The sequence below is a fragment of the Kitasatospora kazusensis genome (genome assembly GCF_039529945.1).
GTDB lineage: Bacteria > Actinomycetota > Actinomycetes > Streptomycetales > Streptomycetaceae > Kitasatospora > Kitasatospora kazusensis.
Genome location: NZ_BAAANT010000001.1, coordinates 111,739 through 225,875, shown reverse-complemented (window position 1 = coordinate 225,875; position 114,137 = coordinate 111,739). Strand labels below are relative to the sequence as shown.

At 71.6% G+C, this 114,137-nt stretch carries 104 protein-coding genes and 5 tRNA genes (2 of these 109 only partly in view); 40 read left to right on the top strand and 69 right to left on the bottom strand.

Translation table 11 applies throughout. The features are described from left to right. The 4 genes from tuf to rpsL all read right to left on the bottom strand — a co-directional run. A protein-coding gene (gene tuf / locus ABD330_RS01080; RefSeq protein ID WP_344459684.1) for an elongation factor Tu crosses the window boundary here: on the bottom strand, nt 1-1,071 show its 5' portion. 123 nt of this gene lie to the left of the window's left edge; only the first 1,071 of its 1,194 coding nucleotides appear in the window; it begins with the start codon at nt 1,069-1,071; the stop codon falls past the left edge of the window. Nucleotides 1,072-1,303: 232 nt separating this feature from the next. Continuing rightward, nucleotides 1,304-3,409: an elongation factor G gene (gene fusA / locus ABD330_RS01075; RefSeq protein WP_344459682.1), complete on the bottom strand. Its 2,106-nt coding sequence runs from the start codon at nt 3,407-3,409 to the stop codon at nt 1,304-1,306. A 39-nt stretch (nt 3,410-3,448) separates the two neighbouring features. Next, complete coding sequence (rpsG, locus tag ABD330_RS01070) at nt 3,449-3,919, bottom strand: 30S ribosomal protein S7 (RefSeq protein ID WP_030457432.1); 471 nt, start codon at nt 3,917-3,919, stop codon at nt 3,449-3,451. 2 nt (nt 3,920-3,921) lie between these two features. After that, on the bottom strand, nt 3,922-4,293 hold the full coding sequence (gene rpsL / locus ABD330_RS01065; protein ID WP_014144289.1) for a 30S ribosomal protein S12: 372 nt from the start codon (nt 4,291-4,293) through the stop codon (nt 3,922-3,924). 638 nt (nt 4,294-4,931) lie between these two features. Here rpsL and ABD330_RS01060 point away from each other — a divergent pair. The 6 genes from ABD330_RS01060 (at nt 4,932) to ABD330_RS01035 (ending at nt 11,410) form a co-directional block, all read left to right on the top strand. Beyond that, complete coding sequence (locus tag ABD330_RS01060; protein ID WP_344459680.1) at nt 4,932-5,783, top strand: ABC transporter ATP-binding protein; 852 nt, start codon at nt 4,932-4,934, stop codon at nt 5,781-5,783. Then, nucleotides 5,780-7,387: a transporter gene (locus tag ABD330_RS01055; RefSeq protein WP_344459678.1), complete on the top strand. Its 1,608-nt coding sequence runs from the start codon at nt 5,780-5,782 to the stop codon at nt 7,385-7,387. Before ABD330_RS01060 ends, ABD330_RS01055 begins: the two co-directional genes overlap by 4 nt. Nucleotides 7,388-7,442: 55 nt before the next feature. Next, complete coding sequence (locus ABD330_RS01050) at nt 7,443-8,750, top strand: DUF2786 domain-containing protein (protein WP_344459676.1); 1,308 nt, start codon at nt 7,443-7,445, stop codon at nt 8,748-8,750. A gap of 60 nt (nt 8,751-8,810) precedes the next feature. Beyond that, complete coding sequence (locus ABD330_RS01045) at nt 8,811-9,866, top strand: ADP-ribosylglycohydrolase family protein (RefSeq protein ID WP_344460021.1); 1,056 nt, start codon at nt 8,811-8,813, stop codon at nt 9,864-9,866. 51 nt (nt 9,867-9,917) lie between these two features. Beyond that, a complete protein-coding gene (locus tag ABD330_RS01040; protein WP_344459675.1) occupies nt 9,918-10,451 on the top strand; it encodes a hypothetical protein in 534 nt (177 codons plus the stop codon). Between the two features lie 185 nt (nt 10,452-10,636). Continuing rightward, a complete protein-coding gene (locus tag ABD330_RS01035) occupies nt 10,637-11,410 on the top strand; it encodes a DUF4190 domain-containing protein (RefSeq protein ID WP_344459673.1) in 774 nt (257 codons plus the stop codon). Nucleotides 11,411-11,440: 30 nt separating this feature from the next. On the opposite strand, the gene ABD330_RS01030 is transcribed toward ABD330_RS01035, so the two are convergent. The 3 genes from ABD330_RS01030 to ABD330_RS01020 are packed head-to-tail and all read right to left on the bottom strand — an operon-like array spanning nt 11,441 to nt 14,502. Further along, complete coding sequence (locus ABD330_RS01030) at nt 11,441-12,424, bottom strand: ADP-ribosylglycohydrolase family protein (protein ID WP_344460020.1); 984 nt, start codon at nt 12,422-12,424, stop codon at nt 11,441-11,443. A gap of 40 nt (nt 12,425-12,464) precedes the next feature. Continuing rightward, nucleotides 12,465-13,718, bottom strand: coding sequence for a cytochrome P450 (locus ABD330_RS01025; protein WP_344459671.1), 1,254 nt, complete (start codon nt 13,716-13,718; stop codon nt 12,465-12,467). 46 nt (nt 13,719-13,764) lie between these two features. Next, nucleotides 13,765-14,502, bottom strand: coding sequence for an SIR2 family NAD-dependent protein deacylase (locus ABD330_RS01020; protein ID WP_344459669.1), 738 nt, complete (start codon nt 14,500-14,502; stop codon nt 13,765-13,767). 90 nt (nt 14,503-14,592) lie between these two features. Between ABD330_RS01020 and ABD330_RS01015 the strand changes: the two genes are divergently transcribed. From ABD330_RS01015 to ABD330_RS01005, 3 genes are all read left to right on the top strand, one after another. After that, on the top strand, nt 14,593-16,986 hold the full coding sequence (locus ABD330_RS01015; protein WP_344459667.1) for a helicase-associated domain-containing protein: 2,394 nt from the start codon (nt 14,593-14,595) through the stop codon (nt 16,984-16,986). Between the two features lie 223 nt (nt 16,987-17,209). After that, nucleotides 17,210-18,274 carry an ATP-binding protein gene (locus tag ABD330_RS01010; RefSeq protein WP_344459665.1) on the top strand — a complete coding sequence of 355 codons (1,065 nt, stop codon included), beginning with the start codon at nt 17,210-17,212 and terminating at the stop codon, nt 18,272-18,274. Beyond that, the gene (locus ABD330_RS01005; protein ID WP_344459663.1) at nt 18,271-20,052 is read left to right on the top strand and encodes a vWA domain-containing protein; all 1,782 of its coding nucleotides are present in this window, start codon (nt 18,271-18,273) and stop codon (nt 20,050-20,052) included. Before ABD330_RS01010 ends, ABD330_RS01005 begins: the two co-directional genes overlap by 4 nt. Before the next feature lie 142 nt (nt 20,053-20,194). Here the strand turns inward: ABD330_RS01005 and ABD330_RS01000 are convergent, their stop codons facing one another. The 15 genes from ABD330_RS01000 to ABD330_RS00930 form a co-directional block, all read right to left on the bottom strand. Beyond that, complete coding sequence (locus ABD330_RS01000; RefSeq protein WP_344459661.1) at nt 20,195-21,634, bottom strand: WGR domain-containing protein; 1,440 nt, start codon at nt 21,632-21,634, stop codon at nt 20,195-20,197. Between the two features lie 121 nt (nt 21,635-21,755). After that, nucleotides 21,756-22,370, bottom strand: a complete 615-nt coding sequence (locus ABD330_RS00995) for a hypothetical protein (protein WP_344459659.1) — start codon at nt 22,368-22,370, stop codon at nt 21,756-21,758. Nucleotides 22,371-22,531: 161 nt separating this feature from the next. Beyond that, nucleotides 22,532-23,212, bottom strand: a complete 681-nt coding sequence (locus tag ABD330_RS00990; protein WP_344459657.1) for a response regulator — start codon at nt 23,210-23,212, stop codon at nt 22,532-22,534. 91 nt (nt 23,213-23,303) lie between these two features. Continuing rightward, complete coding sequence (locus tag ABD330_RS00985) at nt 23,304-24,509, bottom strand: sensor histidine kinase (RefSeq protein ID WP_344459655.1); 1,206 nt, start codon at nt 24,507-24,509, stop codon at nt 23,304-23,306. A 118-nt stretch (nt 24,510-24,627) separates the two neighbouring features. After that, on the bottom strand, nt 24,628-25,320 hold the full coding sequence (locus ABD330_RS00980; RefSeq protein WP_344459653.1) for a DUF4097 family beta strand repeat-containing protein: 693 nt from the start codon (nt 25,318-25,320) through the stop codon (nt 24,628-24,630). A 200-nt stretch (nt 25,321-25,520) separates the two neighbouring features. After that, nucleotides 25,521-29,411 carry a DNA-directed RNA polymerase subunit beta' gene (locus ABD330_RS00975; RefSeq protein WP_344459651.1) on the bottom strand — a complete coding sequence of 1,297 codons (3,891 nt, stop codon included), beginning with the start codon at nt 29,409-29,411 and terminating at the stop codon, nt 25,521-25,523. A gap of 101 nt (nt 29,412-29,512) precedes the next feature. Further along, nucleotides 29,513-32,986 (bottom strand): DNA-directed RNA polymerase subunit beta, encoded by a 3,474-nt coding sequence (gene rpoB, locus ABD330_RS00970; protein WP_344459649.1) that lies wholly within the window; start codon nt 32,984-32,986, stop codon nt 29,513-29,515. An 827-nt stretch (nt 32,987-33,813) separates the two neighbouring features. Then, complete coding sequence (gene rplL, locus ABD330_RS00965) at nt 33,814-34,194, bottom strand: 50S ribosomal protein L7/L12 (protein WP_344459647.1); 381 nt, start codon at nt 34,192-34,194, stop codon at nt 33,814-33,816. Between the two features lie 113 nt (nt 34,195-34,307). Continuing rightward, nucleotides 34,308-34,871: a 50S ribosomal protein L10 gene (rplJ, locus tag ABD330_RS00960; RefSeq protein ID WP_344459645.1), complete on the bottom strand. Its 564-nt coding sequence runs from the start codon at nt 34,869-34,871 to the stop codon at nt 34,308-34,310. 472 nt (nt 34,872-35,343) lie between these two features. Next, a complete protein-coding gene (locus ABD330_RS00955; RefSeq protein ID WP_344459643.1) occupies nt 35,344-36,186 on the bottom strand; it encodes an SCO4651 family lipoprotein in 843 nt (280 codons plus the stop codon). Between the two features lie 227 nt (nt 36,187-36,413). Next, nucleotides 36,414-37,136 carry a 50S ribosomal protein L1 gene (rplA, locus tag ABD330_RS00950; RefSeq protein WP_344459641.1) on the bottom strand — a complete coding sequence of 241 codons (723 nt, stop codon included), beginning with the start codon at nt 37,134-37,136 and terminating at the stop codon, nt 36,414-36,416. A gap of 79 nt (nt 37,137-37,215) precedes the next feature. After that, nucleotides 37,216-37,650, bottom strand: a complete 435-nt coding sequence (gene rplK, locus ABD330_RS00945; RefSeq protein WP_344459639.1) for a 50S ribosomal protein L11 — start codon at nt 37,648-37,650, stop codon at nt 37,216-37,218. A 165-nt stretch (nt 37,651-37,815) separates the two neighbouring features. Beyond that, on the bottom strand, nt 37,816-38,748 hold the full coding sequence (nusG, locus tag ABD330_RS00940) for a transcription termination/antitermination protein NusG (RefSeq protein WP_344459637.1): 933 nt from the start codon (nt 38,746-38,748) through the stop codon (nt 37,816-37,818). A gap of 211 nt (nt 38,749-38,959) precedes the next feature. Beyond that, nucleotides 38,960-39,334, bottom strand: coding sequence for a preprotein translocase subunit SecE (gene secE, locus ABD330_RS00935; RefSeq protein ID WP_344459635.1), 375 nt, complete (start codon nt 39,332-39,334; stop codon nt 38,960-38,962). A gap of 149 nt (nt 39,335-39,483) precedes the next feature. Then, nucleotides 39,484-39,556: transfer RNA gene (locus tag ABD330_RS00930), tRNA-Trp, on the bottom strand. A 269-nt stretch (nt 39,557-39,825) separates the two neighbouring features. On the opposite strand from ABD330_RS00930, the gene ABD330_RS00925 reads away from it, so the two are divergent. Next, on the top strand, nt 39,826-41,064 hold the full coding sequence (locus tag ABD330_RS00925; protein ID WP_344459633.1) for a pyridoxal phosphate-dependent aminotransferase: 1,239 nt from the start codon (nt 39,826-39,828) through the stop codon (nt 41,062-41,064). Nucleotides 41,065-41,175: 111 nt separating this feature from the next. Next, nucleotides 41,176-42,195: an adenosine deaminase gene (locus ABD330_RS00920; RefSeq protein WP_344459631.1), complete on the top strand. Its 1,020-nt coding sequence runs from the start codon at nt 41,176-41,178 to the stop codon at nt 42,193-42,195. A gap of 155 nt (nt 42,196-42,350) precedes the next feature. Here ABD330_RS00920 and ABD330_RS00915 read toward each other — a convergent pair whose 3' ends face one another. The 8 genes from ABD330_RS00915 to ABD330_RS00880 form a co-directional block, all read right to left on the bottom strand. Next, nucleotides 42,351-43,391: a UDP-N-acetylmuramate dehydrogenase gene (locus ABD330_RS00915; protein ID WP_344459629.1), complete on the bottom strand. Its 1,041-nt coding sequence runs from the start codon at nt 43,389-43,391 to the stop codon at nt 42,351-42,353. A gap of 71 nt (nt 43,392-43,462) precedes the next feature. Continuing rightward, nucleotides 43,463-44,911, bottom strand: coding sequence for an MFS transporter (locus tag ABD330_RS00910; protein ID WP_344459627.1), 1,449 nt, complete (start codon nt 44,909-44,911; stop codon nt 43,463-43,465). Between the two features lie 80 nt (nt 44,912-44,991). Continuing rightward, a complete protein-coding gene (locus ABD330_RS00905) occupies nt 44,992-45,558 on the bottom strand; it encodes a TetR/AcrR family transcriptional regulator (protein ID WP_344459625.1) in 567 nt (188 codons plus the stop codon). A gap of 97 nt (nt 45,559-45,655) precedes the next feature. Next, nucleotides 45,656-46,078 carry a MaoC family dehydratase gene (locus tag ABD330_RS00900; RefSeq protein WP_344459623.1) on the bottom strand — a complete coding sequence of 141 codons (423 nt, stop codon included), beginning with the start codon at nt 46,076-46,078 and terminating at the stop codon, nt 45,656-45,658. A 4-nt stretch (nt 46,079-46,082) separates the two neighbouring features. Beyond that, nucleotides 46,083-46,541, bottom strand: coding sequence for an FAS1-like dehydratase domain-containing protein (locus ABD330_RS00895; protein WP_344459621.1), 459 nt, complete (start codon nt 46,539-46,541; stop codon nt 46,083-46,085). A gap of 116 nt (nt 46,542-46,657) precedes the next feature. Then, nucleotides 46,658-46,822 carry a 50S ribosomal protein L33 gene (gene rpmG / locus ABD330_RS00890; RefSeq protein WP_006604855.1) on the bottom strand — a complete coding sequence of 55 codons (165 nt, stop codon included), beginning with the start codon at nt 46,820-46,822 and terminating at the stop codon, nt 46,658-46,660. Between the two features lie 83 nt (nt 46,823-46,905). Then, a tRNA-Met gene (locus tag ABD330_RS00885) sits at nt 46,906-46,978 on the bottom strand. Nucleotides 46,979-47,022: 44 nt separating this feature from the next. Next, nucleotides 47,023-47,095: transfer RNA gene (locus ABD330_RS00880), tRNA-Thr, on the bottom strand. 260 nt (nt 47,096-47,355) lie between these two features. Between ABD330_RS00880 and ABD330_RS00875 the strand changes: the two genes are divergently transcribed. Then, complete coding sequence (locus tag ABD330_RS00875; protein ID WP_344459619.1) at nt 47,356-48,624, top strand: amidohydrolase family protein; 1,269 nt, start codon at nt 47,356-47,358, stop codon at nt 48,622-48,624. Between the two features lie 146 nt (nt 48,625-48,770). Here the strand turns inward: ABD330_RS00875 and ABD330_RS00870 are convergent, their stop codons facing one another. From ABD330_RS00870 to ABD330_RS00860, 3 genes are all read right to left on the bottom strand, one after another. After that, nucleotides 48,771-50,312 carry a hypothetical protein gene (locus tag ABD330_RS00870; protein ID WP_344459617.1) on the bottom strand — a complete coding sequence of 514 codons (1,542 nt, stop codon included), beginning with the start codon at nt 50,310-50,312 and terminating at the stop codon, nt 48,771-48,773. Nucleotides 50,313-50,575: 263 nt separating this feature from the next. Then, nucleotides 50,576-52,570: an APC family permease gene (locus ABD330_RS00865; protein WP_344460018.1), complete on the bottom strand. Its 1,995-nt coding sequence runs from the start codon at nt 52,568-52,570 to the stop codon at nt 50,576-50,578. Between the two features lie 380 nt (nt 52,571-52,950). Continuing rightward, nucleotides 52,951-54,852, bottom strand: a complete 1,902-nt coding sequence (locus tag ABD330_RS00860; RefSeq protein WP_344459615.1) for an APC family permease — start codon at nt 54,850-54,852, stop codon at nt 52,951-52,953. A 294-nt stretch (nt 54,853-55,146) separates the two neighbouring features. Here ABD330_RS00860 and ABD330_RS00855 point away from each other — a divergent pair, with 294 nt between their 5' ends. Continuing rightward, a complete protein-coding gene (locus ABD330_RS00855; protein ID WP_344459613.1) occupies nt 55,147-55,620 on the top strand; it encodes a hypothetical protein in 474 nt (157 codons plus the stop codon). Between the two features lie 413 nt (nt 55,621-56,033). Here the strand turns inward: ABD330_RS00855 and ABD330_RS00850 are convergent. Continuing rightward, nucleotides 56,034-56,130 (bottom strand) — tRNA-Tyr (locus tag ABD330_RS00850). A 292-nt stretch (nt 56,131-56,422) separates the two neighbouring features. On the opposite strand from ABD330_RS00850, the gene ABD330_RS00845 reads away from it, so the two are divergent. Beyond that, complete coding sequence (locus ABD330_RS00845; protein WP_344459611.1) at nt 56,423-56,842, top strand: hypothetical protein; 420 nt, start codon at nt 56,423-56,425, stop codon at nt 56,840-56,842. 763 nt (nt 56,843-57,605) lie between these two features. Here ABD330_RS00845 and ABD330_RS00840 read toward each other — a convergent pair. Further along, the gene (locus ABD330_RS00840; protein ID WP_344459609.1) at nt 57,606-58,844 is read right to left on the bottom strand and encodes a helix-turn-helix domain-containing protein; all 1,239 of its coding nucleotides are present in this window, start codon (nt 58,842-58,844) and stop codon (nt 57,606-57,608) included. Further along, the gene (locus ABD330_RS00835; RefSeq protein WP_344459607.1) at nt 58,841-59,167 is read right to left on the bottom strand and encodes a putative quinol monooxygenase; all 327 of its coding nucleotides are present in this window, start codon (nt 59,165-59,167) and stop codon (nt 58,841-58,843) included. Before ABD330_RS00835 ends, ABD330_RS00840 begins: the two co-directional genes overlap by 4 nt. A 607-nt stretch (nt 59,168-59,774) precedes the next feature. Between ABD330_RS00835 and ABD330_RS00830 the strand changes: the two genes are divergently transcribed. From ABD330_RS00830 to ABD330_RS00770, 13 genes are all read left to right on the top strand, one after another. Next, nucleotides 59,775-60,053, top strand: a complete 279-nt coding sequence (locus tag ABD330_RS00830; protein WP_344459605.1) for a hypothetical protein — start codon at nt 59,775-59,777, stop codon at nt 60,051-60,053. 222 nt (nt 60,054-60,275) lie between these two features. Continuing rightward, nucleotides 60,276-61,271 carry a DUF2637 domain-containing protein gene (locus ABD330_RS00825; RefSeq protein WP_344459603.1) on the top strand — a complete coding sequence of 332 codons (996 nt, stop codon included), beginning with the start codon at nt 60,276-60,278 and terminating at the stop codon, nt 61,269-61,271. Beyond that, nucleotides 61,268-61,477, top strand: coding sequence for a hypothetical protein (locus tag ABD330_RS00820; RefSeq protein WP_344459601.1), 210 nt, complete (start codon nt 61,268-61,270; stop codon nt 61,475-61,477). The genes ABD330_RS00825 and ABD330_RS00820 overlap by 4 nt, the downstream gene beginning before the upstream one ends. Next, nucleotides 61,474-61,719 (top strand): hypothetical protein, encoded by a 246-nt coding sequence (locus tag ABD330_RS00815; RefSeq protein ID WP_344459599.1) that lies wholly within the window; start codon nt 61,474-61,476, stop codon nt 61,717-61,719. The genes ABD330_RS00820 and ABD330_RS00815 overlap by 4 nt, the downstream gene beginning before the upstream one ends. Next, on the top strand, nt 61,719-61,874 hold the full coding sequence (locus ABD330_RS00810) for a hypothetical protein (RefSeq protein WP_344459597.1): 156 nt from the start codon (nt 61,719-61,721) through the stop codon (nt 61,872-61,874). The genes ABD330_RS00815 and ABD330_RS00810 overlap by 1 nt, the downstream gene beginning before the upstream one ends. Before the next feature lie 145 nt (nt 61,875-62,019). Next, nucleotides 62,020-62,730 carry a hypothetical protein gene (locus tag ABD330_RS00805; RefSeq protein ID WP_344459595.1) on the top strand — a complete coding sequence of 237 codons (711 nt, stop codon included), beginning with the start codon at nt 62,020-62,022 and terminating at the stop codon, nt 62,728-62,730. Nucleotides 62,731-62,746: 16 nt separating this feature from the next. Beyond that, entirely contained in the window at nt 62,747-63,181 is a 435-nt protein-coding gene (locus ABD330_RS00800) for a hypothetical protein (protein WP_344459593.1), read from the top strand. Then, nucleotides 63,181-63,828, top strand: a complete 648-nt coding sequence (locus ABD330_RS00795; RefSeq protein ID WP_344459591.1) for a hypothetical protein — start codon at nt 63,181-63,183, stop codon at nt 63,826-63,828. Before ABD330_RS00800 ends, ABD330_RS00795 begins: the two co-directional genes overlap by 1 nt. 148 nt (nt 63,829-63,976) lie before the next feature. Then, the gene (locus tag ABD330_RS00790; RefSeq protein ID WP_344459589.1) at nt 63,977-64,156 is read left to right on the top strand and encodes a hypothetical protein; all 180 of its coding nucleotides are present in this window, start codon (nt 63,977-63,979) and stop codon (nt 64,154-64,156) included. A gap of 103 nt (nt 64,157-64,259) precedes the next feature. Further along, complete coding sequence (locus ABD330_RS00785; protein ID WP_344459587.1) at nt 64,260-64,547, top strand: hypothetical protein; 288 nt, start codon at nt 64,260-64,262, stop codon at nt 64,545-64,547. Continuing rightward, entirely contained in the window at nt 64,544-66,520 is a 1,977-nt protein-coding gene (locus tag ABD330_RS00780) for a DUF3987 domain-containing protein (RefSeq protein ID WP_344459585.1), read from the top strand. Before ABD330_RS00785 ends, ABD330_RS00780 begins: the two co-directional genes overlap by 4 nt. Nucleotides 66,521-66,776: 256 nt before the next feature. Further along, a complete protein-coding gene (locus ABD330_RS00775) occupies nt 66,777-66,962 on the top strand; it encodes a helix-turn-helix transcriptional regulator (RefSeq protein ID WP_344459583.1) in 186 nt (61 codons plus the stop codon). Continuing rightward, nucleotides 66,962-68,365, top strand: a complete 1,404-nt coding sequence (locus ABD330_RS00770; protein ID WP_344459581.1) for a tyrosine-type recombinase/integrase — start codon at nt 66,962-66,964, stop codon at nt 68,363-68,365. Before ABD330_RS00775 ends, ABD330_RS00770 begins: the two co-directional genes overlap by 1 nt. Nucleotides 68,366-68,529: 164 nt before the next feature. Here the strand turns inward: ABD330_RS00770 and ABD330_RS00765 are convergent. Continuing rightward, nucleotides 68,530-68,610, bottom strand: a tRNA-Tyr gene (locus tag ABD330_RS00765). A gap of 216 nt (nt 68,611-68,826) precedes the next feature. Between ABD330_RS00765 and ABD330_RS00760 the strand changes: the two genes are divergently transcribed. Next, entirely contained in the window at nt 68,827-69,315 is a 489-nt protein-coding gene (locus tag ABD330_RS00760; protein WP_344459579.1) for a YajQ family cyclic di-GMP-binding protein, read from the top strand. Between the two features lie 79 nt (nt 69,316-69,394). On the opposite strand, the gene ABD330_RS00755 is transcribed toward ABD330_RS00760, so the two are convergent. Both ABD330_RS00755 and ABD330_RS00750 read right to left on the bottom strand, forming a co-directional pair. Next, nucleotides 69,395-70,111: a hypothetical protein gene (locus ABD330_RS00755; protein WP_344459577.1), complete on the bottom strand. Its 717-nt coding sequence runs from the start codon at nt 70,109-70,111 to the stop codon at nt 69,395-69,397. Between the two features lie 116 nt (nt 70,112-70,227). Continuing rightward, nucleotides 70,228-70,701: a hypothetical protein gene (locus ABD330_RS00750; RefSeq protein ID WP_344459575.1), complete on the bottom strand. Its 474-nt coding sequence runs from the start codon at nt 70,699-70,701 to the stop codon at nt 70,228-70,230. Between the two features lie 142 nt (nt 70,702-70,843). Between ABD330_RS00750 and mug the strand changes: the two genes are divergently transcribed. Further along, on the top strand, nt 70,844-71,401 hold the full coding sequence (gene mug, locus ABD330_RS00745; RefSeq protein WP_344459573.1) for a G/U mismatch-specific DNA glycosylase: 558 nt from the start codon (nt 70,844-70,846) through the stop codon (nt 71,399-71,401). Between the two features lie 76 nt (nt 71,402-71,477). On the opposite strand, the gene ABD330_RS00740 is transcribed toward mug, so the two are convergent. Further along, on the bottom strand, nt 71,478-72,374 hold the full coding sequence (locus tag ABD330_RS00740; RefSeq protein WP_344459571.1) for a LysR family transcriptional regulator: 897 nt from the start codon (nt 72,372-72,374) through the stop codon (nt 71,478-71,480). Nucleotides 72,375-72,522: 148 nt separating this feature from the next. Here ABD330_RS00740 and ABD330_RS00735 point away from each other — a divergent pair, with 148 nt between their 5' ends. After that, nucleotides 72,523-73,527: an NADP-dependent oxidoreductase gene (locus ABD330_RS00735; protein ID WP_344459569.1), complete on the top strand. Its 1,005-nt coding sequence runs from the start codon at nt 72,523-72,525 to the stop codon at nt 73,525-73,527. Nucleotides 73,528-73,579: 52 nt separating this feature from the next. Here ABD330_RS00735 and ABD330_RS00730 read toward each other — a convergent pair whose 3' ends face one another. Next, nucleotides 73,580-73,981: a YccF domain-containing protein gene (locus ABD330_RS00730; RefSeq protein ID WP_344459567.1), complete on the bottom strand. Its 402-nt coding sequence runs from the start codon at nt 73,979-73,981 to the stop codon at nt 73,580-73,582. A gap of 197 nt (nt 73,982-74,178) precedes the next feature. On the opposite strand from ABD330_RS00730, the gene ABD330_RS00725 reads away from it, so the two are divergent. Continuing rightward, on the top strand, nt 74,179-75,291 hold the full coding sequence (locus ABD330_RS00725) for a hypothetical protein (protein WP_344459566.1): 1,113 nt from the start codon (nt 74,179-74,181) through the stop codon (nt 75,289-75,291). A 35-nt stretch (nt 75,292-75,326) separates the two neighbouring features. On the opposite strand, the gene htpX is transcribed toward ABD330_RS00725, so the two are convergent. From htpX to ABD330_RS00670, 11 genes are all read right to left on the bottom strand, one after another. Further along, a complete protein-coding gene (gene htpX / locus ABD330_RS00720) occupies nt 75,327-76,190 on the bottom strand; it encodes a zinc metalloprotease HtpX (protein ID WP_344459564.1) in 864 nt (287 codons plus the stop codon). Between the two features lie 150 nt (nt 76,191-76,340). Further along, nucleotides 76,341-77,873 carry an NADH-quinone oxidoreductase subunit N gene (locus ABD330_RS00715; RefSeq protein ID WP_344459562.1) on the bottom strand — a complete coding sequence of 511 codons (1,533 nt, stop codon included), beginning with the start codon at nt 77,871-77,873 and terminating at the stop codon, nt 76,341-76,343. 51 nt (nt 77,874-77,924) lie between these two features. Then, on the bottom strand, nt 77,925-79,478 hold the full coding sequence (locus ABD330_RS00710; RefSeq protein ID WP_344459560.1) for a complex I subunit 4 family protein: 1,554 nt from the start codon (nt 79,476-79,478) through the stop codon (nt 77,925-77,927). A 55-nt stretch (nt 79,479-79,533) separates the two neighbouring features. Further along, nucleotides 79,534-81,540, bottom strand: coding sequence for an NADH-quinone oxidoreductase subunit 5 family protein (locus tag ABD330_RS00705; protein ID WP_344459558.1), 2,007 nt, complete (start codon nt 81,538-81,540; stop codon nt 79,534-79,536). Continuing rightward, nucleotides 81,537-81,896 (bottom strand): NADH-quinone oxidoreductase subunit NuoK, encoded by a 360-nt coding sequence (gene nuoK / locus ABD330_RS00700; RefSeq protein WP_344459556.1) that lies wholly within the window; start codon nt 81,894-81,896, stop codon nt 81,537-81,539. Before nuoK ends, ABD330_RS00705 begins: the two co-directional genes overlap by 4 nt. Before the next feature lie 4 nt (nt 81,897-81,900). Beyond that, the gene (locus ABD330_RS00695) at nt 81,901-82,548 is read right to left on the bottom strand and encodes an NADH-quinone oxidoreductase subunit J family protein (RefSeq protein ID WP_344459554.1); all 648 of its coding nucleotides are present in this window, start codon (nt 82,546-82,548) and stop codon (nt 81,901-81,903) included. Next, nucleotides 82,545-83,099: a NuoI/complex I 23 kDa subunit family protein gene (locus ABD330_RS00690; protein WP_344459552.1), complete on the bottom strand. Its 555-nt coding sequence runs from the start codon at nt 83,097-83,099 to the stop codon at nt 82,545-82,547. Before ABD330_RS00690 ends, ABD330_RS00695 begins: the two co-directional genes overlap by 4 nt. Next, complete coding sequence (gene nuoH / locus ABD330_RS00685) at nt 83,096-84,049, bottom strand: NADH-quinone oxidoreductase subunit NuoH (RefSeq protein ID WP_425555402.1); 954 nt, start codon at nt 84,047-84,049, stop codon at nt 83,096-83,098. The genes ABD330_RS00690 and nuoH overlap by 4 nt, the downstream gene beginning before the upstream one ends. Nucleotides 84,050-84,051: 2 nt before the next feature. Then, the gene (locus ABD330_RS00680) at nt 84,052-85,122 is read right to left on the bottom strand and encodes an NADH-quinone oxidoreductase subunit C (protein WP_344459548.1); all 1,071 of its coding nucleotides are present in this window, start codon (nt 85,120-85,122) and stop codon (nt 84,052-84,054) included. Beyond that, the gene (locus ABD330_RS00675; protein WP_425555392.1) at nt 85,119-85,739 is read right to left on the bottom strand and encodes an NADH-quinone oxidoreductase subunit B; all 621 of its coding nucleotides are present in this window, start codon (nt 85,737-85,739) and stop codon (nt 85,119-85,121) included. Before ABD330_RS00675 ends, ABD330_RS00680 begins: the two co-directional genes overlap by 4 nt. Beyond that, nucleotides 85,730-86,137, bottom strand: a complete 408-nt coding sequence (locus ABD330_RS00670; RefSeq protein ID WP_344459546.1) for an NADH-quinone oxidoreductase subunit A — start codon at nt 86,135-86,137, stop codon at nt 85,730-85,732. The genes ABD330_RS00675 and ABD330_RS00670 overlap by 10 nt, the downstream gene beginning before the upstream one ends. Nucleotides 86,138-86,461: 324 nt before the next feature. Here ABD330_RS00670 and ABD330_RS00665 point away from each other — a divergent pair, with 324 nt between their 5' ends. Continuing rightward, nucleotides 86,462-87,646 (top strand): sensor histidine kinase, encoded by a 1,185-nt coding sequence (locus tag ABD330_RS00665; RefSeq protein ID WP_344459544.1) that lies wholly within the window; start codon nt 86,462-86,464, stop codon nt 87,644-87,646. A gap of 146 nt (nt 87,647-87,792) precedes the next feature. Here the strand turns inward: ABD330_RS00665 and ABD330_RS00660 are convergent, their stop codons facing one another. After that, nucleotides 87,793-88,917, bottom strand: a complete 1,125-nt coding sequence (locus tag ABD330_RS00660) for a S1C family serine protease (protein WP_425555401.1) — start codon at nt 88,915-88,917, stop codon at nt 87,793-87,795. Between the two features lie 292 nt (nt 88,918-89,209). Between ABD330_RS00660 and galE the strand changes: the two genes are divergently transcribed. Further along, complete coding sequence (galE, locus tag ABD330_RS00655; protein ID WP_344459542.1) at nt 89,210-90,187, top strand: UDP-glucose 4-epimerase GalE; 978 nt, start codon at nt 89,210-89,212, stop codon at nt 90,185-90,187. A gap of 52 nt (nt 90,188-90,239) precedes the next feature. Here galE and ABD330_RS00650 read toward each other — a convergent pair whose 3' ends face one another. Continuing rightward, on the bottom strand, nt 90,240-92,534 hold the full coding sequence (locus ABD330_RS00650; RefSeq protein ID WP_344459540.1) for an outer membrane protein assembly factor BamB family protein: 2,295 nt from the start codon (nt 92,532-92,534) through the stop codon (nt 90,240-90,242). A 382-nt stretch (nt 92,535-92,916) separates the two neighbouring features. On the opposite strand from ABD330_RS00650, the gene ABD330_RS00645 reads away from it, so the two are divergent. Beyond that, on the top strand, nt 92,917-93,558 hold the full coding sequence (locus tag ABD330_RS00645) for a TetR family transcriptional regulator (RefSeq protein WP_344459538.1): 642 nt from the start codon (nt 92,917-92,919) through the stop codon (nt 93,556-93,558). A 295-nt stretch (nt 93,559-93,853) separates the two neighbouring features. On the opposite strand, the gene ABD330_RS00640 is transcribed toward ABD330_RS00645, so the two are convergent. The 6 genes from ABD330_RS00640 to ABD330_RS00615 all read right to left on the bottom strand — a co-directional run bounded on the left by ABD330_RS00640 (nt 93,854) and on the right by ABD330_RS00615 (nt 99,824). Further along, complete coding sequence (locus tag ABD330_RS00640; protein WP_344459536.1) at nt 93,854-94,795, bottom strand: beta-ketoacyl-ACP synthase III; 942 nt, start codon at nt 94,793-94,795, stop codon at nt 93,854-93,856. Between the two features lie 160 nt (nt 94,796-94,955). After that, nucleotides 94,956-95,882: a L,D-transpeptidase family protein gene (locus ABD330_RS00635; RefSeq protein WP_344459534.1), complete on the bottom strand. Its 927-nt coding sequence runs from the start codon at nt 95,880-95,882 to the stop codon at nt 94,956-94,958. Between the two features lie 166 nt (nt 95,883-96,048). After that, the gene (gene mqnE / locus ABD330_RS00630; RefSeq protein WP_344459532.1) at nt 96,049-97,212 is read right to left on the bottom strand and encodes an aminofutalosine synthase MqnE; all 1,164 of its coding nucleotides are present in this window, start codon (nt 97,210-97,212) and stop codon (nt 96,049-96,051) included. A 419-nt stretch (nt 97,213-97,631) separates the two neighbouring features. Further along, a complete protein-coding gene (locus tag ABD330_RS00625) occupies nt 97,632-98,594 on the bottom strand; it encodes a threonine ammonia-lyase (protein WP_344459530.1) in 963 nt (320 codons plus the stop codon). Between the two features lie 5 nt (nt 98,595-98,599). Beyond that, the gene (locus ABD330_RS00620; RefSeq protein WP_344459528.1) at nt 98,600-99,061 is read right to left on the bottom strand and encodes an Lrp/AsnC family transcriptional regulator; all 462 of its coding nucleotides are present in this window, start codon (nt 99,059-99,061) and stop codon (nt 98,600-98,602) included. A gap of 118 nt (nt 99,062-99,179) precedes the next feature. Further along, a complete protein-coding gene (locus tag ABD330_RS00615; RefSeq protein WP_344459526.1) occupies nt 99,180-99,824 on the bottom strand; it encodes a UbiX family flavin prenyltransferase in 645 nt (214 codons plus the stop codon). 49 nt (nt 99,825-99,873) lie between these two features. Here ABD330_RS00615 and ABD330_RS00610 point away from each other — a divergent pair, with 49 nt between their 5' ends. Genes ABD330_RS00610 through ABD330_RS00600 form a run of 3 tightly spaced genes read left to right on the top strand, consistent with a single transcriptional unit; the run spans nt 99,874 to nt 102,653 of the window. After that, nucleotides 99,874-100,614, top strand: a complete 741-nt coding sequence (locus tag ABD330_RS00610) for a cyclase family protein (RefSeq protein ID WP_344459524.1) — start codon at nt 99,874-99,876, stop codon at nt 100,612-100,614. A 44-nt stretch (nt 100,615-100,658) separates the two neighbouring features. After that, nucleotides 100,659-101,903 (top strand): hypothetical protein, encoded by a 1,245-nt coding sequence (locus ABD330_RS00605; protein WP_344459522.1) that lies wholly within the window; start codon nt 100,659-100,661, stop codon nt 101,901-101,903. A 39-nt stretch (nt 101,904-101,942) separates the two neighbouring features. Beyond that, the gene (locus ABD330_RS00600; RefSeq protein WP_344459520.1) at nt 101,943-102,653 is read left to right on the top strand and encodes an MOSC domain-containing protein; all 711 of its coding nucleotides are present in this window, start codon (nt 101,943-101,945) and stop codon (nt 102,651-102,653) included. Nucleotides 102,654-102,772: 119 nt separating this feature from the next. Here the strand turns inward: ABD330_RS00600 and ABD330_RS00595 are convergent, their stop codons facing one another. The 3 genes from ABD330_RS00595 to ABD330_RS00585 all read right to left on the bottom strand — a co-directional run bounded on the left by ABD330_RS00595 (nt 102,773) and on the right by ABD330_RS00585 (nt 105,558). Continuing rightward, the gene (locus tag ABD330_RS00595) at nt 102,773-103,147 is read right to left on the bottom strand and encodes a VOC family protein (RefSeq protein WP_344459518.1); all 375 of its coding nucleotides are present in this window, start codon (nt 103,145-103,147) and stop codon (nt 102,773-102,775) included. Between the two features lie 63 nt (nt 103,148-103,210). Further along, entirely contained in the window at nt 103,211-104,104 is an 894-nt protein-coding gene (gene mqnP / locus ABD330_RS00590; RefSeq protein WP_344459516.1) for a menaquinone biosynthesis prenyltransferase MqnP, read from the bottom strand. After that, a complete protein-coding gene (locus tag ABD330_RS00585; RefSeq protein ID WP_344459514.1) occupies nt 104,101-105,558 on the bottom strand; it encodes a menaquinone biosynthesis decarboxylase in 1,458 nt (485 codons plus the stop codon). The genes mqnP and ABD330_RS00585 overlap by 4 nt, the downstream gene beginning before the upstream one ends. 87 nt (nt 105,559-105,645) lie before the next feature. Here ABD330_RS00585 and ABD330_RS00580 point away from each other — a divergent pair, with 87 nt between their 5' ends. From ABD330_RS00580 to ABD330_RS00570, 3 genes are all read left to right on the top strand, one after another. Further along, nucleotides 105,646-106,032, top strand: coding sequence for a PLD nuclease N-terminal domain-containing protein (locus tag ABD330_RS00580; protein ID WP_344459512.1), 387 nt, complete (start codon nt 105,646-105,648; stop codon nt 106,030-106,032). Nucleotides 106,033-106,427: 395 nt separating this feature from the next. Next, nucleotides 106,428-108,029: an acyl-CoA carboxylase subunit beta gene (locus ABD330_RS00575; protein WP_344459510.1), complete on the top strand. Its 1,602-nt coding sequence runs from the start codon at nt 106,428-106,430 to the stop codon at nt 108,027-108,029. A 77-nt stretch (nt 108,030-108,106) separates the two neighbouring features. Beyond that, on the top strand, nt 108,107-108,316 hold the full coding sequence (locus tag ABD330_RS00570) for an acyl-CoA carboxylase subunit epsilon (RefSeq protein WP_344459508.1): 210 nt from the start codon (nt 108,107-108,109) through the stop codon (nt 108,314-108,316). 135 nt (nt 108,317-108,451) lie between these two features. Here ABD330_RS00570 and ABD330_RS00565 read toward each other — a convergent pair whose 3' ends face one another. The 6 genes from ABD330_RS00565 to ABD330_RS00540 all read right to left on the bottom strand — a co-directional run. Next, nucleotides 108,452-108,889, bottom strand: a complete 438-nt coding sequence (locus ABD330_RS00565; protein WP_344459506.1) for a hypothetical protein — start codon at nt 108,887-108,889, stop codon at nt 108,452-108,454. 181 nt (nt 108,890-109,070) lie between these two features. Continuing rightward, on the bottom strand, nt 109,071-110,219 hold the full coding sequence (gene ccsB / locus ABD330_RS00560) for a c-type cytochrome biogenesis protein CcsB (protein WP_344459504.1): 1,149 nt from the start codon (nt 110,217-110,219) through the stop codon (nt 109,071-109,073). A 3-nt stretch (nt 110,220-110,222) separates the two neighbouring features. After that, nucleotides 110,223-111,935 carry a cytochrome c biogenesis protein ResB gene (resB, locus tag ABD330_RS00555; RefSeq protein ID WP_344459502.1) on the bottom strand — a complete coding sequence of 571 codons (1,713 nt, stop codon included), beginning with the start codon at nt 111,933-111,935 and terminating at the stop codon, nt 110,223-110,225. Between the two features lie 2 nt (nt 111,936-111,937). After that, complete coding sequence (locus ABD330_RS00550; protein ID WP_344459500.1) at nt 111,938-112,711, bottom strand: cytochrome c biogenesis CcdA family protein; 774 nt, start codon at nt 112,709-112,711, stop codon at nt 111,938-111,940. Continuing rightward, nucleotides 112,708-113,307, bottom strand: a complete 600-nt coding sequence (locus ABD330_RS00545) for a TlpA family protein disulfide reductase (RefSeq protein ID WP_344459498.1) — start codon at nt 113,305-113,307, stop codon at nt 112,708-112,710. The genes ABD330_RS00550 and ABD330_RS00545 overlap by 4 nt, the downstream gene beginning before the upstream one ends. 255 nt (nt 113,308-113,562) lie before the next feature. Then, nucleotides 113,563-114,137, bottom strand: partial view of a histidine phosphatase family protein gene (locus ABD330_RS00540; RefSeq protein WP_344460013.1) — the 3' portion only. 73 nt of this gene lie beyond the right edge of the window; 575 of the gene's 648 nt are visible here — the last part of the coding sequence; its start codon lies beyond the right edge, outside the window — the gene reads right to left on this strand; its stop codon occupies nt 113,563-113,565.

The following is a 114,137-nucleotide window of genomic DNA, read 5'->3' as shown; positions in this document are numbered from 1 at the left end:
GCCCGGCATGATCATCTCGGTGCCCTCGGGGAGGGTCACGACGCCGGTCACGTCCGTGGTACGGAAGTAGAACTGCGGACGGTAGTTGTTGAAGAAGGGGGTGTGACGACCACCCTCGTCCTTCGACAGGATGTAGGCCTGGGCCTCGAACTCGGTGTGCGGCGTGACCGAACCCGGCTTGATGATGACCTGGCCGCGCTCGACGTCCTCGCGCTTGATGCCACGGAGGAGCAGACCGACGTTCTCGCCCGCCTGGCCCTCGTCGAGCAGCTTGCGGAACATCTCGATGCCGGTGACCGTGGTGGTGGTCTTGGTCTGCTTGATGCCGATGATGTCGACAGTCTCGTTGACCTTGAGGACACCACGCTCGATACGACCGGTGACGACGGTGCCACGACCGGTGATCGTGAAGACGTCCTCGACCGGCATCAGGAACGGCTGGTCGGTGGCGCGCGGCGGGGTCGGGATGAACTCGTCGACCGCAGCCATCAGGCCGAGGAGCTTCTCGCCCCACTCCTTGTCGCCCTCGAGCGCCTTCAGCGCCGAGACGCGGACGACCGGCAGGTCGTCGCCCGGGAAGTCGTACTCGGAGAGCAGCTCACGGACCTCGAGCTCGACGAGCTCCAGGATCTCCTCGTCCTCGACCATGTCGGACTTGTTCAGCGCGACAACGATGTTCGGAACGCCGACCTGGCGGGCCAGGAGCACGTGCTCCTTGGTCTGCGGCATCGGGCCGTCGGTGGCGGCGACGACGAGGATCGCACCGTCCATCTGGGCCGCACCGGTGATCATGTTCTTGATGTAGTCCGCGTGACCCGGGCAGTCGACGTGGGCGTAGTGACGCGCCTCGGTCTGGTACTCGACGTGCGCGATCGAGATGGTGATACCGCGCTGACGCTCCTCCGGCGCCTTGTCGATCTGGTCGAACGGCGTGAAGGGGTTGATGTCGGGGTACGCGTCGTGCAGCACCTTGGTGATGGCCGCGGTAAGGGTCGTCTTACCGTGGTCAATGTGACCGATGGTGCCGATGTTGACGTGGGGCTTCGTCCGCTCGAACTTCGCCTTCGCCACTGCAGTCCTCCTGAGGACAGTTCTGTACGCCGTGCTGACGTCAGTTGGTCTTTGATCGGGTTGGGTACGGGGTGCGCGTTCGCACTCCATGCCGTCCCGCGGGTGGGGCGGAGGAGACCCGGGGGGATCTGGGTAGATCCCCCCGGCTCGCCTCCTAATAGCCTAAGGGTTCCGAAACGTCCCGATATGCGGGGGCTCGGACCTTGGCAAGGGCCTGACCGGAGTCAGGTCCTTACTCGCCCTTGGCCTTGGCGATGATGTCGTCCGCCACGTTCCGCGGAACCTCGGCGTACGAGTCGAACTGCATCGAGTAGCTCGCGCGACCAGAGGTCTTGCTGCGCAGGTCACCGACGTAGCCGAACATCTCGGAGAGCGGCACCAGCGCCTTGACGACGCGGGCACCGTGACGCTCGTCCATGGCCTGGATCTGGCCACGACGAGAGTTGATGTCGCCGATGACCTCGCCCATGTAGTCCTCGGGCGTGGTGACCTCGACGGCCATCATCGGCTCGAGCAGCGCGGGGGACGCCTTGCGGGCACCCTCCTTGAACGCCATCGAACCGGCGATCTTGAACGCGAGCTCGGAGGAGTCGACGTCGTGCGAGGCACCGTCGAGCAGCGTCACGCGGACACCCTGAAGCGCGTAGCCCGCGAGGACACCGAACTCCATGGCCTCCTGGCAACCGGCGTCGACCGACGGGATGTACTCGCGCGGAACGCGGCCACCGGTGACCTTGTTCACGAACTCGTAGCCCTCGCCGGACTCCAGCGGCTCGATCGCGATCTGGATCTTCGCGAACTGGCCGGAACCACCGGTCTGCTTCTTGTGCGTGTAGTCGATACGCTCGACGGCCTTGCGGATCGTCTCGCGGTACGCGACCTGCGGCTTGCCGACGTTGGCCTCGACCTTGAACTCACGCTTCATACGGTCGACCAGCACCTCGAGGTGCAGCTCGCCCATACCCGCGATGATGGTCTGGCCGGTCTCCTCGTCCGTGTTGACCTGGAAGGAGGGGTCCTCCTCCGCGAGGCGCTGGATCGCGACGCCCAGCTTCTCCTGGTCGGACTTGGTCTTCGGCTCGATCGCGACGCGAATGACCGGGGCCGGGAAGTCCATGGACTCCAGGATGACCGGGTTCTTCTCGTCGGACAGGGTCTCGCCGGTGGTGGTCTGCTTGAGACCCATGACGGCGACGATGTCGCCGGCGCCCACCGAGTCGATCTCCTCACGCTTGTTCGCGTGCATGCGGTAGATCTTGCCGATGCGCTCCTTCTTGCCCTTCACCGAGTTGAGGACGGCGGTGCCGGCCTCGAGACGCCCGGAGTAGACGCGAACGAAGGTGAGCTTGCCCAGGTGCGGGTCGGACATGATCTTGAACGCAAGCGCGGACAGCGGCTCGTCGTCCGAAGCCTGGCGGACGATCTTCTCTTCGTCGTTGCCCGGCTTGGTGCCCTCGATGCCGTCGATGTCCAGCGGCGACGGCAGGTACTTGACGACCGCGTCGAGCAGGGGCTGAACGCCCTTGTTCTTGAACGCGGAGCCACAGAAGATCGGCGTGAAGGCCGACTCCAGGGTGCCCTTGCGGATCGCGGCGACCAGCAGCTCCTCGGGGACGTCCTCGCCCTCCATGGCGAGTTCCATCACCTCGTCGCTGATGTTCGACACGGTGTCGAGGAGCGCCTCGCGGTACTCGTTCGCCTGGTCGACCAGGTCGGCCGGGATGTCGACGACGTCGTACATCTCGCCCTTGGTCGCCTCGGGCGACCAGACCAGAGCCTTCATCTTGACGATGTCGACAACGCCGACGAAGTCGCCCTCGGCACCGATCGGGAGCTGCATCACCAGCGGGGTCGCGCCGAGGCGGTCCACGATGGTCTGCACGCAGAAGAAGAAGTTCGCGCCCGTGCGGTCCAGCTTGTTGATGAAGCAGATGCGCGGGACGCCGTAGCGGTCAGCCTGCCGCCACACGGTCTCGGACTGGGGCTCGACACCGGCGACACCGTCGAACACCGTCACGCCACCGTCGAGTACGCGGAGCGAACGCTCCACCTCGACGGTGAAGTCGACGTGACCCGGGGTGTCGATGATGTTGATGGTGTGGTCGCTGTCATCGAGCGTCCAGTGACAGGTCGTCGCGGCCGACGTGATCGTGATGCCGCGCTCCTGCTCCTGCTCCATCCAGTCCATGGTGGCAGCGCCATCGTGGACCTCACCGATCTTGTACGAGACACCGGTGTAGAACAGGATCCGCTCGGTGGTGGTGGTCTTGCCCGCGTCGATGTGCGCCATGATCCCGATGTTGCGGACCTTGGCCAGGTCAAGGGAGGTTGCAGCCATGGTGGCTCGTTCTCTCTCTGTCTAGTGACGGGGTTAGGACTACCAGCGGTAGTGCGCGAAGGCCTTGTTGGACTCGGCCATCTTGTGGGTGTCCTCGCGACGCTTCACGGAAGCACCGAGGCCGTTGCTGGCGTCGAGGATCTCGTTGAGCAGACGCTCGGTCATGGTCTTCTCACGACGGGCGCGGGAGTAACCGACCAGCCAGCGCAGCGCGAGGGTGTTGGCGCGGCCCGGACGGACCTCGACCGGCACCTGGTAGGTGGCGCCACCGACACGGCGGGACTTCACCTCAAGGGTGGGCTTGACGTTCTCAAGCGCGCGCTTGAGGGCGACCACGGGGTCGGCGCCGGTCTTCTCACGGACGCCCTCGAGGGCGCCGTAGACGATCCGCTCGGCAGTGGAGCGCTTGCCGTGGAGCAGGATCTTGTTGACCAGCGAGGTCACGAGCGGCGAGCCGTAGACCGGGTCAATGATGACCGGGCGCTTCGGGGCGGGACCCTTACGAGGCATTCTTACTTCTCCTTCTTGGCGCCGTAGCGGCTACGAGCCTGCTTGCGGTTCTTGACACCCTGGGTGTCGAGCGAGCCGCGGATGATCTTGTAGCGGACACCAGGAAGGTCCTTCACACGGCCACCGCGCACCAGCACGATGGAGTGCTCCTGCAGGTTGTGGCCCTCACCCGGAATGTAGGCGGTGACCTCGATCCCGCTGGTGAGGCGCACACGGGCGACCTTACGGAGAGCCGAGTTCGGCTTCTTCGGGGTGGTCGTGTACACACGCGTGCAAACACCGCGGCGCTGGGGCGAACCCTTGAGCGCGGGCGTCTTGTTCTTCTCGACCTTGTCCTGCCGGCCCTTTCGGACCAGCTGCTGGATCGTAGGCACCGTTTCTCCGTTTTCTGTGTGCCAAGGCTGCGTAAAACTAACCTGCGGTGACCCCAACCCTCCGACCCACGCGGTCGGGTGTGTTGAGCCTCTTCCGTTCTGCGGCGCGGGCCCTGAGGCCTACTCGCACAGTGGGAGGAATCGCGGAATCCCATGAGCTGATGTGCAGCGACGGCACTCGCGCGCGCGGAGCGGTTTGAAACGCTCCGATATGGCGCGGCGGCCGGTGTGCATGCACGCACAAGGACCCGGGGACACCCCAGGCACAAGGTCAGAGCGTACCTAGCGCATCGGGCGCGGTCAAAACAAATGCAACGCCGCAGCTCAACACTGGCGGGGCCGGGACACCCGGACGGCGCAGCGGCCTGCTGCCGTCTTACCACAGATGGCGCCCGACGGCAGCCTCCGGCCACCCGGCGGGACGCCCTGCGGCCGTCCGCCCGGCGGCCCGACCCCGGCGGGGCACTCCGGGACGGACCCGGGCATCCGGGGGCATCCGGTCCGAATTCACCCGTTCGGCCCAGACGCGCCGAGGCCGCCGACCTTGATCACCGGAGCCCGGAGGTGATGAGAGGCTGACCGCGTACGCACGCCCACCGGCTTACCCGCGTTCGACCCGTGAGCAGGAGACCCCCGCCATGCAGGCCAGCACCCCACCACCCGCCGCCGTCAGCATCCGGAACCTCTGGAAGCGCTTCGGCGGGCACGTCGCCGTGGCGGGCCTGACCCTGGACCTCCCGGCCGGGTCCTTCGTCGGGCTGGTCGGGCCGAACGGTGCCGGCAAGACCACCACGCTCTCGATGGCCACCGGCCTGCTCCGGCCGGACCACGGCACCGTGCTGGTGCACGGCGCGGACGTCTGGTCCGACCCGGTCGCGGTCAAGGCGAGGATCGGCATCCTGCCGGAGGGCCTGCGGATGTTCGAGCGCCTCAGCGGGCGCGAACTGCTCCAGTACAACGGACGGTTGCGCGGCCTGCCGGGCGCCGAGGTGGACCGGCGGGCCGAGGAGCTGCTCGGCGTCCTCGACCTGCTGGGCGCCGCCGACAAGCTGGTGGCGGACTACTCCACCGGTATGCGCAAGAAGATCGGCCTGGCCGCCGCCCTGCTGCACAACCCCGACGTGCTCTTCCTGGACGAGCCCTTCGAGGGCGTCGACCCGGTCTCCGCCCAGACCATCCGGGGCGTGCTGGCGCGCTACGCGGCGGCCGGCTCCACCGTGGTCTTCTCCAGCCACGTGATGGAGCTGGTCGAGCAGCTCTGCGACTGGGTGGCGGTGATAAACGCCGGCCAGGTGATCGCCCAGGGCCCGCTGGACGCCGTCCGGGGCGAGCGCTCGCTGCACACGGTCTTCCTGGAGCTGGTCGGTGTCCGCGAGGACGACGGCCAGGCGCTCGGCTGGCTCGGCGCCCCCGAGCGGGGCGCGCGGGACGGCGCGCCGAACGGCCCGCAGAGCGGCGCGCAGGACACCACCCAGGGCGGCGCGCGATGACCGCCGCCGTACCCGAGGACCGGGTGGTCGTCCGGGCCCTCGTCGCGCTCAAGCTCCGGCTGCTGGCCAACGGGCTGCGGCACAGCGTCCAGCGCCGGGTGGTCTACCTGCTCGGCTGCCTGCTCGGCCTGCTGTTCGCCTCCGCGGCGGCGCTCGGCCTCTCCCTCCTGCACGGCCGCACGGGCGCCGCCGACGCCGCCGTGATGCTGGCCACCGGCGTCACGGTCGGCTGGGCCGCGCTGCCGCTCTTCCTCTTCAGCAGTGACGAGAGCGCCGACCCGACCAGGCTCACCATGCTGCCGCTGCGCCCGCGCGCGATGCTGCGCGGCACCCTGCTGGCCGCCCTGATCGGGCCCGGCCCGGTGCTCTCGCTGATCCTGCTGAGCGGCGCGGCGGTGGCGGCGTCCGGCGGCGCCGCCTCGGTGCCGTTCGCCGTGCTCGGCGTGCCACTGGCCGCGATCACCCTGGTCACGCTCTCCCGGGCGGTCGCGGCGGGGAACGCCCGGCTGCTCTCCAGCCGGCGCGGCAAGGACTTCGCGATCTTCGGCGGCCTGCTCTTCGCCGTCCTGATCCAGGTCGGCAACCTGGCCTCGCAGAGTGTCCTCGGCCGGTCCGGCGGGCAGCCGGACCTCTCCCCGCTGAAGCCGTTCGCCGCGGTGCTGCGCTGGCTCCCGCCGGTCAGCGCGGTCGACGCCGCCCGCAGCGCCGGGGACGGCTCGTACGGGGCGGCGGCGGCGCAGCTCGCGCTGACCGCCGGGCTGCTGGTGCTGCTGATGCGCTGGTGGAGCGGCAGCCTGCAGCAGCTGATGGTGACGGCGGACGCGTCCACCCAGATCGACACCAAGGGCGTCGGCCGTGCTCGGGCGGCCCGCTTCTTCCCCGAGGGCCGGGTCGGCGCGGTGATGCAGCGCCACCTGCGCTACGCCTGGCGCGAGCCGCGCGCGAAGGCGGCGGTGTTCACCAGCCTCGGGATGACGACGGTCTTCAGCGTGCTCTCGGTGGTCCAGGGCTGGGCCTCGGTCTACGTGGTGGCGCTGGCCGGGCTGATGCTCGGGCTGCAGATGGTGAACCTGTTCGGGATGGACGGCTCCGCGTTCTGGATGGTCGCCAGCACCATCGCCACCCCCGCCCAGGCCCGCGAGGAGCTGCGCGGGCGGGCGTACGCGGTGCTCACGTACGCGGTGCCGTGCTCGCTGGTGCTCGCCCTCGGCCTGAGCGCCGCCACCGGGCAGTGGGGCGAGCTGGCGCCCGCGCTCGGCCTGACCCTCGGCGCGCTGGGCGCGGGGATCGGGCTGGGGGCGCTGCTCAGCGTGTTCGCGCCGTACACGATGCCCTCCGACAGCAACCCGATGCGCAACGCCGCCCCCGGGCAGAGCGGGGTGGTGATGCTGAACAGTTTCGGCTCGATGCTGGGCGTCCTGGTGCTCGTCCTGCCGCTCGGCGCACTGCTCGCCGGGCTGCTGTTCACGGACGGCCCGGCCTGGCTGCTGCTGGTGATCGGGCCGCTGTACGGCGCCGCGCTCGCCGCGCTGGGCCTGCGCCGGGCGGCCTCCCGGCTGCTGGACCGCCTCCCGGAGATCCTGGCGACGGCCGTCGAACGCTGACGGCTCCGGCATGATGGATGGAGTTCGGACCACCAGACGAAGGCAGTGACACACCGTGAGCAAGCGTAAGGGCGAGCGGGGTCCTGTCATGGGCGACCCGGCGACCGACCAGCTGGTCGAGCAGGCCGTCTACCAGGTGATCGGGGCGCCGGCGGACGGGCTGGACCCGGCGCTGGACGCCTCGGCCTCGATACTCGCCGCCTCGGCGGAGCGGTGGCCGGCGGTGAGCCTGGCACTGGTCGCGTTCGCCGAGCAGTCCGTCGGGCGCACCTGGGCGAACGGGTGGCGGCCCGCCGACCTGGTCCGGGTGGTGCGGCGCGGGCTCGGGCCCGTGCAGCTGGCACTGGCGGTGGACCTGATCGCGGCCGAGGGCCGTCGCCACCCCGCCGCCACGCTCGACCGGCGCTGGCAGGAGCAGCTGCGCGAGCTGGCCGTCGAGGTCTGGTGGCGGACGGACGAGGAGTACCTCGCGGAGTTCGCCGTCCGGCACCGGCTGGACCGGTTCGCGCTGGCCACCGCCGTGCTGGAACTGCTGCGGGTCTGGGGCCACCTCCCGACGATCACCCCCGTCGGCCCGGCGCCGGGCGCGGCGCCGCTGCGGCCGAGCCGGCCCACCGGTCCGGTGACGGGTGAGCCGAGGATGCTGTCGCGGATCCGGGCACTGCTGGCCAAGGCCGAGTCCACCGAGTACCCCGAAGAGGCCGAGGCGCTGACCGCCAAGGCACAGCAGTTGATGGCGCAGCACAGCATCGACGAGGCCCTGCTGGCCGTCGGGCACCCCGCCAAGGACACCCCCGCCGCCCTGCGGATCGGGGTGGACAACCCGTACGAGGGCCCGAAGACCATGCTGCTGGACGCCGTCGCGGCGGCGAACCGCTGCCGGGTGGTCTGGGCGAAGGAGTTCGGCTTCTGCACCATCGTCGGCTTCGACGCCGACCTGGACGGCGTGGAGCTGCTCTACACCTCCCTGCTGGTGCAGGCGACCTCCGCGATGCACCGGGCGGGCAGCCGCCAGCACCTGGACGGCGCGTCCCGGACGAAGTCCTTCCGGCAGTCCTTCCTGGTCGCGTACGCGGCCCGGATCCGCGAACGGCTGACGGCGGCGACCGAGCAGACCACCAAGGACGCGGCCGCCGGGAAGCACCTGCGCGAGGACGGCACGGCCGAACAGCTGGTGCCCGACGAGCGGCTGCTGCCCGCGCTGGCGGCACGCGAGGAGGCGGTGGACCGGACGGTGGGCCAGATGTTCCCGAAGCTGACCGCCCAGCGGGTCCGGGTCAGCGACGGCGAGGGCTGGGCGGCCGGCCGCGCGGCCGCCGACCGGGCCGACCTGCACGGGCGGGCCGGGGCGATCCGCGCCTGAGGCTGCCGCGCAGCCACCCCCTAGGGTGGTCACCCGGTTGCCTAGGAGGGGTTCTTGCGCGTGGTGGAGTACGGGGAGCGGGTTCGCGGTGCGTTGCTGGGCGGCGCGCTGGGGGATGCGTTGGGCTGGCCGGTGGAGTTCATGCGGCTGGAGGAGATCCGGGCGAGGTTCGGCCCGGCCGGGCTCGCGGATCTCGCCCGGGCCGGGCGCGGCGGGCAGGTCACGGACGACACCCAGATGACGCTGTTCACGGCGGAGGGACTGATCCGGGGCCGGGCCGACGGCACGCAGGTGCCGATGGCCGTACACCGGGCGTACCAGCGCTGGATGCTGACGCAGAACCACGACCTGCCGCAGGAGGTCGAGCCGTCGCCGCTGAGCGACGGCTGGCTGCTGCGCCAACCGTTCCTGTACGCGCAGCGGGCGCCCGGCAACGCGTGCATGAGCGGGGTGGCGCACCACCGGACGTACCGCAAGCCCGCGCCGTTCGGGCAGGACGGGCCGGTCAACCCGGGCTCCAAGGGCTGCGGGACGGTGATGCGGTCGGCGCCGTTCGGGCTGGCCCGGCTGGGGGTGGAGTGGGCGTTCTGGCTGTCCGCGCAGTGCGCGCAGCTGACCCACGGGCACCCGACGGGGTATCTGGCGGCGGGCGCGTTCTCGGCGCTGGTCGAGCGGCTGGCGGCCGGGGTGGACCTGCCGCAGGCGGTGGCGGAGACGATCGAGCAGGTCGCGGCGTACCCGAGCGCCGAGGAGACGGTGGAGGCGCTGCGCCGGGCCGTCCGGATCGCCGCGGAGGGCGCACCGTCGGCCGAGGCCGTGGAGCGGGTCGGTCTCGGCTGGATCGCCGAGGAGTGCCTCGCGATCGCGGTCTACTGCGCGCTGGCCGGGCGGGACGCCCGGGAGGCACTGGCCCTGTCGGTGAACCACTCGGGTGACAGCGACTCCACCGGTGCGGTCTGCGGCAACCTGGTCGGCGCCCGGTACGGCGTCTCGGCGCTGCCCGCCGACTGGCTGGCCCTCGTGGAGGGCCGCCAGGTCGTCACGCAGGTGGCCGACGACCTGGTGGCGGCGTTCGGCGGGGACGCGGCGCTGCTCGGCGACCGCTACCCGGCCTGAGCCGCCCGGGGCGGCGTCGGGGCAGGTCGTAAGGGCGCCCATAATGCGGACATGGAACGCAACGCCGCCCTCCCCCGGACCGCCCTCCCCCGGACCGCCCGAGTGGTCGCCGTCCCGGCGCTGGCGCTGCTCGCGCTGCTGACCGGCTGCTCCTCCACGGCCGCTCCGGCGCCCACCGGCTCGCCGGGCGCCACCGCGCCGGGGTCGCTCTCCGTCCAGGGCCCCCGCTCACACCTGGAGCTGACCGGGGGCCGGCTGACCACCGGCGCGTCCGGCGCGTCCGAGCTGGCGGTGAGCGTCCGCAACGCCGGGACCGCCCCCGAGCACCTGGCGATGGTCAGCACCCCGGACGGGGGCCGTGCGACGCTCCAGGGCGGCAAGGGCCCCGACAACGCCCTCACCGCCGCGGGCGTCCTGATCCGCCCCGGCGAGACCGCCGTCTTCGGCGGCGCCGACGGCCCGAAGATCCTCTTCCCGGCCCACCCGGCCGGCTCGGCCGCCACCCCGCCGAGCGGTCCGGCCGACGCGATCATGATCTTCAGCGTCTCGGGGCTGGTCCACTTCCAGGTGCCCGCCGGTCGCTGACCGAGACTCGTTCCGGCGCCGGCCGGCGGCCGGCGGCCGGCGGCCGGCGGCGGAACGGAAAAGCCGTTCGCCCGCACCGTCGAGGTGTGATCAACTGTGCGACGACCTGCGGACGAGGCAGCCGTCAGGTCCGGCCCTGAGCTTCCTCCTCAACGGCCGGCCCCGGACTGCCCTGGAGAAGGCTCGTGTCCGCTGACGGACTGAACGCACCGGACATCGGCACCCAGGACTCGGCTCCGGAGCCGGGGCCGTCGCCGTCGGACCGTACCGGCCCGCCCACGGCACCGGCCGAGCAGTCGGCCGCGTTCAAGGCCTTCGTCCTGGGCCGGGCCGAGGACGACCCGCACGCGCGGCCCGGGTGGAGCCGCCTGGCGCTCGCCTCACTGGTCCCCGGCGTCATCGGCTTCTTCTGGCCGGTGGGTCTCGTCCTGGCCGTCGCGGCACTGCTACGGATCCGGCGGACGAAGCAGGAGGGCCGCTGGGCCGCGCTGACGGGCCTGGCCCTGTGCACGATCTGGGCGGTCTTCGGAACGTCCCTCTTCTGGAAGGGCACCTCCGACCACCAGAGCGTCCGGACCGTCAGCGGATACGACCTGAAGGCCGGCGACTGTTTCGGCCCCGATCCGTCCGGGGCGGCCCTGGCCGTGGAGGTGACGGCGCTCCCCTGCTCGCAACTCCACCACGGCGAGGTGTTCGCCCTGGCGGACATGGGCAACGCGGTCTACGGCGGCCCGGCGGACTCGGACAAGGGCGCCGGCGACGCCTGTTCGGCAGCGGTGGCCGGCTATCTGCCGCCGGGCCGGGCCCTCCCCGCCTCGCTCCGGATCGACTACCTCCCGCCGCAGGGCAACCTGGTGGTCGTACGACCGCACCGGACGGTGATCTGCGCCTTCGTGGACCGCGGCACCGGCTGGACGGGCAGCCTCCACGACACCGCCGCCCCCACGCCGACGCCCTAGCCTCCGGCCCCGTCGGGCGGACGGCGAAGCCTACGTCCGGTCCCAGAGTGCGCCGAAGGCGAGGAGTTCGTCGCGGTGCTCGATGCGTCGGACCCAGTCCTGCGGCCAGGCCGCCGCGCCGTGGTGGGCGCCGGCGAACGCGCCGGTGAGGCAGGCGATCGAGTCGGAGTCGCCGGAGGAGTACGCGGCGCGGCGGACGGCCGCGACCGGGTCGTCGGGGAAGAGCAGGAAGCAGAGCAGGCCGGTGGCAAAGGCCTCCTCGGCGATCCAGCCCTCGCCGGTGACCTGGCACGGGTCCGCCTCCGGCTCGGGCCGGGCGAGCGCGGCGTCGAGGCGGTCGAGCACGAAGAGGCACTCGTCCCAGCCCCGGGCGGTGAACTCCTCCGCCGAGTGGTCCTGGGCGTGCGCGGCGAGGTCGCCGAGCCAGAACTCGTCGTAGCGGGTCCGCGAGGCGTCGGCGTGCGCCCTCAGCAGGGCAGGCAGTTCGCCCGGTGCGGCGCCCTCGACCAGCAGCCGGACGGTGTGGGCGGTGAGGTCGCTCGCCGCCAGGGCCGTCGGGTGGCCGTGCGTGAGTGCAGACTGGAGCTGCGCCGCACCCGAGAGTTGACGGTTCGTCAGATCGGGCAGCAGGCCGATCGGGGCGACGCGCATGTTCGCGCCGCAGCCCTTGGAGCCGACGTCGCTCGCCTGCTGCCAGCGGAGGGCCGGCTTGCTCAGGCGCATGCAGGACTTCAGGCAGGTCATGCCCGGCGCGCGGTTGTTGTCGGGCGAGTGGTACCAGTCGACGAACTCCTCGCGTAGCGGCCGCTCCAGGCGCAGCGGCATCAGCGCACCGCGCTCGGTCGCCGTCCGCAGAGCGCGGGCCAGCGCCAGCGTCATCTGGGTGTCGTCCGTCACCAAGGCCGGCGTGGGCAGCGGGAGTTCCCGCCAGTCGGGGCACCAGGCGGCGATCTGCTCGATCTCGTCGAACTCGGTGCGGTGGCCGAGGGCGTCGCCGATCGCGAGGCCCAGCATCGTGCCCGTCGCGGACTTGCGCACGGTGTCCCCCGGTCTTCTACAGCTCGACGATCAGTTCTTCCAGCCCCCGGATCACGTACCCCGGGCGCCAGGCGGGCTCGCGGACCAGCCGCAGCCCGGGCGCCCGGCGCAGCAGCGCTCCGTAGGACTCGGTCAGCTCCATTCTGGCCAACGGAGCTCCCAGACAGAAGTGAATTCCGGCGCCGAAGGTGATGTGCGGGTTGTCGGCGCGGGCGACGTCGAGCCGGTCGGGGGCGGTGAAGCGGGCCGGGTCGCGGTTGGCGGAGCCGAAGAGCAGGGCCACCTCCGAGCCGCGCGGGACGGTCACCCCGGCCACCTCGATGTCCTCCAGCACCCAGCGCTCGAACATCTGCAGCGGGGTGTCGTAGCGCATCAGCTCCTCCACGGCGGTGGGCAGCAGTTCGTCCACCGAGCCGCGCAGCAGGGCGAGTTGGGCGGGGTTGCGGAACAGTGCCCACCAGCCGTTGCCGGTGGTGTTGACCGTCGCCTCGTGCCCGGCGTTGAGCAGCAGCACGCAGGTGGAGACCATCTCCTGCTCGGTCAGCGCATCCGTGCCCTCGGCCGCCGCGACCAGCCCGCTGATCAGGTCCTCGCCGGGGTGCGCCCGGCGCTCGCGGATCAGTCCGCGCAGGTAGTCGGAGAACTCGGTGCTGGCCGTCACCGCACGGCGGGCGGTCTCGGCGGAGGGGTTCAGTTCGAACATCCCGGTGATGTCCGCCGACCAGGGCCGCAGCAGCCCCCGGTCCGCCTCCGGCACGCCGAGCATCTCGGCGATCACCGCGACCGGCAGCGGCTCGGCGACGGCGGCGATCAGGTCGCCGCCGCCGTCCGCGAGCAGCCCGTCCACCAGCTCGCCGGCGAGCCGCCGGACGGTCGGGCGCAGCGACTCGACCATCCGCGGGGTGAACGCCTTCGACACCAGCCGCCGGATCCGGGTGTGGTCGGGCGCCTCCAGGTCGAGCAGCCCGTGGTCGTTGAGGGTGTGGAACGGCTCGTACGCGGGGTCCGGCGCGGGCCGGCCGAACTCCTCGTGGGTGTAGCGGTGGGTGTACGTCCGCCCGAGCCGGCGGTCCCGGAGCAGCGCGCTGACGTCCTCGTACCGCGAGACCAGCCACTGCCCGGTCGGCTCGTACCGGGTGACCGGCGCGTGCTCGCGCAGCGTCGCGTACGCGTCGTACGGGTGCGCGACGAACGCCGCCGACCAGGGGTCGAACCCGCTGCCCTCGGACGCGCTGCCGACGGACGCGCCGCCCACGGGTGCACTGGCCACGATGATCACTCCCAGGTCGTCGGGAGCGCCATCGTACGGGGGCGGCTCACTCCCCCGCGATGATCCGGCCGACCAGGGCGGGCAGGGCGGTGGAGATCGGCTCGCGGACCAGCTCGTCCGCCAGCGGGTCGTACGGGGTCGGCTCGGCGTTGACGACGATCAGGCGGGCGCCGCCCTCGACGGCCGTCTCGACCAGCCCGGCGGCGGGGTGCACCTGGAGGGTGGAGCCGACGGCCAGGAACAGGTCGCAGCCCTTGGCGACGGCCCGGGCCCGGTCCAGGACCACCGGGTCGAGGAGCTCGCCGAACATCACCGTGGCGGGCTTGAGCACGCCGCCGCAGGCGAGGCAGGCCGGGTCGGGCTCGCCGGCCGCGAGCCGGGCGAGCGCGTCGCCCATCTCGCCGACCACCCGGCAGCGCAGGCACTGCACCTGCCGTGCGTTGCCGTGGAGTTCGAAGACCTTGCGGTCGGGCAGCCCGGCCTTCTGGTGCAGCCCGTCGACGTTCTGGGTGAGCACCCGCATCGGCAGCCCGCTGCGCTCCAGCTCGACCAGCGCGCGGTGGCCCGCGTTGGGTTCGGCGGGCAGCGCGCCCATGTCCCGGCGCATCAGCCAGGCCCGGCGGCGGATCTCGGGTTCCGCGACGTAGTGCCGGTACGTCACCAGCTTCGCGGCCTCGGGGTCGCGCTGCCACAGGCCGTTCGGGCCGCGGTAGTCGGGGATGCCCGAGTCGGTGGAGATCCCGGCACCGGTGAGGACGGCGACCAGCGGCCGCTTGGCGTTCATGGCACCAGACGGTACGGGCGGATCACCCTGGAGTGCGAACGGTTTGCGAAGCCCGCCCGCCGGCCCGGCACCGTCCGTTACCGTGGGCGGGTGACCAGCGCCGATGCCCTGAAGACCTGGCTGACCACTCGTACGCCCGAGCAGCTGACCGAACTACTGGAGCAGCGCCTGCTCCCCTACTCCGCCGGCCCCGGGCTGGACGACCCGGCCCGGCTGGCCGACCACCTGCTGAGCGCCAACTCCGTGCTGCTCGGCATGCGTTCGCTCGACGCGGCGCAGATCCAGGTGCTCACGGCGATCGCCGTACTGGCCGAGCGGCTGCACGGGCCGGCCCGGGTCTCGGCGGCCCGGCCGGGCCCGGCCGGGTTCGCCGGGACGAACCTCGCCGCCCGGCCGGGCGCGTTCACCGTCCGGCCGCCGGAGCCGGCCGAGCGCGCGGTGCCCCGGGCGCAGCTGGTCGCCGAGCTGGGCGAAGGGGTGCGCCCGGTGCTGGACGCCCTGGCCGAGCGGGCGCTGCTGCTGCCGCCGCACGGCGAGCTGCTGACCGTGCCGGCGGTGCTGCACCAACAGGCGAGCGAGCTCCAGGGGTTCGGCCGGCCGGCCGCCCTGCTGCTCTCCGACGCGTACAAGGCCGCCGAGATCCGCCGGATCGCGGACGCACTGGACCTGCCGCCCGCCCGGACCAGGGAGGAGGCGCAGCAGGCGGTGGTCGGGTTCCTCCAGGACGGCGCGGCGGTGCGCCGCCTGGTCGCCGGTGCGCCGCCGGACGCGGTCGAGCTGCTGGACTCGCTCGTCCCCGGGCCACCGCTGCTGCGCACCCACTGCTTCGTGCCGGACACCGGCAGCTACTACGGCGCCACCAGCAAGTTCCACTTCCGCCAAGGCGGTTCGGGTGACCCCGGGACGGACTGGCTGGCCGCGCGCGGCCTGGTGATCCCGATCGGGATCGACCTGGTGGAGCTGCCGTACGAGGCCGGGGCGGCGCTGCGGGACGGCGAGGAGGAGCTCCCGTTCGAGCCGGAGCCGCCCGCCGTCGGGTCCGCCCGCCCGCTGCCCGAGCGGGCCGGCGGCGAAGCACAGGCCGCCGCCACCGCGGCGCTCTCCCGGGTCGAACTGCTGCTCCGGGCCACCGCCGCGGAGCCGCTCGCCGTCCGCAAGGCGGGCGGGATCGCCGTCCGCGACACCCGCCGGCTGGCCAAGGCGGTCGGGGCGCCCGAGCAACAGGCCCGGCTCTGGCTCGACCTCACCGCCAACGCGGGCCTGCTCGCCCCGCACCGGGACACCCCGCCGCCCACCCGCAGCCGCAAGCCCGTCCCGCCGCCGCCCGCCCGGATGCTGCCCACCGCCCGCTACGACGACTGGCTGACCGCCCCGCCCGCCGACCGGCTGGTGCCGCTGATCGCGGCATGGGCGGTCACCCCCGAGGTGTTCAGCCACTGGCCGGAGGGCGAGGGCACGCCGGTCGCGCTGATCTCCCCGGAGGACCCGTACGCGGTGCCGCTGCGGCACGCGCTGCTGGAGGCGCTTGCCCGGCTGCCCGCCGGACACGGGCTGGGCGCGGCCGCCTCGCTGACCGAGGACACGGTCGACGAGCTGATCGACGCTGTCGGCTGGCACAATCCGATGGGTCTGCAACTGGACGACGAAGTCGACGAGTTGGTGACGGCCACGCTGGCCGAGGCGGAACTGCTGGGCGTGGCCGCGCACGGTTCGCTGACCCCGGTCGGACACGCGGTGCTCGCCCTGCTGCGCGCGGGCGCGGGCCGCTGGTACCCCGCGGTGCCGGGCGCCGGGCCCGCACTGGACCGGCACCCGGAGCTGGCCGGGGCCGTCGCCGGGCTGCGGGCCGCCCTCGCCGAGCTGGTACCGCCGCCGCTGACCACCGCCCGCTTCCAGGCCGACCTCACCGTGGTCGTCCCCGGTGCCGCCGCACCCGAACTCACCGAGCTGCTCGGCTCGGTGGCCGACCGCGAGTCCGACGGGCACGCCGTGGTCTGGCGGATCGGGGCTGCCTCGGTGCGGCGGGCCCTGGACGCGGGCGCGGACGCCGCCGACCTGCTGGAGCGGCTGGCCGAGGTGTCCGAGGGCGGGCTCGCACTGCCGCAGACGCTGGAGTACCTGCTGAAGGACACCGCCAGGACGCACGGGCGGGTCCGGGTGGTGCGGTCGACCTGCTGCCTGCGCTCGGACGACGAGGCCCTGGTGCACGAACTCTCCAGGACCCGCAGCCTCACGAAGATCGGCCTGCGCCGGATCGCCCCGACCGTCCTGATCAGCACCGCCTCCCCCGCCGACACCCTCGCGGCGCTGCGCCAGGCCGGCTACGCGCCCGTCCTGGAGGCGGAGACCGGCACCACCGTCGTCGAACGCACCTCCCAGGAGCGCGCCACCGTCGAGATGCCCGAACTCGCCGACGCCCGCCACCACTACGGCCGGGGCCCCGCCACCCCGGGGGCACTGGCGGCAGCGATCCTCCGACGCTGACGGGTACCCCCAGGGGCGCGGGGTTCACGTACGCAGTTGGCTACCCCAGGGGCGCGGGGAACTGCGCGACCGGGGCACAACGGAGGTGCACGGTTGCGCGCGCAGTTCCCCGCGCCCCTGCTGTGGTTGACCAATTGCGTACGTGAACCCCGCGAAAACAGGGTGCGCCCGGAAGGGCGACCCCGCACACTGACCGGGAATCCCGAACCTCCGAAGGAGTCCCGTGCAGGGCGCTGTCACCGTCTCACCGTCCCAGGTCCCCGAGCTGCTGCTGGGTCTGGCCACCGTCAGGCCGGTGTTCCTGTGGGGCGCGCCCGGGATCGGGAAGTCCTCCCTGGTCAGGGAGTTCGCGGACTCGCTCGGCCTGGAGTGCGTGAGCCTGATCGGGACGCAGCTCGCGCCCGAGGACCTGATCGGGGTCCCGCAGATCACCCCGGAGGGGCGCTCGCGGTTCTGCCCGCCCGAGTCGATCGCGCGGGACGAGCCGTACTGCCTCTTCCTGGACGAGCTCAACGCCGCCACGCCCGACGTGCAGAAGGCGTTCTACTCGCTGATCCTGGACCGCCGGATCGGCTCGTACGAGCTCCCGGCGGGCTCGATCGTGATCGGCGCGGGCAACCGGGCCACCGACGGCGCCCTGGCCCGGCCGATGGCGTCCGCCCTGGTCAACCGCCTGGTCCACGTCCACCTGCGGGCCAGCGCCACCGACTGGCTGAGCTGGGCTGCGGGCAACGGCATCCACCCGTGGGTCGTCGACTACCTCACCGACCGCCCCGACCACCTGTGGTCGGCGCCGCCGAAGTCCGAGGAGCCGTTCTCCACCCCGCGCGCCTGGCACATGCTGTCCGACACCCTGCACTCCTTCGGCCCCACTCTGGACGAGCCGACGCTCAAGGTGCTCACGTACGGGCTGCTCACCCCGCAGCACGCGGTGAGCTTCTGCGGGTACGCGAAGATCGTCCGCAACTCGTACGGGCTGGACGCGATCCTCAAGGGCGACGCCCGCTGGCCGCACCGGCCGGAGGACCGCGACCTGCTGTACTACCTGGCCGACGCCTTCCGCGGACGGCTGGTCAAGGAGCTGCCCGCGCAGAAGGAGCACGCCTCCAATGCGCTGCGCCAGACGGCCTTCCGGGCCAAGTCGCTGCTCGTCCAGCTCGCCGAGATCTCGGTCGAGGTCGCCCAGACGGTGATCGCCGACGGCGCGGACGGCAACCCGGTGCTGCCCTCCTGGTTCCTGATCGAGGCCGCCCGCGACATGCCCCGGCTGGTCGAGGCCCGCCGGTGAGCACGAAGCAGGCCAAGCCGCCCGCCAAGGACCACGCGGCGGAGGCCTTCGCCGAGGGGCTCCAACTGCTGCGCCGCAACGCCGCGTTCACCTCCGTCAACGGCAGCATCTGCCGGAGCCCCACCTGCGCCCACTACCCCGTGGACGGCCTGGTCGCGGTGGACTCCGACGGCACCCTGCACGTCAACCCCAAGCGGCGCGCCGAACCGGCCGAGTGGGCCTGGGCGTTGGCGCACTGCCTGCTGCACCTGGGCTTCGGCCACCTGCCCGCCGTCCGGGGTCCGCGCCAGGCCCCCGACGCGTACGAGCTGGCCGCGCGCTGCACGGTGGTCAACCGCTTCCTGGCCACCTTCCCGGTCGGCCGGGCCCCCTTCGAGCTGCCCCCCTCCTACCCGGGCGGGGACGAGGAGGAGCTCGCCGCCCGCTGGCGCCGCGACGGCCTGCCGCAGGTGCCGAGCCTTGCGGGGCCCGAGCCCGACCAGCGGCTCCTGCCGTGGACGGGCGGGCGCGCCCCCGAGGACTGGACGGTGGCCTTCGCCGCCGCGCTCACCCGGACGATGTCCGCCGCCATGGACGTGGCCGGCGGGCGGCGGGACGAACTCACCGGCCAGCGCACGCCCGAACGGCCGTGGACGCGCGCGCTCAACTGGTTCATCTCCTCCTACCCGCTGCTCGGCGGACTCGCCGCCGGGATGACGCTGGTCGCCGACGCCGAACTCGCCCGCGCCCAGGACATCTCCATCGCCGCCGTGAACGCCGACGCGGGCGAGATCTACCTCAACCCGCTGCGCCACTACAGCGACGAGGAGTGGCGGTTCATCCTCGCCCACGAGATGCTGCACGCCGCGCTGCGCCACGGCGACCGCTGCGGGGCCCGCGACCCGTACCTGTTCAACGTCGCCGCCGACTACGTGATCAACGGCTGGCTGCTGGAGATGGGCGTCGGCGAGATGCCCGACGGCCTGCTGCACGACCCCACGCTCAAGGGGCTCTCGGCGGAGGAGGTCTACGACCGGATCGTCCGCGACCAGCGCCGCATCCGCCGCCTCGCCACCCTGGCCGGCAAGGGCCGGCCGGACGTGCTCGGCGAACCGCTCGGCCGCCCGCGCGACTACGTCGACCTGGACGACTTCTACCGGCGCGGCCTCCAGCAGGGCTTCGAACTGCACGGCCGCGAACGCGGACTGCTCCCCGCCGGGTTGGTCGAGGAGATCCGCGCGCTCGCCCACCCGCCGCTGCCCTGGGACGCCCGACTGGCCCGCTGGTTCGACGAGTTCGTCCCCTCCCCGCAGCCCGTCCGGAGCTACGCCCGCCCGTCCCGCCGCCAGGCCGCGACACCGGACATCCCGCGCGCCGGGCGCTACTACCCTCCGGAGGAGGTGGCCCGCTGCACCTTCGGCGTCGTCCTGGACACCTCCGGCTCGATGAGCCGCACCCTGCTCGGCAAGGCGCTGGGCGCGATCGCCTCGTACGCGGCCGCGCGGGACGTCACGGCGGCCCGGGTGGTCTTCTGCGACGCGGCCCCGCACGACGCGGGATTCCTGCCGGCCGACGAGATCGCCGGGCGGGTCCGGGTCCGGGGGCGCGGCGGCACCGTCCTCCAGCCCGGGATCGACCTGCTGGAGCGCGCCGAGGACTTCCCGCCGGGCGCCCCGATCCTGCTGATCACCGACGGCGAGTGCGACGTCCTGCGGGTGCGGCGGGAACACGCGTACCTGGTGCCCCAGGGGTCAGGGCTGCCGTTCACCCCGCGCGGGCCGGTCTTCCGCATGCGGTGACGGCTCCGCCGATGAGCCAGTTGCGCTGCTACCCGAGGGGCGCGGGGAACTGCGCGAAGCGGGAGGCAACGGTCCGCACCTTCCGACGTCGCGCAGTTCCCCGCGCCCCTGCTGTGGTTGCCCTGACCGCGCAGAGTCTCGCTCAGAGCACCCGCTTGATCTCGCCGCGGGCCCGGTAGAAGCCGCCGCGCTCGGAGGCGTGCACCTCGGCGACCAGGTAGCGGGCACCGGGGACGCGGACGTCCTTGGGGAACTGGACCCGCCAGGTGGGGTCGAAGCCGGGGGAGGTGACGCGGATCCGGGTGCGGGCGCCCTCCTGGACGCACTCCACCTCGATGCCGCCGAGGCTCCCGGCCTGCGCGGCGCTCACCGTCTCCAGCGCCGCGCCGGGCGCGACCGCCTCCCAGCCCGCCGCCTTGACGTCCGCCGCCTGCGGCAGCCGGCCGCCCTCGGCCGCGCGGACGGCCGTCTCGCTCACGTCGATGCAGGCCAGCGAGCCGTCGGTGGTCACGATGTAGAGCCGCTCGCCGCGGTACTGCATGCTGTACGCCGAGCCGCAGCCCGTGCCGAGCTTCCACAGCCGGGTGCCGTCCGCCGCGAAGCAGTACACGGACGAGGAGTTGTCACCCGCGAAGACGTACTTGCCGTCGGGTGAGGTGGCACAGGAGTACACCGAGCCGTCGCAGCGGTACCGGGCGGTCTGCGAGCCGTCCGCCTTGGCCAGCCGGTGGACCCAGCCCCGGCTGGTACCGGCGAAGACCTCGTCGCGCTCCTGCCAGCCGAAGAGCACCGAGCCCTCCGTCCGGCTGTGCCAGACCTGCTCGCCGCCGCGCGACTCGTAGCGGGAGATGCCGGCCGAGTGCCCGTGGTAGACGCCGTCCGCGTCGCACCGCACCATCCAGCCGCCGGTGCCGTTGGTGGAGCGCCGCCACTGGAACTCGTCCTCGTGGTCCACCGTGGTGATGCTGCCCTGGGCGTCGGAGACGCCGAGCACGCCGTCGTGGATGTCCAGCCAGTAGATGTCCACGTCGGCCGCGATCTCGTACGCGACCCGGGGGATCTTGCCGCCGAGGTCGTAGACCCGGCCGTCGTCGCAGCCGGCGTAGATCCAGTAGTCGTCCGCGACGATGCACTTGACGCCGTCCGGCAGCCCGAAGCGGCCGGTGACCTGGCCGTCGTGGGTGAGGGTGTAGACGTCGCCGGCCTGGTTGCCGACCCAGGCGTGCTCCTCGCCGACGAAGATCCCGAACGCGTCGGCGCCGGACTTGAAGCGCCAGAGCACCGGGGCCTGACGGGCCGTCGACCGGGTGCTGGCGATCACCCGGCGGGTCACCTCGCGCCGCTGCCGGACGCCGCGCTGCGCGGGGGCGTAGCCCTTGCGGACCTTCTCGCCGACCTTCTTGGCGGCCGCGGCGGCGGCCTTCTCCGCCGTCGGGTAGGCGGTGGTCTTCGCCTGGCCCGACTCGCCTATCCGGCCGTAGGTGATGGTCAGCTCCAGCCCGGACAGGACCACTTCGTAGAACTTGTGGGTACTGCCCTGCTCCTCGGAGAGTTCGAGGTAGGTGGTCTGGTCAGCGGACATCGCGAGCTCCTCCGGGTGTGCGGCGACAGCCGGCGAGTACCTGGCGGCACTGCCCGTCGACCTGATCAAACTATCGGCCGCCACTGACGGTCGGCCGGATCGGACCGTTGGGTCGGACGGGTCAGACAGCGGCGGGAGCGGACACCGCCGCCGGACGGGTGCCGCGGACCGGCAGGGTGAAGGCCACCAGGAAGAGGACCGCTCCGACCGGCATCAGGTCCAGGCTCGCCCCCATCAGGACGGTGCCGACCAGGACCAGCACCGGGCTCCAGACACTGACCGTCCGCGCCCGGCCGATCGCGGCGATCACCAGCAGGGCGAGCAGGCCGAGGTAGAAGAAGAGCGGGCAGAGCGAGTAGAAGACCGGCAGCACGCCCGGGTGGGACTGGATCTGACCGAACATCCGGTCCTGGTCGGCGAGGTCGACCGCGTGGCTGCCGACGTAGAGGTCGATCGAGACCTGGCCGAGCGAGGCGGCCAGGCCGACCAGCGAGGTGCCGAGCGCCAGCCCGGCGCCGATCCGGCTGCGCCGCGCGGCCAGGCGGTGCAGGCCGAGGAAGACCGGGGCGAACAGCAGCAGGCCTGCCAGCAGGAAGGCGTGGCCGGTGATCCAGCCGGGCCCGGGGCCGTGCCGCCCGTCGAGGAGCCGGACGACCCCGTACACCCCGAGGAGTACGGGGGCGCCCACCAGGGCGGCGGAGGTGAGCTGCGAGCGGTGGTGCGAGGTGGCGTTCATACGGTGTCCCGTTCAGGAGAGGTCGTGTTCGATGTGACCAATCCTGTTCGGAACGGCTCCTGTTGGGATCGCCGGTACCGGCGAATCCCGCCGCTCCCCCGCACGGGGGAGCAACGGGGAGCACCGGGGGGAGAACCCGCCCGTACGAGGGAGAAGGGCGCTCAGCCCTCCCCCGCGACGACCGCCCCGGCCTCGTACGCGAAGACCACCGCGTGGACGCGGTCCCGCAGCCCGAGCTTGCTGAGCACGTTGCTGACGTGCGTCTTCACGGTGTGCTCGCTCACCACCAGTTCGGCCGCGATCTCCGCGTTGGACATGCCCCGGGCCAGCAGCCGCAGCGTCTCCTGCTCACGGATCGTCAGCTGCTCCAGCAGCCGGGACGGCGCCCGCAGCGTGGCGGACGCGCCGGACGGCTTGCGGGCCGCGAACTCGCTGATCAGACGGCGGGTCACGGACGGCGCGAGCAGCGCCTCCCCGGAGGCGACCATCCGGACGCCGTGCACCAGGTCGTCCCGGCGGACGTCCTTGAGCAGGAAGCCGCTGGCGCCCGCGTACAGCGCGTCGTAGACGTAGTCGTCGATGTCGAAGGTGGTCAGCATGATCACCTTGCAGTCGGGGTACCGCTCGCAGACCTGCCGCGCCGCCTCCAGGCCGTCCATGACGGGCATCCGGACGTCCAGCAGCAGCACGTCGGGGCGGTGCTCCCCGACCGCGGCGACGGCCTGTTCGCCGTCCGAGGCCTCGGCGACCACCTCGATGTCCGGCTGGGCGTCCAGGATCATGCCGAACCCGGCCCTGACCAGCTCCTGGTCATCGGCGACCACCACGCGTATCACTGCCATACCTGTTCCCCCACCTCAGAAACTCACGTCAGAAGCTCACGCCAGAAACTCACGTCACAAGCTCACGTCACAAGCTCACGTCACAAGCTCGTCAAGCCCCGAGGGGCAGTTCCGCACTCACCAGGAAGCCCTCGCCCGCCGCGCCCGGCCCGGTCACGGCCCGGCCGCCGCAGGCGGCGGCGCGCTCCCGGATGCCGATCAGCCCGCGCCCGCCGGACGACGCCGCGACGGCCTTCGACGGATCGGCCGTGACGCCGAGCCCGTTGTCCGCCACCTCGACCTCCAGCGCCATGGCCGTCCGGGCGACCCGGACGACCGCGTAGTCCGCGCCCGAGTGCTTCACCGTGTTGGTCAGCGCCTCCTGGACGATCCGGTAGGCCGCCGCCTCGACGTCAGCCGGAATCGTACGCTGCCCGGGCAGGTCGAGCCCGGCGAGTTCCAGCTCCACCTCGATGCCCGCCTGCCGGACCCGCTCGACCACCGCCGCGAGCTCCGCCAGCTTGGGCTGCGGCGCCAGAACGGGCCCGGTGCCCTCCTCCTTGAGCACGCCGAGCACCCGGCGCAGCTGCACCATCGCGTCCCGGCCGGAGTCGGCGATGGCGTCGAACGCCTTGACCGCCCGGTCCGGGTCGCTCCGCACCACCACCGGGCCGGCCTCCGCCTGGATCACCATCAGCGAGACGGCGTGCGCCAGGATGTCGTGCATCTCGCGGGCGATCCGGCCGCGCTCCTCCGCCACCGCGCGGGCCGCGTCGCTGGCGGCCCGCAGACCGACCTCGTGGGCCCGCTCGCGCTCCAGCTGCGCCAGCCGGCGGACCTCGCGGACCACCGAGCCGAAGACGAAGCTGCCGACCGACATCAGCAGGCTGAACAGCATCCCGTTGACCGAGTGGGTGCCGAGGATGTTCGCCACCACCAGGACGGCCAGCATCGACCAGCGCTGCCAGTCCCGCCCGAGGTTCGCCAGGGTGTAGATGCCGATCACCCCGTACAGCTCGACCTGTGGCTGCGCCGAGTGCGCCACGATCGACAGGGCCAGCGCGGGGATCCCCGAGGCGAGGAAGGCCCCGCCCGGGAAGCGCCGCCGCCAGGGCAGGGAGAACGCGGTGCTGACCGCCAGCAGGTACACCCACCAGGGCCAGCCCCGGTTGTCGCAGAACACCGCCCAGGCCGAGACCGCGGCCGAGGCCAGGGCGAGCAGGGTGTCCAGCACGTACGGGTTCACCCCGCCGAACCATGCCTTCAACCGCCCGGCCCGCGCCGTCATCTCCGCCTGCAGGCGCGTTGCGCGCTCCACGTCCACCCCTCCCGCAGCCGGACGTGCGCCGGCCCCCCGGGAGAGATCTTTCCGTACCGGCAGGCGGGCGGGCACCCGGGGCCCTCCGGCCGGCCCGGACACCGGTGACCAGGCCCGCTCAGACACCGGTGACCGTCACGCTGCCGGTCTGGGCGGTCGCGGTGATGCTCCGGGCGGCGCCCGGCTCCTGGCGGACTCCGATGTCGACGCTGCCGGTCTGCGCGGAGGCGTTCACCGCGTACGTGCCGTCCTTCGGCACCCGCAGCAGGATGCTCCCGGTCTGGGTGGTCACGGACACGGTCGTCGGGTCGCCCGCGAACGCGGCGGTGACACTGCCGGTCCCGGTCGTCAGCCGGACCTTCCCGGAGCCGAGCCCGCTCGCGTCGACCGTCCCGGTCTGGGTCTTCACCTCCACCTCGGCGACCAGCCCGCTCAGCCGCACCGAACCGGTGTCGGCCGCGACCCGCACCACCGTGCCGGCCGGGACCCGGACGTCGTAGCCCACCGAGCAGTCGTGGTCCGGGCAGCTGTACGTGAGGGTGAGCGTGCCGTCGGCGCTGGTGAGGTGCGTCGCGGCGGGAGCCTTGGCCCGGTACTGCTGGTGCTCCGTCACGTTCACCGCCGTGCCCCCGCCGACCACCCGGATGTCACCGGTGTCGCCCTGCAGGACCAGCGTGTGCACCGGCCCGGTGACGCCGTAGCTGACGTCCTGGTGCTGGTCCCGGTCGTCCAGGAAGCAGCCGGACATCCCGAACGCCACGGCAGCGGTGATGCCGACGGCGCCGATCACACGGGACAGGCTCTTGCTCATGGTGTTCCCCCTCGACAGGCGGCCGGCCCACCCGGACCGACACCCCAGAGCCTGCCCTCCCGCCCCCTCCCCCCGGATCGCCCGCCCGAGCGGTTTCCCCGCCTCCCCCGCACGGGGGAGCTGCCCGGTGAACCCGCGGACACGCCGCAGGGCGGCCACCCCGTGTGGGGTGACCGCCCTGCGGTTCGAGCGGGGACTACTCAGCCGGTGTAGGGGCCGTAGTCGTAGTCGTCCAGCGGGACGGCCTGGCCGGAGCCGGTGCCGAAGGGCGACAGGTCGTAGTCGTCGTAGCCGACGGCCGAGTACATCGCGGCCTTGGCCTCTTCGGTGGGCTCGACCCGGATGTTGCGGTAGCGGGGCAGACCCGTACCGGCCGGGATGAGCTTACCGAGGATGACGTTCTCCTTGAGGCCAAGGAGCGGGTCCGACTTGGCGTGGATCGCCGCGTCGGTGAGCACGCGGGTCGTCTCCTGGAAGGAGGCGGCCGACAGCCAGGACTCGGTCGCCAGCGAGGCCTTGGTGATACCCATCAGCTGCGGACGGCCGGAGGCGGGGTGACCGCCCTCGGAGACCACGCGACGGTTCTCGGTCTCGAAGCGGCCGCGCTCGACGAGCTCGCCCGGGAGCAGCTCGGCGTCGCCCGACTCGATGATCGTCACGCGGCGGAGCATCTGCCGGATGATGATCTCGATGTGCTTGTCGTGGATCGACACACCCTGCGAGTTGTAGACCTTCTGGACCTCGGCGACCAGGTGGATCTGGACCGCACGCTGGCCCATGATCCGCAGGACGTCGTGCGGGTTCATCGTGCCGGCGGTCAGCTTCTGGCCGACCGCGACCGCCTCGCCCTCGCTGACCAGCAGCTTGATGCGCTTCGAGACCGGGTAGGCGATCTCGTCGGTGCCGTCGTCCGGCGTGACGACGACCTTGCGGGTCTTCTCGGTGTCCTCGATGCGGACCCGGCCCTGGGCCTCGGAGACCGGGGCCACACCCTTGGGGGTACGGGCCTCGAAGAGCTCCACGACACGGGGCAGACCCTGGGTGATGTCGTCACCGGCCACACCACCGGTGTGGAAGGTACGCATGGTCAGCTGGGTACCGGGCTCACCGATGGACTGGGCGGCGATGATGCCGACCGCCTCACCGATGTCGACCAGCTTGCCGGTGGCCAGCGAACGGCCGTAGCAGAAGGCACAGGTGCCGACCGCCGACTCACAGGTGAGGATCGAGCGGGTCTTGACCTCGCTGATGCCGTTACGGATCAGCTCGTCGATCAGGACGTCACCGAGGTCGGTGTTCGCGGTCGCGACGAGCTTGCCGTCGATCGTGATGTCCTCGGCCAGCATGCGGGCGTAGACGCTGGTCTCGACGTCGTCCGTCTTGCGCAGGACGCCGTTCTCGACCGTGCCGATCGCCAGCTTGAGGCCGCGCTCGGTGCCACAGTCCTCCTCGCGAATGATGACGTCCTGGGAGACGTCGACCAGACGACGGGTGAGGTAGCCGGAGTCCGCGGTACGAAGCGCGGTGTCGGCCAGACCCTTACGGGCACCGTGGGTGGAGATGAAGTACTCGAGGACGGTGAGGCCCTCACGGAACGACGCCTTGATGGGACGGGCGATCGTCTCGTTCTTCGCGTTCGACACCAGACCACGCATACCGGCGATCTGACGCATCTGCATCATGTTTCCTCGAGCACCCGAGTCCACCATCATGAAGATGGGGTTGGTCTTCTCGAAGTTGGCGTTCATCGCCTCGGCGACCTCGTTGGTCGCCCGGGTCCAGATGCCGATGAGCTCCTGCTTGCGCTCGTCGTTGGTGATCAGACCGCGCTCGTACTGCTTCTGGATCTTCTCGGCCTGCGCTTCGTAGCCCTCGAGGATCTGGGCCTTCTGCGGCGGGACGACGACGTCCGAGATCGAGACGGTGACACCCGAGCGGGTCGCCCAGTGGAAACCGGACGCCTTCAGGTTGTCCAGGGTCGCCGCGACGACGACCTTGGGGTAGCGCTCCGCCAGGTCGTTGACGATCGCGGAGAGCTGCTTCTTGCCCACCTCGTAGTCGACGAACGGGTAGTCCTCGGGCAGCAGCTCGTTGAAGAGCGCGCGGCCCAGGGTGGTCTGCAGGCGGAAGGACTCGCCCTCGAACCAGGTCGACTGACCGTCCTCGTCGACCGGCGGGGTCCAGCCACGGGGCGGGACGGTGCCGATCGGCAGGCGGATGTCGACGACGGCCTGGACGTCCAGCTGCTTCGCGTCGAAGGCCATGACGGCCTCGGCGGTCGAGGTGAACGAGCGGCCGCCGCCCTTCACTGCCTCGCGGTCCGAGGTCAGGAAGAACAGACCCAGCACCATGTCCTGGGTCGGCATGGTGACGGGGCGACCGTCGGCCGGCTTCAGGATGTTGTTCGAGGACAGCATCAGGATGCGGGCCTCGGCCTGCGCCTCCGCGGAGAGCGGCAGGTGGACGGCCATCTGGTCACCGTCGAAGTCCGCGTTGAACGCGGTACAGACGAGCGGGTGGATCTGGATGGCCTTGCCCTCGACCAGCTGGGGCTCGAAGGCCTGGATGCCGAGGCGGTGCAGGGTGGGCGCACGGTTCAGCAGAACCGGGTGCTCGGCGATGACCTCTTCGAGGACGTCCCACACGACCGGGCGGGCGCGCTCGACCATGCGCTTGGCCGACTTGATGTTCTGCGCGTGGTTCAAGTCCACCAGGCGCTTCATCACGAACGGCTTGAAGAGCTCCAGCGCCATGGCCTTCGGCAGACCGCACTGGTGCAGCTTGAGCTGCGGGCCGACGACGATGACCGAACGGGCCGAGTAGTCGACGCGCTTGCCGAGCAGGTTCTGACGGAAACGACCCTGCTTGCCCTTCAGCATGTCGCTGAGGGACTTCAGCGGACGGTTGCCGGGGCCCGTGACCGGGCGGCCGCGACGGCCGTTGTCGAAGAGGGCGTCGACCGCCTCCTGGAGCATGCGCTTCTCGTTGTTCACGATGATCTCGGGGGCACCGAGGTCGAGAAGGCGCTTCAGGCGGTTGTTGCGGTTGATCACACGGCGGTACAGGTCGTTCAGGTCGGAGGTCGCGAAGCGGCCACCGTCCAGCTGCACCATCGGACGCAGGTCCGGCGGGATGACCGGGACGCAGTCCAGCACCATGCCGTTGGGCTTGTTGGTGGTCTGCAGGAAGGCGGAGACGACCTTGAGGCGCTTGAGCGCACGGGTCTTCTTCTGGCCCTTGCCGCTGCGGATGATCTCGCGCAGCCGCTCGGACTCCTCGGCCAGGTCGAACGTCTCCAGGCGGTCCTTGAGCGCCGCGGCGCCCATCGAGCCGGAGAAGTACGTGCCGAAGCGGTCGCGCAGCTCGCGGTAGAGCAGCTCGTCGCCCTCGAGGTCCTGGACCTTGAGGTTCTTGAAGCGGGCCCAGACCTCGTCCAGACGGTCCAGCTCGCGCTGCGCACGGTCGCGCAGCTGCTTCATCTCACGCTCGGCACCCTCGCGCACCTTGCGGCGCACGTCGGCCTTGGCGCCCTCGGCCTCAAGCTCGGCGAGGTCGGTCTCGGCCTTCTTCGCGCGGTTCTCCAGGTCGGAGTCGCGACGGTTCTCGATCTGCTGGCGCTCGACCGAGACGTGCGCCTCCAGGGACGGGAGGTCGCGTGCGCGGCGCTCGTCGTCCACCCAGGTGATCATGTAGGCGGCGAAGTAGATGACCTTCTCGAGGTCCTTCGGCGCCAGGTCGAGCAGGTAGCCGAGGCGGCTGGGGACACCCTTGAAGTACCAGATGTGGGTGACCGGCGCGGCCAGCTCGATGTGGCCCATCCGCTCACGGCGCACCTTGGCACGAGTGACCTCGACGCCACAGCGCTCGCAGATGATGCCCTTGAAGCGGACACGCTTGTACTTGCCGCAGTAGCACTCCCAGTCCCGGGTCGGACCGAAGATCTTCTCGCAGAAGAGCCCGTCCTTTTCCGGCTTCAGGGTGCGGTAGTTGATGGTCTCCGGCTTCTTGACCTCGCCGTGGGACCACTGGCGGATGTCGTCGGCGGTCGCGAGGCCGATGCGGAGCTCGTCGAAGAAGTTGACGTCAAGCACTGGTCGTCAAGCCCTCTTTCGTAAGTCGAAAGGTGTTCATCTGGTCTGAGGGGGCCTGGGGGCGGGCCGGCTGCACCTTGGGGCAGCCGGCCCAACCTCCGTCAGACCTCTTCGACGCTGCTCGGCTCGCGCCGGGACAGGTCAATGCCGAGCTCCTCGGCCGCGCGGAACACGTCCTCGTCCGAGTCCCGCATCTCGATGGACGAGCCGTCCGAGGACAGCACCTCCACGTTGAGGCAGAGCGACTGCATTTCCTTGATGAGGACCTTGAAGGACTCGGGAATGCCGGGCTCGGGGATGTTCTCGCCCTTGACGATCGCCTCGTAGACCTTCACGCGGCCCAGGACGTCGTCGGACTTGATGGTGAGCAGTTCCTGCAGGGCGTAGGCCGCGCCGTACGCCTCAAGGGCCCACACCTCCATCTCACCGAATCGCTGACCACCGAACTGCGCCTTACCACCGAGCGGCTGCTGGGTGATCATCGAGTACGGACCGGTCGAACGGGCGTGCAGCTTGTCGTCGACCAGGTGGTGCAGCTTGAGGATGTACATGTAGCCGACCGAGACCGGCATCGGGAACGGCTCGCCGGAGCGGCCGTCGAACAGCCGGGCCTTGCCGGTGGAGTTCACCAGGCGCTCACCGTCACGGGTGAGGGTGGTGTGGTCCAGCAGGCCGGTGATCTCGTCCTCGCGGGCGCCGTCGAAGACGGGGGTGGCGAGGTTGGTGCCGCCCTCGACCGTGTCGGCGCCGATGACCTGCAGGCGCTTGGCCCACTCGTCGGCGAGACCGGAGACGTCCCAGCCCTGCTTGGCGAGCCACCCGAGGTGGATCTCCAGGACCTGTCCCGGGTTCATTCGGGACGGGACACCCAGCGGGTTCAGGATGATGTCGACCGGGGTGCCGTCCGCGAGGAACGGCATGTCCTCGACGGGCAGGATCTTGGAGATGACACCCTTGTTGCCGTGACGGCCGGCCAGCTTGTCACCGTTGGTGATCTTGCGCTTCTGGGCCACGTAGACCCGGACCAGCTGGTTGACGCCCGGCGGCAGCTCGTCGCCCTCTTCGCGGTCGAAGACGCGGACGCCGATGATCTTGCCGGACTCACCGTGCGGCACCTTCAGCGAGGTGTCGCGGACCTCACGGGCCTTCTCACCGAAGATGGCGCGCAGCAGGCGCTCCTCCGGGGTCAGCTCGGTCTCACCCTTGGGCGTGACCTTGCCGACCAGGATGTCACCGGTGGTGACATCGGCGCCGATCCGGATGATGCCGCGCTCGTCGAGGTCCGCGAGGACCTCCTCGGAGACGTTCGGGATGTCCCGGGTGATCTCCTCCGGGCCCAGCTTGGTGTCACGGGCGTCGACCTCGTGCTCCTCGATGTGGATCGAGGAGAGGACGTCGTCCTGCACGAGGCGCTGCGACAGGATGATCGCGTCCTCGTAGTTGTGACCCTCCCAGGACATGAACGCCACGAGCAGGTTCTTGCCCAGCGCCATCTCGCCCTCGTCGGTGCAGGGACCGTCGGCGAGGACCTGGTGGACCTCGACCCGGGAGCCCTCGTCGACGAGCACCTTCTGGTTGAAGGCGGTGCCCTGGTTCGAGCGGGTGAACTTGGCGGCGCGGTACGTGGTGTACGTGCCGTCGTCGTTCGCCACGGTGACGTAGTCGGCGGAGACCTCCTGCACGACACCGGCCTTCTCGGCCACGATCACGTCGGCGGCGTCGACCGCACAGCGGTACTCCATGCCGGTACCGACCAGCGGGGCCTCGCTCTTCAGCAGCGGCACCGCCTGACGCATCATGTTGGAGCCCATGAGCGCGCGGTTGGCGTCGTCGTGCTCCAGGAAGGGGATCATCGCGGTGGCGACGGACACCATCTGGCGCGGCGAGACGTCCATGTAGTCGATCTCGGAGCCCGGGATGTAGTCGATCTCGCCGCCACGGCGGCGGACGAGGACACGGGGCTCGGCGAAGTGGAGGTCGTCCGTCAGCGGGGCGTTGGCCTGCGCGATGACGAAGCGGTCCTCCTCGTCGGCGGTGAGGTAGTCGACCTGCTCGGTCACGACACCGTCGATGACCTTGCGGTACGGGGTCTCGATGAAGCCGAAGGCGTTCACCCGGCCGTACGAGGCCAGCGAGCCGATCAGACCGATGTTCGGGCCTTCAGGGGTCTCGATGGGGCACATGCGGCCGTAGTGCGACGGGTGGACGTCACGGACCTCGAAGCCGGCGCGCTCACGGGACAGACCACCCGGGCCCAGCGCGGACAGACGACGCTTGTGGGTCAGACCCGACAGCGGGTTCGTCTGGTCCATGAACTGGGACAGCTGGCTGGTGCCGAAGAACTCCTTGATGGAGGCGACGACCGGCCGGATGTTGATCAGGGTCTGCGGCGTGATCGCCTCGACGTCCTGGGTCGTCATGCGCTCACGCACGACGCGCTCCATACGGGCGAGACCCGTACGGACCTGGTTCTGGATCAGCTCGCCGACGTTGCGCAGGCGACGGTTGCCGAAGTGGTCGATGTCATCGACCTCGACGACGATGTCGCGCTGCTCGTCACGCCACTCGGTCTCGCCCGCGTGCAGCTTCACCAGGTACTTGATCGCACCGATGATGTCGGGCTCGGTGAGGACGCCGGAGTCCAGCGACTCGCCGTTGCCGAGCTTGCGGTTGACCTTGTAACGGCCGACCTTGGCGAGGTCGTAGCGCTTCGGGTTGAAGTAGAGGTTCTCCAACAGCGTCTGCGCGGCCTCGCGGGTCGGCGGCTCGCCAGGGCGCAGCTTGCGGTAGATGTCCAGGAGCGCGTCGTCCTGGCCCTGGGTGTGGTCCTTCTCCAGGGTGGCGCGCATCGACTCGTACTCGCCGAACTCCTCGAGAATCATCTCGTTGGTCCAGCCGAGAGCCTTCAGCAGCACGGTGACCGACTGCTTGCGCTTGCGGTCGATGCGGACACCGACCATGTCGCGCTTGTCGATCTCCATCTCCAGCCAGGCACCACGCGAGGGGATGACCTTGCAGGAGAAGATGTCCTTGTCGGACACCTTGTCCAGGGAGGAGTCGAAGTAGACACCGGGGGAACGGACCAGCTGCGAGACGACGACACGCTCGGTGCCGTTGATCACGAACGTGCCCTTGTGGGTCATGAGCGGGAAATCGCCCATGAAGACCGTCTGAGACTTGATCTCACCGGTCTCGTTGTTGGTGAACTCGGCGGTGACGAAGAGCGGGGCCGCGAACGTGAAGTCGCGGTCCTTGCACTCGTCAATGGAGTTCTTCGGCGGCTCGAAACGGTGGTCGCGGAAAGTCAGCGACATCGACCCACTGAAGTCCTCGATCGGCGAGATCTCTTCGAAGATCTCCTCCAGACCGGACTTGGTGGGGACGTCCTGACCACTGTCCAACGCCGCCTCGACCCGGGACTTCCAGGCCGCATTGCCGAGCAGCCAGTCAAAGCTCTCGGTCTGCAGGGCCAGGAGGTTCGGGACCTCGAGGGGCTCCTTGATCTTCGCGAACGAGACGCGAAGCGGGGCGGTGGATGCGGCGGATGTGTTCGAGGCGTTGCGCGGCGCGGCCAAGAGGGGGGTCCTTCCGAGGGCTCGGAGCTCACTACGCGCGTACCGGCCGGGCCTGAAAGGGCTCGGTCCCGCCCCCGGCGCCGTGGGTCTCAGCCGGGAAGATCTCCCAGGTCAGAGCCGCATTGCGGAGGTGGTGCCAGACCCCGTCAGGGCAACGCAAACTCCGGGCGACGAGTCACGGAGCAGCTAACAGGCAGCGCAAAGGGACAGTGTAGCCAAAAGGCACACTGCTGACAAGTCCTGATTCGGAGACCGAATCGGACGCTCCCTCCGGTAGCCACCCGCCGGCCCGGCCGCTCGATGAGCGGCCCTGCCGCAGGGTGGTCCCTGCCCTCGTACAACCATCGACCCGGGGACTCCCGGGCCGCCGCACCTCACGAGGAGTCACTTCCCGCCGGGGCTGCTGAATATGCATCCAGAGCCGCTCCAACTGGCAGTGCCCTCCACTCAGGGGCGCGCGCTTCGAGAATCGCGCCCCTGGTGCAGTTCGTCAAGGCCCTCCCGTGCGGGAAGGACCTCGGTCTGCTCATCGCTCGGAACCCCCTGGGCGTTACAGAACCCATGGTGGGAGCCACTCCCGATGACAGCGATCACCCTACCTGGCACCACTGACAGTGGCCGAGTGCACAATCGGCCAGACTGGCGAACCCCGCCTCCTGCACCACTCCCGGCACACCCTCCCCGGGCGCGCCCTCGCCCCTCGCCCGCCCCTCCCGGAGCCCTCGCGGAGCCCTCCCGGGGCTCCCTCCGGGAACGAAAAAGGCCGGGCCGACCACCCGTAGGGGTGATCGGCCCGGCCCGCGTGCCCCCTCAGAGGGGGCACTGAGTCACTTGACGGTGACCTTGGCGCCAGCGGCCTCGAGGGCAGCCTTGGCCTTCTCGGCAACGTCCTTGGCAACCTTCTCCAGGACAACGGCGGGGGTGCCGTCGACGAGGTCCTTCGCCTCCTTCAGGCCGAGGGAGGTGAGGGCGCGCACCTCCTTGATGACCTGGATCTTCTTCTCGCCAGCGCCCTCGAGCACGACGTCGAACTCGTCCTGCTCCTCGACGGCCTCAACGGCGGCGGCCGGGCCGGCCGGGCCGGCGGCGACGGCGACGGCGGCGGTGACGTCGAACTTCTCCTCGAAGGCCTTCACGAACTCAGAGAGCTCGATGAGGGTCATCTCCTCGAACTGCGCGAGCAGGTCGTCCTGGGACAGCTTCGCCATGATGGCGTCCTTCCAATAATCGGCAGGTGGTGCCGGATGTACGGATTGGCGGGCGTACGGGCCCGCAGCGAGGCTTTAGCCTGCCGTCACGCCCCCGGAGGGGCATGGGGGTACTACTCGGCGGGGGCGTCCTCGGCGGCGGGAGCCGGCGTACCGGCACCGCCCTGCTCGACCTTGTCGCGAAGCGCGTCCACGGTGCGGACGAGCTTCGAGGGCAGGGCCTGGAAGACCGCGGCAGCCTGCGAGGGCTTGGCCTTCAGGGCACCCGCCAGCTTGGCGAGCAGCACCTCGCGGGACTCGAGGTCCGCGAGCTTCTTGATCTCATCGGCGGTCAGTGCCTTACCGTCAAGGACACCGCCCTTGATGATGAGAGCGGGGTTCTCCTTGGCGAAGTCACGCAGAGCCTTCGCCGACTCCACCGGGTCACCGGTGACGAAGGCAACCGCCGTCGGACCCGCGAACAGGTCGTCCAGCGTGTCGATCCCGGCCTCGTTGGCCGCAATCTTGGTCAGCGTGTTCTTCACCACGGCGTAATCGGCGTTCTCGCCGAGCGAGCGGCGGAGCGTCTTGAGCTGCTTCACCGTCAGACCGCGGTACTCGGTCAGCACGGCCGCGTTCGAGGAACGGAACTTGTCCGTCATCTCCGCGACAGCAGCAGCCTTGTCAGGCCTTGCCATAGGCTTACGCCTCCTTCCGTGATGTCGAAGTCGGGCCGACCGCGAGTGTCGACCATTCCCACCTCGGACACGCTGAACGAAGGAAGCCCCTGCAGAAACAGTGAGAGCCCTCGTGCGCAGGCGCACGGGGCTCTGATTGACCTCGACAGTCGAACGGCAAGCCGCACGGACCGGAAGTCCAAGCTCCAAACACTCCTGCGCGGGCCGTCTGCGGCAATTCGCAGATCCTTCGGCTGCTCCACTCCCTCGCGGGACCGGCACAGCAACCAGCGGTCTTTGGCAGACTTAACCGTACTCGACCTCACCCGATTCGGCCAAATCCACAACGCAACCGGGTACCCCAGGGGCGCGTGAGGGTACCTCCCGGCCGAAGGCTGGGGGAGAACTGCGCGAAACCGGAAGGTACAGCGCCGCACCCTCCCGCCTCGCGCAGTTCCCCGCGCCCCTGGGTAGTGCAACTGATCGGCGGTGCCTACGGCCGCAGCGGCGGAAGGCTCGCCGTCCCAGCGTCGAAGGTGTCCGTCTCGGCCGGGGCCTGGACGGACAGCGGGCCGGCGAACTCGCTGTAGCGGACGGTGTCGTCCAGCCGGGCCGTCCCGCCCGCCGCCGTCCGGCGGAGCTGGACGAGCTGGTCCTTGTCGTTCAGCCAGAGGTCGAGCGTCAGCCCGGTCGGGCCGCCCTGGCCGAGGGCCGTCCGCAGCGCGTCCCGCCGGGCGGGGGTCAGCTGGGTCTGCGCGGCGACGTACCCGTCGACGGTGGTGGTCACCCGGTAGTGCTGGACGGTGGTGTCGCCGAGCTTCTCCTCGCCCAGCAGCTCCGGCGCGTCCGCGGCGGAGGCGGCGGCCAGCGCCACCACCGGGTTGAGCCGGTCGACCAGCCCGGAGTACGGGACGTCCCCGCCGGACCCGGTGCTGTACCGCTCCCAGTGCCGGCCGCCGAGCCGGGCCGCGGTCGCCTGGTCGCCGCCCAGGTACGCGGTGGTGTCCAGCACCATCAGCTGGTCGACGGCACCGGACCGCTGGAGCTGGAGCACGGTCTTCGGCGCCCAGAAGAGCAGCCCTGTCGCGCTGTCGGTCCCCAGCAGGTAGCTGAACTTGGCCCGGCGGGCGGTGTGCATCGCCAGTTCGGCGGAGAGCAGCACCCCGTGCGGCGAACGGTCGGTGGGCGTGGCGAGCGCCGAGGGCGAGGCGGCCGACGTGCTCGGCGAGGGCAGCGGCCTGCCGTCGGCGGCGCCGGAGCCGCCGGAACACCCCGCCGCACCGGACAGCAGCAGGGCGCCCAGCACCGCGAGCACCGAACGCCGCCGTACCGTCATCGCTTCCTCCAGCCGCCGATCCCCGCCGCACCCAACCTGTCCCCCACCATGCCATGCCACCGCCGGCCCCCCGACGCCGCCCTTGACCGGGCCCAGGGCCTGCTCCCCGAGCCCGGACACGACGACGGGCCCGCGCCCCCTGTCAAGGGGACACGGGCCCGTCGCCGGTGAAGAACTGCCTGCCGGGCTTGCGCCCAGGACGCGGCTACCGCTCAGAGCGCGAGGGCTCAGAGGGCGGCCGGGTCCTCCTCGACGAGGAGGTTGCGGGTGCGGTTCGGGTCGACCTGGATGCCGGGGCCGATCGTGGTGGAGACCGCGGTCTTCTTGATGTAGCGGCCCTTGGCGGCGGACGGCTTGGCCCGGAGGACCTCGTCCAGCGCGGCGGCGTAGTTCTCGACCAGCTGCTCGTCGGTGAAGGAGGCCTTACCGATGATGAAGTGCAGGTTCGAGTGCTTGTCGACGCGGAACTCGATCTTGCCGCCCTTGATCTCGTTCACTGCCTTGGCAGTGTCCGGGGTCACGGTGCCGGTCTTCGGGTTCGGCATCAGGCCACGGGGACCGAGCACGCGGCCGAGGCGGCCGACCTTGCCCATGAGGTCCGGGGTGGCGACGACGGCGTCGAAGTCGAGGCGGCCCTTGGCGACCTCGTCGATGAGCTCGTCCGAGCCGACGATGTCGGCGCCCGCAGCACGCGCGGCCTCGGCACGCTCGCCGGTCGCGAAGACCAGAACCCGAGCGGTCTTACCGGTGCCGTGCGGAAGGATCACGGTGCTGCGGACCATCTGGTCGGCCTTGCGCGGGTCGACACCCAGACGCATGGCGACCTCGACGGTGCCGTCGAACTTGGAGGTGGAGGTCGCCTTGGCGAGGCGGATGGCCTCGAGGGGGGCGTAGAGACGGTCGCGGTCGACCTGGGCGTCCGCGGCCTTGAGAGCCTTGCTGCGCTTCACTGCTTCTCCTGAAGGTGAATGGAGGAGTCGTGGTGTTGACGGGCCGCGCTGGGCCCTACCACGGTGGGACTTGGGGCTGTCAGCCCTCGACGGTGATGCCCATCGACCGGGCGGTGCCGGCGATGATCTTCGTCGCGGCGTCCAGGTCGTTGGCGTTCAGGTCGGGGAGCTTGACCGTGGCGATCTCACGGACCTGGGCGCTGCTGAGCTTGGCGACCTTGGTCTTGTGGGGCTCCGGGGAGCCCTTCTCCACGCCCGCGGCCTTCAGGATGAGGCGCGCGGCCGGCGGCGTCTTCGTGATGAAGGTGAAGGAACGGTCGTCGTAGACCGTGATCTCCACCGGCACGATCATGCCGCGCTGCGACTCGGTCGCAGCGTTGTAGGCCTTGCAGAACTCCATGATGTTGACGCCGTGCTGACCGAGCGCGGGGCCGACCGGCGGGGCGGGGTTGGCCGCGCCAGCCTTGATCTGGAGCTTGATAAGCCCAGTGATCTTCTTCTTCTTGGGAGGCATTTCTCTCCGGGTCCTTCTGAGAGGTGACAGTCGATGTGCGTACGGCCGGGGCGACACCCGACGGGAGTACACACATCGGACCAGGCTAACGCGGATGCGCCGCTGGACCAAAACGAGCCGGGGGCGAGGTCCGAAGACCCCGCCCCCGGCCCGATGGCTTTGGGGTCAGTTCTTCTGGATCTGGTCGAAGGACAGCTCGACCGGGGTCTCGCGGCCGAAGATCTCGACCAGGCCCTTGACCTTCTTCGAGTCCGGGTTGATCTCGTTGATGGTCGCCTGCAGGGTCGCGAACGGACCGTCGGTGACGGTGACGGAGTCGCCGACCTCGAAGTCGAGCACCTGGACCTCGACCGGCTTGCCGGAGGACGGCCGGCCGGCCTCCTTGGCCGCCTGGCGCTCCACGTCGGGGGCGAGCATCTTGACGACCTCGTCCAGCGTCAGCGGGTACGGGTCGTACGCGTTGCCGACGAAGCCGGTGACACCCGGGGTGTTGCGGACGACGCCCCAGGACTCGGCGTCCAGGTCGATGCGGACCAGCACGTAGCCGGGGAGCTTGTTCTGGCGGATCGTCTTGCGGTCGCCGTTCTTGATCTGGACGACCTCCTCCTGCGGCACCTCGGCCTGGAAGATCCGGTCCTCGACGTTGAGCGAGACGGCGCGCTGCTCCAGGTTCTGCTTCACCCGGTTCTCGTAGCCGGCGTACGTGTGGATGACGTACCACTCGCCCGGCGCGGTGCGCAGCTTCTCGCGGAACTCGGCGACCGGGTCGACCTCGACCTCCTCGGCCTCGACCTCCTCGGCCTCGGTCTCCTCGATGTCGCCCTCGGCGTCCTCGATCTCGGCGCCGTCCTCGTCGGCCTCGTCGGCCTCGTCCGCGGCGAGCTCGTCGTCCTCGGTGATCTCGTGCACGGCGGCCTCCTCGGCCGCCACGCCCGCCTGGGCCTCGTCCGCAGCCTCGACCTCGTCCGCGTCGGCGTCCGCCGCGTCGAGGATCTGCTCCGCGCTCTCGGCGTCAGCAGCCTCGACCGCGTCCAGCTCGGCGGCGACATCCGCCTCGCGGACGGTCTCGTCGGCGTCGTTCAAGGGGGACTCAGACACTGTGGCTGCTTCTTTCCTGGGATGTGGAGATGGAACGGCTCCGGGCCACCCAACAGCCCTTGCGGGCACACGCGGAAACGACTCGGATGACTCAACAGTACCGAGTCAACGGTAGCGGGCTCATCCCGACCGCGCAGACAGCTCGACCCGGGCTGCGCTGCCAAGGTTCTGGCGGCGGCCCGGGTCGGGGTGGCGCTGTGCTCAGGGGCGGTCAGCCGAAGATGAACAGACTCAGCTTGGAGAAGCCGTAGTCGAGGCTGGCGACGACGCCCATCACGACGACGACGAAGACGACGACGACGCTGGTGTACTGGAGGAGCTCGTTGCGCGTCGGCCAGACGACCTTGCGCAGCTCCGCGATGATCTGGCGGTAGAAGAGGGCGGCCCGGGCGAAGACGCTCTTGCGAGCTCGCTTGCCGGCCTTCTTGTCCCCGTCGCCGCCCGCGGCCCGATTGGCCCGCTTGCGGTCGCGACGCGAGAGTGCCTTCTCCTCGCCGTCGACAACCGCGGCTTCGTCGGCCACGCCGTCGGCACCCTCGGGGTTGCCACTCTCAGGCGTTGCGGTGGAGCCCGTGGTCTCCGTCACTCGTCCTCACCTGAATCCGGGTCCTGCCGAGCGTCGCTTGCGCACCTGTGGAGCACGAGCGATCCGGCGAAAGCAGTGCTGATTGGGGCCCTCTCCGCATCAAGCCCGCTCGCTCTGTGGAGCGAACGGGCTTGGTACAGATCAAGCAGCAGGGCAAGAGGGACTTGAACCCCCAACCGCCGGTTTTGGAGACCGGTGCTCTACCAATTGAGCTATTGCCCTACGGTGCCTCGCGGCTCCGGAGATGCCCCCAACCTACCGCATCCCGGCCGGTGCGTGGTGTACGCCTCGGACGGAGCCGCAGTTCGGAGCCATCGAGCAGTGAGTGTACGGGATTCTTACGCGTTTGGTCGAACCTCATTCACACCGAACCCACGCGACGCACCTGACCGGCCGTCACTCGCGGACCGCACGGGTACACATCGTGGACGACCGGGTACGCATGCTGGAACCCGGTGCCCGGCGGCCATCGACTCTGCGACGATGCAGGTATGAGCGCTCCCACCCCCGCCAGCCCCCGTCCCGCTGACCGCCGCGTCTCGCAGAGGATCGGCGCGATCGCCGAGTCCGCCACCCTCGCGGTGGACGCCAAGGCCAAGGCCCTCAAGGCGGCCGGCCGCCCCGTGATCGGCTTCGGCGCGGGCGAGCCCGACTTCCCGACCCCGGGGTACATCGTCGAGGCCGCCGTCGCCGCCTGCCAGGACCCGAAGAACCACCGCTACACCCCGGCCGGCGGCCTGCCGGAGCTGAAGGCCGCGATCGCCGCCAAGACGCTGCGCGACTCCGGCTACCAGGTGGACGCCTCACAGGTGCTGGTGACCAACGGCGGCAAGCAGGCCATCTACGAGGCCTTCGCCGCGATCCTCGACCCGGGCGACGAGGTCATCGTCCCGGCGCCGTACTGGACCACCTACCCCGAGTCGATCCAGCTCGCGGGCGGCGTGCCGGTCGAGGTCGTGGCCGACGAGACCACCGGTTACAAGGTCTCGGTCGAGCAGCTCGAAGCGGCCCGGACCGAGAACACCAAGGTCGTCCTCTTCGTCTCGCCGTCCAACCCGACCGGCGCGGTCTACACCCGCGACGAGGCCGAGGCGATCGGCCGCTGGGCGCTGGAGCACGGGCTCTGGGTGCTCACCGACGAGATCTACGAGCACCTGGTCTACGGCGACGCGACCTTCACCTCGCTGCCCGCGCTGCTGCCCGAGCTGGCCGACAAGTGCATCGTGGTCAACGGCGTGGCGAAGACGTACGCCATGACCGGCTGGCGGGTCGGGTGGCTGATCGCCCCCGCCGACGTGGTGAAGGCCGCGACCAACCTGCAGTCGCACGCCACCTCCAACGTCTCCAACGTGGCCCAGGTCGCCGCGCTGGCCGCCGTCTCGGGTGACCTGGACGCCGTCGCGGAGATGAAGGAGGCGTTCGACCGCCGCCGCCGGACCATCGTCCGGATGCTCAACGAGATCGAGGGCGTGTTCTGCCCCGAGCCCGAGGGCGCGTTCTACGTCTACCCGTCGGTCAAGGACCTGCTGGGCAAGGAGATCCGCGGCAAGCGCCCGCAGACCTCCGCCGAGCTGGCCGCGCTGATCCTGGACGAGGCCGAGGTCGCGGTCGTCCCGGGCGAGGCCTTCGGCACCCCGGGGTACCTGCGCCTCTCGTACGCGCTGGGCGACACCGACCTGGCCGAGGGTGTCGGCCGGATGCAGAAGCTGCTGGGCGAGGCCCGCGCCTGACGCGCCACCCGAACGAAGTACCGCCCCCGGCAAACCTTCGAGGAGTCACTCTTTCGAAGGACCTGCCGGGGGCGGTTCTCTTTTGGGGCCCCGATACGGCAGGATCGGTGAATGGAACGCCTGCGTGATGTCCGGGACCTTCCCAAGGCCCATCTGCACCTGCACTTCACCGGCTCGATGCGGCCGGCCACTCTGCTGGAGCTGGCCGACAAACACCGGGTACGGCTGCCCGAGGCGCTCAGTTCCGGCGAGCCGCAGCTGCTGGACGCCACCGACGAACGCGGCTGGTTCCGCTTCCAGCGGCTCTACGACACCGCGCGCTCCGTCCTGCGGGACGAGGAGGACATCCGCCGGCTGGTCCGCGAGACCGCCGAGGACGAGCGGCGGGACGGCTCCCGCTGGCTGGAGATCCAGGTCGACCCGACCTCGTACGCACCCCGGCTCGGCGGGCTGATCCCGGCCCTGGAGCTGGTCCTGGACGCCGTCCGGGAGGCCTCGGAGGCCACCGGGGTCGGCATCCGGGTGCTGGTCGCCGCCAACCGGATGAAATCCCCGATGGACGCCCGCACCCTGGCCCGGCTCGCCGTCCGCTACGCCGACCAGGGCGTGGTGGGCTTCGGGCTCTCCAACGACGAACGACGCGGCCTGGCCCGGGACTTCGACCGGGCCTTCGCGATCGCCCGCAAGGGCGGCCTGCTGGCCGCCCCGCACGGCGGCGAGCTGGCCGGCCCGGAGTCCGTCCGGGACTGCCTGGACGACCTGGGCGCCGGCCGGATCGGCCACGGCGTACGGGCCGCCGAGGACCCGCGGCTCATGCAGCGGCTGGCCGACCGCCAGATCACCTGCGAGATCTGCCCGTCCTCCAACGTCTCGCTCGGGGTCTACCAGCGAGCCGAGGACGTCCCGCTGCGGACGCTCTTCGAAGCGGGCGTGCCGCTCGCGCTGGGCGCCGACGACCCGCTCCTGTTCGGCTCCCGCCTCGCCGACCAGTACGACCTGGCCCGCACCGTGCACGGCTTCAGCGACGCCGAACTCGCCGAACTCGCCCGCCAGTCGATCCGCGGGTCCCGCGCCCCGGAGGACGTCCGGAAGCTCCTCCTCGCCGACATCGACACCTGGCTCACCACCTGACCTCTCCGGGAAGGCCCCCTCCAGGACGGGGTACCCCCAGGGGCGCGGGGAACTGCGCGACCAGGGCGCAACGAAGCTGCACGGTTGCGCGCGCAGTTCCCCGCGCCCCCGTTCTGGTTGCTCTGAGCTCGCACAGTTTCCCCCGGAGGGGACTCTCAGAGGTCGACGCCGACCGTGACCGGTTCGTTGACCAGCTCGACGCCGAACGCCGCGCGGACGCCCGCGCGGATCTCGCGGGCCAGGGCGACAAGGTCGGCCGTGGTCGCGTTGCCCCGGTTGGTGAGGGCCAGGGTGTGCTTGGTGGAGAGGGTGGCCGGGCCGGTGCCGTAGCCCTTGCCGAAGCCGGCCTGGTCGATCAGCCAGGCGGCCGAGGTCTTGGTGCAGCCGTCGGGGCCGGGGTAGGCGGGCGCGGTGCGGCCGTCGAGCCGGGTCAGGAACGCGGCGTACTGGTCGGGGGTGAGGATCGGGTTGGTGAAGAAGGAGCCCGCCGACCAGGTGTCGTGGTCCGCCGGGTCGAGGACCATGCCCTTGCCGGAGCGGAGCAGCAGCACGGCCTCCCGGGCGGCCGCGACCTCGACCCGCTCGCCGGGCTCGACCCCGAGGTACCGGGCGGTCTCCGCGTACCGGACGGGGGTGGAGCGCCCGCCGTTGTCCTCCAGTGCGAAGCGGACCCGCAGCACCACGTAGCGCTCGGGGTCGGCCTTGAAGCGGCTGTGGCGGTAGGAGAAGTCGCACTCGGCGTTGGAGAGGACGACCGTCTCGCCGGCGCTGCGGTCGTAGGCGACCACCTCGGTGATGCTGCTGGACACCTCCTGGCCGTACGCGCCGACGTTCTGCACGGGCGTCGCCCCGGCCGAGCCGGGGATGCCGGCCAGGAACTCGATCCCGGCGAGGCCTTCGTCCACCGTGCGGGTCACCGCGTCGGCCCAGATCTCGCCGGCGGCCAGCTCCAGCGTGGTGCCGTCCAGCTCGAAGCCGGTGGTGGCGATCCGCAGCACGGTGCCGTCGAAGCCGGCGTCCCCGATCACCAGGTTGGAGCCGCCGCCGAGCACCAGCAGCGGCTCGGCCGCGTCGTCGGCGGCGCGGACGGCGGCGATGACCTCGGCGTCCGTGCCGGCGGTGACCAGCCGGCGGGCCGGGCCGCCGAGGCGGAGCGTGGTGAGGGGGGCGAGGGGGGCGTCTTCGAGTACCTGCACGCTCCCCACGGTATACGGGACGGCCGCCCCACTCCTCCGGCAGAGGGGGGCGGCCGTCCGGCGGGGCGTTCTCATCCGACGGGTTCGAGCACCTTGGCCGCCGGCGCCGGGACCGGTCCGGCCGGGCGGCGGCTCGGGATCAGGAAGGCGCAGACCGCGCCGAGCAGGACGGTCGCCGCGCCCACGTACAGGGCCGGGACGAGTCCGTCGGTGAAGGTCCGGGCCGAGCCGTAGCCGCCGTTGGAGGAGAAGACGGTGGAGAGGACGGCCACCCCGAGCGCGCCGCCGAGTTCCCGCATCGCGTTGTTCGCGCCGGAGGCGATGCCCTGTTCGTGCGGGGCGACGTTGGCCATCACCAGGCTGGCGGTGGGGGCGAAGTAGAGCGCCATCCCGATGCCGCAGATCACCAGGGCGGGGAGCTGGGCGGTGTAGGAGGTGGTGTGGTGCGCGATCAGCGCGAACATCGCCAGGCCGGCCCCCTGCATGGCCAGACCCGTCACCACGATGCCGCGGCCGCCGATCCGGTCGGAGACGATGCCCGCGATCGGGGCGACGATCAGCGGCATCGCCGTCCAGGGCAGCATCCGCACGCCGGCCTCGGTCGGGGTCGCGCCGAGGACGCCCTGGAGGTACTGGCTGATCAGGAAGATCGAGCCGAACATGCCGAGGAACATCAGCAGGCTGGCCGCGTTGACCGCCGAGAACGCCCGGCTGCGGAACAGCCGCATCGGCAGCATCGGGTGCGCCGCCCGCAGCTCGTACCGGACGAAGGCGGCCAGCAGGACGCCGCCCGCGACCAGGCCGGTCAGCACCGGGGTGCTGGTCCAGCCGTCGGCGTTGCCGCGGATCAGGCCGAACACGATGCCGAAGAGCGCGGTGCTGACCAGCGCGGTGCCCGGGATGTCCAGGCGCGGGTTGGTGCCACGGCTCTCGGCGAGCCGGAGGAAGGCGAGCGGGAGCAGCAGCAGGCCGACCGGGACGTTCAGCCAGAAGATCCACTGCCAGGAGAGGTGCTGCGTCAGCACGCCGCCGATCAGCGGTCCGGTGGCGACGGCCAGCCCGGTGACGCCGGACCAGATCCCGAACGCCAGGCCCCGCTTGGCGGCGGGCACCGCCGCCGTGAGCAGCGTCAGGGTGAGCGGCATCATGACGGCCGCGCCGGCGCCCTGGACGGCGCGGGCGGCGATCAGGAAGCCGAGGCCGGAGGCGAGTGCGGCGGCGGCGGACCCGGCGGTGAAGACCGCGAGGCCGCCCAGGAAGAGCCGTCGGCGGCCGAACCGGTCGCCGAGGGCCGCGCCGAACATCAGCAGCACGGCGAAGGTGAGGGTGTAGGCGCTGACCGTCCACTCCAGGTCGGAGAGCCCGCCGCCGAGGTTCCGGCGGATCGACGGGAGGGCGGTGGTGACGACCAGGTTGTCGAGCGAGGCCATGAAGCCGGCCACGCTGGTGATCACCAGGGTCCAGGCCCCGGTGGGGCCGAGGCCCGGTGTGCTGTTCGGTGACTTCTCGGTGTCCTGCATGGTGGTGCCCCCTATACAGGTAGTTATGGATCAATAACTTTTGTGCTCCGAGAAAAGGCCCGCACGGGCGGGCCCACTCGCTAGAGCTGCTGCGTCTTCTCGTCCTCGAACCCCGCCCAGACCGGGTGCTCCTCCGGGAAGCCCATCGCGACCAGGCTGTTGATGAGCATGCCGTAGCCGAAGAACTCGGTGGCCGTCTCGTGCTCGCCGCCGAGCCGGATCCGCACCCGCTCCCACAGCTCGAACCAGGCGGCCCGGACGGCCTCGCCGACCTCCCGGTCCCCGCCGGCCTCGGCATTGGCCACCGCGACCTGCATCTGCATCTGCATCAGAATCCGGTCGCGGTCCTGGATCAGCTCCACGTAGGCCATCCCCATGGCCCGTCGTGCGTCCTCGCCGGTCAGCCCCTCGGAAGCCCGGTCGAAGACCTGCCAGACCTCCTCGGTGCAACGCCGGCACGCCTCGATGAAGATCGCCTGCTTGCCCGGGAAGAGCCGGAACAGGTACGGCTGCGAGACCCCGACCCGGCGGGCGATCGTCTCGGTGGAGGTGCCGTGATAGCCGCCCCTGGCGAACTCGGTCATCGCGGCCCGGATGACGCTCTCGCGCCGCTCCTCCGCACTCATCCGCATGCTCGTCCTCGCCATGCTTCTAAGTTAGTAACCAATCACTACTTACGTCAAGCGGACCGGGCCGGCGAAAAAGCGGGCGGGCCCGCCGCCGGACCCGCCCGCCCCCGAGCCCTCAGGCCAGCTGGACGACCGCCCGCGACATGCCGAGCACCTTCTGCCCGCCGCTGGTCGCCACCAGGTCGACCCGGACCCGTCGGCCCTCCAGGACGGCGCCGACCTTGCCGGTGACCTCGATCACCGCGCCGACCCCGTCGTTCGGCACCGGCACCGGCCGGGTGAACCGGGTGCCGTACTCGACCACCGCGCCCGGGTCGCCGACCCAGTCGGTGACCACCCGGACGGCCTCGGCCATGGTGAACATGCCGTGCGCGATGACGTCGGGCAGGCCGACCTCGTGGGCGAACTTCTCGTTCCAGTGGATCGGGTTGAAGTCGCCGGAGGCGCCCGCGTACTGCACCAGTGTGGCGCGAGTCACGGGAAAGGAGCGGGCCGGCAGCTCGGTGCCGACCGCCACCTCGTCGAAGTTGATCGCCATGCTGCTACTCCCCCGCCTGGTCGGCGGCCCGGGCCACCAGCGTCATGAGCGAGGTCACCACGTGCTCGCCGCCCTCGTCGTACACCTCACCACGGACGGTGAGGACGTCGTTGCCCGCCAGCGACTTGATCGCGTCGATGGAGACCGTGACCGCCAGCCGGTCACCGGCCCGTACCGGGCGGGTGTAGACGAACTTCTGGTCGCCGTGCACCACCCGGGTGAAGTCGAGACCCAGCTCGGGGTCGTTCACCACCTGGGCGGCGGCCCGGTAGGTGATCACGAACGGGAAGGTCGGCGGGGCGACCACGTCGGGGTGGCCCAGTGCCTTGGCGGCGTCGATGTCCGTGTACGCCGGGTTGGCGTCGCCGATCGCGGCGGCGAACTCGCGGATCTTCTCGCGGCCGACCTCGTAGGGCTCGGTGGGCGGGTACGTCCGTCCGACGAACGAGGGGTCGAGCGGCATGGGCAACTCCTCTGATGAGTGGTCACGCGAAAACGACTCCGGACCGCACCCCTGGTTGGGGGTGCGGTCCGGAGTCTAGAACCTGTGTCACACAAGCCCGTTGAAGCCCCAGGGGGTCAGCGGGTCTCGCGGTGCGCGGTGTGCGAGTTGCAGCGGGGGCAGTGCTTCTTCATCTCAAGACGGTCCGGGTCGTTACGCCGGTTCTTCTTGGTGATGTAGTTCCGCTCCTTGCACTCCACGCAGGCCAGCGTGATCTTCGGGCGGACATCGGTGGCAGCCACGGGAGTGCCTTCCTGAACAAATGAATAAGAACACGACAAGAGTAGCCGATCGGGAGTTCAACCTCCCGATCGACTACGCGGGGTAGCGGTGACCGGACTTGAACCGGTGACACAGCGATTATGAGCCGCTTGCTCTACCAACTGAGCTACACCGCTTTGATGATCTTCCCCCGCACCGGAGTGTGGGTTCCGCTCACCAGAGCCCCCATGCGGAATCGAACCGCAGACCTTCTCCTTACCATGGAGACGCTCTACCGACTGAGCTATAGGGGCGAACGAGGAAGAGATTACACGTTTCCCGCCCAGAGGTGAAATCCGTATCCGACACGGAAGATCCCAGGTCCGCGCCTCGAACGGACACACCGATCGAGGACTCCCGTTCGGCCTCACCTCCGAACACATGGTCCGGCCCGACACGACTCGCCACAGCCTCCGAGCGCCCCGCCCGGACTCGCCCTAGGCTCGACGCTCTCAGTGATCTTCCGGGCTCCGGGGCACCCCTGGTCGCCCCCGGACAGCGAGGAGCCGGGCCGATGACCGCGGACAGCGCACCTGCCGAGGGCCCGCACCACGGCCCAGGACAAGCACCCAACCCGCTCGGCCACGGGCCGGTCCTGCTGCTGACCGGCGCCCGGCTCGCCGACGGGCGGGTGGTCGACGTACGGATCAGCGGCGATCGCATCCAGGCCGTCGGCACCGTCGGCAGCCTCGGTCCGCTGCCCGCCCTCCCCGGGGCGCCGACCAGCACCACCGGCGCCCGGATCGACCTCGGCGGCTACCTGCTGCTGCCGGCCCCCGCCGAGGCGCACGCCCACTACGACGCCTCCTTCGCCGCCGCGCTGCCCGGCCCGCCGTCCGAGAGCCAGGGCGAGCTGGTCCGCCGGATCACCGAGGCCGCACTCACCTCGCTCGGCTACGGCGCCACCGCCCAGCGCACCCACGTCCGGATCGGCGACGTGCACGGGCTGCGCCGCCTGGAGGCCGTACTGACCGCCCGGCAGGCACTGCGCGGGCTGGCGGACCTCCAGGCGGTGGCGATGCCCCGGCTGCTCACCGGCCTGGCCGGCGCGGACGGCCGGGCCCAGCTGCGGGACGCCCTCAAGCTCGGCGCCGACGCGGCCGGCGGCTGCCCCGACCTCGACCCCGACCCCGTCGGGTACGTCCAGGTGCTGCTGGAGGCGGCCCGCGAGGCGGACTGCCCGGTCGACCTGCACACCGCCGCCGCCGACCCGGCCGCGCTGGCCCGGCTGACCGTCGCACTGGCGCCCCTGCGGCCCCGGGTCACCCTCGGCCCGTGCAGCTCGCTGGCACCCGGCGGCGGCGGCGTACTGGCCGCCGCCGGGATCCGGGTGGTCTGCCTGCCGCAGAACGGCTGCTGCACCGGCCTGGAGGGCCCGCCGGTCGGCCTGCGGCCCGCACTGGTACGGGAGTTGACCGATGCCCGGGTGCCGTTCGCGGCCGGCAGCGGCGCCCTGCGCGACCTCTCCAACCCGGCCGGCCGCGCCGACCCGCTGGAGGCGGCGTACCTGCTGGCCGCCGGGGGCGTGCTGAGCCCCGACGCCGCGTACGACACGGTCGGCAACCAGGCCCGGATCACCCTCGGACTACCGCCCGTCCGGGTCGACGCGGGCTTTCCCGCGGAGCTGCTCGCCGTCCGCGGGGACAGCCTGGCGGGCGCACTCGCGGGCGGCCACAGCAGGCTCGTGGTGCACAGCGGTCGGATCGTCAGCCGCACCAGCGCGGTGCGCGAGTTCGCGGACACCGTAGCCCTCGCCCTCCCCCGCCAGGCCGGCCCGGGCTGAGGACCGCCCCCGGGGGGCGCGGGTTCACCGTTCAGGACACGGTTCCCCCAGGGGCGCGGGGAACTGCGCGACCAGGGCACAACGAAGGTGCACGGTTGCGCGCGCAGTTCCCCACGCCCCTCCTGTGGTTACCCGAATGCGTCCGGTCAGCGGTATTCGCGCAGGCGCGGGGCGATGCCCAGGGCGGTGAGGGTCAGGGCTGCCAGGAGGGCCAGGCCGCCGGTCACCGCCGTGGCGGTGCCGAGGTCGCCGTCGGCGGCCGAGACGGCTCCGTCGAAGGCCTTCTGGTTGATGTCCAGGACGTCCCCGAGGGAGTCGGCCAGGGCTCCGAAGTCGGCGTTCGACTGGCCGGGCCTGGTGCCGGTGTCCAGGGTGACGGCGTCCTTGAGCCTGCCCTGGGCCTGTAGGTCACGGATCCTGCGGTCGTCCGCCTGGTATGTCTGAAAGTCCGTCAGCACTCGCTCGGCGGCGTCCTGTTCGCCGGGGAAGGTGACGTTGCGCAGCTCGGAGCCGAGGTAGCCGCCGAAGGAGACCACCCGGTGGTCGAGGCGCTGCTGGTCGGCGAGCGGTGCGAGGGCCGCGTTGTAGCCGTCCTGGGTGGTGCCGTCGACGTGGGCGATGGCCTGGGTCTTGTCGAAGTAGCTCTGCGTGTAGGCGCCGGAGCGGCTCGGGTCGATCAGGTAGCGGCTCTCGTCGGCGTTGCTGTCGTAGGCCACCGCGCGGGCCCGGCTGAGAGCGATCACCGAGTCGTAGGCGTTGGCCTTGGCCGTCACCAGGTGGCGGTCGGCGCCGGAGGCGAGTCCGAGTCCGGCGGCCAGGGCGAGCACGGCGAGCAGCGTGCCCGCCGCCAGCGGCGGGTTGACGCGGCGCCGGAAGCGGAGGGCCAGCACGCGTTGCAGTGCCGCCAGGGCGGCCAGCGCGAGCAGGCCGGTGGCCAGCATCCACCACCAGCCCGCGCCGAGGTCGTCGTGCTGGGCGGCGTAGACCCGGTCGACGGTGGCGGCGTTGTCGGCGGTGACCTGGTCGGCGGCCGGCAGCAGCTTCTGCCGGAGCAGGTCGGTGGCCTGCCGGTAGGTCTCCAGCGCGGCGGACGAGGGCTTGCCCGCCGGGGCGGCGGCCTGCTCCTCCAGCAGCTGGGCGCGGGCCGCCAGGGCCTCGTAGTCGCCGAGCGCGCCGAGGACGGTCTGTACGTCACGCTGCCCGACGGGGTCGGCGGCGGCCGCCGCGGCGGCCTGCTGGAGGTCGCCGTCGGCCTGGGCGCGGCGCTGTTGGTAGGTGGCCAGGGTCTGGGCGTGCAGGGCGGTGTAGTCCGGGTCGGCGCCGATCAGCAGCAGGTCGGCTTCCTGGGCGTCCATGTCGCTGAGCGCGAAGTAGAGGTCGGCGGCCCGGACGGCCTGCGGGGCGCTCCGGTGGCCGATGGCGTCGATGCCGTCCCGGGCGCCGCCGAGCACGGTCGCCGCGACGGCGGCGGCGGTCAGCAGGGTGGCCAGGCAGAGTGCGGCGAGGCCGCGGACCAGGCGCGGTGTGTGCCACCAGGCGCGGGTGAGCGGCGCGGGGACGTTGCGTACGCGGTGGGCGCGGGGGCCGCCCGGCGCGGGTCCCGGTCCGGGCCCCCCGGCCCCGGCCCCGGCTCCCTCCGCGGACGCCTGCTGCCCCGGTACGGCTGTTCTCGATGCCAGTGCCGCCATTGCCGCGCGTCCTCCCCGTCACCTGGCCGGCCGTCCTTCGGTGAAGGGCTCCGCCGGCATGGTGGTCCCGGCTCGTCTCCCCCGTGGAACTGAGCCGGCCCCCGGGGGTCGAAGGTAGGCGCGCGCAGACTCGGCCGCGCGCTCCCTGACGCCCCCTTGGCGCCCCGGCGGCCGGTCTTAACGCGTTCTTGACGCCCGGTCGGCCCGCCGGAACGCCGGAGGCCCGGACAGCGGTGCTGTCCGGGCCTCACGGCGGTACCGCGTCAGGCGTTCTCGGGGGCCGGGATCCGGTCGCGCTCCGACCTGGTGGTCGGCTCGCCGCGGCGGACGGCGCCCGGGGCGCGCCGGGACGGGTGGTCGGCGCGGCCGGCCGAGCTGAGCTGCCACGGCACGCTGATCACCATCACACCGGGGGTGAAGAGCAGCCGGCTCTTCAGCCACAGCGCCGACTGGTTGTGCAGCAGGTTCTCCCACCAGCGGCCGACCACGTACTCCGGGATGAACACGGCGACGGCGTCGCGCGGGCTGCTCCGGCGGATCGAGCGGACGTACGCGACGACCGGCTTGGTGATCTCGCGGTACGGGGAGTCGAGCACCTTCAGCGGCACCTGGACGTCGAACTCGGTCCACTGCGCCCTCAGCGCGTCGGTGGCGTCCTTCTCCACCGCGACGCTGACCGCCTCCAGCTCGTCCGGGCGGAAGGCCTGGGCGTAGCCGAGCGCCCGCAGGGTCGGCTTGTGCAGCTTGGAGACCAGCACGATGCCGTGCACCCGGGACGGGCGTACCGAGTCCGCCTCGGCGTCCTCGACGGCCAGTTCCTCGGCCACCGCGTCGTAGTGGCGGCGGATGCCGCGCATCATCACCCAGAGCACGACGGCGGCGACCACCGCGAGCCAGGCGCCCTGGGTGAACTTGGTGATCAGGACGAGCACCAGGACGAGCGCGGTGACGAACGCGCCGAACCCGTTGATCACCCGGGAGCGCTGGGCGGCGCTGCGGACGGCGTGGTCGGTCTCGGTGGCCAGGGCGCGGTTCCAGTGCTTCACCATCCCGATCTGGGAGAGCGTGAAGGAGGTGAAGACGCCCAGGATGTAGAGGTGGATCAGGCTGGTGACGTCCGCGCCGTACAGCCAGAGCAGGCCGGCCGCGACCACCGCGAGGGCGATGATGCCGTTGGAGAAGGCCAGCCGGTCGCCGCGGGTGTGCATCTGGCGGGGCAGGTAGCGGTGCTCGGCGAGGATCGAGGCCAGCAGCGGGAAGCCGTTGAACGCGGTGTTCGCCGCCAGGATCAGGACCAGCGCGGTCACGGCCTGGATGAAGTAGAAGAGGATGCTGTGGTCGCCGCCGAAGATGGCCGCGGCGAGCTGGGCGATCACGGTCGGCTGGGCGAAGTTCGCGCAGTCGGAGCCGATACCGGTCAGCTGGCAGGCGTTGTCGACGTAGTGGACCTTGGCGATCAGCGACAGCGCCGTGATGCCGATGAACATCACCACCGCGGTGATGCCCATGACCGACATGGTGGACGCGGCGTTCTTCGACTTCGGGGTGCGGAAGGCCGGCACGCCGTTGGAGATCGCCTCGACGCCGGTCAGCGCGGTGCAGCCGGAGGCGAAGGCGCGCAGGCCCAGCATCAGCAGGCCGAGCCCGGCGAGCGAGTCCTTGCCGTCCACCGGGACGAGCCCGTAGCCCGCGCTGGACGCCACCGGGGCGTGCCCGAACAGCACCCGGATCAGCCCGGTGCCCACCATCAGCAGGATGCCGCCGATGAAGAGGTAGGTCGGCGCGGCGAAGGCCTTGCCGGACTCGCGGACGCCGCGCAGGTTCATCGCGGCCAGCAGCAGGACGAAGAACACCGCCATCGCCACCCGGTAGCCGGCTATGCCGGGGAAGGCGGAGATGATGTTGTCGACGCCGGAGGCGACGGAGACCGCGACGGTCATCACGTAGTCGACCAGCAGCGAGGCGGCCACCACCAGGCCCGAGTTCGCCCCGAGGTTCTTCGACACCACCTCGTACGAGCCGCCGCCGCTGGGGTAGGCGTGCACGACCTGGCGGTACGACATCACCACGACCGCCATCAGGGCGACGACGCCGGCCGCGACCCACGGGGTCAGGTAGAGGAACGCGGTGCCACCGACGGTGAGCACCAGCAGGATCTCCTGGGTGGCGTAGGCCACCGAGGAGAGCGGGTCGGAAGCGAAGATCGGTAGCGCAAGCCGCTTGGGCAGCAGCGTCTCGCCCAGCTCTTCGCTGCGCATGGCCTTACCGATCACAAGGCGCTTGAGCGCCTGGGGCACGTTGAACACAGGGGCGAGCGTATGCCTGTGCGACTCCCGGGCAATGGGCCGGTCCGGAGCGTGGAACGGCCCGGATCTGCCCATTGGGAGCAAAGTTTCCGCAGGCCAGGGACGGTGGGGTCGACAAACCGGGCAGCCCGGGCGGTCGCGGCGGCCCGAGCGTTAAGACCCCGTATAGATGTGGAGCTGTGACCGCTCGGCAGGGTCAAAAGTTATCTGCTCCTCCGTCATTCATCCGAAATGTCTGCTATGCGGCTTGTCGGCCCAGGCCCACCGGGCGGGCGAGCCCGAACCAACCGGGCGGGCGGGCCCGGATCGCGGCGGGCCCGCCGGCGGAGCCGCTACATCCGCATCCGCAGCCGGCACACCACCACGTCCGTGTGGCGCCGCAGGGCCCGGTTGATGACGGCGCCGCGCTGGTTCTGCAGGGCGCGCTGCCAGAGCCTGGCCGGTTCGACCTCCGCGATCAGGACGGTGACGCGGTCGTACACGTGCTCGGCGGCGAGCCGGTCGGCGAAGTCCGCCAGCGGCCGGCCGACCCGGCGGTGGGCGTCCGGGATCTCGACCAGCCGGACTCCGGGCCGCCAGAGCTCCCAGTCGCGGCGCAGCGCCTCGGCGGCCTGCCGGTCCTCGGCGTCGGGGGCGGTGTGCACGACGGTGACGGCGATCACCTCGTCGCCCATCGAGACGGCGGCGGAGAGCGCGTCCCGGGTGAGCCGGGAGATCGCGCTGACCGGCACGACGACCAGCGAACGCTGCCGGGTGACCGCCCCCGGGATCCGGCCCAGCTCCATCCGGGCGCCGATCTTCCCGTACGCGCGGTGGACCAGTTCGAAGAGCAGCACCAGCAGCGGCAGCGCGAGGCAGATGCTCCACGCCCCCTCGGTGAGCTTGGTGCCGGTGGTGACGACGGTGGCCACGCCGGTCAGCAGCGCACCGAAGCCGTTCAGCAGCGCCTTGCCGCGCCAGCCTTCGCCGCGCTCGCGGTACCAGTGCTTGACCATGCCGACCTGGCAGATGGTGAATCCGACGAAGACCCCGATCGCGAACAGCGGCACCAGGCTGTTCACGTCCCCGCCGGAGGCGACCAGCAGCGCGGCCGAGACGATCGACAGGAAGAGCACGCCGTGCCGGTGCACCTGGTGGTCGGCGCGCAGCGCGAAGACGTGCGGCAGGTGGTTGTCCCGGGCCAGCAGGCGCAGCAGCATCGGCAGGCCGCCGAAGGAGGTGTTCGCGGCGAGGCCGAGCAGGACCACGGTGGCGAACTGGACGAGGTAGAAGCCGAAGCCGTGCCCGAGGGAGGCGTCCGCCAGCTGCGCCAGCACGGTGACCCCCTCGACCGGCTGGAGGTGGAACCGCCCGATCAGCACGGCCAGCCCGACCAGCATCACGCCGAGCAGCGCGCCGAGCGCGACCTCGGTGTGCTGGGCACGCCTCACCCGGGGCGTACGGAAGGACGGGACGGCGTTCGCCACCGCCTCCACGCCGGTCAGCGCCGAGCAGCCGGAGGCGAACGCCTTGAGCAGCAGCAGGGCGCCGACGGTGGTCGCGTTGCCCGCCAGCGCCGAGGCGTGCCCGGCGGCGGCCGCGGTGCTCGCGGGAGCGTCCCGGAACAGCCCGATCACGATGATCGCCAGGATCGAGAGCACGAACACGGCCGTCGGCACCATGAACCAGCGCGCCGACTCCGCGATCCCGCGCAGGTTGACCGCGGTGACCAGGACGAGCACCCCGAGACAGAGCCAGACCCGCTGGTCGTACAGGCCCGGGACGGCCGAGGTCAGCGCGGCCACCCCGGCGGTCACCGAGACCGCGACGTTCAGGATGTAGTCGATCACCAGCGAGGCGGCGGCCGTCAGCGCGGCCCGCCGGCCCAGGTGCGCCTTCGCGACGGCGTACGAGCCACCGCCGTCGGGGAAGGCCGCGATCACCTGCCGGTACGAGGCGACCAGCACCGCCAGCAGCACCGCGATCGCGGCGGTGACGGGCAGCGTGAACCCGAGCCCGTAGCCGCCGGCGGCGGCCAGCACCAGGACGATCGACTCCGGGCCGTACGCGACGGAGGCCATCGCGTCGAGCGAGAGCGCGGCCAGCCCGCCGAACGCGGTGAGGTGGTCGCGGCCCTCGGCGCCGGTGTCCGCCTCGACGGCTGCCGCCGCCGTGACGGCTCCGCCGCCGGGGGCGGCTCCTGGGCCGGGGCCTGCTCCGGCGCCTGGGCCGGCTCCGGCGGTTTCAGTGGACATGGGACGGACCTCCGCTGCTGGGTGCCCTCCGATCGTGTCCGGCCGGGCCGGGCCGACGGCCGTCCCGTACACGTTCCATACGCCGGACCCGGCGGCCCTGACGCCATCCTGACGGCGGCTCGGCAGCGGCCCCTTCTGGGGCTCCCAGTGGACGGCCTCCGCCGTACCCCGCTCCCGGACGGCTCCCGGCACAAGGTCACCGGAAAGCGGGAGCCGACCGCCGCGCCGCCGCGTCCAAGGAGCATGAACGCTGAGAGAGTCGCAGCAGAGATCGACGGCGGAGGGACAGGAGCCATGGAACGAACGGAATCCGGCGGAAGAGGGCGGGTCCGCCTGCGCACCGCCCTCGGCGCCCTGGCGGGCGCGGCCGTCCTGGTGCTGGCGGGCTGCGGATCGTCGTCCGGCAGCGCGGGCCCCACCGGCCCCGCCACCGCCGTGACACTCGACGAGCAGGCGAACAACACCACGGTGACGGTCAAGGCCGGAGTGACCGTCAGAGTCGATCTGCACAGCACCTACTGGTCGGCGGTGACCAGCTCCGCACCACAACTGCTGGAGCAGACCGGCAGGCCGACCGTGGTACCGAGCCCGACCGGCCCGGCCTGCCGGGTGGGCAGCGGCTGCGGGACGGTCAGCACCGACTTCCTGGCCCACGGCGCCGGATCCGCCCAGCTGACCGCGACCCGCACCACCTGCGGCGAGGCCCTGCTCTGCGCACCCGACCAGCGCACCTTCACGGTCACCGTGCAGATCACCGGCACCGGCTGACCCTGGCGAACGTCAGCGGACTCCCCCGCTCCCCCGCCGGGCCCAGCCGCGCGGAGGCGGCTCGGGCCGCGTACGGGCCCGGCACGGAGAGGAGGGAGAGCGCGGGGCTGAGCGGCCGGTGTCCCGGCGGGCGCCGGTTGGGAAGACGATCAGCTCACAGGGAGGACTCCGGCACACGGCCGGAACGGTCTTCGACAGGGAGGCTGCCTGGCCGCCCACCCCGCACGACCACTCTGCTGCACAGTCGCCGTTATTGCAACAAGGTCGCAATAACCTCACCCCGCCGGAGGCACGGCACACCCCGGGCGCAGCCTGCCTCCACCAGGCCGGGCCGAATCCGCCACCGGCGCCCACCACAACGAAGAACGGCCCCGAACCGCGTTTCCGCAGTTCAGGGCCGTTCCGTTATCCGGTGGCTGGTGGAGGGTTCGAACCTCCGTAGCTTGCGCAACAGATTTACAGACCGCTGCATGATCGGGAGGTCGCCCCGCCCTGACCTGCGATCCAGCCTCAGATCATCGGGTCGAGTGCCAGCTTGGTCCGCACCTGGTCCGGATCATGGTTCACCGGGCTCGATCGGAGGCGGACTCCTGCTTTGTGAGGATTGGCGTGGCCCACCCACCGTGACCTGCCCAGGCTGCCCATCCTTCTGTACTTCGCTGCCATGCGTGCCACATCGGTTGGCGATACCCCAAACGACCGTCGGACTCCCGGACTGATCTCCGCGAATCCCTCCCCATAGTCACTCGGCGCGCCCTAGGCTACTCAGCGGCTAGATACGACGAGGCAAAGGACCATGCACATGGCAAGCGGTGCCGTGCTCATCAGATCCGGAGTGCCACAGGCGGGCACCCAGCCGTCGGGGGCTGGATTTCCCTACCCGTCCTCAGCAATCGACATGGCGAAGATTATCCGCGCCAGCGGCTTCGAGGTCAAATTTGAGCACGAAAAGAGTTCGCGCAACTACATCAGCCTTCACGGAGCGGACCAATGGCTGCCGGTCATACAAGTAGCCCATGAGCTGATAATTGCCACCGAGGCACACATCCTCAGCGACTGGATCATCTCGCTCCTAGGTCGAGAGAAGGCGCATAAGGACACGCTCCACATCAAGTATTTCGTCTCAATGAATGATGGGACATCCAAGCAGCTTGAAATGAGCGGCACCGGCGAAGACGTCCTCAGGGCACTCGACACATTCGAGCAAGATCTTCGTGATTGAACGAGGCCTGGCCATCCTTCGCGATGGTATCCGAGCTTACGGCCGGGTTGTTCGCGTTCATGCCATAGAAGGGCCCAGTGAGGAGCTGGATCGAGAGCTGCGAGCTTGCTTCAAGACCCTCCGTTCGGCAATGAATCACCTTGAGGGCGCGGCCGAATTCGAAACTGCCCATCAATACCTGGACAAGGCGGGCCAGTTTGCACGGACCACCTTTCCCGAAGGTTGTGCACTTCAAAGAGATGGCACATCCTACTTCGTGACTTGCCCCGTGCCGCTTGCCCATAACCGAGTAGGTCTGAGCATCGGCGTCTCAGCAGCAGTCTTCGAGTGCTCGATATGCGGGTCCGACCCAGACGACTGCGAGCATATTGCCGGGCGGGTTTACGGCGACCGAAGCTGCACCCGTGTGGTAGTTAACGGAACGATCGATGAAGTCTCATACGTCGCAACGCCAGATTTCCCCGATGCTCGCATTGAATCGATGTCAGCGGATATCGAAAAATTGAAGCAGCTGCTCGGGCCGTCCTTTCGGCCGGGTATGGAAGTCATGTGCGACCGGTGTCTCAGTCCTTGCGACGGAATATCCTGGCCGTTCCTGACAGACGAGTAGAACTATGGAGCCGCCCGCCCTTGCCACGGCGGGTCTAGAAAATCAGGCGCCTCGGCCGCAGCAGCTGGCACCACCGAAGCGGGGCAAAAACAGGAGCGACGGCGAGCGGCGGGCCAGCGCCGCAAGCCTTGACCCGTTGGGGCAAAGCCCCTATTACTCCAGCGCGTTGGCTCGGTCCGCCAGCTCCAGCAGCTCGGGCGGAGCGCTTCGGCCAGCCACGAGGACCAGTTCCCGGATTGTTGCCCGAGCGGCAACGTGCGTTCGAAGCGTCTCCGGCGCTAGCTCCTCGGCCCGGAGCAGGCACTCCAGCGCCTCACCAGCGTGGCGCCGCTGGGCGTGGGCTCGCCCCAGGTCCATCAGCAGACGAGCACGCCGCTCCGGCGAAAGCCCGCTGGCGTCAATGCCCTGCCCTATGTCGAGCGCCTCACCCGCATCGCCAAGGTCCACCGCCGTCGAGACGGCCTGGATCTCGACGTTCGTCGGCCCGAACTCCAGGTTGAAGTCGTTGCGGTCTTCTCCCAGCTGGGCTGCAACGTTCCGCGCGTTGCGCAGTTGCTCGCGGGCTTCCTCTCGTTGGCCGGCGCGGGCCGCGACCAGCGCCAGCACCAGGTGCAGAGAGCCGAGCACTGACAGCGCCTCTGGGTCCGGGTTCTCGACCGCAGTGTGCTGCTTGAGTACCGCCACAGCGCTACTCGCAGCGTGCTCGGCCTGGTCCAGGTGCTTGAGCCGGACGAAGGCCTGAGCCAGCCGGTAGATCCCGGCGAAGACGTGGAGCGGACGCGCCGACTGTTCCGCAGCCCGGATCGAGCGGTCGGCAGCGACCCACGCGGCGTCCGCCTCGTCCTGGCGCACAAAGGCCGCCGCCAGCGCCTGATAGGTCTGGCTGAGCAGGTCCTGCATCTCCGGCCGGTCCTTGGGCGCCGCCGTCCGAGCTGCCCGCTCCAGCCGGGGCAGGACCCGCCCGAGCGTCGCACTCAGCTCGGAGAACCGCGCCGCGTGAGTCAGCTCCCAGACCTCGGCGACAGCTGAACGGAGCTCAGCCATGCTCGGCGGTTCGCTGGCCGGCGCCGGGCCGAGCAGGACTCCGAGCGCTGGATGCCCCGAGATCAGCAACCGGGCCTCATCCAGGTCGTTCGGCTGTTCCTCGGTAGGCGGAGGGACGACTACGGCCTGCGGGGCGTCTGGGCGAAGCACCTGAACGGAGACACCCAACCCGTCCGCCAGCAGCTGGAGCACGTCGAGTCGGACAACGGGCTGCACGCCTCGCTCCACCTGGGAGACCCAGCTGGCCGTGCGATCGATGGCTGCTGCCAGCTCGTCCTGCTTCAGACCGCGTTGCTTCCTGAGCTGGGCGACCCGGGCCCCGAAGGCTCGGCGGTCCTCCGGCGTCACCGTGTGCCTCCGGTGGCAGGCGAGATCTTGGCCGCGAGCTCGTCTAGGAACGTGACCTCGAAGGACTCCAGGTACTGCCCGCGCTCGGTCAGGAAGCGCTGCACGTGGGGCTGTTCCTCATGCTTCTCGAACGCCTCCCGGTCTGCGTACAGCTCGTAGAACACCCGGACCGCCGGCTCGTCGGGCACCCGGTGGTTGACGTAGACGAGAGTCCCCGGCTCGTGCGCGCGGATGCCGTCGAGCGCCTCTGCAGCGAGCCGGTCGAAAGCGGCGGCCGCCTCTTCGTCGTGGGCGGTGAAGCGCACTACAAGGCCGAACCCCATGGTCACAGCTCCTCTGCTAGGCGGACTGCCAGTTTCGCACGGCTCGCTGAAATCCTGCGAGTAGCAGATTCTCTTGACTCGCAGAAACACTGCGAGTACGTTCACAGCATCACACCGAGTGAGACAGGGGTGACACAGAGGGGCCTTCTTTGGGCTGCTCTGACCTGCACAAATGCACCACCGCTCAACAACTCAAGAGCGTGATCCACCACCGCAGTGCGCCCGTGACCGTGCCGGGCGGGGTGAGTGGAGACCAGTCGGCAGAGAAGGGGCGCACGCCCTGACACCTCGGTCGCCCTTCAGACGGCGGCCGTACATGGGACACGCAGCCGACTCAAAAGACCGACGCGGCCGACCTTCGCCAGCGACGACCTCCGGGAGGGATCTCCCCGGAGCGAGCTCGGACCGCGTCTAGTGAGACCCAACTCCCTTTGCTTCACCAGTGATCACGGCCCCCGGCACCCCCGCGCAGTAACTCATGCGCCAGCGAGTGCCGGGGTCCGTGACTGCTCGTGCAGTCAGGCCCCAGATCGGGGCTGCCGCGCTCACCTTGGCCGGTGCGCGGCAGCCCCTCGGGCCCCACCCACTCTCAGGAAGAGGTAGGCCCATGAGGTCGATTGTTGCAGGACAGCGTGCCGCGAGCGCCGAGGAGTTCGCGGAGCTGGCGCTCGGCGTGGACGAGGAACTGTTCGCCGGTGTGGACGACGAGAACGAGGCGGAGCGCGCGGCGCGGTTGGACGTGGCGCACGCGGTGCTGGCGGACCTGCGCCGGGAGGCCCCGGAGCTGGCCGCCTACGCCGAGCGGCTGCTGAAGTCGGCGCCGGTGCCGCTGCGGCGGCCGGCCGTCATCGCGCTCCGCCCGGCCTGGCTGGCGGTGGCGGCATGAGCGACCACACCTTGAACGGTGGCTACGGTCACCAGCCGCAGCCCGCACCGCAGCCCACCCCGGGCACGCCGAGTGAGGGGAAGGGCGAGTGACGGAGCGGTCGGAGTTCATCGCCTTCATGGGCGCCTCACCGGTGCTCACGGTCCGCTCATCGCGGCCGGGACGGTGGTCGCGGTGAAGGCGGTGGTGAGCCCGGAGCAGATCCGGTCGGCGGAGCGGGCGTTGAGCGTCGGGACGTGGACGATCACGTTCGGCGCGGTGCTCTACAGCGTGCTCACGGTGACCCCGCTCATGAGCGGGCACAGCCCCAAGGGGTGGCAGTGGACGGCCCCGATCCTGCCGCTGGTCGTGGACGCGGCCGTGGTGATCGTGGTCCGGATGGACAGCACGCTCGCCCGGCTCGGCGGGGACGGCGGCCGCTGGCCGGCGGTGCTGCGCTGGCTCACCGGCCTGATGACGGTGTTGCTCAACGTGGGTCTGTCCGCCCTGCGGGGTGATCTGGTGGGGGTGGCGGTCCACTCGGTGGCGCCGCTGCTGCTGATCGTCACGGCGGAGACCTCGCTCGCCTACCGGCGGGCGATCGCTGCCGCGCTGGCCGCCCGTGAGAGCGCTGAGCGCGCCGAACGTGCCGAGCGCGAGCGCCGGGCCGAGGAACGGCGACGGCGGGAGCGCGAGGAGCGGATCGCCGAGTGGGAAACGGCCGACCACCGCGAGCGTGAGCGCCGTGAGCACGAGGAGCGCCTCGCCCGCGAACAGCGTGAGCACGAACGGCAGGTGCTGCGCGAGGAGCGGGAGGAGACGGCCCGCCGCGAGAGCGCCGCACGGGAGGAGAACGCCCGGCGGGAGGCCGCCGAGCGGTCCGAACGCGAGCATCGTGAGCGCGCCGTGAGCGACCGTGAGCGCCGTGAGCACGAGGAGCACCTCGCCCGCGAACAACGCGAGCGGGAGGCCGCCGAGCGGACACGCCAGGAACTGCTGTCCGCCGCGCCGGCCACCGGGCGGCTGCCCGAGGAACGGGCCCGCGAGATCGCCCGCGCCGCCAGCGAGGCCGGTCTGCCGCAGCGCCAGGCGGTGGAGCTGACCGGCTGGTCCGCCGGGTGGATCGCCGCCCGCTACACCGAGCTGCGTGCTTCCCGTCCGGAGCGGCCCGGCCTGCACGCCGTGCCTGCCACCGACGACGAGACCATCACGCCCCCCGCCGAGGAGCAGGCATCGTGACCACCCGCACCGGCACCCGGCCCGCCGCCGCTCTGGTCCCCTCCCTGGTCCGTCCCGTCCCACCGCGCACCGAGGGCACTGTCATGCCCCTGACCAGAATCGCACCCGCTATCCCCCCGATCACCCGCGAGGACCGCGCCCACGCCGCCGGCGCCGCCGCCCGCCTGCTCACCCGTCTCGTCGGCGCGAAGGGCGGTACCTGGTGAGCACGCTCAAGCAGGTGCCCGGCCTGGGCATCGCCCGCCTCGACGGCGGCGGGCTCGCCTACCGCCTGGCCGACCCCGTGACGACCGACGACGTCGTCGGCCTGGCCCGCCAGCAGTGGTGCCGCCGCCTGGAGGTCTGCGATGCCTCCAGCGACGGTCAGCGCCCCGCCCAGTTCCGCGCGGTCTGCGAGCTGGACGGGGACCCGTTCGTCCTGGTCGGCCGGATCGGAGAGGGCGCCTGATGTTCGGCCGCCGCAAGAAGACCCCGCAGCAGCGGAGGGCCGACGCCAACCGCGCCGCCGACCGCACCGGACACGCCGCGATCAACGCCCGGCCGGAGAACCGCCCGACCACCCCCAAGCCGGGCCCGGCCCCCCGTGCCTGGTGGCGCTCCTGATCCGCCGTCGGGCCCGGCCACGGCCGGGCCCCTACCTGCCCGAGGAGAGACCCGTGAGCTACCTGCTGTGGCTGCTGTTCTGGCTGGCCGACGCCGTCCTGGCCGGTGTCGGCGTCCGCGAGCTGATCCGCCGGGGGTGGTACCGGTGACCGTCCCCCCGAAGCCGACCCGGCCCCCGACCATCGGCCTGCCCGATGCCCGGCCCGACGCCGACGAGGTCGTCGAATGGTGGCGCAAGAGCCGGCCCCGGAAGCAGCGCGCCGCCCCGGAGCCCGCTCCCGCCGAGAACGAGACGGCCGACACCGAGGACCAGGCCGCCGAGGACCAGCAGCCCGCACCCAACACCACCCCGGCCTACGACCTGAACGACGTAGTGAACCGCCTCGGCCTGCTGATCAGCGAGACACCCGAGGAGCGCGCCAAGCGACTCCGTGCCGAGCACGAGGCCTGGTACGAGCGGCAGGGGGAGACCCCCGACCAGCGCAAGGCCCGGCACCGGTCCGAGCACGCGGCCCAGCGCCGCCGGGCCTCGATGCTCTGGCGCCAGCCCCAGTCCGAACGGGCCCGGCGGTTCCGCCGCTGGTGCATCCTCACCGCCGCCAGCGCGAGCATCGGGTACGCCTTCGGCGCCGTCCAGCTGGTCGCCCACATGCCCGTCACCGCCGCCGCCCTCACCGCGGCCGGCACCTGGGCGCTCGACCTGCGCATGCGCGGGTGGGGCCACGTCCGGGTGTCCGAGGCGCGCGGCCCCGGCGCCCTGACCGTCCTGGTCCTGGTCCGGGTGCCGTTTGCCTCCGCCCTGGCCGGCGCCCTCGGCCTGGCCCCGCTCCTCGCCCTGTTCTCCACCCACCACTGACCTTCGGGAGACCTCCATGGACACCCAGCTGTTCGGCGCGTTCGGTTCCGGCGGCCTCTGCCTGGCCATCGCCGTGTGGATCATCCTCGGCAGCCGCAAGGCCGAGAAGCAGGGCAAGCTCGCCAAGAAGCACAAGGGCGAGCACACCGCCTGGCTCATGATCGTCTTCGGGATCTTCGCGGCCGGAGCCGGGCAGGCCTTCAGCGCGCCGGGAACCGTCGGCGACACCCTGACCCACGCCCTCACCTCGCAGAACCAGGCGTTCGGCAACGTCGGCGCCGGAGCGGTCGCCGCGATCCTGACCATCGTCCTGTTCGGCACCAAGCCCGGCCCGTGGAAGGACAGCATCCTCGGCTCCACCGTGCCGTCCGTCTACGCCGCCGCCGGCGGGATCTGGGCCCTGCCGCTGACCGTGGTCGGATCCGTCCTCAAGGGCCTGGTCGGTGCCTGATGAAGCCGCACCGCTACCTCGAAGGCATCAGCCTCACCGCGTTCGGGGCGGGCAACCGCCGGATGATCCGGGCCGTCCGGCCCCACGCCGGGAAGGTCCGGCTCACCCGCCAGCAGCTCGGGGGAGGACTCGCCCTCCTGGCGTTCTTCTCCCCCGTGCTGGCCCGACCCGTCGCCCGGTACGCACCGACCGCGATCACCGTCGCCCTGGTGCTGTGGGTGGTCGTAGCGGTGGTCGTCGGCAACACCGCCTCCCCCGGCACCGAGTCGGGCGCCGACGGCGAGGCCCTCGCCGGCACCTGGGCCGAGGCCGGGCGGGACGGCTGCGACGGCCAGGACGACGAGCTCCAGGACGCCCCCGCCGATGCCGACCTGTACGCCCTCATCCGGTACGTCGCCGGGATGTCCGACCAGGGCACCGCGGCGCACCTCTCCCACGTCCTGGAGGAGGGCCAGGCGCGGGGCCTGTTCGGCGGCTGGAAGATCCCCGATCTGAGGGCCCGCCTGGAGGGCCTGGGGGTGGCCCTGGTCGAGGGCAAGAAGCTGACCTTCAACGGGCGCCAGCGTAACCGCCTCGCGGTGCTGCTGGAGGCCCTCCCCGAGAGCGCCCCGGGCACCGTCCCTGCGGTGCTCCACAAGGCCGCCTGACCCCGCTCCCCCGGCCCCTCCCAACACCCCTCCCAGGGCGACGGCAGGACGGTAGGAACCGCAGGTCAGCGCACGCCTACCGCCCGCCCTACCCGCCCCCTACCTGCCGCCCTACCCCCTCCACTCGACACCTTGAAAGGGCCTCACCATGTACGACGAGTACAACGAGCACGACGAGTACGACGCCGACGACTGGACACCGGGCGAGTGCGACCACTGCCACGGCGGCGAGCCCGTCGAAACCCCGCTCGGAGCCATCTACTGCGCCTGCCAGACCGGTCAGGGCACCACCCCCGAGGCCTGCCTCTGCGGCCCCGAGGACGACTGACCCGCGCAGCACGAAGCCCCGCAGCAACCGTCGACCTTGCCGGGTGACAGGCGGCTGCTGCGGGGCCCATCCGACCCCTTCGCAGAGACCAGAGGACTCCAGCATGCCCGGAAACACCACCACGCCGCAGCCCCGCTGCGAGGCCGCCCACCTCGGCGACGCCAGCCCCTGCGAGGGCCCGCGCGACGCCGTGACCGTCCTGGACCGCCACGGCGACGCCGCCAAGGCCTGCGTGCACCACGGCGCGCGCCTGTACGCCAGCCTCACCAACCCGCGCGTCCACCCCGGCAGCGTCCCCGGCGCGGCCATCGACGTCTACTACCGCGCCCAGAGCACCTCCGCGTTCGCCTGGCTCGACCACCACCAACTCCCCACCGAGGACGAGCGGTGACCGAATACGCCACGAACGTCATCCCGTTCAGCCCCGAGCCCGCCGACGTGATGACGGCCGAGCAGGCCGTCATCGGCTCCGCCCTGCTCGACCCCGCCGGTGTCCCCGCCCTCGCCGAACTCCTCGGCGACCCCGGCGTGTTCTACCGCCCCGCGCACGAGACGATCTGGCGCACCATCACCCGCATGAGCGCCTCCGGCCGTCCCGTCGACCCGCTGCTGCTGGCCGACGTCCTGCGCGCCTCCGGCGAGCTGCTCAAGGTCGGCGGGCCCGGCTACCTGCACACCTGCATCGAGGCCACCCCCACCGCCGCGAACGGCGACTACTACGCCGAACTGGTCCGCTCCGCCGCCGAACGCCGTCGCATCAACACCGCCACCAGCCGCCTCGCCCACCTCGCCGGCGACCAGCACGCCGACCTCGCCGACGTCCGCACCATGGCACTCGCCGCGCTCACCGACCTCGCCTCCGGCGACACCTGGCCCGACCCGGTCCCGCTCGGATCCCACGGCGCCCTGCCCACCTTCCCCGTCGCGGCACTGCCGAACTGGGTGCGCGCGTACGTCGAGGCGGTCGCGGAGTTCACCCAGACCCCGCCCGACATGGCCGCCACCATGGCCCTCGCCGCCCTGGCCACCGCCGCCGGCGGCCGGGTCAACGTGGAGATCCGGCCCGGCTGGCGCGAGCAGACCAACCTCTACATGGTCTGCGCGATGCCCCCGGCCAGCCGCAAGTCCGACGTCTTCGCGTTCATGACCGCCCCGATCTACCGGGTCGAGGACGAGATGCGCGCCAAGGCCAAGCCGCAGATCATCGAGGCCGAGACCGCCAAGGAGACCGCCGAGGCCGAGATCGAAGCCCTAATGGCCAAGGCCCGCAAGAACCCCGACCTCGACCGCGCCCACCTGATCGCCGAGATCACCGGCGCCCGGATGGTCGCCGAGCAGATCGAGGTCCCGCCGACCCCGCGCCTGACCCTCTCCGGGGACATCACCCCCGAGACCGTCACCCACCACCTGGCCGTCCACCGCTGCCTGGCCGCGCTCTCCCCCGAGGGCGACCTGTTCGACATCATCTCCGGCCGCTACAGCAGCAAGCCGAACCTCGGCGTGTTCCTCCAGGCCCACAAGGGCGAACGGCTCCAGACCGACCGCATCACCCGCGAGCAGCCCACCGTCGACAAGCCCGCCCTGACCATCGGCGTCACCCCGCAGCCCGCCGTCCTCCAGGAGCTCGGCGCCGCGCCCGGCGCCCGGGACCGGGGCCTGCTCGCCCGCTTCCTGTACTCGCTGCCGCCGTCCAACCTCGGCTACCGGAAGACCCGCACCACCCCGGTCCCGGTGGCCGTCGCCGCCGCGTACGACGGCCGCCTCGCCGACCTGCTCCGCGACCTGGTCGCCCTGGACGAGCCGGTGACCGTGCTGTTGAGCGAGGCCGCCGACCTCGCCGTGGAGAAGCTCCAGGCCAAGGTCGAGCTCCAGCTCCGCCCGGACGAGCCGCTCGCCCACATCAAGGACTGGGCCGGGAAGCTGGTCGGCCACACCGTGCGCATCGCGGGCCTGCTCCACCTTGCCGAGCACGTCGGCGGCGACTGGCGGGACCCGATCGCCGCCAAGACCGTCGAGCGGGCCGCCCAGATCGCCGAGTACTACACCGCGCACACCCTCGCCGTCTTCGACCTGATCGCCGCCGACCCCGCCACCGAGGACGCCCACGCCCTGCTCCAGTGGCTCCAGCGCCCGAAGCAGGACGGCACCCACCGCGCCCACATCAAGGCCCACGACGCCGTCGCCAGCAGCCGCCGCTTCAAGAAGGTCGCCGACGTCGAACCCGCCCTGAACCTCCTCGAACAGCACGGCTACCTCCGCACCGACCAACCCGCCGCCACCGGCCAGCGAGGACGCCCGCAGGCCCTTACGTACCGTGTCCACCCCTCCCTGAGCACCCCCGTGGACGGGCCTGAGGCCCGGTAACTGTCAGGGAAGTCAGGACAAACCCCTGACCAGCAAATACGCCACAAGACAGCCTGTCAGGAGAAGTCAGGGATGTCAGGGAAAGCACCCCTTTCCCTGACATCCCTGACAATCCCTGACGCCCTGCCAGGAGCCAAAACCCCAGGTCAGCGATTTCCCCTGGCATCCCTGACACTTTCGCCCCTCCGCCTCCGTCCGCGAGGGGGTCCGTAACACTCCGCCATCACCATCCGCATCCTCAGCAGGAGACTTCGCCATGCCCAAGCGCGAACTGCTCAAGCTCCCCGCCGTACTCGCCGAACTCGACATGTCCCGCGCCGCCTTCTACCGGATGCGGGCCCGAGGCAAGGCTCCGCGCCTCATCAAGCTCCCCAATGGTCAGGTCCGTGTCGACCGGGCCGAGTTGGATGCGTGGCTCGCCTCCTGCGAGGTGGCCGCCTGATGCCCACCTCCTACAAGGTCACGTTCTGGGAGCACCGCTACCGGTCCGACCGGCGCAGGCCGTGGATGGTGCGGTGGACGGTGAACGGGGTCCTGGAGTTCTCCGAGTCCTACCTCACGAAGACCCAGGCGGATGGCCGGAAGGCCGAACTGCTCGTCGCGGCCGCTTCCCACGAGCCGTTCGACACGGAGACGGGTCTCCCGCTCTCCGAGCTTCGCAAGCGGGAGGAGGAGCAAGGCTCAGTCTCCTGGTACCAGCACGGGCGGAACTACGTCGAGGCCCGTTGGGACGGCGCCCCGGCCAAGACACGGACGACGTGGGCCGATGCGCTGGCGAGCGTCACGTTCGAGCTAGTCGAGAGCAAGGCTGGCATGCCGGACAAGTTGCTGGTCCGGCGCGCGTTGTACAGCTGGGCCTTCAACGTGAACCGCTGGACTGACGAACCGCCGGTCGAGGTCGCCAAGGCACTGGCGTGGATCGCACGGAACTCCGTGGACACGTCGGCGCTGGCGGACCCGAAGATGGTGCGGCGCCTGCTCGCCGCCATCTCGGTGAAGCTGGACGGCACCCGGGCCGCCGCCTCGACGACGCTCCGGAAGCGCCGGATTCTGAACCACGTTCTGGGCCGCGCGGTCGAGGATGGCCTGTTGACCGCCAACCCCCTGCCGTCGGTGCAGTGGCAACCGCCTCGAACCGACGAGGAGGTCGACCCCGAGTACGTCATGAGCCCCGAGCAGGCCGCCGCGATGCTGGAGGCCGTCGGCCGGCAGGGGCGGCGCGGGCCGCGACTGGTGGCGTTCTTCGGGTGCATGTACTACGCGGGCATGCGCCCGGGTGAGGTGGTCCACCTGCGCAAGGACCGGTGTGTCCTGCCAGCGGAGGGCTGGGGGAAGCTCAACCTCAACGGGAACAGCCCCCGCGTCGGGTCCTCCTGGACCGACAGTGGCGCATCCCACGATCCTCGGGGGCTGAAGCACCGGCCGGAGAAAGCCACCCGGCCAGTCCCGATCCCACCCGAGCTGGTGAAGCTACTGCGGGAGCACATCGAGCAGTACGGCACCGCCCCCGATGGCCGTCTGTTTCGGACCTTCCGGAACGGCATGGTGCAGGAGAGCGGGTACGGCGTCGTCTGGGCTGCCGCACGGGCCGGCGCGTTCAGCGAGGAGGAGCGGGCAACCCCGCTCGCCAAGCGCCCGTACGACGCCCGGCACGCCGGGATCTCGCTCTGGCTGGCCTCCGGCGTACCGGTAGCGGAGTGTGCCCGCCGTGCGGGCCACAGCATCGCTGTCCTGCTCCGCGTCTACGCCAAGTGCATCCACGGTGACGAGGACCATGCCAACCGGCTCATCACCGAGCGGCTCCAGCGGCGGACCGCTCCCCCGCCGACGCCCCACGGTTCCTGATTCTGGTCCGCACCTGGTCCGGAACTGCTGGTCAGGACTGGGATTCGGGCGAGAAGAGGTGAGACAAACTACGCAAAACGGCCATCCGGCGTGACCGGCGTTCGAGTGCAACAAAACAGCCCCTGATCTGCGTTTCCGCAGATCAGGGGCTGTTTTCTATCCGGTGGCTGGTGGAGGGTTCGAACCTCCGTAGCTTGCGCGACAGATTTACAGTCTGCTCCCTTTGGCCACTCGGGCAACCAGCCAGGGATTTCGTCTCCCGGGGCGCTGCCCCGTTCGACTGGGTAAACAATACCTGATGCCAGGGGGTGCTCCGCCACTCGATTGGCCAGCCGGGGATCAAGAGGCGCGCGTGGCGGGCGGGGGGCGGGTGCCCGCCCCGCTGGATAGGCTGGGGCGGCGCCGGTCCCGCGCGGGCGGGCGCTGACCTGACGCCAGAGCATCAAGGAGACCAACACACCATGGCCGACTCCAGTTTCGACATCGTCTCGAAGGTCGAGTGGCAGGAGGTCGACAACGCGATCAACCAGACCGCGCGCGAGATCGCCACCCGCTTCGACTTCAAGAACGTCGGCGGCGAGATCAAGCGCTCGGGCGAGAAGATCGAGATGAAGGCCAACGGCGAGGAACGCGTCAAGGCGATCCTGGACGTGCTCAAGGACAAGTTCATCAAGCGCGGCCTGTCGCTGAAGGCGATGGAGGCGGGCGAGCCGCTGCTGTCCGGCAAGGAGTACAAGATCTCCGCGGACATCAAGGAGGGCATCACCCAGGACGATGCCAAGAAGGTCGCGAAGATCATCCGTGACGAGGGTCCGAAGGGCGTCAAGGCGCAGGTCCAGGGCGACGAGCTGCGCGTCAGCTCGAAGAGCCGGGACGACCTGCAGACCATCCAGGCCCTGCTGAAGGGCAAGGACCTGGAGTTCGCGATCCAGTTCGTCAACTACCGCTGAGCGGCGACGGGCACAGTCGCGCCGTCGGGCCCGGACCGGGTACGGTCCGGGCCCGACGGCTTTCGCCGGACGGCCGGGCCTAGCCCGCCGCGAGGCCGGCCGCCGTCGCGGTCGTCGCGGCGACCGTGTCCAGCGAGAGCGGTCCGACCAGCTTCTGGACGGCTGCCGGGTCCGGTTTGGCCGCCGTCGCGGCGGCGGCCAGGTCGCCGACGTCCTTCTGCAGCTTGGCCAGCGCGTCCGCCGGGTTCAGCGCCACCGGCACGGCGGGCCCCGGGACGGGAAGGCCTCCCGGCACCACGCGCCCGGTGTCACCCGGCAGCAGCGGCGGTACGCCCGGCAGGGACGGCGCGGACGGCGCACCCGGCACGGTGGAGGCCCCCGGCACGGCGGGCGTCCCGGACAGGGGCGGCGTGGCCGGGAGGGGCGGCAGTGCGGGGATGGCCGGCAGCTTGGCGAGCAGGTCCTTCACGGCTGCCTGGAGGTCACCCACCAGCTTCTGCAACGCGGCCGGGTCGGGCGTGCCCGAGGCCGGGGTCGCGGAGGAGACCAGGCCGGTGACGAGTTTGAGGACACCGCCCAACGCCCCCAGCACGTCGAGGGTCTTGGTGGGGTCGGGGACGGCGGGGATGGCAGCCGCCGGCCGCGCGGCCGAGACGGCGGCGAGGACGGGGGCGGAACGGGTGACGGCGGTCGCGGGGGCGGCTTCGGCCGCACTGGCGACGTTGACGGACACCGCGCTGACTGTGGTGAGGCCCAGAGCTGCAGTCAGCACGGCGGCCGTCCAGGTGGCACGCATGGGTAGCGTTTCCTTTCAGTGAAGTTCAGGCATTCGCCTGAACCACACGTTGAGCCACCCGGAGCACCCCGGCCACCGCTCGTACGCCGAACGGTGCCGACCCCGGTCCGGGCCTGCTACCCGGGCAGCCAGTCGCCGGAGCGGCGATGCCGCGCCAACCCGACCGCCTCGAACTCGTCCTGTCCGTAAGGCTTCTGTGCACCCATCCGGCGCAGGGCCCGCGAGATCGGGCTGCCCTCCGGCGGGTACGGGGGTGCGAGCTCGTCGGCCACCGGTCCGAAGTCGATCTTCCCGTCGACCCAGACCGCCACGTGCTGCGTGCCCCGGCCGCCGAAGTGTTCGGCTTCCGCGTAGGCGATGGGGCCGGCCTGGGACCAGGCGCCGAGTCGGCGGCCGAACCCGCCGGGGAAGAACGCGAAGCCCGGCTGCACGCCGCCGCCGGCGTCGTGCAGGGCGTCGTAGAGCCGGTCCGTCATCGGAATCAGGGCGAACCCCTGCTCCAGCTGTGCGACCTGGGCGACCGGGACTTCGGCCGCCACCACCTTGAGCAGGTCGACGGCGCCGATCAGAGCCCTCAGTTCGTATGACATTCAGTCATTCTCTGCCACATGGCGCGCGCCAGTCCTGAAGTTATTCGAACTCACTATCCAACATCAGGAATTCGCGGCACACCGCAGGCGCAGCCACCGGCCGGGCTCCCACCCCGTCGGCGGCGGACGGCACACTGGGGTGATGACCACTCCGCTCCGGCCCACCCCCGAACAGCTCGCAGCCGCCAAGGACGCCCTGGTCCCCGACGTATCGGCCCCCGGACTGCGGGTGCTGTTCTGCGGGATCAACCCGGGGCTCTGGTCGGGCGCCACCGGCCGGCACTTCGCCCGGCCCGGCAACCGGTTCTGGCCCGCGCTGCACCGCTCCGGATTCACGCCGCGCCTGCTGCGCCCGGACGAGCAGCGGGAACTGCTCGCGCTGGGCCTCGGCATCACCAACGTGGTCGCCCGCACCACCGCGAAGGCGGACGAGCTGACGCCCGAGGAGTACCGGCAGGGCGGCGCCGCCCTGGTGGAGCGGGTCGGCAGGCTGCGGCCCCAGGTACTGGCCGTCCTGGGGATCGGCGCCTACCGGACGGCCTTCGGGCGGCCGGGCACGAAGGTCGGCCGGCAGTCGGACGGGATCGGCGACACCGAGGTCTGGGTGCTGCCCAACCCCAGTGGCCTGAACGCGCACTACACGCTCGACAGAATCGCGGCGGAGTTCCGGAGCCTGCGGGAGGCGCTGCCCACGGCTTGACGGGCCGCGCCGGGGCCGGCCCGCCAGGGCCGGCCGTGCGCCCGCCGCGCCGCCGGGGCCGGCCCTGCGCGCGCCGCTACGCCCGGGCCGGTTCGAGGCCGGGCGGGAGGACGGCCGACCGCAGCTCGCGGATGAGGGCCCGGACGCCGACGGCCCGGGCCAGTTCGGGGGTGGTGACGTACCCGACCAGGCGGGTGGGTGCCTGCGGGCCGAGATCGGTGACGGCCACCCCTGGGGGTACGCCGATCAGGGCCGAGCGGGGCACGATCGACATGCCGAGGCCCTGCGCCACCATCGAGAGCGTCGCGATGTCGTCCTCGACGTTGACCCGCGCGGCCGGGATCCAGTCCTGCCGGGACCACCAGTCCCGGGTGTACGAGCCGCAGTTCTCGTCCCAGTCGACCAGCGGCAGGCCGTGCGGGCGGGCGTGCCCGGCCGGGTGCACCAGCGCGTACGACTCCTCGAAGAGCCGGCCGCTGACCAGGCCGGGGGGCGGGGCCGCCGAGGCGTCGAGGGTGGCGATACCGAGGTCCGCGCGGCCGTCCGCCACCTCGCCCGCCGTGCCCCGGCCCACCTCGCGGACGATCCGGACCCGCGGGACGAGCCCCGGGTGGCGGGCGGCCAGCCGGGCGAGGACGGCGGGCAGCACGTGGGCGGCGGCACTGCGGAAGGCGGCGATCCGCAGCGTCCCGGTGACCGTGCCGGACTCGGCTCCGCGTGCCTCGGCGGCCAGGGTCTCCAGCAGGTGCAGGATGTGCCGGGCGTGCACCACCGCCCGCTCGCCGGCCGGGGTGGCGCGTGCGCCGTGCCGTCCGCGCTCGAAGAGCACCGCGCCGACCTTGCGCTCGCACGTCCGGACCGCGTGCGAGACGGCGGACTGGGACATCCCGAGGGCCTCGGCCGCAGCCGTGAAACTCCGCCCGCGGTCGACGGCGACAAGAATCCGCAGCTCGTGCGGGGCGAGGTCGGTCACCCCGGCAACCTATCCCGTTTCGCGGCCGTTCCATGAGCGGCGTGCATGGAAGGTGCCCGTTCCATCGACCCGAGCCCCTGCCCGGCTCGGCGCAGCGTTCCTACGGTGGTCACATCCCGCCGGAACAGCCGTCCCACAGGAGCCAGCCGTGACCCGCACCCGCGCCCAGTACGTCCACCAGGTGTCCCGCCCGACCGGCGCCCCCGTCCCCGGGAACTTCGCCTTCGTCGAGGGCCCCGTCCCGGCCCCGGAGCCGGGCACGGCACTGGTCGAGAACGTCTACCTCTCCGTCGACCCGTACATGCGCGAGGCGATGGACGAGGGCCACTGGGAGCTCGGCACGCCGCTGGAGGGCCGCTCCATCGGACGGGTCATCGACTCGCGCACGCCCGAACTCGCGGTCGGCGACCTGGTGTTCCACCGCTACGCCTGGCGGACGCACGCGCTGGTGCGGCCGGCGGAGGTGCGGGTGCTGCCGCCGCTCGCGGGGATCCCGCTCAGCGCGTACCTGGGCGTGCTCGGCGGCACCGGGCTGACCGCGTACGTCGGCCTGACCCGGGTCCTGCGACTGCAGCCCGGGGAAAGCCTCTTCGTCTCGGCCGCCGCCGGAGGCGTGGGCGGCGCGGTCGGCCAGATCGCCCGGCTGCTGGGAGCGGAACGGATCATCGGCAGCGCCGGATCGGCCGCCAAGGTGAAGCACCTGACCGAACGGCTCGGCTTCGACGCGGCCTTCGACTACCACGACGGCCCGGTGGCCGAACTCCTCGGCCGGGCAGCCCCGGAGGGGATCGACGCGTACTTCGACAACGTCGGCGGCGAGCACCTGGCGGGCGCCATCGACGTGCTACGCGAGCACGGCCGGATCGCCTGGTGCGGCGCGGTCTCGCAGTACAACAGCGCGGAACCGGCCGCCGCTCCGCGCAACCTGTACGACGTGGTGTACAAGAGCCTGCGCCTGGAGGGCTTCCTCGTCCGCAACCACCGCGCCGTGCAGCAGGAGTTGGAGGAGTTCCTGGTGCCGCACCTGCGCTCGGGGCGGGTGGTCGCCGACGAGACGGTGGTCGAGGGCTTCGACCGGGTGGTGGACGCCTTCCTCGGCATGCTGCGCGGGGAGAACACCGGGAAGATGATCGTCCAGACCGCCCAGGCCTGATGACTGACGGATCGTCAGCTCACTGAGCCCGGCAGCCCACCCGGCGCCGGGCTCAGCGCCCGCCGAACCGCTCGTCCGTCGGGACCACCTCGCGGCCGAGCGGCATCAGCGAGATCGGGATCATCTTCAGGTTCGCCCAGGCGAACGGGATCCCGATGATCGTGAGCGCCAGGGCGATCGCGGTGGCGATGTGACCGAGTGCCAGCCACCAGCCGGCGAACACCAGCCAGATCACGTTGCCGACGCAGGACGGCGCCCCGGCGTCGTCCCGGACCACCGTCGTCCGGCCGAAGGGCCACAGGACGTAGCCGGCAAGGCGGAAGCTGGCAATGCCGAATGGAATGGTCACGATGAGCACGCAGCAGACGATTCCCGCGATCGCATAACCGATGGCCATCCAGATCCCGCAGAGGATCAACCACAGCACGTTGAGGACGAAACCGATCACCTTCATTGTTCAAGCGTCCCACCGACGGCGCCCCTCAACCACAGCTCGCACCACCTCGTCCCGGGAACCGGGCTCCCGCCGGGCTCCCCGCCGGACGGCGAGCGGGCGGTGAGCGGACGGCGAGCGGGCCCCGGCCGGGGCCTGGCCGGGCACCCGGCCGGAGTTCTTGCCCCTGGTGATCACGACCGGGGATGATCACCACCGTGACAGACGTGCTCTCCCTCCTCGTGGCGTTCTCCGTGATCGTGCTGATCAGGCGTTCCCGGAACGGCGGCGGCCTGACCGGCCTCGCCCACCGTGCCCGCCTCGCCCGCCGTCGGCGCCTGCGCTTCGACCCGGCGGCGTACGGGCTCCCGCCCCTGGAGCAACTCGACGCCCGCCGGGCCGGGCCGCCGCCGCCCGTCTACCGTTCCAAGGAGATACAGGCGATCGCGCACGCGGCCTGGGAGGGCGACTGGCGGCCGGCGGCGGCCTACGTCGAGGCGGCGGGCCGGGACTGGGACGAACGCTGGTCCCGGATGGAGCTGCTCCAGCAGGTCATGGAGCAGGACGACAGCTGGCTGGACGCCTGGCTCCTGGTCCAGCCGGACAGCTGCGAGGCCGCCACGCTGCACGCCCAGCGGCTGCTGCACCAGGCCTGGGCGATCCGTGGCAGCGAGTACGCGAACAAGGTCCCGGCCGACCGGATGGCCGCCTTCCGGCGGCTGGTGCCCGCCTCGATCGACGCCGCGAAGCAGGCCGCCGAGCTCGGACCGCAGGACCCGGGCCCCTGGGTGGTCATGGTCACCGCCGCCCGTGGCGCGCAGTACTCGCACGAGCAGTTCCGTCCCCTGTGGGAGGGCCTGGTCGCCCGGGCGCCCCATCACTACACCGGCCACTGGCAGGCCATGCAGTACTGGTGCGCCAAGTGGTTCGGCTCGAACAGGCTGATGCTGGAGTTCGCCGAGCGCACCGTGGGCCGGGCCCCGGCCGGCAGCCCGCTCGCCGGGATCTACGTCCACGCGCTGTACGAGCTGGTCAAGCGCTCCGGCTCCGCCGCCCTCCCGTCCTCGGCGGCCGCCAAGGACCTGCTGGTGCAGGCCGCCCGGTCGCTCGACCAGGTCCCCGAGGGCGACGAGCGGCTGCCCCGGCTGCGGCACCTGCTGGCCCACTACCTGAACAAGGCGGGCCGGTACGAGGCCGCGTTGGAGCAGTTCCGGCTGCTCGGCCCGTGGTGCGGCGCGGAGCCGTGGACGAAGGAGGTGGACCCCGTGGCGGCCTTCGACTTCGCCCGGGGCACGGCTGCGACGAAGGCCGGGACCACAGCCGGACGCTAGCCGTCGGCCCTGAGCCGGTGGGCCCGGGCCCCGGCTCAGGGCCGGCGGCCGCCCATCCGCTCCAGGCGGGCGATCCGCTCCGCCATCGGGGGGTGGGTGGAGAACAGCCGCGAGCCGGCCTCACCCGGGCGGAACGGGCTGGCGATCATCATGTGGCTGGCGGTCTGGAGCTGTGGCTCGGCGGGCAGCGGGAGCCGCTGGGTGCCCGCCTCCAGCTTGCGCAGGGCGCTGGCGAGGGCCAGCGGGTCGCCGGTGATCCGGGCTCCGTCGGCGTCGGCCTGGTACTCGCGGGAGCGGCTGACGGCCAGTTGGATCAGGGTGGCGGCGAGCGGGCCGATGATCATGATGGCGAGCAGGCCGAAGAGCCCCGGGTCCTCGTCGTCCTCGCTGCGGCCGAACGGGACCAGCCAGGCGAAGTTGACCAGGAACATGATCACCGCGGCCAGTGCGCCGGCCACCGAGGAGATCAGGATGTCCCGGTTGTAGACGTGGCTGAGCTCGTGGCCGAGCACCCCGCGCAGCTCGCGCTCGTCCAGCAGCTGCAGGATGCCGTCGGTGCAGCAGACGGCGGCGTTGCGCGGGTTGCGCCCGGTGGCGAAGGCGTTCGGGGCCGGGGTGGGCGAGAGGTAGAGCCGCGGCATCGGCTGCCGGGCCGAGGTGGAGAGCTCGCGGACGATCCGGTACAGCCGGGGGGCCTCGATCTCGCTCACCGGGCGGGCCCGCATCGCGCGCAGCGCGAGCTTGTCGCTGTTCCAGTAGGCGTACGCGTTGGTACCGAGCGCGACCACGACGGCCAGCAGCAGACCGGTCCGGCCGAAGAAGCTGCCGATCACCAGGATCAGCGCCGACAGCCCGCCGATCAGCGCGGCCGTCCTCAACCCGTTGTGCTGGCGGTGCACGGCAGCCCCTCCAAGTGGTGCGGTGGGAAGCCTTCTCTGCTCATCCCTCTGGTGGGATCAACGGAGGGACGCGCCTTCTTCGTTCCCCCACGGCACGGCACGGCCCGGCCGGGGGCTTGGCGCCCGGCCGGGCCGCTGGTGTCCGAAGCCTCAGAACAGGGTGCCGCTGACCACCTGGAGGACCAGCTGCGGGGCCACCGAGAGGACCACCGCGGCGGAGGCGGTGAGCGCCAGCGTGACCGTCAGCCCGGCGGGAGTGCGCCGCTGCTGCTGCGCCTCGGTGCCGGCGGGCGCGAAGAGCTTCGCCGTCCAGGCCAGGTAGTAGTAGAGCGCGACCACCACGTTGACGGCCATGGTCACGGCCAGCCAGCCGAGTCCGGCGTCGACGGCGGAGCGGAAGACCACGACCTTGCCGAACAGCCCGACCACGCCCGGCGGCAGCCCGCCCAGGCAGAGCAGGAAGAAGGCCAGGCCGAGCGCCGTCCAGCGGCGGTGGGTGAACAGGCCCCGGAAGTCGTCGATCCGGGCGGCCGGGGCGGTGCGGGCGACGGCGGCGACCACCGCGAAGGCGCCCAGGTTCACCACGGCGTAGATCAGCGCGTACGCGACCGTGGCGCCGATCGGCGCGGTGGACCGGGCGGCCCCGGCGGCGGCCAGCGGGACGAGCAGGTAGCCGGCCTGGCTGATGGAGGACCAGGCGAGCAGCCGGACGGCGCTGTGCCGGGTGTCGGCGCGCTGGCGCAGGGCCCCGACGTTGCCGACCGTCATGGTGAGCGCGGCGAGCACGCCCAGCGCGATGCCCCAGGTGTGGCCGTACTGGTGGAAGGCGATGGTGGTGACCAGCGCCAGCCCGGCCAGGCCGGCCGCCTTGCTGACCACCGAGAGGTAGCCCGCGATCGGGACCGGCGAGCCGGTGTAGGTGTCCGGCAGCCAGAAGTGGAACGGGACGGCGGCGACCTTGAACGCGAAGCCGACCAGCGTGAGCGCGGCGCCGGCCTCGGCGAGCGGCTTCAGCTGAGCGGGTACGTGGGCCAGGCCGTCGGCGATCGCGGTCAGGTGGAGGCTGCCGGTGGCGGCGTACACGAAGCTGACGCCCAGCAGCATCACGGCCGTCGCGGTGACGGAGGACAGGAAGAACTTGAGCGCGGCCTCGGCGCCCCGGCCGTCCCGGCGCAGCGCGACCAGCGCGAACGCGGGCAGTGAGACGACCTCCAGGGCGACGATCAGCGTCGCCAGGTCGCGGGCGGCGGGCAGCAGGGCGGCGCCGGTGGCGCTGCTGAGCAGCAGGAACCAGTACTCGCCGCCGGGCAGCTCCTCCTCGTCCACGGTGTGGATCGAGATCAGCGCGGTGATCAGCGCGCCGCCGAGCGCGAGCAGCTGGAAGACCAGCGCGAAGTGGTCGGCGACGTACGAGCAGGCCGCGTTGTCGGTGGCCCCTGTTACGTTCTGCACACAGAAGGTCGACCGGGTGTTACCGCGAGCCAGTGGGAGGAGCGCGATGAGGGCGAGGGCGAGTCCGCCGGCGGTGGCCCAGCCGAGCACCTTCTTCCGGGCGGCCGGCAGGAAGAGGTCGGCGAGCAGCACGGCGAGGGCGGCCAGCGCGGCGATCAGCGGTGGTGCGATCGCCACCCAGTCGACGGACTGGATCAGGCTGCCCGGGTCGGCGACGGCGAGAGGTGTCATGGCGGGCTGCCCCAGAAGCTCGTGCGGACCAGGTACGGAGCTGTGCATGCTTCAGCCACCCCCGAGGAGGTGTTTGACGGCCGGGTCGGACAGTCCGAGCAGCAGCGCGGGCCAGAGCCCGGCGAGCAGGGTGAGCGCGGCGAGCGGCGTCCAGCTGACGGCCTCGTACGCGCGCAGGTCGGGGATGTCGGAGGCGACGGCGGGCTGCTCGGGGTCACCCATGCAGACCCGCTTCACGACCAGCAGCAGGTACGCGGCGGTGAGGAGGGTGCCCAGACCGGCGATCACCATGTAGGTCAGGAAGGCGGGGCGGGACAGGCCGGCGGCCGGGTCGAAGGCTCCGAACATCGCGAGCAGCTCGCCCCAGAAGCCCGCCAGCCCGGGGAGGCCGAGGCTGGCCACGGCGGCGAAGGCGAGCAGCGCGCCGATCCGGGGTGCCCGTCCGTAGAGGGCCGCGCCGGTGGCGCCCGCGAGGGTGTCGAGGTCCGCCGTTCCGTAGCGGTCCTTCAGCGCGCCGACCACGAAGAAGAGCAGGCCGGTGATCAGGCCGTGCGCGATGTTGGCGAACAGCGCGCCGTTGACGCCCACCGGGGTGAGGGAGGCGATGCCGAGCAGCACGAAGCCCATGTGGCCGACGGAGGAGAAGGCGATCAGGCGCTTCAGGTCGCCCTTGGCGCCGGGCCGCACCAGGGCGAGGCAGGCCAGTGCACCGTAGACCACGCCGACGGCGGCGAGCGCCCCCAGGTAGGGGGCGAGGGTCGCCGTGCCGCCGGGCACGATCGGGAGGAGGACCCGGACCAGGCCGTAGGTGCCCATCTTCAGCAGCACGCCGGCGAGCAGCACCGAGCCGACGGTGGGGGCGGAGGTGTGGGCGTCCGGCAGCCAGCTGTGCAGCGGCCAGGCGGGGGCCTTCACGGCGAGGCCGATGCCGATGCAGAGCGCGGCGAGCACCTGGGTGGTGTGGCTGAGTCCGCTGCCGTGGGCGGCGGCGAGCCGGGTCATGTCGAAGGTGCCGGCCTTGGTGCCGATCAGCAGGAAGCCGAGCAGCATCACGGCGGAGCCGAGCAGCGTGTACAGGATGAAGCGGTTGGCGGCGGGCACCTTCTGCCCGCCGCCCCAGCGGGCGATCAGGAAGTACATCGGGATCAGCACGATCTCGAAGGCCAGGAAGAACAGCACCAGGTCGAGTACCACGAAGGTGGCCAGCATGCCGACTTCGAGCAGCAGCAGCAGGCCGACGAACGAGCGGGCGCTCGGGACGCCCTCGCCGCTCGGCAGCCGCCTGGTGGAGTACACCGCGCAGAGGAAGGTGAGCAGCGCGGTGAGCACCACCAGGGGCAGTGAGATGCCGTCCACGCCGAGGTGGAGGCGGACGCCGATGGCCGGGATCCAGCTGACGTCGGTGACGGCCTGCATCTCGGCCGGGCGCGCGTGGTCGAACCAGGCGGCGAGCGCGACGGTGAGCAGCAGGACGGCGCCGGTGACGGCCGTGCCGAGGCGCAGCGCGCGCCGGTCGGCGGCGGCCGGGTCCGGCCCGGCGGGCGCGAGGGTGAGGGCGGCGCCGGCCAGCGGCAGCAGCAGGAGGGCGATGAGGACCGCGTTCATCGGGGGCTCCAAGTGGGTGCTGCGGTGGACTGGGCGGGGCGGCGGCGGGGTGTGGTCATGTGCCGACCGCCACCAGGACGGTGAGCAGCACGACCCCGGCGAGCAGGGCGCTCAGGTAGGCCTGGGCGTTCCCGGTCTGTGCGCGCCGGACGGCCCAGCCGAGCAGGTTGGCTCCGGTGCCGGTGCCGCGTACGTACGTCTCGACGACCTCGCGGTCGAGGAAGCGGACGAGCTTCGCGGCGGCGACGGTCGGGGCGACGAACAGCGCGCTGTACAGGCGGTCGACGAAGAAGCCGTGCTGGGCGGGCCGGAACAGCGGGCCGAGCAGGACGCGGCCCGGGTCCACCGGGAGCGTCTCGACGGCGGGCGGCCCGGCCTGCTCGGGGACCCGGCCCTCGGCGGCCTGCCGGAGCGCGGCCCGGGCGCCGGCCGAGCGCCAGGCGGCGTAGGAGATCAGCACCCCCGCGAGGGCGAGGCCGGTGCCGATCACGGCGGTGGTGGCGGAGGGGCGCAGCGAGCCGCCGTCCAGCAGGGCGGGCAGCCAGCCGCTGCGCAGGCCTGCCAGGCCGAAGCCCATGGCCGGGACGGCGAGCACCCAGAGCGGCCAGCGCATCGCGGGCGGTTCGGCCTGCGCCGGGTCGGCCTCGTCGATCTCCGGCGAGTACGGCGGGGCCTCGATGGCGGCGGGTGCGGCGGACGGGCCGTGGAAGGCCACCAGCCAGAGCCGGGTCGCGTAGGCGGCGGTGAGCAGCGCGGTGGCGCAGGCGGAGACCAGCACGATCCACCCGGCGGCGGAGGGCACCGCCGAGGCGGGGCCGAGGCCGTTGGTGATCGCCTCGCCGTTGGCGGCGTGCTCGGCGGCGCCGAGCACCGCCTCCTTGCTGAAGAAGCCGGAGAACGGCGGCAGGCCGATCAGGGCGATCAGGCCGATGCCCATGGTCCAGTAGGCGTCCGGGACGCGCCGCCGCAGGTCCGGCATCCGGGACATCGCGGAGATCGAGTTGGTGTGCGCGGCGTGGATGACCACGCCGGCGGTCAGGAAGAGCAGGGCCTTGAAGGCGCCGTGGCTGACCAGGTGGAAGACGGCCGCCTCGCGGTCGCCGCTGGCCAGTGCGCCCGCCATGTAGCCGAGCTGGCCGACGGTCGAGTACGCGAGCACCCGCTTCAGGTCGTCCTGGGCGAGCGCGCAGAGCGCCGATCCGACCATCGTCACGGCGGCCATCACCGAGAGCACCACCAGCGCGGCGCCGGAGAGCAGGAAGACCGGCAGCAGCCGGGCGACCAGGTAGATGCCGGCGGCGACCATGGTGGCGGCGTGGATCAGCGCGGAGACCGGCGTCGGGCCGGCCATCGCGTCGGGCAGCCAGGTGTGCAGCGGGAACTGCGCGCTCTTGCCGGCCACACCGGCGAGCAGCAGCAGCGCGATCAGCGTCGGGTGGCCGAGCCGCCCGTCGCCGGCGGCGGCCAGCACGTCGGTGATCCGGAAGCTCTTGGCGTCCGCGCCGAGCAGGAAGATGCCGAACAGGAACGGGACGTCGCCGAGCTTGGTGACCAGGAAGGCCTTGAGCGAGGCGGAGCGCGCGTCGGCGGTCTCCCAGTGGTGGCCGATCAGGAAGTACGAGCAGATGCCCATCAGCTCCCAGCCGACCAGCAGCACGATCAGGTCGCCGGAGTACACGACGAGGAACATCGCCGCGGTGAAGAGCGAGACCAGTGCCGCGTACGAGGGGTAGCGCGGGTCGTCCTTCAGGTAGGCCGTCGAGTACACCTGGACGCAGGTGGCGACCAGGCCGACCAGGACGGAAATCAGCGAGCTGAAGCCGTCCAGGTGGAGGGCGAGCGAGATGTCGGGGCCGCCGGTGGGGGTGAGCCGGGTGGCGGCGTCGAAGGTCTGGCCGGTGCCGAGCTGCAGCGCGACGACCAGGGCGAGCACCGCGGAGGCGGCGACCGGGAGGACGGCCAGCGGCCGGGCGAAGCCGGGGGCGCGCCTGCCGGTGGCGAGCGTGGCGGCCGCGCCGAGGGCGGGCAGCACCGGGACGAGGACGGGGAGGGCGAGGTTCATGCGGCGGCCTGGCCCTTCTCGGGTTCGGCCCCGGCCGGGGCGTCCTCCGACGGGTCGCCGAGCGCGGTGATGCGGTCGATGTCCGCCGTGCCCTTGGTCCGGAAGACCAGCAGGACGACGGCGAGGCCGAGACCGATCTCGGCGGCGGCGACGGTGATGGTGAACAGGGTGAGTGCCTGCCCGGCGTGCAGCGAGTCGCGCAGCCAGGCGTCGAAGGCGACGAGGTTGAGGTTGACGGCGTTGAGCATCAGCTCGACGGACATCAGCACCAGGACGGTGTTGCGCCGGGCCAGCACGCCGTAGACGCCGACGCAGAACAGCAGCGCGGCGAGCACGGCCGGGTAGACGAGATGCATCGCGTCAGCTCTCCTGCGGAGGGGTCGCGGCGGATGTGGCGCCGACGGGCTTGCCCGCCCGCAGCTTGCCGGGGCGCGGCCTGGCCGGGCGCTCCCCCTTCGTACGGGACAGCACGATCGCGCCGACCAGCGCGGCCAGCAGCAGTACGGAGAGCGCCTCGAAGGGCAGCACCCAGGTCCGGAACAGGCTCTGGCCCGTCGCCGCCGTGCTGCCGCCACCGGCGCCGAGGTCGATCCAGGAGGTGCGGAAGGCGTCCGCCACCAGGGTGACCAGTGTCCCGGCGGCGGCCAGTGCCACCGCGAGCGCGACCCAGCGGTTGCCGGAGTCGGCGTCCGGCGAGCGGCCGATCGGTGCCTTGGTGAGCATCAGGCCGAAGAGCACCAGGACGACCACCGAGCCGAGGTAGATCAGCACCTGCACCCAGGCGATGAACTCGGCGGTGAGCAGCAGGAACTCGATCGCCAGCCCGCCGAGCGCGACGACCAGCCAGAGCGCGGCGTGCACCAGCTGCTTGGTGGTCACCGTGAGGAGCGCCGAGCCGAGGACGGCCAGGCCGACCAGGACGAAGACGATCTCCACCCCGGTCGGGGAGAGGAAGGAGCGGGCGGCCGGTGCGAGCGGTCCGGCGGCGGCCAGCAGGGTGGGGGTCACTCGGACTCACCCGCCTGGGCGGCCGCGACGGCCGCGGCCGCCAGTTTGTCGGCGGCCTTGCGGGCCATCGCGATCTCCTTGGGCTCCTCGGCGGCCGGGTCCAGCGCCGGCGGCGCGGGGACGGTCCACATCCACTCGCGGAGCTTGTCCCGCTCGTGGGTGAGCTCCAGGATGTCGGTCTCCGCGTACTCGAACTCCGGCGACCAGAACAGCGCGTCGAACGGGCACACCTCGATGCAGATCCCGCAGTACATGCAGAGCGAGAAGTCGATGGCGAAACGGTCCAGCACGTTGCGGGTCCGGGCGCGGGCGTTCGGGTCGGCGGCGGGCAGCGTCTCCTTGTGGGAGTCGATGTAGATGCACCAGTCCGGGCACTCGCGCGCGCAGAGCATGCAGACCGTGCAGTTCTCCTCCAGCAGCGCGATCACGCCGCGGCTGCGCGGGGGCAGCTCGGGCTGCACGTCGGGGTACTGCGCGGTGACGGTCTTCTTCGTCATGGTCCGCAGGGTGACGGCGAGGCCCTTGGCCAGGCCGGAGCCGGGGAATGTCATGAGATCGCCACCTTCACGATGCCGGTCAGGGCGAGCTGGCCGAGCGCCAGCGGGACGAGGCCCGTCCAGGCGAACCGCATCAGCTGGTCCTCGCGCAGTCGGGGGTAGGTGACCCGGAGCCAGATCACCACGAAGGCCAGCGCGAAGGTCTTCAGCAGCGTCCACAGCCAGCCGAGGCTGTCGGGCAGCGGGCCGTGCCAGCCGCCCAGGAACAGCACGGCGGTGAGCGCCGAGACGACCAGGATGCCCGCGTACTCGGAGAGCAGGAAGAACGCGAAGCGCAGGCCGGTGTACTCGGTGTACGCGCCGAAGATGATCTCCGAGTCGGCGATCGGCATGTCGAACGGCGGCCGCTGGAGCTCGGCCAGCCCGGCCGTGAAGAAGACGAACGCGCCGACGGCCTGCCACGGGATCCACCACCAGTGGAAGGCGGCCACGATCCCGGTCAGCGAGACCGTACCGGCCGCCATCGCCACCGAGGCGGCGGCGAGCACCATCGGCAGCTCGTACGACATCAGCTGCGCGGCCGTCCGCAGACCGCCGAGCAGCGAGAACTTGTTGGCGGACGCCCAGCCCGCCATCAGCTTGCCGATCACCCCGATGCCCATCACGGCCAGCACGAAGAACAGCCCGGCGTCCAGGGCCTGCCCGACGAAGCCGTTCGGCCCGACCGGGATGACCAGCAGCACGATCAGGTACGGCAGCAGCGACACCGCCGGAGCCAGCTGGAAGACCTTCCGGTCCGCCTCGGCCGGGACGATGTCCTCCTTCTGGACGAACTTGACGCCGTCGGCGACCAACTGCGCCCAGCCGTGGAAGCCACCCGCGTACATCGGGCCGAGCCGGCCCTGCATGTGGGCCATCACCTTGTGCTCGGTCTGGCCGATGATCAGCGGGAAGGTGAGGAAGACGACCAGTGCGCCGACGCAGCGCAGCAGCGTGTCCAACAGGTTCACGTGCTGTCTCCGTCCTGGGTGGGTGTCTCGGGCTCGGGCTTGCCGGCCGTCTCGGGCGTCCCGGCGGTCTCGGGCTCGGGCTTGCTCACGGGCTCGACCACGCCCTCGGTCACCGGCTCGGCCACGGGCCCGGGCTTGCTCACGGGCTCGGCCTTCGGCGGTGCGTCGGCTGCGGGCCCGTCAGGTCCGGCGGGCACCGGGGAGTGCCAGGGTGCGTCGGCGGACTGGGTGCGGGCGGGCGCGGGGCGGGCGGGCCCGGCCTCGTCGGCCGTCTGGCTGACGGAGCCGTCGCTGATGCTGCGGGTCCGGCGCGGACGCGGTTCCGCGCCGCCCTCGGCGGCCGTCTGGCTGGTCGATCCGTCCTCGATGCTGCGGGTCCGGCGCGGGCGGGGCGCAGCCCCTTCCGCACCGGCGGCAGCACCGGGCGCGGCACCGGCGGCAGCACCGGCTGCGGCCGCGCGCGGCGTCCGGGCCGCGCGGGCCGGGCGTTCCGCGACGGCCGGGAGGGTGCCCTTGAGCGGACCCCACTCGTTCGGGTCGGGCACGCCGGGGGGCTGCATCTTGCGCCGGGCCGGGCCGTCGCCCTCGCTCTCGCCGGGCTCCTTGGCGCCCGGCCAGGCCTTGGCGACCCGGGCGGCGAGCACGAACTCCTTGCGCAGCGGGTGGCCCTCGAAGCCGTCCGGCAGCAGCAGGGTGACCAGGTGCGGGTGGCCGGCGAAGTCGATGCCGAACATCTCGTGGGTCTCCCGCTCGTGCCACCCGGCACCGGCGTAGACCCCGACGGCGGTCGGCAGCACGGCCTTGTCACGCGGCACCCTGGTCCGCAGCAGCAGGTGCCGCACGCGTCCGGGCGTACCGGCCTCGGCGAGGTGGACGGCGACGGAGTAGCCGTCGGCCAGTTCGTCCACCGCGCTCAGCCAGTCGAAGTAGGTCAGCCCGAGCCCGTCGCGGGCGGCGGTCAGCGCCTCGATCCAGTGCTCGGCGGGCACGTCCACGGTCAGCAGCTCGTACGCCTGTGCGGCGGTGGCCCACTCGCCGATCGCGGCCGCGGTCTCCTCGGGAATCACTGCGTACCCTCCGGCCCGGCGACCAGCGGGCGCCGCAGCGCGGACGCGGGCGCCGCGTACCGGGCGGGCAGCGACTCGGCCGCGATCTTCTCCTGGAGCTTGAGGATGCCCTGGAGCAGCGCCTCGGGGCGCGGCGGGCAGCCCGGCACGTAGACGTCGACCGGGATGATCTGGTCGACGCCCTTGGTGACGGAGTAGGAGTCCCAGTAGGGGCCGCCGGAGTTGGAGCAGGCGCCGAACGAGATGACGTACTTGGGCTCGGGCATCTGCTCGTACAGGCGCTTGACGGCCGGGGCCATCTTGTCGGTGACGGTGCCCGAGACGATCATCAGGTCGGCCTGGCGCGGGCCCGGCGCGAACGGGATCACGCCCATCCGGATGAAGTCGTGTTTGGCCATCGACGCGGCGATGAACTCGATCGCGCAGCAGGCGAGGCCGAAGTTGAAGCACCAGAGGCTGTAGCGGCGCCCCCAGTTGAGCACGACCTTCACCGGGTCCGGCGCGAGCCGGGCCAGCGGGCCGATCCGGCGCGGCTCGACCGCCGCGCCCGGACGGGCGGGGTCGGGCATCCCCAGCGGGATCACGCCGGAGGAACCGTGCGAATGCGTCACGTCCATTCCAGAACGCCCTTCTTCCAGGCGTAGAGCAGCCCGACCGCGAGGAAGCCGATGAAGACGAACATCTCCACCAGCGTGGCCATGCCGAACCCGGCGGCGGCGAAGACCGTCGCCCACGGGAAGAGGTAGATCGAGTCGACTGCGAAGATCACGTACAGGAAGGCGTAGATGTAGTACCGGATCTGGGTGTGCGCCCAGTCCCCGCCCACCGGGTCGACGCCGCACTCGTAGGTCAGCAGCTTCTCCGGCGAGTACACCACCGGCCTGAGCAGGCGGTTCGCGGTGAAGGACACCGCGACGAAGAGCACGCCGACGACAGCGAGCAGGCCCACCGCCGCGTACGCGTCGAAGTAGCCACCGCCCGCGGCAGGGTCGGCGGCGGCCAGCGGCCCCGTCATGCGTTCGCCTCCACACTGGAACGTCGACCCACCGGTCGGTGGGGGTTCACTGCGCCTCTTTACACATCCATAACCATCGCTAAGGCGTGAGTCTAAGTGCAGCGCTTGAGTCTCCCTGCACCCTGCCCGACCTACAAGACACCGTGTGGACACCGGCCCCTTGAGGCACCCTGTCCACACCCCCACCACCGGGGTGGGGATAACCCCCGGCCGTGGACGCCGATCACCCCCATGGCCCGACCGCCCGCCGACCCGCGATGCTGGAGCCCACCAGGCCGGTAGGCCGACCGAGAGGGTGGGGTGCACACGATGGAGACGCCGAGCATGACGAAGGACAGGCCCGCCCGGCCGCCGCTGTACGGAGCGAAGCTCTGGCGGCAGGTGCAGCACCTGCTGCTGAACCTGCCGGTCGGCATCGCCGGATTCGTGTTCAGCGTCGTGGTGCTGAGCGTCGGGCTGAGCCTGGCGGTCACGGTGGTCGGGCTGCCGCTGCTCGCCCTCGGGCTGACGGGCTGCCGGGCCCTCGGCAGGCTGGCCCGGCAGCGCGCCCGGATCGCGGTCGACTCGGAGCTGGGCGAACCCCTGCCGCTGGTGCCGGACCGCCCGGGGCCGGCCGGCTGGGTGCTCGCCAACCTGACCGACGGGCTGGGCTGGCGCTCGGCGCTCTACTGCGTCGTGCTGATGCCGTGGGGCCTGGTCAGCTTCGCCGTCACGCTGATCATGCTGATCATCGGGTGGCCGGTGCTGCCGTGGGTGGCCGGCTTCCTCGCCACGGCGGACCGGCTGCTGGTCGACACCCTGCTCGCCCCGAACGCGCTGTCCGAGCGGGTCCGCGAGCTGGAGGACGACCGGGGCGCGGTGGTCGACACCGCCGCCGCCGACCTGCGGCGGATCGAACGGGACCTGCACGACGGCGCGCAGGCCCGGCTGGTCGCCCTGTCGATGGACCTCGGGCTGGCCAAGGAGAAGCTGGCCGAGAGCCAGACCCCGGAGAGCGTGGAGTCCGCCGCGCGGATGGTCGGCGCGGCGCACGGCGAGGTGAAGCTCGCGCTCCAGGAGCTGCGCGACCTGGCCCGGGGCATCCACCCGGCCGTCCTGACGGACCGTGGCCTGGACGCGGCGCTCTCCGCCGTCGCCGCCCGGTGCACCGTGCCGGGCGGGGTCAAGGTGAACGTCGACCTGGCCGGCCCGGACGGCACCGCGCAGCGGCCCGACTCGGCGGTCGAGGGCATCGCGTACTTCACCGTCAGCGAGCTGCTGACGAACGTCTCCAAGCACGCCGGCGCCCGGACCGCCACGGTCGACGTCTGGCGGGCCGCGGACCGGCTGATGCTGCTCGTCCAGGACGACGGGCGCGGCGGGGCGGCGGCCTACCCGGGCAGCGGACTGGCCGGGCTGGCCGAGCGGGTCAGCGCGGTGGACGGGGTCTTCGTGGTCGAGAGCCCGGCGGGCGGCCCGACCGGGGTGACGGTCGAGCTGCCCTGGCGGACGAGGAGCGCCCGCCGCTGAAGGCTCCGCCGGCCGGCCGGTCACGACAAGCTGTACAGGTGCCGGACGGTACCGGCACCTGGCGGTACCGGCACCGAACATGGGTCCGGGCCCGGCGGCCGCCTCCCTTGCGCGGTGGGGCCGCCGGGCCCGGAGTTCTGGGCGGGTCAGCTGGACAGGGTGCCGAGGGTGACGTCGGCGGTCTTGGTCTGGCCGTCCCGCAGGTAGGTGACGGTGACCTTGGCGTCGGGCTGGAGCGAGGCCAGGGCCGTGGTCAGCGAGTTGAGACTGGTGATCTGGGTGTCGCCCAGCTTGGTGATCACGTCTCCGGCCTGGAGCCCGGCGGAGTCCGCCGCGCCGCCCTGGGTGACGCCGACGATGACGGCGCCGGCGGGCTGGAAGTCGGAGCTGAAGTACGTCCGGGCGGTGATGCCGAGGGCGGCCCGGCCGGAGTTGGTGACCTTGCCGCTCTTGATCAGCTGGTCGGCGATGTTGGTGATGGTGGCGGCCGGGATGGCGAAGCCGATGCCGGGGGCGCTGCTGCCGTTCAGCTCCTGGTCGATCGCGGCGAGCGTGTTGATGCCGATCACCTGGCTGGAGAGGTTGACCAGCGCGCCGCCGCTGTTACCCGGGTTGATGGCGGCCGAGGTCTGCACCATGTTGCCGAGGGTGGCGCCGGCCGAGCCGCCGCCCTGCGGCTCGGAGACCGTCCGGCCGGTCGCCGAGACGATGCCCTGGGTGACGCTGGACGACAGGCCCAGCGGGCTGCCCATCGCCAGCGTGATCTGGCCGACCGCGACCTTGCTGCTGTCGCCGAAGACGGCCGGCTTGAGCCCGCTCGGGGGGCTGCTGAGCTTGATCACCGCGAGGTCGGATTCGGGGAAGCTGCCGACCAGGGTGGCGTCCAGGGTCTTGGCGCTGTTGGGCAGCGTGACGGTGAAGGAGGTCGCGGTGCCGACCACGTGCGCGTTGGTGACGATGTCGCCCTTCGCGTCGTAGACGATGCCGGAGCCGAGGCCGGAGGCGGTGGTGATCTGCACCACCGAGGGCAGCACGTCGGCGATCACCCGCTCGTAGTCGTCCTGGAGCTGGTTGGTGCCGGACGGCGCGGGCGCCGAGCTGCCGGACGAGGCGCTCGGGGAGGCCGACGAGGAGGAGGACGAGGAGGACGCCGCCGAGGACGAGGAGGAGGAACCACTGCTGGTGCAGCCGGTCACCACCAGGCCGGCCAGGGCGAGCGCCACCCCCGGGAGCAGCAGCCTGGGCCCGGTGGGACGGGGGCCGGCCGGGATCGGGCGGGTGGGTTGCTTCTTGGGGTGCACCTGAGCTGCCTCCGGTTCCGTGCGCGCGCGACCGGCCCTGGAGGGGGGACCTCAGGACGCGGTGAAGGGCCGAACTTTGTCAGCATTTCACCGCTTTGTCCGAATTGGCCGTGCGACGCGCCCACCCGGCCCCGAAGCGGCGCCACCCGCCCGGGCCGCCGACGCCGCCATCCGGTTTGCCCTCATTTGCGGCTATACCCGGGAGAACCTCCGGGCGGCCGTCGGAACCCGGCGCCGAGCGGGCCCCGCATAGGATCCGGACATGACTTGGTTGATCACCGGCGGCGCCGGTTACATCGGCGGGCATGTCGTGCAGCAGCTGAACGAGGCCGGGATGCGCTGCGTCGTCCTCGACAACCTCAGCAGCGGGGACCCGGCGCGGCTGCCGCCGGACGTGCCGCTGGTCGTCGGGTCCACCCTCGACCGGGCCGTACTGGACGCGGCCATGAGCGCCCACCGGATCACCGGCGTCCTGCACATCGCGGCGAAGAAGCAGGTCGGCGAGTCGGTGGCGGAGCCGTTCACCTACTACCGGGAGAACCTCGCCGGCCTGCAGACCGTCCTGGAGGCCGCCGTCGCGGCGGGCGTCCGGAACGTGCTGTTCTCCTCGTCCGCCGCGGTCTACGGCATGCCGGACGTGGACCTGGTCACCGAGTCCACCCCGTGCGAACCGATCAACCCGTACGGCGAGACCAAGCTGGCCGGCGAGTGGCTGCTGCGGGCCGCCGGGCGCGCCCACGGGCTCTCCACCGTCTCGCTCCGGTACTTCAACGTCGCGGGCGCGGCCTCGGCGGAGCTGGCCGACGGCGGGGTCGCCAACCTCGTCCCGATGGTCTTCCAGCGGCTGACGGACGGCCTGCCGCCGCTGGTCTTCGGCGACGACTACCCGACGCCCGACGGCACCTGCGTCCGTGACTACATCCACGTCTCGGACGTGGCCACGGCACACGTCGCCGCCGTCCGCCGCCTCGCGGCCGCGACCGGGCCGGTCGCCCTGACCCTCAACATCGGCCGCGGCGAGGGCGCCTCGGTCAGCGAGATGCTCGCCGTCGTCGCCCGCGTCACCGGCCGCGACACCACCCCCGAGATCCGGCCCCGCCGCGCCGGCGACCCCGCCCGGGTGGTGGCCTCCGCCGACCTGATCCACCGGGAGCTCGACTGGAAGGCCCGGCACGGCATCGAGTCGATGGTCGGCTCGGCCTGGGCGGCCTGGCAGGCCCGCCACCCCGGGACCGGATGAGCCTTCCAGGGGGTGCGGGGTCCACCCCGCGCCCCCTGGAAGGACGGCCGCCTTACGGGTTGGGCACGGCCGTCCCGTAGAACGCGTCCAACGCGTACACGCAGCGGTCCTTGCTGCCGACGAAGACCCGGCCGCCGATCGCGACGGGTGAGCCGGTCAGTTCGCCCTTCGTGCCGAGCTCCCAGCGGAGCCGCCCGGTGGCCAGGTCGAGGGTGTGCAGGGAGTGGTCGCGGCTGCCGATGTGGACCAGGCCGTCGCCGACCGCCGGGGAGCCGACGATCTCGCCCCGGGCGGTGTAGCGCCAGCGTTCGCGGCCCGAGACGGTATCGAAGGCGTGCAGGGTGTCCCCGGCGGCGACCAGGGCGAGGTCGGCCGCCACGACGACCGGTTCGGCGCCCTGCCGGCTGCCGGTACGGCCGCGCCAGCGGTCGCGGCCGGTGGCGGCGTCCAGCGCGTAGACGGTGCCGAGGTAGTCGGCCACGTACACCGCCGAACCGTCCAACGCGGGCGGGGTGAAGAGCACCACCGCCGCGTCGAAGCGCCAGCGCTCCGCGCCGGTGGCCGCGTCCAGGGCGTAGACCCGGTTGCCCGCCGTCAGGTACAGCACGCCGGCCCGCTCGACCGGCCGGGACGGGACGTCCTCGCCGACCGGGAAGGCCCAGCGCAGGCCGCCGCCACGCGGGTCGACGCAGCGCAGCCGCCCGCCGCCGTAGTAGTACGCCGCGCCGGCCACCAGGGCCGGGCCCGACTGCGGGTTCTCGTAGTCCTGCTGGGCGTCGTCCGCGCGCCACAACTCGGCGCCGCTGGCGGCCGAGCGGAGCTGGACGCCGCCGCCCCGGGTGCCGCAGCAGAGCACGCCGTCGGCGGCGTCCAGGGCGTAGATCCAGCCGTCGAGGGAGTTGCGCCAGCGCTCGGTTCCGTCGGCGACGTCCACGGTGTAGAGGTGCGGGCCGTCGGCGGCGTGCACCCGGCCGGAGTCGACGGCCAGCGCCCAGGCGACGTCGCGGGTCTTGTACCGGCGCTGGCCGGAGGCGATGTCGAGGGCGTGCACCTCGAAGCTGGAGACGAAGAGGGTGCCGTCGGCGACCACCGGCGTACCCCAGACGTCGTTGGACATCCGGAACCGCCAGGGCCGCCAGCGCGCCGCCCGGGCCGGCGGCGGGGTGACCCGGCGGACCCAGTCGGTGCCCGCCGGTGCCGGGTCGGCGCCGGTGGTCTGGTCGGCCCGGGGGCCGGGCCCTATCCGGACGGCGGCTCCGGTCAGCCGCACCTCGGCGGCGCTGACGTCGGGGCCGCCGTGGCGCCGGCCCGCGAGCTTCTCGGTCGCGGCCTCGGCGTCGAGCGCGCCGCCGTGGTCGCGGTGCGGCGCCACCGGCTGGGTCGGCATCAGCTGCGGGACGGCCGGCGGCACGGGGGGCGCGGGCGGGGGCGCGGGCGGCAGCACCGGGGCGATCACCCGCCGTCCGCGCCTGCGCTCGATCAGGTCCAGCGCGCGGGGCGGCAGCCAGTCCTCGACCTCGCCCGCCGCCTCGTCCCGGGAGAACAGGTGCGGGGCCAGTTCGGCCTGGATCTGCGCGGGGGTCGGCCGGTGCTCGGCGGCGGGCCGCATGCAGGCCCGGACGAGGTCGACCAGCTCGACCGGCAGCCCGGAGAGGTCCGGCTGGTCGCGGAGCAGCTGAAAGACCGTCTCGACCGGATTGGACCCCCGGTAGGGGGCGTGGCCGGTGGCGCAGAAGACCAGCAGCGAGCCGAGCGAGAAGACGTCGCTGGCGCCGGTGACGCTGCGGCTGTCCTTGGCCTGCTCGGGCGACATGTAGGCGGGGGTGCCGACCGCGACGTTGGTCATGGTCAGCCGGGAGCTGGAGACCCCGGCCGCGATGCCGAAGTCGATCACGCGCGGGCCGTCCTCGACCACCAGCACGTTGGACGGCTTGAGGTCACGGTGCACCAGCCCGGCCCCGTGGATGGACTGCAGGGCCTCGGCGATCCCGGCGACCAGCCAGCGGACGGCGTCCACGGGCAGCGGCCCGCACTCCTCCACCAGGTCCTCCAGCGAGGGCGCCGGCACGTACGCGGTGGCCAGCCAGGGCACCGGCGCGTCGGCGTCGGCGTCCACCACCGCGGCGGTGTAGAAGCCGCCGACCGTCTTGGCGGCCGCGATCTCCCGGGCGAAGCGGACCCGGAACAGCTCGTCCTCCGCCAGCTCCCCCCGGACGGTCTTGATGGCCACCCGCCGGCCGGAGGCGGACCGGGCCAGGTAGACCAGGCCCATCCCGCCCGCGCCGAGCCGCCCCAGCACCTCGAAGGGCCCGATCCTGCGCGGATCGTGCGCCGTCAGCTGGTCCACTCCGCTGCCACCTCCCCGTCATGCCGCACCCTGACCGGGTACGCCGCCCCCGATTGTCCAATGCCCGCCCCACCGGAGCCAATCTCCCTGCCCGGGACGCGCCGGTCCGGCCCGCCGGGCCGGGATCTGACGGGCAGCCGGACGGCTGCGCGCCGGTCACTGACGATCACTCTGTGCCACGCGACCGGCCTTCAGCCGACCCTTCGTCACGCTGTGGGATCATCAGCACACGGGGGGGCTCCGATACCGGCTTTTCGATACCCGCCGCGGGTGTGCCGAATATCCGCCCGCACACCCCGCACCGCGCCTATCCCACCCCCCGGGCGGAGTAATAGTCGCATCACCGAATCGCGCCAAGATCGTGCCACGGTAAGCTGACGGCATGACAGGACAAGTTCGCACCGTCGACGGTCGCGTCGCCGGGCGACGCGGACAGGAGACGCGGCAGAAGCTGCTCGACTGCCTCCGCGAGATGCTCAGCACGTCGCCCTATCGGGACGTCAAGGTCATCGACGTCGCCCGTATGGCGGGAACCTCCCCCGCGACCTTCTACCAGTACTTCCCGGATGTCGAGGGCGCCGTCCTCGAGATCGCCGAGGAAATGGCCGAGGACAGCGGCGGGCTCAAAGAGCTCGTCGATGGAAAGTCCTGGGCGGGAAAGACCGGCTTCACCACTTCGGAAGAACTGGTGGACGGATTCCTCGCCTTCTGGCGCAAGAACGACGCCATTCTCCGAGTGGTCACTCTCGGTGCTGCCGAAGGGGACAAGCGGTTCTTCAAGATCCGCATGAAGGTCCTCAACTCGGTCGCCGGGCCGCTCACCGAAGCCGTCAAGGCCAACCAGGCGAAGACCGACAAGACGGTCGACCCGGCCGCCATCTCGGGATCGCTGGTCTCGCTCCTCGCCTCGGCGGCGGAGCACTCGAAGGCCTTCACCTCCTGGGGCGTCAAGGTCAAGGACCTCAAGCCCAACCTGGCACTGCAGGTCTACCTGGGTGTCACCGGGAAGAAGCCGCCCAAGTAACAGACCCCGCTCCCCACCTTCCAGCTCGCGCGCAGCCCCGGCCTCCTGTCCGGGGTGCACCGGACGGCGGCCGTGTCCTCGGGGGAGGTTCGCCGACGTACCGCGACGCGCCAGAAACCACCGTGGGGCGGTCGGAATCACCTGATTCCGACCGCCCCACAGCCATGCCCGACCGCACGAGCCGGGGTGCCTCCAGGGGCGCGAGGAACTGCGCGAACCGGAAGCGACGACGCCGGGCCCGCCGCAGCACGTGGCCCCCGCACCCCCGGGTGCCACAGGACGGGCGAGCCGCAGGCTACGGGCAGCGCACGACCTGCCCGGCGTAGGCCAGCCCGCCGCCGAAGCCGAAGAGCAGCACCGGGTCCCCGGAGCTCAGCTCGCCGCGCTCGACCAGCTTGCTGAGGGCCAGCGGGATGGAGGCGGCCGAGGTGTTGCCCGAGTCGACCACGTCGCGGGCGATCACCGCGTTCGGTGCGCCCAGCTTGTTGGCGATGGCATCGATGATCCGCAGGTTGGCCTGGTGGGCGACGAAGCCCTTGAGTTCGGAGGGCTCGATGCCGGCCTTGCGGCAGGTCTCCCGGGCCAGCGGGGCGATCTTGGTGGTGGCCCAGCGGAACACCGTCTGGCCCACCTGGCTGATCGTCGGGTCCCACCCGGTGATCACCACGGCGTCGCCCTTGTCCGGCTCGGAGCCCCAGAGCACCGGGCCGATGCCGCCCTGCTCGTCCGGGACGGCCTCGACCACGGCCGCGCCGGCGCCGTCGCCGAAGATCACACAGGTGGAGCGGTCGGTCCAGTCGAGGGTGTCGGACATCCGCTCGGCACCGATCACCAGGGCCCGGGTCGCGGCCCCGGCCCGGATGGCGTGGTCGGCGGTGGCCAGTGCGTAGGAGAAGCCGGAGCAGACGGTGTTGATGTCGTAGGCGGCGGGCGAGGGGACGCCGAGCCGTGCGGAGACGGCGGCGGCGGTGTTCGGGCTGCGCTCGACGGCGGTGCAGGTCGCGACCACCACGAGGTCGATCTGGTCGGCCTGCAGGCCGCTGTTGGCCAGCGCCTTCTGCGCGGCCTCGGTGGCGAGGTCGACCAGGGTCTCGTCGACCGCGATGTGCCTGGTTCGTACACCGACCCTGCTACGGATCCACTCGTCGTCGGTGTCGACCAGCTTCGCCAGGTCGTCATTGGTGAGGACCTTGGGCGGCTGGTAGTGGCCGAGCGCCACGATGCGGGAGGCGGTCATACAGCCACTCAACCCCGTTACCGGTCAGTCCGCTGGTAACGCGCTGGTACAAGGTACGGGGTCGGAAGCTGTAGAAGCCGGACAACAGCCCGTGTCCCGCACGGGTCGTGCACCGGGCGCGCACGGGCCCGGTGCACGCCCATGAGAGCGGAGTACGAGGTCAGGCGGCCAGCGAGGCCGCGTCGCCCATCGCGATCATGGGATGCTGGGCCGGGTCCAGCACCTTGATCAACTCGGCCATGTGGTCCTCGGTCAGGGTGACGCAGCCGTGGGTGGGGCCGCCGTGGTCCACGTGCAGCCAGATGCCGCCGCCCTTGGCGGCCCCGTCGGGGAAGCGGCTGTCCAGCGGGGAGCTGCCGGCCACCCGGTTGTAGTTGATCGCCACCACGTAGTCGAACGAGCCGGCCAGCGGCTCGCCGTTGAACCCGGTGCCGTTCATCACGAAGTCGGGGTTCCGGTCGTACGGAAGCTTGCTGCCCGGGTTCGCGTTGTGGCCGCCCGCGTCCGTCAGCGCGAAGACCCCGATCGGGCTGCGCAGGTCGCCGGAGCTGTGGTCGTCCGTCCAGCCCTTGTACGCGTTGTGGGCGGGCCAGGTGACGCCGGCCTGCCAGCCGCCGGAGGCGGTCCGGGTGAAGAGCGTGACGGTGGAGTCGGAGGAGTCCTTGCCCTTGCCGGAGGCCACCAGCAGCTGTCCGGTCGTGGCGGGGACCCTGGAGAGGAACGAGGCGCCCAGCCCGGGGACGGTGGCCAGCGAGCCGTCGTTGCGGTTGGAGCGGTCGGCGGCCGGCGGGTCGGTCCGGCCGAGGCCGGCCTGCACGGTGGCGGGGGTCGCGGAGGGCAGCTCGGTCGGCGTCAGGTCGGGGGCGGCGGAGTTGGCGACGGGCACCGTCCGGCCGGGGCCGACGGTGAACCACCCCGCCGCGGCCGCCAGCAGCATCGCCGTACCGCCCATCAGGGCCCGGCCCCGGCGCTTGCGCGGCTTGCGCCGGCGTCCTCTGGACCGGCCGGCCGTGCCGTCCTCGCTCACGTACGGCGGGGCGGCCTGCTGGCGGCGGCTGGCGGGGGTGGCACGGCGGGAACCGGACATGCTGACGATCCTTCCAAAGCCGCGGCCAGAAATGAAACCCGCGGCGTGTGGTGAGCCTGTGAGCATACGCGCAGTGTGTGGTGGGGCCGCGTGAAATACGCACGTATGTCCGGAGACGCCGAGATCCCCCCGCCCGGTTCGGCGGGGGGATCGTCGGAGAGTGTGATCAGAGCCGCATCGCCTGCGGCACCTCGCGGCGCCCGAGATCCGGGCCGTCGTACTCGCGGATGATCTCGTAGCGGGTGTTCCGCTCGACCGGGCGGAAGCCCGCGTCACGGATCAGGTCGAGCAGGTCCGCACGGCCGAGCTTGTTCGGCGTACCGAAGTTGTCGGCGTCGTGGGTGATCTTGTACTCGACCACCGAGCCGTCCATGTCGTCCGCGCCGTGGCTGAGCGCCAGCTGCGCGGTGGTGACGCCGTGCATCACCCAGAAGACCTTGACGTGCGGGACGTTGTCGAACAGCAGCCGGGAGACCGCGAAGGTCTTCAGCGCCTCGGCGCCCGTCGCCATCTCGGTACGGGCCATCAGCTTGTTGCGGACGACCCCGTCCTTGGAGTCGTGGAAGTCGTGCTGGTAGCGCAGCGGGATGAAGACCTGGAAGCCGCCGGTCTCGTCCTGCAGCTCACGCAGCCGCAGCACGTGGTCCACCCGGTGGCGGGGCTCCTCGATGTGGCCGTAGAGCATCGTCGACGGGGTCTTGAGGCCCTTGCTGTGCGCCAGGCGGTGGATCCGCGACCAGTCCTCCCAGTGGGTCTCGTGGTCGACGATGTGCTGGCGGACCTCCCAGTCGAAGATCTCCGCGCCGCCGCCGGTCAGCGACTCCAGGCCGGCGTCGATCAGCTCGTCCAGGATGTCGCTCGCCGACAGGCCGCTGATCTTCTCGAACCAGTGGATCTCGGTCGCGGTGAACGCCTTCAGCGAGACGCTGGGCAGCGCGGCCTTCAGCTCGCGCAGGCTGCGCGGGTAGTAGCGCCACGGCAGCGTCGGGTGCAGGCCGTTGACGATGTGCAGCTCGGTGAGGGAGTCCACCTCCATCGCCTTCGCCAGCCGGACGGCCTCCTCGATCCGCATGGTGTACGCGTCCTTCTCGCCCGGCTTGCGCTGGAACGAGCAGTACGCGCAGGAGGCCGCGCAGACGTTGGTCATGTTGAGGTGGCGGTTGACGTTGAAGTGGACGACGTCGCCGTTCTTCTGCGTCCGCACGTGGTGCGCGAGGCCGCCCAGCCAGGCGAGGTCGTCGCTCGCGTACAGCGCGATGCCGTCCTCGCGGGTCAGCCGCTCACCCGCGTAGACCTTCGCCTCCAGCTCGCGCTTGAGCCCTGCGTCCATGCGGTGACCCGCCTCCTCGTGCCTCGGAAAACAACCGACCACGAGCGTACGCGACGTGGCTCGCGGCTCGCCCTCCAGGCAACACCCGAGAGCTGCGCAGCTCACCGTCACCTGCACCACCCCCGGGGCGCGGGGAACTGCGCGAGGGCGGAAGAGTGCGGCTCGAAGCTGCGCAGCTCACCGTCACCTGCACCACCCCAGGGGCGCGTGGGGGCACCTCCCGGCCGAAGGCTGGGGAGAACTGCGCGAGAGCGGAAGGCACTGGTCCGCTCCTCCCGATTCGCGCAGTTCCCCGCGCCCCCATGGGGTAACCCTGAGCGTCCGGTGAATCGCGCGGAGCGTGCCGCGCTGTCATTCCCTCCCCGCGCCCCCCTGGGGTTGCCCCTACCCGTCAGGCGAACCCCGCGGAGCGGGCCGCGTCAGGTGGCGAGGAGCTCGGCGAGCAGGGAGGGGTCGAGGTTGCCGCCGCTGACGACGGCCGCGAAGACCCGGCCGTCCAGCTCGTCCGCGTGGTGGAAGTACGCGGCCGCCGCCACCGCCCCGGACGGCTCGGCCACCAGCCGACCCCGGCGGGCGAGCAGGGCGACGGTGTCGCGGATCTCCTGCTCGGTCACGGTGACCATGTCGTCGACGTACGCCTGGACGTGATCGAAGGGCAGTTCGCCCAGCGAGGTGGTCCGCAGGCCGTCCGCTATCGTCCGGAAGGTGTCGGTGATCGGCCAGGCCGTGCGCCGGCCGGTGCGGAAGCTCTCCTGGGCGTCGGCCGCGAGTTCGGGCTCGACGCCGATCACCCGGACGCCCGGGCAGGTCAGTTTGAGCGCGGCGGCCGTGCCGCCGAGCAGGCCGCCGCCGCTGCACGGCACCAGCACGGTGTCCAGCTCGTCCGGGGCGTCCTCGCCGATCTCCAGGCCGACGGTGCCCTGGCCCGCGAGGATGTACGGGTCGTCGAACGGCGGCACCCAGACGTAGCCGTGCTTGTCGACCAGCTCGACGGGCGTGGTGTCCCGCTCGGCCGGCGGGACGAGGATGACCTCGGCGCCGAAGGCGCGGGTGTTCGCGACCTTGACGGCGGGCGAGGTGTCCGGCATCACGATGACGGCCTTCAGCCCGAGCAGCCCCGCCGCGTAGGCGACCGCCTGGGCGTGGTTGCCGCTCGACTGGGCGACCACGCCGCGGGCCCGCTCACCGTCCGTCAGGGCGGCCAGCCGGTTGTACGCGCCGCGGATCTTGAAAGCACCGGTCGGCTGCAGGTTCTCCGGCTTCAGCCAGAGCGCCCGGGACCCGTCCGCCGCCCACGGGCAGGGCAGCAGGGGCGTGCGGACCGCCACGCCCGCGATCCGGCGCTGCGCCGCACGCAGCTCTTCCAACCCGACCAGTGCCATCCGCGTTACTCCCCCTCTGCCATGGGCAGATCGCTCACCCGGTTCTCCCACTTGGTGGAGAGTACGACCGTGGTCCTGGTCCGCGCGACACCCTTGGTGCCGGAGAGACGCTTGACCACCGACTCCAGGCCCTCCACGTTGGAGACCCGGACCTTGAGCATGTACGAGTCGTCGCCGGCGATGAACCAGCAGTCCTCGACCTCACCCAGCTCCTTGAGCCGGTGCGCGACGTCCTCGTGGTCGGCCGCGTCGGTCAGCTGAAGGCCGATCAGGGCGGTGACGCCGAAACCCAGCGAGGCCGGATTGACCGTGGCGCGGTAGCCGGTGATCACCCCGGCCTGCTCCAGGCGGTTGATCCGGTCCGTCACGCTCGGGCCCGACAGGCCGACGAGACGGCCCAGCTCGGCGTACGAGGCTCGGCCGTTCTCCCGCAGTGCCTGGATGAGCTGTCTGTCCACCGTGTCCATATACGCCCGCGTCCTTCCGAACCTCTCCAGACCCACAGATCATTATCCGGATTCAAAGGCGCCGTGCGCGGATCAACCCGGATATCGCAAAGAACATACTCTCCCGTAACCCCCTCGCTTACCCAGCCTTCCCCCCCGCGCCCAACTCCCCTTCCCAGCGCAGGTAGAGGCGGTGCGGCACGCCGACCGCGTCGAGCACCCGGCCCGCCACGAAGTCCACCAGTTCCCGGGCCGTGGAGCCGCCCGCGTAGAAGCCGGGCGAGGCGGGGAGGACGACGGCGCCCTGCGCGTCGAGCTCCACCAGGTGCTTCAGCGTCACCCCATTGAGGGGGGTCTCGCGCAGGCAGACCACCAGCGGGCGACGCTCCTTCAGGGTCACGCTGGCGACCCGCTGGAGCAGGTCCTTGCTGAGGCCGAGCGCGATGCCGGCCACCGCCCCGGTGGTCGCCGGGACCACCAGCATCCCCTTGGCCGGGTACGAGCCGCTGGACGGACCGGCCGCGAAGTCGCCGGCCGGCCAGTGGCGGACGTCGTCGAGCTCCTCGACTCCCGTCCACTGCGCCAGGTCCTGCCGCCAGTGGGCGTCCCGGAAGGAGATCCCGGTCTCGTCCATGATGGTCAGCCGGGCGGCCCGGCTGACCACCAGGTCCACCGCCTCGCCCGCCGCGAGCAGCCCCCGGATCACGGCGGCGGCGTACGGAGTCCCGGACGCCCCGGAGACCCCGACCACCCACGGCTGACGTACCTGCTTCTCGGTGCTCATGACTCCATTTTCGCTACTCTCCCCCCACCCGACGCGGGAGGATGAACCCATGGCGTCGACGTTGCTCGATCTCACCCACCCGGTCACCACCGGGATGCCCGTCTACCCCGGCGATCCGGAGGTGGAACTGCGGCCCGCGCTCACCACCGCCACCGCCGGGGTCAACGTGCTGGCCCTGCACCTCGGCTCGCAGTCCGGCACCCATGTGGACGCGCCGTACCACGTGGACGTCACCTGGCCGACCCTGGACGGGCTGCCGCTGGAGCTGTTCACCGGTCCGGCCGTGGTCGCCGACCTGCGCGGGCTGGAGCCCCGGGCGGCGGTGACGGCCGGTCAGCTGGCCCCCGCGCTGGCACTGGCGGGCCCGGGCACCGTCCTGCTGCTCGCCACCGGCTGGCCCCGGTACTGGGGCACCGACCGGTACCTCGCCCACCCCTGGCTCACTCCGGAGGCGGCCGGGGCGATCGTGGCCGCCGGGGTCCGCACGCTGGGCGTCGACGCCCTCAGCATCGACCCGACCCCGGACCAGGGCCCGGCCGACCCGACGGTCGCCGCCCTGCTCGCCGACCTCTCCGACGAGCACGACCCGGCCGCCGAGGCGGCCGGCCTGGCCGCTCACCGCCTGCTGCTCGGCACCCCGGGCGGCGCGGTCGTCGCCGAGAACCTCACCGACCTGACGGCGCTGCTGGACGCCCAGGCGGCCGGCCTCCCGATCGAGGTCTCGCTCTTCCCGCTCCGGCTGGTGGCGGCCGACGGCGCTCCCGTCCGGGCGGTGGCCCGGCTGGGGTGACCCTGCCGTCCGCCCGGTCCCCGAACGGGCGTACCGTCCCCGCCGTGGACCCACTCGTCTTCGCAGTCACCGCCGGCCGCCGCCGCAGAGCGGTGGCCGGATCGCTCGCGGCCGGACCGGCGTTCGCGCTGGTCACGGCGCTGTTCACCGACCGGCTGCCCGCCGCTCTGGCGGCCGGCCTGCTCGGGGCCGCGCTGGTGGCCGGCTGCTGCCTCGGCCACCGCACGACCCTCACCCAGCAGGGCATCCGGACCCGCCGGCTGCTCCTCACCCGGGTGCACCCCTGGGCAGCGGTCCGCGACATCGTGGTCGAGGAGAAGGCGTACGGCACGCGGCGCCTGCGGGTGCGGGTCGCGGGCGGCGCCTCCTTCACGCTGCCCGCGGTGCTCACCGGCCCGCGGGCGTACGACCCGGATTTCGACGCCAAGGTCGTGGCGGTCCTGGACCACTGGCGGCTGCACACCAAGCGGCCGGAGGCCAAGCGCCGCCGGGGCCACCTCCCGAAGCCGAGGGCGTACCGGAACGCCGCCGGGGACGTGTTCGACCGGCGCTGGGCCGTGAAGGCCGGAGTGCCGCGCTTCCTGACCGTCCGGCTGGGCGGGTTCTGGCAGCTGCTGTTCGCGGGGTTCGCGATCCTGACGGTCGTCGGCGGCAGCCGGTCCCTGCCCGCCGACCGGGCCGACCTGGCGGGCTTCCTGCACAGCCCGCCGTGCACGAGCACGGGCTACGCCCGTCCGTGCCGGGTGACGACGCAGGTCACCGTGGACAGCGTCGTGCGGAGTGTGCACCGCAAGAACGACGACCACCACACGACGCTGAACCTCGACCTGGGCGCCGCCACGCCGTACCGGATGGAGCTCCAGGACGACGCCCCCGAGCTCGAACACCTACCGCCCCTCACCCGGGTGCAGGCCGGCTGGGTGACGGGACTGCCCGGCATGACCGTCAGCTACCGGGGAGCGGACTACCAGGACGTCGACAACCCGGACCAGGCGCTCGACACCGACGTCCGCGAGACGCTGGCCGGCGGCGCGGCCGCCGTGCTGTTCTGCTGCTGGGCGCCGGTCGGCTTCCGCAGGCGCCGGCACCCGGAGGCCGGACCGCACCTCTGGCTCCTCCCGCTGGCGGCCGCCGTGCCGCTGGCCGCGGCGCTGCCGGAGTCGGGCGGCCCGCCCCTGACCGGGCTGCCGGTGGCGGACCTGCTGACGCTGGCCGGGGCGACGGCGACGGCCGCCCTCGCGGTCGGGGTGCTGACGCACCGGTCGGACCCGCACCCCGGCAAGGCATAGGTCTAGACCAACTTCGGCGGACACGGCTAGGCTCACCCCATGGCAGAGGTCATGGGGGTGGTCGAGCGGCTCTGGCGCTATCCGGTCAAGTCCACGGGTGGCGAGCGGCTCGACTCCGTCGAGGTGGACGGACGCGGGCTCGCCGGGGACCGGCTGTACGCCGTCCGGGACGGCCGGGGGAAGTTCGGCTCGGGGAAGAACACCCGGCGGTTCCGCCGGATCGACGGGCTGCTGCGGCTCGGCTCCCGCCTCGGCTGCCGCCTCGACCGGCCCGAGCTGCTCGACCCGCTGGGCAACCCGGTCGGCGAGCCGACGGCCTTCCTGCGCGCCTACCTCCAGCGCGAGGACGTCGAACTGGCCCGCGAGGACACCGTCCCGCACTTCGACCAGCTGCCGGTCAGCGTCCTGACCACCGCCACCCTGGACTGGGTCCGCCGAGCCGTCCCGTCGGCCGTCGTGGACGAGCGCCGGTTCCGCCCCAACGTCCTGCTCCGGACCCCGCCCGGCACCCCGCCCTTCGTCGAGGACACCTGGTTCGGCCACGAGGGCCGGGCCACGGGCGGTGTCCGGCTGGCCTTCCTCCGCGCCAGCGAACGCTGCGCGATGATCGGCGCCGCCCAGCCCGGCCTCCCGCACGCCCCCGAGATCCTCAAGGCCGTCACCCACGCCCACGCCGCGCGCCTCGACGCCCTGGCCGAGGTCGGCCGCCCCGGGCACCTCCGCGTCGGCGACACCTTCACGCTGACCTGAGCCTTTACGCATAGGGGCAACCACAACAGGGGCGCGGGGAACTGCGCGCGCAACCGTGCACCTCCGTCGTGCCCTGGTCGCGCAGTTCCCCGCGCCCCTGCTGGGCTTCCCTGAGTGCGTCAGCCGGCCGCGCGCACCAGGCAGAAGGGGTGTCCGGCCGGGTCGACGTACACCCGGTAGGAGGTCTCGCTGTGTTTGAGGACCGCGCCGAGCGCCAGCACCTGCGGCTCCGCCGCGTCGAGGTCGGGCACCTCGATGTCCAGGTGCAGCTGCTGCGGGTGGGCCGGGTCCGGCCACATCGGCGGGCGGAAGTCCTCGACCCGCTGGAAGGCCAGTACCTGGCCGTCGGGGGCGTGGACCGTCGCCCACTCCTCGTCGGGCGTCCAGCGGGGGTCGGGGCGGTCGATCTCGCCGCCCAGCACGGCGGCGTAGAAGTGCGCCAGCCCGGCCGGGTAGTGACAGTCCAGCACCATGCACTGCAGCTTGCCGATCACCGCGTCACCTCCGAGCCGGGCCCCCGCTGCCAGGATAGGCAGCGGGGCGGCCGACGCGGGTGATCACACGCCCAGGCCCCGGATCACCAGGTCGAGCAGGGCGAAGGCGAAGAGGGACATGCCGACGAACCCGTTGGTGGTGAAGAAGGCCCGGTTGAGCCGGGACAGGTCGTTCGGCTTGATGATCGAGTGCTCGTAGACGAAGGCGCAGGCGACCACCGCGAGGCCGACCCAGAAGGCCGGGCCGGCGTGGGTCAGCAGGGCGAACCAGACCAGCAGGCCGGTCGTGACGACGTGGCAGGCGCGGGCGCCGTAGAGGGCCGCCGCGATGCCGTAGCGGGCCGGGACGGAGCGGACTCCCTCGGCGCGGTCGGCGGCGACGTCCTGGCAGCCGAAGATCAGGTCGAAGCCGCCGATCCAGATGCCGACGGCGAGGCCGAGCACCACGGCGTCCCAGGACCAGCTGCCGGTGACGGCCAGCCAGGCGCCGATCGGGCCCATCGCCTGGGCCAGGCCCAGGATCGCGTGCGGGAAGTCGGTGAACCGCTTCCCGTACGGGTAGACCACCATCGGCACCACCGCGACGGGCGCGAGGAACAGGCAGAGCGGGTTGAGCAGGGCCGCCGCGCCGAGGAAGACCAGCAGGGCTATCGCGGACCCGGTGTAGGCCGTCCGCATCGACACCGCGCCGGTGACCAGCTCGCGGGTGGCGGTGCGCGGGTTACGGGCGTCGATCTCCCGGTCGATGATCCGGTTGGCGGCCATCGCGAAGGTCCGCAGGCCCACCATGCAGACCGTGACGATCAGCAGCTGCGCCCAGTGCACCTTGCGGTCGTCCAGGAACATCGCGGTGAGCGCGGCGGTGAAGGCGAACGGCAGGGCGAAGACCGAGTGCTCGATCAGCACCAGGCGCAGGAAGGCCTTGGTGCGGCTCTGCGGGACGGCGATCGTGCTCACAGGCCGTACTCCTTCCAGCGGCTGTCGACCAGGGCAGCCGTGGCCGGGTCGGAGCTGACCATCTCGGGCCAGCCGCCGTCGCGGGTATAGCCCTCCTCGGGGAGCTTGCGGGTGGCGTCGATGCCCGCCTTTCCGCCCCAGAACTGCTGGTACGAGGCGTGGTCCAGGTGGTCCACCGGGCCCTCGACCACGCTCAGGTCGCGGCTGTAGTCGGTGTTGCCCAGCGCGCGCCAGGCCACCTCCTGGTAGTCGTGCACGTCGCAGTCGGCGTCCACCACGATGATCAGCTTGGTCAGCGACATCATGTGGGCGCCCCAGATCGCGTGCATCACCTTCTGCGCGTGCTTGGGGTACTTCTTGTCGATCGAGACGATCACGCAGTTGTGGAAGCCGCCGGCCTCGGGGAGGTCGTAGTCCACGATGTCCGGGATGATGATCTTGAGCAGCGGGAGGAAGAAGCGCTCGGTGAACTTGCCCAGCGGACCGTCCTCGGTCGGCGGGCGGCCCACCACGATCGACTGCAGGATCGGCCGGCGCCGCATCGTCACGCAGTCGATGGTCAGCGCCGGGAACGGCTCCTGCGGCGTGTAGAAGCCGGTGTGGTCGCCGAACGGCCCCTCCGGCAGCATCTCGCCGGGCTCCAGCCAGCCCTCCAGCACCACCTCGGCGTCGGCCGGGACCTGGAGCGGGACGGTCTTGCAGTCGACCATCTTCACCCGCTCGCCGGCCACGAAGCCCGCGAACAGGTACTCGTCGATGTCACCGGGCAGCGGCGCGGTGGCCGCGTACGTCACCACCGGCGGGCAGCCGAAGGCGATCGCGACCGGCAGCCGCTCGCCGCGCTTGGCGGCGACCGCGTAGTGGTTGCGGCTGTCCTTGTGAATCTGCCAGTGCATGCCGATCGTCCGCCGGTCGTGCCGCTGCAGGCGGTACAGGCCGAGGTTGCGGATGCCGGAGTCCGGGTCCTTGGTGTGGGTCAGGCCCAGGTTGAAGAACGAGCCGCCGTCCAGCGGCCAGGTGAAGAGCGCGGGCAGGTCGTCCAGGTTGACGTCGTCCCCGGTGAGCACCACCTCGTGGACGGGAGCGTCGGTGGACTTCACGTTCTTCGGCGGGACGTGCGCCATCGAGGCGAGCTTGCCGAAGGCGTCCCGGAAGCCGGTGAAGCCCTGCGGGAGCTCGGGCTTCAGCAGGCCCGCGATCTTCTCGGAGATCTCCTCCGGGCCCTTCAGCCCGAGCGACTTGGCCAGCCGGCGCTCCGTACCGAAGACGTTCATCGCCAGCGGCACCGAGCAGCCCTTGACGTTCTCGAAGAGCAGCGCCGGGCCCTTGGCCTTCTGCACCCGGTCGACGATCTCGCCGATCTCCAGATGGGGGTCGACCTCGGCCTTGATGCGCTTGAGGTCGCCCTCACGCTCCAGGGCCCGGAGAAACGAGCGGAGATCGTCGTATGCCATACGTGCCAGTATCCGACACGCACTAGCCTGGCCCCGCCAAGGGCCCCACCTGTCGCCACTCGCCGTACTCCGGGGGAGATCACCACCGTGCTGAGGATTCTGCCGCCACTGCTCGTCATCGCCTTCTGGATCTGGGCGTTCATCGACTGCGTGACCACCCCCGAGCAGGAGGTCCGGCACCTGCCGAAGGTGGTCTGGGTGATCATCGTGCTGCTCTTCCCGCTGATCGGGTCGGTCGCCTGGCTGGTGGCGGGCCGGCTGCGCGGCGGCACCGGGCCGGCCGGGGCCCCGGCCGGCGCGCGGGCGGGACGGCCGGTCGCGCCCGACGACGACCCGGAGTTCCTGGCCTCGCTGGGCCGGGACCCGGGCGGGCCGGACCGCGAGCGCGAGGACCGGCTCCAGCAGTGGGAGGCCGACCTGCGCCGCCGCGAGGACGAGCTGCGCGGACGGGACGACCCGGACGGCGCACGCTGACGGCCGTCCGCCCCCGTTTGGCGCATCCCTACGATTCGGCGCCTGACCAGCGCCCCTGCCGTCACCGGGCGGTCCGCCGGGGCCGCCGTCCGCGCGAGCGCTCGCAACACCCCGGCGCCACCCCGGCGCCACCGCGCTGACCTGGGGATTAAGCCGTGCGGACGGCGATCCTGAAGGTCACTGTGCCGTCACGCCCGGACCACCGGGGCACCAGGACGACAAGCAGGCTTTCTGTACGGCCCTGACATGTTCTGGGGCCCGACCTTGTACGGAATCGACGCCGAAATCCAAGCGCATTCCCTCGTAGTGTCGTAGGTGAAGAAGTGTTCGCAGCAGCAGCCGCCGACAGCAGGCCGGCTGTCGGACAGTTCCCCTCACACTTGGAGTGGTTCGAGATGACGGTTCTGCACGAGGCGCCGATCGGCGACGAGATCCCCGAGATCCCGGCCGATGCCCACGGGCGGGTGGCCGAACTGCGGGACCTCCGGGACAAGGTCCGGCTCGGCCCCAGCGAGAAGGCCACCGAGGCCCAGCACGCCAAGGGCAAGCTGACCGCCCGGGAGCGGATCGACCTGCTGCTGGACGAGGGCTCCTTCCGGGAGATCGAGCCGCTGCGCCGGCACCGCGCCACCGGGTTCGGCCTGGAGGCGAAGAAGCCGCACACCGACGGTGTGATCGTCGGCTGGGGCACCGTGCACGGGCGGACCGTCTTCACCTACGCGCACGACTTCCGGATCTTCGGCGGCGCGCTGGGCGAGGCCCACGCGCAGAAGATCCACAAGATCATGGACATGGCCATCGCGGCCGGTGCCCCGCTGGTGTCGCTGAACGACGGCGCCGGCGCCCGGATCCAGGAGGGCGTCACCGCGCTCGCCGGCTACGGCGGCATCTTCCAGCGCAACACCCGCGCCTCGGGTGTGATCCCGCAGATCAGCGTGATGCTCGGCCCGTGCGCGGGCGGTGCGGCCTACTCCCCGGCGCTGACCGACTTCATCTTCATGGTCCGCGAGACCTCGCAGATGTTCATCACCGGCCCGGACGTGGTGCAGGCCGTCACCGGCGAGAAGATCTCGCAGAACGGCCTGGGCGGCGCGGACGTGCACTCGGGCGTCTCGGGCGTCTCGCACTTCGCGTACGACGACGAGCAGTCCTGCATCGAGGAGGTCCGCTACCTCCTCTCGCTGCTGCCCCAGAACAACCGGGAGATGCCGCCGGCCGTCCCCACGGACGACCCGGTGGACCGCCGCAACGAGGTGCTGCTGGACCTGGTGCCCGCCGACGGCAACCGCCCCTACGACATGCGCAAGGTGATCGAGGAGATCGTCGACCACGGCGAGTTCCTGGAGGTCCACGAGCGCTGGGCGACCAACGTGCTGTGCGTGCTGGCGCGGATCGACGGCCACGTGACCGGCATCATCGCCAACCAGCCGCAGTCGCTGGCCGGGGTGCTGGACATCAACGCCTCCGAGAAGGCCGCCCGCTTCGTGCAGATGTGCGACGCCTTCAACATCCCGCTGGTCACCATGCTCGACGTCCCCGGCTTCCTGCCCGGCGTCGACCAGGAGCACGACGGGATCATCCGGCACGGCGCCAAGCTGCTCTACGCGTACTGCAACGCCACCGTGCCGCGGATCCAGCTGATCCTGCGCAAGGCCTACGGCGGCGCGTACATCGTGATGGACTCCCGCTCGATCGGCGCGGACCTGTCCTTCGCCTGGCCGACCAACGAGATCGCCGTGATGGGCGCCGAGGGCGCCGCCAACGTCATCTTCCGCCGCGACATCAACGGTGCCGAGGACCCCGAGGCGATGCGGGTGCAGAAGATCAAGGAGTACAAGACCGAGCTGATGCACCCGTACTACGCGGCCGAACGCGGCCTCGTCGACGACGTCATCGACCCGGCCGAGACCCGCGCGGTCCTCGCCTCCTCGCTCGCCATGCTCCGCACCAAGCACGCCGACCTGCCGAGCCGCAAGCACGGCAACCCGCCGATGTAACAGGGCTCCTGAACGCTCAGGCGCCCACCCAGACTTCTCAGCCATCCAGACTTCTCACCGGGGGAGAAATCCACACCATGAGCGCATCTGCCGAGTCACTCGTCCGCATCGTCCGCGGCTCGCTCACCGACGAGGAGCTGGCCGCCGTCACCGCCGTCCTGATGGCCCGCGCGGCCTCCGCGCGGCTCGCCGCAGCGGCTCCGACGGTCGAGCCGATCGCCCGCTGGTCCCGCCTCGAACGCCGCCCGGCCTACTACTCCCCCGTCAGCTGGCAGCAGGCGGCCTGACGCTCCGCTGGGTTCGACAGGCACCCGGGTCAGCACAACAGGGGCGCGTGGAGCTGCGCGAAGTCGGAAGAGTGCGGGCCGTTGCCTTCCGGTTTCGCGCAGTTCCCCGCGCCCCTTGGGGTCGGCCGATCTTGTTCAGGCGACGGCGAGGGCGGCCGATCGGCCTTCGTGCATGACCTGGAGGTTGGCCGCGAGGCGCTGCGGGTCCTGGGTGAGCCAGAGGCGGACGGCCGCGCCGAGGATGGCGCTGGCGGAGCCGAGGCGGACCCCGGTGGCCTGGGCGACCCGGGCCGCCGCGAGGACCAGCAGGTCCGCGAGCGCGCTCGGCAGCCAGACGGTCTGCGCGCACGGCGCGGGCGGGCTCAGGGTGGCCAGCAGGCGGTACGCGTCCGCCGTGCTCTGCAGGGTCGGCAGCACGTCCAGCAGGCCGTCCGCGACCACCTCGGACACGTCACTGCGGTGCCCCTGGGCCAGCCGGCGGAGCAGCGCTCTCTCACCGGCGGTGATTCGGACGGTCAGCATGACCTCGTCGCACTCCATGGCGCGGCCCTCCTCGCGGCTTCCGGCCCTCACGGCTCCTGGCCCTCACGGTCTCTGAACGCAGGCACGTCGGTACCTGCACGCACTACCCTGCCACCCGAATCGGACAGCGACTGACATATCCGGACACGTCCTGATAACGACTCCGGTGGAACGAGCGAGACGGCGGGCCCGCCGACCATACCCGGTCGCGGGCCCGCCGTCTGGCGGTCCGTCAGCCCACTCCCGCGTACGAGTGCTTGCCCGTCACGAAGATGTTGACGCCGTAGTAGTTGAACAGGAAGCAGGCGAAGGCCAGCAGTGCCAGGTAGGCGGCCTTGCGGCCCTTCCAGCCGGCCGTGGCCCGCGCGTGCAGGTAGCAGGCGTAGATGACCCAGGTGATGAACGACCAGGTCTCCTTCGGGTCCCACTCCCAGTACTTGCCCCAGGCGGCCTCGGCCCAGATCGCGCCCGCGATGATGGTGAACGTCCACAGCGGGAAGACCAGCGCGTTGATCCGGTACGAGAGCTTGTCCAGCGAGGATGCGGCGGGGAGCCGCTGCCAGATCGAGGCGGAAGTGCCGAGCGGGCCGCTGGTCAGCCCGGCGGCGATGCGCCGGTCGTAGGAGTCCTTGCCCAGGTACAGCACAGTGGCCGCGAAGCCCGCGTAGAAGGCGCCGCCGCACATGATCGCGGCGGAGACGTGGATGGCCAGCCAGTACGAGTGCAGCGCCGGGACGAGCTGCTCGGAGGCCGTGTACAGCACGCTGACGGCCAGGCCGAGGGTCAGCACCACGGCGACGGTGACGGGCAGGCCGAGCCAGCGGACGTTCTTCTTGGCGACCAGCAGGGCCAGGTACGCGAGCACCGTGGTCAGCGCGAAGGCGCAGGAGAACTCGTACATGTTGCCCCACGGCCAGCGGCTGACCGAGAGACCGCGGGTGACCACGCCGCCGATGTGCAGCAGGGCGGCGAGCACGGTCAGCGAGATCGCGATCCGGCCGGCCAGGTCGCCCTTCTCGCTGCTGCCGGCCGCGCCCGGGCCGTCCACATCCTGGGGGGAGTCGCCGTCACCACGGCCGCTGGTGACGACCGTGGCACCGGCGTCCGCGAGCGCGGTCCGGGTCAGCGTGGTGGTGCCGCCACCGGCGGCGGCCACCGTGACCGTCACCTTCTTGACCGCCTTGGCGGGCTCCTTGGCGGCGGCCACGGTCTCGGCGAGGGTCGTCTGCTCCGCGGAGCGGACGGCGACGGCGCCCTTGCTGCCGAACGTCCACTCGAAGATGTGGGCGAACATGGCGATCAGGTACACGGCCATGGCCGCGTAGATCAGCTTGTTGGACAGGTCGGCCAGTTGGAGGTCGACCCCCGTGGCGACAGGCACCGTCTACTCCTCGGAGTTCGGGTCGGTGGGGACAGGGCGTTCTGCTGCGGACTCGGGTTGTTCGTCGGTTTCCCCGGTGACCTGGTCCTCCGTCGCCGGGGCGTCGTCCTGGAGGTCCACCGCGAGCTCGGCGAGCTCCTCGGCGATCTTCACGGACTCGCTGCGGGCCAGCCCGGCGACCTCGACCAGCGTCCGGCCGTCCGGCGTGGCGGAGGCGCGGACCCAGATCCGGCGGCGCTTCACGTTCAGCGAGCCGACCAGGCCGAGGATGGCGCAGACGGCACCGGCCAGCGCGACCGCGTTGCCGGGCCGGTGCGAGACGGTGAAGCTGGCCCACTGCTGGTAGCCGTCGAAGGTGACGGTGCCGTAGCCGTTCGGCAGGGTCCAGCCCTGGCCCGGCTTCAGCTTGATCCTGGCGATCTGGCCGTCCTGCTGGAGCTGGGTCATGTGCTTGTCGTCCAGCTGGTACACGTTCTGCGGCAGGCCCGAGTCCGTCCCGAGGTCGCCCGCGTAGGCGGTGAGCACCAGCGCGGGGTCGGCCGGACCGGGGAAGAGCGAGATCGGGCCGGTCTTCGTGAAGTCGAGCGGCTGGGTCGGCAGGAAGAAGCCCCGGAAGCCCAGCTGGGTCCGCTGGCCGTCCTTCTGGCCGTAGTCGCTGACCTTGACGACCCCGACGGAGGTGAGGTTGGCGTCCTGCGGCAGGAAGGGGGTCGGGCCCGAGTAGACCTTCTCGCCCTTGGCGTTCTTGACGGTGACCACCGGCGCGTACCCGTGGCCGATCAGGAACACCTTGCTGCCGCCGATCTCCAGCGGATGGTTGACCTGGATGTCGCCCTTGGTCAGCCTGGTGCTGTCGTCGCCCGTCCAGTACCGGATGTGCGCCGTGAACTCGCGGGCGCTGCCGATCTGGTCACCGGTGGTCTGGTACTGCGCGGTGAAGCCGTCCAGCTTGAAGCCGAACGGGTCCAGGTCCTCGGATCCGTAGAAGGCCGAGCCGGTGAAGTCGTCCAGCTGGGTCATGGTGTTCGCGTAGCCCTGGCCCTCGATCACCAGCTTGCCGCCCTGCCCGCTCGCCAGGCTCGCCCAGCCGAAACCGGCGAGCAGCGCGAACAGCGACAGGTGGAAGAGCAGGTTGCCGACCTCGCGCAGGTACCCCTTCTCGGAGGCGACCGAGCCGTCCGAGATGTTCGCGCGAAAGCCCCGGCGCTTGAGGCGCGCGTGGGCGGCGACGTTCACCGCGCCCGGCTTCGCCTCGGTGTGCCAGGCCGCGTAGACCGGCATCCGGGTCAGGTTGGCCGGCGCGGCCGGGGGCTGGGCCCGCAGCACGCCGACGAACTGCCAGGTCCGCGGGATGATACAGCCCGCGAGCGAGATGAAGAGCAACAGGTAGATCGCCGAGAACCAGACCGAGCTGTAGACGTCGAACAGCTGGAGCTTCTGGTAGATCGGGCCGACCGTGCTGTGCGCCAGCTTCCAGTTCTGCACCTTGAACGGGTTCTGGCTGTTCTGCGGGATCAGCGAGCCCGGGATGGCGGCCAGCGAGAGCATGAACAGCAGGATCAGCGCGACCCGCATGGACGTCAGCTGACGCCACATCCAGCGCAGCCAGCCGAACACCCCTATGCCGGCCGGGCTGTCCTGCTCGACCGGCGCGCTGCTGAGGCGCTCCGCCGTCAGCTCGTCGCCCTCGGGCGGTCGGGTACTGGTGTCGCTCACGGTCAGATTCCGATCGAGAAGTCGGCGGTGGTGGTCTGCAGCTGGTGCACCAGAGCGTCCCACGTGCCGGTGAGGAGCATCAGGCCGACCACGATGAGCATGCCGCCACCGATCCGCATCACCCACTGGTAGTGCTGCTTGACCCAGCCGAACGCGCCGAGCGCGCGGCGGAAGGCGAGCGCGGCCACGATGAACGGTACGCCCAGGCCGATGCAGTAGACCGCCCCGAGGAGCGCGCCGCGACCGGCACTTGCCTGGCTCAGGGAGAGGCCGTTGATCGCGCCGAACGTCGGTCCGCTGCACGGCGCCCAGCCGAGACCGAACACGATGCCCAGCAGCGGCGCGCCGGCCAGCCCCACGGCCGGACGGCGGTGGGTGCGGAACTCGCGCAGCGCGAAGCCGGGCACCAGGCCCATGAAGACGAGACCCATCACGATGATCAACAGGCCCATCACGATGTTGATGGTGTGACGGTATTCGAGCAGCGTCGTCCCGAAGTACCCGAACAGCGCGCCGCCTGAGACGAAGACGGCGGTGAAGCCCAGGATGAACAGCACCGACCCGAGCAGCATCCGCCCGCGCTTGGCACCCTTGGCGTCGGCCAGGTCGGAGGCGGAGAAGCCGGTGATGTAGCTCAGGTAGCCCGGGACGAGTGGCAGCACGCAGGGCGAGAAGAACGAGACCAGCCCGGCCGCCAGCGCGATCGGTACGGCCAGGATGATCGCGCCGTGCGCCACCGTCTGGTTGTTCGCGGCTGCCAGCAGGACCGCACTCACTGCGACTTCTCGGCCAGGACGGGCTTCAGCAGGGTCTCCAGGTCGTCCGCCGACAGTCCGCGCATCGCGCGCGCGGCGAGCTTGCCCTCGCGGTCGACCACGATGGTGGTCGGGATGCTCTGCGGGTTGAGGCTGCCCTTGGGGAACTTGAGGATCTGGGTGCCGTCCGGGTCGTACAGGCTCGGGTAGGTGATCCCGTTGTTCCGCTCGAAGGCCACCGCGTTGGTCGGGTCGGTGTCCCGGGTGTTGATCCCCAGGAACTGGACGTCCTGGCCCTTGTACTTCGCCGACACCGCCTGGAGGCCCTTGGCCTCGGCGCGGCACGGGTCGCACCAGGATCCCCAGATGTTGAGGACCACGACCTTGCCCTTGTAGTCGGCGAGCGCGGCCTTGCCGCCGTCCAGCGTGGTGCCGGAGATGGCGGGTGCGGCCTGGCGGTGCCCGGCGGCGGCGGTGTCCAGGCCGCCGTCACCCGTGACGAAGCCGATCTGGCCGTCACTGCTGGAGGAGGCCGACGAGCAGCCCGCCAGAGCCAGTGTGGCGGTGGCGGCGAGCACGGCGGCGAGGCGGATGCGGCGGCGAGGCGTCCCAGACATGTGAAAAGTTTCGCATGGGACTTTGGGCAGTTTTAGGGGGGTCCGACATTGCGTGTCGGACCCCTCCTGACCTGCGGTTCTTACACTTATGATCCGTTTATTTCGGGCGTGGCCCGAACCGGCCCGAACCGGCCGGAGGCGGCCCGTCGGGTCGCGCCCGCAACCGCGCCCGCCGGGGCGTGCACGACGGGTACGCAGGCCGGGGCACGCCCGCCGGGCGCGGCCGACTCGCGCGCCCGGCGGGCGCAACCCCCGCTACGCCCCGAAGCTCTTGCCCACCGGCTTGCCCTTGCCGCCCTTGCCCACCAGGTGGGCGGGCAGCAGGTCGCGGGCCGGCTCGCCGTAGCCGATCGAGACGATCCGGTCGCCCTCGTACGTGAAGCTGGTCAGTGAGGCCAGCGAGCACTGCCGGCGGCGCGGGTCGTGCCAGAGCCTGCGGCGCTCGGCGAAGGAGCGGACGGTCCAGATCGGCAGCTGGTGGCTGACGCAGACCGCCTCGTGCCCGCGCGCGGCGTCGCGGGCCGCCGCGAGCGCGCCCATCATCCGGACCACCTGGTCGATGTACGGCTCGCCCCAGGAGGGCTTGAACGGGTTGGTCAGGTACTTCCAGTACGACGGGTTGCGCAGCGAACCGTCGCCCACCCCGAAGGTCTTGCCCTGGAAGATGTTGTCCGCCTCGATCAGCCGGTCGTCGGCGGCGATCTCCAGGCCGTGCACCTTGCCGATCGGCGCGGCGGTCTCCTGCGCGCGCTCCAGCGGCGAGGCGACCACGTACGTGATGTCGCGGTCGGCCAGGTGCTCGGCGACCCGGTCGGCCATCTGCCGGCCGA

Coding starts and splice junctions, on each gene's coding strand:
- ABD330_RS00690 (WP_344459552.1), bottom strand. CDS start 83,099: ATGACATTCCCCGGCTCCGGCCTGGCCAAGGGCCTCGCCGTCACCCTG.
- ABD330_RS00675 (WP_425555392.1), bottom strand. CDS start 85,739: ATGGACGTGACGCATTCGCACGGTTCCTCCGGCGTGATCCCGCTGGGG.
- ABD330_RS00910 (WP_344459627.1), bottom strand. CDS start 44,911: ATGCAGGACACCGAGAAGTCACCGAACAGCACACCGGGCCTCGGCCCC.
- ABD330_RS00920 (WP_344459631.1), top strand. CDS start 41,176: ATGGAACGCCTGCGTGATGTCCGGGACCTTCCCAAGGCCCATCTGCAC.
- ABD330_RS00875 (WP_344459619.1), top strand. CDS start 47,356: ATGACCGCGGACAGCGCACCTGCCGAGGGCCCGCACCACGGCCCAGGA.
- ABD330_RS00635 (WP_344459534.1), bottom strand. CDS start 95,882: ATGTCCGGTTCCCGCCGTGCCACCCCCGCCAGCCGCCGCCAGCAGGCC.
- ABD330_RS00835 (WP_344459607.1), bottom strand. CDS start 59,167: ATGGGGTTCGGCCTTGTAGTGCGCTTCACCGCCCACGACGAAGAGGCG.
- ABD330_RS00625 (WP_344459530.1), bottom strand. CDS start 98,594: ATGGCACTGGTCGGGTTGGAAGAGCTGCGTGCGGCGCAGCGCCGGATC.
- ABD330_RS00810 (WP_344459597.1), top strand. CDS start 61,719: ATGTTCGGCCGCCGCAAGAAGACCCCGCAGCAGCGGAGGGCCGACGCC.
- ABD330_RS00775 (WP_344459583.1), top strand. CDS start 66,777: ATGCCCAAGCGCGAACTGCTCAAGCTCCCCGCCGTACTCGCCGAACTC.
- ABD330_RS00995 (WP_344459659.1), bottom strand. CDS start 22,370: ATGAACGCCACCTCGCACCACCGCTCGCAGCTCACCTCCGCCGCCCTG.
- ABD330_RS00955 (WP_344459643.1), bottom strand. CDS start 36,186: ATGACGGTACGGCGGCGTTCGGTGCTCGCGGTGCTGGGCGCCCTGCTG.
- ABD330_RS00990 (WP_344459657.1), bottom strand. CDS start 23,212: ATGGCAGTGATACGCGTGGTGGTCGCCGATGACCAGGAGCTGGTCAGG.
- ABD330_RS00870 (WP_344459617.1), bottom strand. CDS start 50,312: ATGGCGGCACTGGCATCGAGAACAGCCGTACCGGGGCAGCAGGCGTCC.
- ABD330_RS01040 (WP_344459675.1), top strand. CDS start 9,918: ATGGAACGCAACGCCGCCCTCCCCCGGACCGCCCTCCCCCGGACCGCC.
- ABD330_RS00620 (WP_344459528.1), bottom strand. CDS start 99,061: ATGGACACGGTGGACAGACAGCTCATCCAGGCACTGCGGGAGAACGGC.
- rpsG (WP_030457432.1), bottom strand. CDS start 3,919: ATGCCTCGTAAGGGTCCCGCCCCGAAGCGCCCGGTCATCATTGACCCG.
- ABD330_RS00860 (WP_344459615.1), bottom strand. CDS start 54,852: ATGTCCACTGAAACCGCCGGAGCCGGCCCAGGCGCCGGAGCAGGCCCC.
- ABD330_RS00755 (WP_344459577.1), bottom strand. CDS start 70,111: ATGCGTGCCACCTGGACGGCCGCCGTGCTGACTGCAGCTCTGGGCCTC.
- fusA (WP_344459682.1), bottom strand. CDS start 3,409: ATGGCTGCAACCTCCCTTGACCTGGCCAAGGTCCGCAACATCGGGATC.
- ABD330_RS00615 (WP_344459526.1), bottom strand. CDS start 99,824: ATGAGCACCGAGAAGCAGGTACGTCAGCCGTGGGTGGTCGGGGTCTCC.
- ABD330_RS00665 (WP_344459544.1), top strand. CDS start 86,462: ATGACGAAGGACAGGCCCGCCCGGCCGCCGCTGTACGGAGCGAAGCTC.
- ABD330_RS00790 (WP_344459589.1), top strand. CDS start 63,977: ATGTACGACGAGTACAACGAGCACGACGAGTACGACGCCGACGACTGG.
- ABD330_RS00795 (WP_344459591.1), top strand. CDS start 63,181: ATGAAGCCGCACCGCTACCTCGAAGGCATCAGCCTCACCGCGTTCGGG.
- ABD330_RS00610 (WP_344459524.1), top strand. CDS start 99,874: ATGGCGTCGACGTTGCTCGATCTCACCCACCCGGTCACCACCGGGATG.
- ABD330_RS00905 (WP_344459625.1), bottom strand. CDS start 45,558: ATGGCGAGGACGAGCATGCGGATGAGTGCGGAGGAGCGGCGCGAGAGC.
- ABD330_RS00900 (WP_344459623.1), bottom strand. CDS start 46,078: ATGGCGATCAACTTCGACGAGGTGGCGGTCGGCACCGAGCTGCCGGCC.
- rplK (WP_344459639.1), bottom strand. CDS start 37,650: ATGCCTCCCAAGAAGAAGAAGATCACTGGGCTTATCAAGCTCCAGATC.
- ABD330_RS01030 (WP_344460020.1), bottom strand. CDS start 12,424: ATGCTGGGCCTCGCGATCGGCGACGCCCTCGGCCACCGCACCGAGTTC.
- mqnE (WP_344459532.1), bottom strand. CDS start 97,212: ATGGACGCAGGGCTCAAGCGCGAGCTGGAGGCGAAGGTCTACGCGGGT.
- ABD330_RS01060 (WP_344459680.1), top strand. CDS start 4,932: ATGCAGGCCAGCACCCCACCACCCGCCGCCGTCAGCATCCGGAACCTC.
- ABD330_RS00545 (WP_344459498.1), bottom strand. CDS start 113,307: ATGTCTGGGACGCCTCGCCGCCGCATCCGCCTCGCCGCCGTGCTCGCC.
- ABD330_RS00980 (WP_344459653.1), bottom strand. CDS start 25,320: ATGAGCAAGAGCCTGTCCCGTGTGATCGGCGCCGTCGGCATCACCGCT.
- ABD330_RS00710 (WP_344459560.1), bottom strand. CDS start 79,478: ATGAACGCGGTCCTCATCGCCCTCCTGCTGCTGCCGCTGGCCGGCGCC.
- ABD330_RS00645 (WP_344459538.1), top strand. CDS start 92,917: ATGACAGGACAAGTTCGCACCGTCGACGGTCGCGTCGCCGGGCGACGC.
- nuoK (WP_344459556.1), bottom strand. CDS start 81,896: ATGCATCTCGTCTACCCGGCCGTGCTCGCCGCGCTGCTGTTCTGCGTC.
- ABD330_RS00705 (WP_344459558.1), bottom strand. CDS start 81,540: ATGAACCTCGCCCTCCCCGTCCTCGTCCCGGTGCTGCCCGCCCTCGGC.
- ABD330_RS00830 (WP_344459605.1), top strand. CDS start 59,775: ATGAGGTCGATTGTTGCAGGACAGCGTGCCGCGAGCGCCGAGGAGTTC.
- rplJ (WP_344459645.1), bottom strand. CDS start 34,871: ATGGCAAGGCCTGACAAGGCTGCTGCTGTCGCGGAGATGACGGACAAG.
- ABD330_RS00760 (WP_344459579.1), top strand. CDS start 68,827: ATGGCCGACTCCAGTTTCGACATCGTCTCGAAGGTCGAGTGGCAGGAG.
- ABD330_RS00715 (WP_344459562.1), bottom strand. CDS start 77,873: ATGACACCTCTCGCCGTCGCCGACCCGGGCAGCCTGATCCAGTCCGTC.
- ABD330_RS01055 (WP_344459678.1), top strand. CDS start 5,780: ATGACCGCCGCCGTACCCGAGGACCGGGTGGTCGTCCGGGCCCTCGTC.
- ABD330_RS00670 (WP_344459546.1), bottom strand. CDS start 86,137: ATGACGGGGCCGCTGGCCGCCGCCGACCCTGCCGCGGGCGGTGGCTAC.
- ABD330_RS00800 (WP_344459593.1), top strand. CDS start 62,747: ATGGACACCCAGCTGTTCGGCGCGTTCGGTTCCGGCGGCCTCTGCCTG.
- ABD330_RS00855 (WP_344459613.1), top strand. CDS start 55,147: ATGGAACGAACGGAATCCGGCGGAAGAGGGCGGGTCCGCCTGCGCACC.
- ABD330_RS00770 (WP_344459581.1), top strand. CDS start 66,962: ATGCCCACCTCCTACAAGGTCACGTTCTGGGAGCACCGCTACCGGTCC.
- ABD330_RS00895 (WP_344459621.1), bottom strand. CDS start 46,541: ATGCCGCTCGACCCCTCGTTCGTCGGACGGACGTACCCGCCCACCGAG.
- mug (WP_344459573.1), top strand. CDS start 70,844: ATGACCACTCCGCTCCGGCCCACCCCCGAACAGCTCGCAGCCGCCAAG.
- ABD330_RS00785 (WP_344459587.1), top strand. CDS start 64,260: ATGCCCGGAAACACCACCACGCCGCAGCCCCGCTGCGAGGCCGCCCAC.
- ABD330_RS00865 (WP_344460018.1), bottom strand. CDS start 52,570: ATGCGCAGCGAAGAGCTGGGCGAGACGCTGCTGCCCAAGCGGCTTGCG.
- rplL (WP_344459647.1), bottom strand. CDS start 34,194: ATGGCGAAGCTGTCCCAGGACGACCTGCTCGCGCAGTTCGAGGAGATG.
- ABD330_RS00570 (WP_344459508.1), top strand. CDS start 108,107: ATGAGCGCATCTGCCGAGTCACTCGTCCGCATCGTCCGCGGCTCGCTC.
- ABD330_RS00730 (WP_344459567.1), bottom strand. CDS start 73,981: ATGAAGGTGATCGGTTTCGTCCTCAACGTGCTGTGGTTGATCCTCTGC.
- ABD330_RS00575 (WP_344459510.1), top strand. CDS start 106,428: ATGACGGTTCTGCACGAGGCGCCGATCGGCGACGAGATCCCCGAGATC.
- galE (WP_344459542.1), top strand. CDS start 89,210: ATGACTTGGTTGATCACCGGCGGCGCCGGTTACATCGGCGGGCATGTC.
- ABD330_RS00750 (WP_344459575.1), bottom strand. CDS start 70,701: ATGTCATACGAACTGAGGGCTCTGATCGGCGCCGTCGACCTGCTCAAG.
- ABD330_RS01020 (WP_344459669.1), bottom strand. CDS start 14,502: ATGAACGCCAAGCGGCCGCTGGTCGCCGTCCTCACCGGTGCCGGGATC.
- ABD330_RS00585 (WP_344459514.1), bottom strand. CDS start 105,558: ATGGCATACGACGATCTCCGCTCGTTTCTCCGGGCCCTGGAGCGTGAG.
- ABD330_RS00845 (WP_344459611.1), top strand. CDS start 56,423: ATGGCAAGCGGTGCCGTGCTCATCAGATCCGGAGTGCCACAGGCGGGC.
- ABD330_RS01000 (WP_344459661.1), bottom strand. CDS start 21,634: ATGTCCGCTGACCAGACCACCTACCTCGAACTCTCCGAGGAGCAGGGC.
- ABD330_RS00640 (WP_344459536.1), bottom strand. CDS start 94,795: ATGACCGCCTCCCGCATCGTGGCGCTCGGCCACTACCAGCCGCCCAAG.
- ABD330_RS00925 (WP_344459633.1), top strand. CDS start 39,826: ATGAGCGCTCCCACCCCCGCCAGCCCCCGTCCCGCTGACCGCCGCGTC.
- ABD330_RS00600 (WP_344459520.1), top strand. CDS start 101,943: ATGGCAGAGGTCATGGGGGTGGTCGAGCGGCTCTGGCGCTATCCGGTC.